Source organism: Bradyrhizobium viridifuturi, assembly GCF_001238275.1.
Classification (GTDB): domain Bacteria; phylum Pseudomonadota; class Alphaproteobacteria; order Rhizobiales; family Xanthobacteraceae; genus Bradyrhizobium; species Bradyrhizobium viridifuturi.
This window is the reverse complement of sequence record NZ_LGTB01000001.1, coordinates 223,857-338,251: the sequence shown is the minus strand read 5'-3', so window position 1 is coordinate 338,251 and position 114,395 is coordinate 223,857. Positions and strand designations below refer to the sequence as shown.

General features: G+C 64.6%; 105 protein-coding genes, 1 tRNA gene and 7 pseudogenes (2 of these 113 cut by a window edge). 24 read left to right on the top strand and 89 right to left on the bottom strand.

The window, feature by feature from the left end:
* From ALC15_RS47090 to ALC15_RS01680, 3 genes are all read right to left on the bottom strand, one after another.
* Positions 1–152, bottom strand: the beginning of a protein-coding gene (locus ALC15_RS47090; protein WP_050625760.1) for an amidohydrolase family protein. Its footprint begins 217 nt before the window's first position; the window shows 152 of its 369 coding nt (coding positions 1–152); the start codon lies at positions 150–152; its stop codon lies off the left edge, out of view.
* 14 nt (positions 153–166) lie between these two features.
* Positions 167–997, bottom strand: a complete 831-nt coding sequence (locus ALC15_RS42995) for an amidohydrolase family protein (RefSeq protein ID WP_050625759.1) — start codon at positions 995–997, stop codon at positions 167–169.
* A gap of 123 nt (positions 998–1,120) precedes the next feature.
* Positions 1,121–2,410 carry an RluA family pseudouridine synthase gene (locus tag ALC15_RS01680; RefSeq protein ID WP_050625758.1) on the bottom strand — a complete coding sequence of 430 codons (1,290 nt, stop codon included), beginning with the start codon at positions 2,408–2,410 and terminating at the stop codon, positions 1,121–1,123.
* 94 nt (positions 2,411–2,504) lie between these two features.
* Between ALC15_RS01680 and ALC15_RS01675 the strand changes: the two genes are divergently transcribed.
* The 4 genes from ALC15_RS01675 (at position 2,505) to acuR (ending at position 6,975) form a co-directional block, all read left to right on the top strand.
* The gene (locus ALC15_RS01675) at positions 2,505–3,443 is read left to right on the top strand and encodes an alpha/beta hydrolase (RefSeq protein WP_050625757.1); all 939 of its coding nucleotides are present in this window, start codon (positions 2,505–2,507) and stop codon (positions 3,441–3,443) included.
* A gap of 539 nt (positions 3,444–3,982) precedes the next feature.
* On the top strand, positions 3,983–4,501 hold the full coding sequence (locus tag ALC15_RS01670; protein ID WP_094193593.1) for a hypothetical protein: 519 nt from the start codon (positions 3,983–3,985) through the stop codon (positions 4,499–4,501).
* Between the two features lie 154 nt (positions 4,502–4,655).
* Positions 4,656–6,215 carry an alpha/beta hydrolase domain-containing protein gene (locus tag ALC15_RS01665; RefSeq protein WP_050625756.1) on the top strand — a complete coding sequence of 520 codons (1,560 nt, stop codon included), beginning with the start codon at positions 4,656–4,658 and terminating at the stop codon, positions 6,213–6,215.
* A 127-nt stretch (positions 6,216–6,342) separates the two neighbouring features.
* Entirely contained in the window at positions 6,343–6,975 is a 633-nt protein-coding gene (acuR, locus tag ALC15_RS01660; protein WP_050625844.1) for an acrylate utilization transcriptional regulator AcuR, read from the top strand.
* Between the two features lie 313 nt (positions 6,976–7,288).
* On the opposite strand, the gene ALC15_RS01655 is transcribed toward acuR, so the two are convergent.
* Both ALC15_RS01655 and ALC15_RS01650 read right to left on the bottom strand, forming a co-directional pair.
* The gene (locus ALC15_RS01655; protein ID WP_050625755.1) at positions 7,289–8,623 is read right to left on the bottom strand and encodes a replication-associated recombination protein A; all 1,335 of its coding nucleotides are present in this window, start codon (positions 8,621–8,623) and stop codon (positions 7,289–7,291) included.
* The gene (locus ALC15_RS01650) at positions 8,620–9,978 is read right to left on the bottom strand and encodes a DegQ family serine endoprotease (protein ID WP_094193592.1); all 1,359 of its coding nucleotides are present in this window, start codon (positions 9,976–9,978) and stop codon (positions 8,620–8,622) included. The genes ALC15_RS01655 and ALC15_RS01650 overlap by 4 nt, the downstream gene beginning before the upstream one ends.
* A gap of 339 nt (positions 9,979–10,317) precedes the next feature.
* On the opposite strand from ALC15_RS01650, the pseudogene ALC15_RS01645 reads away from it, so the two are divergent.
* Positions 10,318–11,915, top strand: a pseudogene (locus ALC15_RS01645) (OprO/OprP family phosphate-selective porin).
* A 265-nt stretch (positions 11,916–12,180) separates the two neighbouring features.
* Here ALC15_RS01645 and ALC15_RS01640 read toward each other — a convergent pair.
* Positions 12,181–12,558, bottom strand: a complete 378-nt coding sequence (locus ALC15_RS01640) for a winged helix-turn-helix transcriptional regulator (protein ID WP_021081638.1) — start codon at positions 12,556–12,558, stop codon at positions 12,181–12,183.
* A gap of 118 nt (positions 12,559–12,676) precedes the next feature.
* On the opposite strand from ALC15_RS01640, the gene ALC15_RS01635 reads away from it, so the two are divergent.
* The 3 genes from ALC15_RS01635 (at position 12,677) to ALC15_RS01625 (ending at position 16,129) form a co-directional block, all read left to right on the top strand.
* The gene (locus ALC15_RS01635; RefSeq protein ID WP_050625753.1) at positions 12,677–13,690 is read left to right on the top strand and encodes a zinc-binding alcohol dehydrogenase family protein; all 1,014 of its coding nucleotides are present in this window, start codon (positions 12,677–12,679) and stop codon (positions 13,688–13,690) included.
* A gap of 214 nt (positions 13,691–13,904) precedes the next feature.
* On the top strand, positions 13,905–14,984 hold the full coding sequence (locus ALC15_RS01630; RefSeq protein ID WP_050625752.1) for a phosphotransferase: 1,080 nt from the start codon (positions 13,905–13,907) through the stop codon (positions 14,982–14,984).
* Positions 14,985–15,001: 17 nt separating this feature from the next.
* The gene (locus ALC15_RS01625; protein WP_050625751.1) at positions 15,002–16,129 is read left to right on the top strand and encodes an Rv3169 family protein; all 1,128 of its coding nucleotides are present in this window, start codon (positions 15,002–15,004) and stop codon (positions 16,127–16,129) included.
* Here ALC15_RS01625 and ALC15_RS01620 read toward each other — a convergent pair.
* From ALC15_RS01620 to rpsL, 33 genes and pseudogenes are all read right to left on the bottom strand, one after another.
* Entirely contained in the window at positions 16,126–16,422 is a 297-nt protein-coding gene (locus ALC15_RS01620; RefSeq protein ID WP_050625750.1) for a DUF1330 domain-containing protein, read from the bottom strand. The genes ALC15_RS01625 and ALC15_RS01620 overlap by 4 nt on opposite strands.
* 6 nt (positions 16,423–16,428) lie before the next feature.
* Positions 16,429–17,223, bottom strand: a complete 795-nt coding sequence (locus ALC15_RS01615) for an SDR family NAD(P)-dependent oxidoreductase (RefSeq protein ID WP_050625749.1) — start codon at positions 17,221–17,223, stop codon at positions 16,429–16,431.
* A 288-nt stretch (positions 17,224–17,511) separates the two neighbouring features.
* Positions 17,512–17,928: a 50S ribosomal protein L17 gene (gene rplQ, locus ALC15_RS01610; protein WP_021081645.1), complete on the bottom strand. Its 417-nt coding sequence runs from the start codon at positions 17,926–17,928 to the stop codon at positions 17,512–17,514.
* A 116-nt stretch (positions 17,929–18,044) separates the two neighbouring features.
* A complete protein-coding gene (locus ALC15_RS01605) occupies positions 18,045–19,064 on the bottom strand; it encodes a DNA-directed RNA polymerase subunit alpha (protein WP_050625748.1) in 1,020 nt (339 codons plus the stop codon).
* A 129-nt stretch (positions 19,065–19,193) separates the two neighbouring features.
* Positions 19,194–19,583 carry a 30S ribosomal protein S11 gene (gene rpsK / locus ALC15_RS01600; protein WP_006021048.1) on the bottom strand — a complete coding sequence of 130 codons (390 nt, stop codon included), beginning with the start codon at positions 19,581–19,583 and terminating at the stop codon, positions 19,194–19,196.
* 114 nt (positions 19,584–19,697) lie between these two features.
* A complete protein-coding gene (gene rpsM / locus ALC15_RS01595) occupies positions 19,698–20,066 on the bottom strand; it encodes a 30S ribosomal protein S13 (RefSeq protein ID WP_050625747.1) in 369 nt (122 codons plus the stop codon).
* Positions 20,067–20,255: 189 nt separating this feature from the next.
* The gene (locus tag ALC15_RS01590; protein ID WP_050625746.1) at positions 20,256–21,146 is read right to left on the bottom strand and encodes an adenylate kinase; all 891 of its coding nucleotides are present in this window, start codon (positions 21,144–21,146) and stop codon (positions 20,256–20,258) included.
* 71 nt (positions 21,147–21,217) lie between these two features.
* The gene (gene secY / locus ALC15_RS01585; protein WP_021081647.1) at positions 21,218–22,552 is read right to left on the bottom strand and encodes a preprotein translocase subunit SecY; all 1,335 of its coding nucleotides are present in this window, start codon (positions 22,550–22,552) and stop codon (positions 21,218–21,220) included.
* Between the two features lie 157 nt (positions 22,553–22,709).
* Complete coding sequence (gene rplO, locus ALC15_RS01580; protein WP_050625745.1) at positions 22,710–23,195, bottom strand: 50S ribosomal protein L15; 486 nt, start codon at positions 23,193–23,195, stop codon at positions 22,710–22,712.
* Positions 23,196–23,216: 21 nt separating this feature from the next.
* On the bottom strand, positions 23,217–23,408 hold the full coding sequence (rpmD, locus tag ALC15_RS01575; RefSeq protein ID WP_024578582.1) for a 50S ribosomal protein L30: 192 nt from the start codon (positions 23,406–23,408) through the stop codon (positions 23,217–23,219).
* 35 nt (positions 23,409–23,443) lie between these two features.
* Positions 23,444–24,019, bottom strand: a complete 576-nt coding sequence (rpsE, locus tag ALC15_RS01570) for a 30S ribosomal protein S5 (protein ID WP_021081649.1) — start codon at positions 24,017–24,019, stop codon at positions 23,444–23,446.
* Positions 24,020–24,077: 58 nt separating this feature from the next.
* Complete coding sequence (gene rplR / locus ALC15_RS01565) at positions 24,078–24,437, bottom strand: 50S ribosomal protein L18 (protein WP_050625744.1); 360 nt, start codon at positions 24,435–24,437, stop codon at positions 24,078–24,080.
* Positions 24,438–24,448: 11 nt separating this feature from the next.
* Positions 24,449–24,982: a 50S ribosomal protein L6 gene (rplF, locus tag ALC15_RS01560; RefSeq protein WP_050625743.1), complete on the bottom strand. Its 534-nt coding sequence runs from the start codon at positions 24,980–24,982 to the stop codon at positions 24,449–24,451.
* 14 nt (positions 24,983–24,996) lie between these two features.
* Entirely contained in the window at positions 24,997–25,395 is a 399-nt protein-coding gene (rpsH, locus tag ALC15_RS01555; RefSeq protein ID WP_021081651.1) for a 30S ribosomal protein S8, read from the bottom strand.
* 16 nt (positions 25,396–25,411) lie between these two features.
* A complete protein-coding gene (gene rpsN / locus ALC15_RS01550) occupies positions 25,412–25,717 on the bottom strand; it encodes a 30S ribosomal protein S14 (protein ID WP_016843757.1) in 306 nt (101 codons plus the stop codon).
* Positions 25,718–25,763: 46 nt separating this feature from the next.
* Complete coding sequence (rplE, locus tag ALC15_RS01545) at positions 25,764–26,321, bottom strand: 50S ribosomal protein L5 (protein WP_050420398.1); 558 nt, start codon at positions 26,319–26,321, stop codon at positions 25,764–25,766.
* The gene (gene rplX, locus ALC15_RS01540) at positions 26,314–26,628 is read right to left on the bottom strand and encodes a 50S ribosomal protein L24 (protein ID WP_050625742.1); all 315 of its coding nucleotides are present in this window, start codon (positions 26,626–26,628) and stop codon (positions 26,314–26,316) included. The genes rplE and rplX overlap by 8 nt, the downstream gene beginning before the upstream one ends.
* Positions 26,628–26,996: a 50S ribosomal protein L14 gene (gene rplN, locus ALC15_RS01535; protein ID WP_011473865.1), complete on the bottom strand. Its 369-nt coding sequence runs from the start codon at positions 26,994–26,996 to the stop codon at positions 26,628–26,630. Before rplN ends, rplX begins: the two co-directional genes overlap by 1 nt.
* Positions 26,997–27,071: 75 nt before the next feature.
* The gene (gene rpsQ / locus ALC15_RS01530) at positions 27,072–27,320 is read right to left on the bottom strand and encodes a 30S ribosomal protein S17 (protein WP_016843754.1); all 249 of its coding nucleotides are present in this window, start codon (positions 27,318–27,320) and stop codon (positions 27,072–27,074) included.
* Between the two features lie 10 nt (positions 27,321–27,330).
* On the bottom strand, positions 27,331–27,537 hold the full coding sequence (gene rpmC / locus ALC15_RS01525) for a 50S ribosomal protein L29 (RefSeq protein ID WP_021081654.1): 207 nt from the start codon (positions 27,535–27,537) through the stop codon (positions 27,331–27,333).
* Positions 27,538–27,542: 5 nt separating this feature from the next.
* Positions 27,543–27,956 carry a 50S ribosomal protein L16 gene (gene rplP / locus ALC15_RS01520; RefSeq protein ID WP_016843752.1) on the bottom strand — a complete coding sequence of 138 codons (414 nt, stop codon included), beginning with the start codon at positions 27,954–27,956 and terminating at the stop codon, positions 27,543–27,545.
* Between the two features lie 30 nt (positions 27,957–27,986).
* Entirely contained in the window at positions 27,987–28,688 is a 702-nt protein-coding gene (rpsC, locus tag ALC15_RS01515) for a 30S ribosomal protein S3 (RefSeq protein ID WP_018272135.1), read from the bottom strand.
* A gap of 20 nt (positions 28,689–28,708) precedes the next feature.
* The gene (gene rplV / locus ALC15_RS01510) at positions 28,709–29,095 is read right to left on the bottom strand and encodes a 50S ribosomal protein L22 (RefSeq protein ID WP_018272136.1); all 387 of its coding nucleotides are present in this window, start codon (positions 29,093–29,095) and stop codon (positions 28,709–28,711) included.
* 10 nt (positions 29,096–29,105) lie between these two features.
* Positions 29,106–29,384 carry a 30S ribosomal protein S19 gene (gene rpsS, locus ALC15_RS01505; protein WP_018272137.1) on the bottom strand — a complete coding sequence of 93 codons (279 nt, stop codon included), beginning with the start codon at positions 29,382–29,384 and terminating at the stop codon, positions 29,106–29,108.
* Positions 29,385–29,396: 12 nt separating this feature from the next.
* Complete coding sequence (gene rplB, locus ALC15_RS01500; RefSeq protein WP_024578573.1) at positions 29,397–30,230, bottom strand: 50S ribosomal protein L2; 834 nt, start codon at positions 30,228–30,230, stop codon at positions 29,397–29,399.
* 12 nt (positions 30,231–30,242) lie between these two features.
* Entirely contained in the window at positions 30,243–30,542 is a 300-nt protein-coding gene (locus tag ALC15_RS01495) for a 50S ribosomal protein L23 (RefSeq protein ID WP_016843746.1), read from the bottom strand.
* Positions 30,539–31,159 carry a 50S ribosomal protein L4 gene (gene rplD / locus ALC15_RS01490; protein WP_050625843.1) on the bottom strand — a complete coding sequence of 207 codons (621 nt, stop codon included), beginning with the start codon at positions 31,157–31,159 and terminating at the stop codon, positions 30,539–30,541. Before rplD ends, ALC15_RS01495 begins: the two co-directional genes overlap by 4 nt.
* 1 nt (position 31,160) lies before the next feature.
* On the bottom strand, positions 31,161–31,880 hold the full coding sequence (gene rplC / locus ALC15_RS01485) for a 50S ribosomal protein L3 (RefSeq protein ID WP_050625741.1): 720 nt from the start codon (positions 31,878–31,880) through the stop codon (positions 31,161–31,163).
* A gap of 54 nt (positions 31,881–31,934) precedes the next feature.
* Positions 31,935–32,242: pseudogene (gene rpsJ, locus ALC15_RS01480) on the bottom strand (30S ribosomal protein S10).
* An 83-nt stretch (positions 32,243–32,325) separates the two neighbouring features.
* Positions 32,326–33,516 carry an elongation factor Tu gene (tuf, locus tag ALC15_RS01475; RefSeq protein WP_021081658.1) on the bottom strand — a complete coding sequence of 397 codons (1,191 nt, stop codon included), beginning with the start codon at positions 33,514–33,516 and terminating at the stop codon, positions 32,326–32,328.
* 39 nt (positions 33,517–33,555) lie between these two features.
* Positions 33,556–35,628 carry an elongation factor G gene (gene fusA / locus ALC15_RS01470; RefSeq protein WP_050625740.1) on the bottom strand — a complete coding sequence of 691 codons (2,073 nt, stop codon included), beginning with the start codon at positions 35,626–35,628 and terminating at the stop codon, positions 33,556–33,558.
* A gap of 30 nt (positions 35,629–35,658) precedes the next feature.
* The gene (rpsG, locus tag ALC15_RS01465) at positions 35,659–36,129 is read right to left on the bottom strand and encodes a 30S ribosomal protein S7 (protein ID WP_050625739.1); all 471 of its coding nucleotides are present in this window, start codon (positions 36,127–36,129) and stop codon (positions 35,659–35,661) included.
* A 15-nt stretch (positions 36,130–36,144) separates the two neighbouring features.
* Positions 36,145–36,516 (bottom strand): 30S ribosomal protein S12, encoded by a 372-nt coding sequence (rpsL, locus tag ALC15_RS01460; RefSeq protein ID WP_028168167.1) that lies wholly within the window; start codon positions 36,514–36,516, stop codon positions 36,145–36,147.
* Between the two features lie 699 nt (positions 36,517–37,215).
* On the opposite strand from rpsL, the gene ALC15_RS47785 reads away from it, so the two are divergent.
* Together ALC15_RS47785 and ALC15_RS47780 are read left to right on the top strand one after the other, a co-directional pair.
* On the top strand, positions 37,216–37,929 hold the full coding sequence (locus tag ALC15_RS47785; protein WP_430649126.1) for an FAD-dependent oxidoreductase: 714 nt from the start codon (positions 37,216–37,218) through the stop codon (positions 37,927–37,929).
* Positions 37,848–38,423 carry a hypothetical protein gene (locus ALC15_RS47780; protein ID WP_430649125.1) on the top strand — a complete coding sequence of 192 codons (576 nt, stop codon included), beginning with the start codon at positions 37,848–37,850 and terminating at the stop codon, positions 38,421–38,423. Before ALC15_RS47785 ends, ALC15_RS47780 begins: the two co-directional genes overlap by 82 nt.
* Before the next feature lie 33 nt (positions 38,424–38,456).
* Here the strand turns inward: ALC15_RS47780 and ALC15_RS01450 are convergent, their stop codons facing one another.
* The 13 genes and pseudogenes from ALC15_RS01450 to ALC15_RS01385 all read right to left on the bottom strand — a co-directional run bounded on the left by ALC15_RS01450 (position 38,457) and on the right by ALC15_RS01385 (position 59,313).
* Positions 38,457–40,520 carry an ABC transporter ATP-binding protein gene (locus ALC15_RS01450; protein ID WP_050625738.1) on the bottom strand — a complete coding sequence of 688 codons (2,064 nt, stop codon included), beginning with the start codon at positions 40,518–40,520 and terminating at the stop codon, positions 38,457–38,459.
* A 226-nt stretch (positions 40,521–40,746) separates the two neighbouring features.
* Positions 40,747–42,807: an FAD-dependent oxidoreductase gene (locus ALC15_RS01440; RefSeq protein WP_050625736.1), complete on the bottom strand. Its 2,061-nt coding sequence runs from the start codon at positions 42,805–42,807 to the stop codon at positions 40,747–40,749.
* A 180-nt stretch (positions 42,808–42,987) separates the two neighbouring features.
* Positions 42,988–47,190 (bottom strand): DNA-directed RNA polymerase subunit beta', encoded by a 4,203-nt coding sequence (rpoC, locus tag ALC15_RS01435; protein ID WP_050625735.1) that lies wholly within the window; start codon positions 47,188–47,190, stop codon positions 42,988–42,990.
* Positions 47,191–47,316: 126 nt separating this feature from the next.
* Positions 47,317–51,434: pseudogene (gene rpoB, locus ALC15_RS01430) on the bottom strand (DNA-directed RNA polymerase subunit beta).
* Positions 51,435–51,873: 439 nt separating this feature from the next.
* Complete coding sequence (gene rplL / locus ALC15_RS01425; RefSeq protein ID WP_050420389.1) at positions 51,874–52,251, bottom strand: 50S ribosomal protein L7/L12; 378 nt, start codon at positions 52,249–52,251, stop codon at positions 51,874–51,876.
* A gap of 52 nt (positions 52,252–52,303) precedes the next feature.
* A complete protein-coding gene (gene rplJ, locus ALC15_RS01420) occupies positions 52,304–52,822 on the bottom strand; it encodes a 50S ribosomal protein L10 (protein WP_050625734.1) in 519 nt (172 codons plus the stop codon).
* A 591-nt stretch (positions 52,823–53,413) separates the two neighbouring features.
* On the bottom strand, positions 53,414–54,370 hold the full coding sequence (locus ALC15_RS01415) for a 2-hydroxyacid dehydrogenase (protein WP_050625733.1): 957 nt from the start codon (positions 54,368–54,370) through the stop codon (positions 53,414–53,416).
* Between the two features lie 177 nt (positions 54,371–54,547).
* Complete coding sequence (rplA, locus tag ALC15_RS01410) at positions 54,548–55,240, bottom strand: 50S ribosomal protein L1 (protein WP_050625732.1); 693 nt, start codon at positions 55,238–55,240, stop codon at positions 54,548–54,550.
* Between the two features lie 6 nt (positions 55,241–55,246).
* Positions 55,247–55,675, bottom strand: a complete 429-nt coding sequence (gene rplK / locus ALC15_RS01405; RefSeq protein ID WP_011088164.1) for a 50S ribosomal protein L11 — start codon at positions 55,673–55,675, stop codon at positions 55,247–55,249.
* Positions 55,676–55,805: 130 nt separating this feature from the next.
* Positions 55,806–56,339, bottom strand: coding sequence for a transcription termination/antitermination protein NusG (nusG, locus tag ALC15_RS01400; protein ID WP_050625731.1), 534 nt, complete (start codon positions 56,337–56,339; stop codon positions 55,806–55,808).
* A 20-nt stretch (positions 56,340–56,359) separates the two neighbouring features.
* Entirely contained in the window at positions 56,360–56,584 is a 225-nt protein-coding gene (gene secE / locus ALC15_RS01395) for a preprotein translocase subunit SecE (protein WP_050625730.1), read from the bottom strand.
* 296 nt (positions 56,585–56,880) lie between these two features.
* Positions 56,881–58,494 (bottom strand): acyl-CoA synthetase, encoded by a 1,614-nt coding sequence (locus ALC15_RS01390; protein ID WP_050625729.1) that lies wholly within the window; start codon positions 58,492–58,494, stop codon positions 56,881–56,883.
* A gap of 54 nt (positions 58,495–58,548) precedes the next feature.
* Positions 58,549–59,313: a FadR/GntR family transcriptional regulator gene (locus ALC15_RS01385; protein WP_050625728.1), complete on the bottom strand. Its 765-nt coding sequence runs from the start codon at positions 59,311–59,313 to the stop codon at positions 58,549–58,551.
* Positions 59,314–59,488: 175 nt separating this feature from the next.
* Between ALC15_RS01385 and ALC15_RS01380 the strand changes: the two genes are divergently transcribed.
* Positions 59,489–60,694 carry an ABC transporter substrate-binding protein gene (locus tag ALC15_RS01380; RefSeq protein ID WP_050625727.1) on the top strand — a complete coding sequence of 402 codons (1,206 nt, stop codon included), beginning with the start codon at positions 59,489–59,491 and terminating at the stop codon, positions 60,692–60,694.
* A 76-nt stretch (positions 60,695–60,770) separates the two neighbouring features.
* Here the strand turns inward: ALC15_RS01380 and ALC15_RS01375 are convergent.
* Positions 60,771–60,846 (bottom strand) — tRNA-Trp (locus tag ALC15_RS01375).
* 180 nt (positions 60,847–61,026) lie between these two features.
* Between ALC15_RS01375 and ALC15_RS01370 the strand changes: the two genes are divergently transcribed.
* On the top strand, positions 61,027–62,250 hold the full coding sequence (locus ALC15_RS01370) for a serine hydrolase domain-containing protein (RefSeq protein WP_050625726.1): 1,224 nt from the start codon (positions 61,027–61,029) through the stop codon (positions 62,248–62,250).
* 170 nt (positions 62,251–62,420) lie between these two features.
* Here the strand turns inward: ALC15_RS01370 and ALC15_RS01365 are convergent, their stop codons facing one another.
* The gene (locus ALC15_RS01365; protein ID WP_050625725.1) at positions 62,421–63,188 is read right to left on the bottom strand and encodes an SDR family NAD(P)-dependent oxidoreductase; all 768 of its coding nucleotides are present in this window, start codon (positions 63,186–63,188) and stop codon (positions 62,421–62,423) included.
* A gap of 74 nt (positions 63,189–63,262) precedes the next feature.
* A complete protein-coding gene (locus ALC15_RS01360) occupies positions 63,263–63,970 on the bottom strand; it encodes a histidine phosphatase family protein (protein WP_050625724.1) in 708 nt (235 codons plus the stop codon).
* 139 nt (positions 63,971–64,109) lie between these two features.
* Here ALC15_RS01360 and ALC15_RS01355 point away from each other — a divergent pair.
* Together ALC15_RS01355 and argE are read left to right on the top strand one after the other, a co-directional pair.
* A pseudogene (locus ALC15_RS01355) lies at positions 64,110–64,894 on the top strand (SDR family NAD(P)-dependent oxidoreductase).
* A gap of 603 nt (positions 64,895–65,497) precedes the next feature.
* The gene (gene argE, locus ALC15_RS01345) at positions 65,498–66,667 is read left to right on the top strand and encodes an acetylornithine deacetylase (protein WP_050625721.1); all 1,170 of its coding nucleotides are present in this window, start codon (positions 65,498–65,500) and stop codon (positions 66,665–66,667) included.
* Between the two features lie 91 nt (positions 66,668–66,758).
* On the opposite strand, the gene ALC15_RS01340 is transcribed toward argE, so the two are convergent.
* From ALC15_RS01340 to ALC15_RS01330, 3 genes and pseudogenes are all read right to left on the bottom strand, one after another.
* Positions 66,759–67,673 (bottom strand): DMT family transporter, encoded by a 915-nt coding sequence (locus tag ALC15_RS01340; protein ID WP_050625720.1) that lies wholly within the window; start codon positions 67,671–67,673, stop codon positions 66,759–66,761.
* A 155-nt stretch (positions 67,674–67,828) separates the two neighbouring features.
* Positions 67,829–68,886 (bottom strand): annotated as a pseudogene (locus tag ALC15_RS01335) (phosphotransferase family protein).
* Between the two features lie 133 nt (positions 68,887–69,019).
* On the bottom strand, positions 69,020–70,252 hold the full coding sequence (locus ALC15_RS01330; RefSeq protein ID WP_050625719.1) for an acyl-CoA dehydrogenase family protein: 1,233 nt from the start codon (positions 70,250–70,252) through the stop codon (positions 69,020–69,022).
* A gap of 272 nt (positions 70,253–70,524) precedes the next feature.
* Between ALC15_RS01330 and ALC15_RS01325 the strand changes: the two genes are divergently transcribed.
* Positions 70,525–71,214 (top strand): TetR/AcrR family transcriptional regulator, encoded by a 690-nt coding sequence (locus tag ALC15_RS01325; RefSeq protein WP_050625718.1) that lies wholly within the window; start codon positions 70,525–70,527, stop codon positions 71,212–71,214.
* Between the two features lie 134 nt (positions 71,215–71,348).
* On the opposite strand, the gene ALC15_RS01320 is transcribed toward ALC15_RS01325, so the two are convergent.
* Both ALC15_RS01320 and ALC15_RS01315 read right to left on the bottom strand, forming a co-directional pair.
* Positions 71,349–71,744: a Rid family hydrolase gene (locus ALC15_RS01320; RefSeq protein WP_050625717.1), complete on the bottom strand. Its 396-nt coding sequence runs from the start codon at positions 71,742–71,744 to the stop codon at positions 71,349–71,351.
* A 264-nt stretch (positions 71,745–72,008) separates the two neighbouring features.
* Positions 72,009–73,235: a CaiB/BaiF CoA transferase family protein gene (locus tag ALC15_RS01315; RefSeq protein WP_050625716.1), complete on the bottom strand. Its 1,227-nt coding sequence runs from the start codon at positions 73,233–73,235 to the stop codon at positions 72,009–72,011.
* 371 nt (positions 73,236–73,606) lie between these two features.
* On the opposite strand from ALC15_RS01315, the gene ALC15_RS43975 reads away from it, so the two are divergent.
* Positions 73,607–73,756, top strand: a complete 150-nt coding sequence (locus ALC15_RS43975) for a hypothetical protein (RefSeq protein WP_157860846.1) — start codon at positions 73,607–73,609, stop codon at positions 73,754–73,756.
* 22 nt (positions 73,757–73,778) lie between these two features.
* Here ALC15_RS43975 and ALC15_RS01310 read toward each other — a convergent pair whose 3' ends face one another.
* Genes ALC15_RS01310 through nirB form a run of 3 tightly spaced genes read right to left on the bottom strand, consistent with a single transcriptional unit; the run spans position 73,779 to position 79,241 of the window.
* Entirely contained in the window at positions 73,779–76,445 is a 2,667-nt protein-coding gene (locus tag ALC15_RS01310; RefSeq protein WP_050625715.1) for a nitrate reductase, read from the bottom strand.
* Between the two features lie 10 nt (positions 76,446–76,455).
* A complete protein-coding gene (nirD, locus tag ALC15_RS01305; protein ID WP_050625714.1) occupies positions 76,456–76,785 on the bottom strand; it encodes a nitrite reductase small subunit NirD in 330 nt (109 codons plus the stop codon).
* Complete coding sequence (gene nirB, locus ALC15_RS01300; protein WP_050625713.1) at positions 76,782–79,241, bottom strand: nitrite reductase large subunit NirB; 2,460 nt, start codon at positions 79,239–79,241, stop codon at positions 76,782–76,784. The genes nirD and nirB overlap by 4 nt, the downstream gene beginning before the upstream one ends.
* A gap of 638 nt (positions 79,242–79,879) precedes the next feature.
* Here nirB and ALC15_RS01295 point away from each other — a divergent pair.
* Both ALC15_RS01295 and ALC15_RS01290 read left to right on the top strand, forming a co-directional pair.
* Positions 79,880–81,139, top strand: coding sequence for an MFS transporter (locus ALC15_RS01295; RefSeq protein ID WP_050625712.1), 1,260 nt, complete (start codon positions 79,880–79,882; stop codon positions 81,137–81,139).
* Between the two features lie 33 nt (positions 81,140–81,172).
* Entirely contained in the window at positions 81,173–82,876 is a 1,704-nt protein-coding gene (locus tag ALC15_RS01290) for a bifunctional protein-serine/threonine kinase/phosphatase (RefSeq protein ID WP_050625711.1), read from the top strand.
* 20 nt (positions 82,877–82,896) lie between these two features.
* Here the strand turns inward: ALC15_RS01290 and ALC15_RS01285 are convergent, their stop codons facing one another.
* Entirely contained in the window at positions 82,897–84,675 is a 1,779-nt protein-coding gene (locus ALC15_RS01285) for an acyl-CoA dehydrogenase family protein (protein ID WP_063781762.1), read from the bottom strand.
* 280 nt (positions 84,676–84,955) lie between these two features.
* On the opposite strand from ALC15_RS01285, the gene ALC15_RS01280 reads away from it, so the two are divergent.
* Positions 84,956–85,894, top strand: coding sequence for an IclR family transcriptional regulator (locus tag ALC15_RS01280; RefSeq protein WP_050625709.1), 939 nt, complete (start codon positions 84,956–84,958; stop codon positions 85,892–85,894).
* A gap of 25 nt (positions 85,895–85,919) precedes the next feature.
* Here ALC15_RS01280 and ALC15_RS01275 read toward each other — a convergent pair whose 3' ends face one another.
* The 4 genes from ALC15_RS01275 to ALC15_RS01260 form a co-directional block, all read right to left on the bottom strand.
* The gene (locus ALC15_RS01275; RefSeq protein ID WP_063781754.1) at positions 85,920–86,549 is read right to left on the bottom strand and encodes a hypothetical protein; all 630 of its coding nucleotides are present in this window, start codon (positions 86,547–86,549) and stop codon (positions 85,920–85,922) included.
* Complete coding sequence (locus tag ALC15_RS01270; protein ID WP_050625841.1) at positions 86,546–87,040, bottom strand: c-type cytochrome; 495 nt, start codon at positions 87,038–87,040, stop codon at positions 86,546–86,548. Before ALC15_RS01270 ends, ALC15_RS01275 begins: the two co-directional genes overlap by 4 nt.
* 115 nt (positions 87,041–87,155) lie before the next feature.
* On the bottom strand, positions 87,156–88,928 hold the full coding sequence (locus ALC15_RS01265) for a PQQ-dependent dehydrogenase, methanol/ethanol family (RefSeq protein WP_244485877.1): 1,773 nt from the start codon (positions 88,926–88,928) through the stop codon (positions 87,156–87,158).
* Between the two features lie 132 nt (positions 88,929–89,060).
* Positions 89,061–89,546: a copper chaperone PCu(A)C gene (locus ALC15_RS01260; protein ID WP_244485876.1), complete on the bottom strand. Its 486-nt coding sequence runs from the start codon at positions 89,544–89,546 to the stop codon at positions 89,061–89,063.
* Between the two features lie 130 nt (positions 89,547–89,676).
* On the opposite strand from ALC15_RS01260, the gene ALC15_RS01255 reads away from it, so the two are divergent.
* The gene (locus ALC15_RS01255) at positions 89,677–90,072 is read left to right on the top strand and encodes a protein kinase family protein (RefSeq protein ID WP_128089397.1); all 396 of its coding nucleotides are present in this window, start codon (positions 89,677–89,679) and stop codon (positions 90,070–90,072) included.
* Positions 90,073–90,075: 3 nt separating this feature from the next.
* Here ALC15_RS01255 and ALC15_RS01250 read toward each other — a convergent pair whose 3' ends face one another.
* On the bottom strand, positions 90,076–90,783 hold the full coding sequence (locus ALC15_RS01250; RefSeq protein ID WP_050625705.1) for an NUDIX hydrolase: 708 nt from the start codon (positions 90,781–90,783) through the stop codon (positions 90,076–90,078).
* Between the two features lie 124 nt (positions 90,784–90,907).
* On the opposite strand from ALC15_RS01250, the gene ALC15_RS01245 reads away from it, so the two are divergent.
* Positions 90,908–91,954, top strand: a complete 1,047-nt coding sequence (locus ALC15_RS01245; RefSeq protein WP_050625704.1) for an SPFH domain-containing protein — start codon at positions 90,908–90,910, stop codon at positions 91,952–91,954.
* Positions 91,938–92,873 (top strand): diacylglycerol kinase catalytic domain-containing protein, encoded by a 936-nt coding sequence (locus ALC15_RS01240; RefSeq protein ID WP_050625703.1) that lies wholly within the window; start codon positions 91,938–91,940, stop codon positions 92,871–92,873. Before ALC15_RS01245 ends, ALC15_RS01240 begins: the two co-directional genes overlap by 17 nt.
* Before the next feature lie 27 nt (positions 92,874–92,900).
* Here ALC15_RS01240 and ALC15_RS01235 read toward each other — a convergent pair whose 3' ends face one another.
* From ALC15_RS01235 to ALC15_RS01225, 3 genes are all read right to left on the bottom strand, one after another.
* Positions 92,901–93,083: a hypothetical protein gene (locus ALC15_RS01235; protein WP_050625702.1), complete on the bottom strand. Its 183-nt coding sequence runs from the start codon at positions 93,081–93,083 to the stop codon at positions 92,901–92,903.
* 90 nt (positions 93,084–93,173) lie between these two features.
* A complete protein-coding gene (locus ALC15_RS01230) occupies positions 93,174–93,629 on the bottom strand; it encodes a cupin domain-containing protein (RefSeq protein WP_050625701.1) in 456 nt (151 codons plus the stop codon).
* Between the two features lie 85 nt (positions 93,630–93,714).
* On the bottom strand, positions 93,715–94,230 hold the full coding sequence (locus tag ALC15_RS01225; protein ID WP_050625700.1) for a GNAT family N-acetyltransferase: 516 nt from the start codon (positions 94,228–94,230) through the stop codon (positions 93,715–93,717).
* Positions 94,231–94,428: 198 nt separating this feature from the next.
* Between ALC15_RS01225 and plsY the strand changes: the two genes are divergently transcribed.
* Positions 94,429–95,115: a glycerol-3-phosphate 1-O-acyltransferase PlsY gene (gene plsY / locus ALC15_RS01220; RefSeq protein ID WP_050625840.1), complete on the top strand. Its 687-nt coding sequence runs from the start codon at positions 94,429–94,431 to the stop codon at positions 95,113–95,115.
* Between the two features lie 47 nt (positions 95,116–95,162).
* On the opposite strand, the gene ALC15_RS01215 is transcribed toward plsY, so the two are convergent.
* The 17 genes and pseudogenes from ALC15_RS01215 to ALC15_RS01145 form a co-directional block, all read right to left on the bottom strand.
* Entirely contained in the window at positions 95,163–95,993 is an 831-nt protein-coding gene (locus ALC15_RS01215) for a cysteine hydrolase family protein (RefSeq protein WP_094193590.1), read from the bottom strand.
* Between the two features lie 44 nt (positions 95,994–96,037).
* Positions 96,038–96,961 carry an ABC transporter permease gene (locus ALC15_RS01210; RefSeq protein WP_050625699.1) on the bottom strand — a complete coding sequence of 308 codons (924 nt, stop codon included), beginning with the start codon at positions 96,959–96,961 and terminating at the stop codon, positions 96,038–96,040.
* Positions 96,958–97,590 (bottom strand): ABC transporter permease, encoded by a 633-nt coding sequence (locus ALC15_RS45805; protein ID WP_244485875.1) that lies wholly within the window; start codon positions 97,588–97,590, stop codon positions 96,958–96,960. Before ALC15_RS45805 ends, ALC15_RS01210 begins: the two co-directional genes overlap by 4 nt.
* On the bottom strand, positions 97,587–98,045 hold the full coding sequence (locus tag ALC15_RS45800; RefSeq protein ID WP_244485874.1) for a hypothetical protein: 459 nt from the start codon (positions 98,043–98,045) through the stop codon (positions 97,587–97,589). Before ALC15_RS45800 ends, ALC15_RS45805 begins: the two co-directional genes overlap by 4 nt.
* Before the next feature lie 13 nt (positions 98,046–98,058).
* Positions 98,059–99,615 carry an ABC transporter ATP-binding protein gene (locus ALC15_RS01200; protein WP_094193589.1) on the bottom strand — a complete coding sequence of 519 codons (1,557 nt, stop codon included), beginning with the start codon at positions 99,613–99,615 and terminating at the stop codon, positions 98,059–98,061.
* Between the two features lie 2 nt (positions 99,616–99,617).
* Positions 99,618–100,604 carry a BMP family protein gene (locus tag ALC15_RS01195; protein WP_050625837.1) on the bottom strand — a complete coding sequence of 329 codons (987 nt, stop codon included), beginning with the start codon at positions 100,602–100,604 and terminating at the stop codon, positions 99,618–99,620.
* A 98-nt stretch (positions 100,605–100,702) separates the two neighbouring features.
* The gene (locus ALC15_RS01190) at positions 100,703–102,148 is read right to left on the bottom strand and encodes a YlbE family protein (protein ID WP_050625698.1); all 1,446 of its coding nucleotides are present in this window, start codon (positions 102,146–102,148) and stop codon (positions 100,703–100,705) included.
* The gene (gene fdrA / locus ALC15_RS01185) at positions 102,148–103,746 is read right to left on the bottom strand and encodes an acyl-CoA synthetase FdrA (protein WP_050625697.1); all 1,599 of its coding nucleotides are present in this window, start codon (positions 103,744–103,746) and stop codon (positions 102,148–102,150) included. The genes ALC15_RS01190 and fdrA overlap by 1 nt, the downstream gene beginning before the upstream one ends.
* Positions 103,747–103,978: 232 nt before the next feature.
* Entirely contained in the window at positions 103,979–104,938 is a 960-nt protein-coding gene (gene arcC, locus ALC15_RS01180) for a carbamate kinase (RefSeq protein WP_050625696.1), read from the bottom strand.
* Between the two features lie 4 nt (positions 104,939–104,942).
* Positions 104,943–105,191, bottom strand: a complete 249-nt coding sequence (locus tag ALC15_RS47085) for a hypothetical protein (RefSeq protein ID WP_283806227.1) — start codon at positions 105,189–105,191, stop codon at positions 104,943–104,945.
* Positions 105,188–106,450, bottom strand: coding sequence for an AllF/FdrA family protein (locus ALC15_RS47080; RefSeq protein ID WP_283806226.1), 1,263 nt, complete (start codon positions 106,448–106,450; stop codon positions 105,188–105,190). The genes ALC15_RS47085 and ALC15_RS47080 overlap by 4 nt, the downstream gene beginning before the upstream one ends.
* Positions 106,447–107,697, bottom strand: a complete 1,251-nt coding sequence (locus tag ALC15_RS01170) for a YlbE family protein (protein WP_050625695.1) — start codon at positions 107,695–107,697, stop codon at positions 106,447–106,449. The genes ALC15_RS47080 and ALC15_RS01170 overlap by 4 nt, the downstream gene beginning before the upstream one ends.
* Before the next feature lie 10 nt (positions 107,698–107,707).
* Positions 107,708–107,896, bottom strand: coding sequence for a hypothetical protein (locus ALC15_RS01165; RefSeq protein ID WP_050625694.1), 189 nt, complete (start codon positions 107,894–107,896; stop codon positions 107,708–107,710).
* Between the two features lie 204 nt (positions 107,897–108,100).
* A complete protein-coding gene (locus ALC15_RS01160; protein ID WP_244485873.1) occupies positions 108,101–109,039 on the bottom strand; it encodes an oxamate carbamoyltransferase subunit AllH family protein in 939 nt (312 codons plus the stop codon).
* 15 nt (positions 109,040–109,054) lie between these two features.
* Positions 109,055–111,588, bottom strand: a pseudogene (locus ALC15_RS47775) (branched-chain amino acid ABC transporter ATP-binding protein/permease).
* Complete coding sequence (locus ALC15_RS01150; RefSeq protein ID WP_021081717.1) at positions 111,585–112,460, bottom strand: branched-chain amino acid ABC transporter permease; 876 nt, start codon at positions 112,458–112,460, stop codon at positions 111,585–111,587. Before ALC15_RS01150 ends, ALC15_RS47775 begins: the two are co-directional and overlap by 4 nt.
* 40 nt (positions 112,461–112,500) lie before the next feature.
* Positions 112,501–113,702: pseudogene (locus ALC15_RS01145) on the bottom strand (ABC transporter substrate-binding protein).
* 143 nt (positions 113,703–113,845) lie between these two features.
* On the opposite strand from ALC15_RS01145, the gene ALC15_RS01140 reads away from it, so the two are divergent.
* On the top strand, positions 113,846–114,395 hold the 5' portion of the coding sequence (locus ALC15_RS01140; RefSeq protein WP_094193602.1) for a polysaccharide deacetylase family protein. The gene runs 422 nt beyond the window's last position; the window shows 550 of its 972 coding nt (coding positions 1–550); its start codon is at positions 113,846–113,848; the stop codon falls past the right edge of the window.

Genomic DNA, 114,395 nt, shown 5'->3' with positions numbered 1-114,395 from the left:
AATTCCTGCGTGGTGTCGTACAGCTTCGTGAAGCCGACATCGGTGCCGAACAGCACGGGACCGCCGTTATCCGAGAACTGCTTGAGCTGGTTGACGGTCGCCGCGATCAGATGGTTGGTGACGTTGGGATCGAGCACGACCGTGGTGAACAACGCCAGCGTCGGGATCAGAGCGATGTTCTGCGCCTGAACCGCGCCAGCTGCTCCGGCGTGTAGCCGCTTTCGCTCGGGTCGGTGTGCGCCATGATATCGACGCCGGCCGCGATCACCGTCTCGACACCGGTCTTGTTCTGCGGATGGGCGAACACCGGCTTGCCTTGCGCGTGCGCCACGTCGACCGCAGCCTTGGCGATCGTCGGGTCCATGTTCACGACCGGCTTGTTTCCCTTGAAGACACCGGTGAACAGTTTCACACCATCGAGATTGAGGTCCATGTAGCTGCGCGCCAGTTGCGTGGCCTCGTCCGGCGTCGATGCCTCGGGCAGCTGCATATCAGCCGGCAGATAGGCCGGATGGCCGTCCTTCGGAAAGATGCTGCCGGCGAGGAAGATGTCGGGACCAGCGACTTCTCCGGCGGCGATGCGCTTGCGCAGCGGCAGTATGTTTCGCGGATCGGAGCCGAGGTCCCAGACGGTGGTAAACCCCCATCGCGTCAGCATCTCCTGCATGTGCTGCGTCAGCGGCGCGGCCGGCGCCTCGCCGGCGAGGTGCCAGACATGCTCCGTGAAATGAACATGGCTGTTCCAGAACCCGGCAACCACGGTCTTGCCGCTGCAATCGATGACGCGAGCATCCGCAGGCACCTTGACGTCGCCGGACTTGCCGACCGCGCTGATGACACCGTCCGAGATCACGATCACCGCATCCGGCAGCGCAGCCGCATCGGCCGATGCGTAGAGCGTGCCGCCGCGGAGCACCACGGTCTCGGCATGCGCCGCCACCGAGGCGACAGCCGAGCCGACGAGGTAGAGCGCGACGCGTAGCCAGCTCCGGGTCATGGGCAACCTCTTTGACGATTGGTGCCGGCAACCGCCGGCGCGCGGCAACATAGAGGCTGTGCGCGGCGCGGTTTGATCGTTCTTGCTGTCAGCGACGGATATTGCAGGGCGGCGACCGGCCGGTCACTCCTCGGGGGCGTTCTCGATCGGGTCGAACCGGTCGGCCTCGAGCCCGAGCAGATTCCAGGATTGCAGCATGTGCGGCGGCAGCGGCGCGCTGACATCGATCACGCCGCCGCGCGGATGCGGAATCACGATGCGGCGGGCCAGCAGATGCAGCCGGTTCTGCAGGCCGCCCGGCAGCTGCCAGTTCTCCTTGTTGAAGTATTTCGGGTCACCCACGATCGCGTGATCGATATGCGCCATGTGGGCGCGCAATTGATGAGTGCGGCCGGTCACCGGCTTGAGCGAGACCCAGGCGAGCTTGGTCGCGGAGGCCTCGACCACGGCGTAATAGGTCACCGCGTGGCTTGCGCCCTCGTCGCCATGCTCGGCGATCCGCATGATGCTGTCCTCCTCGCTCTCCTCCTTGGCGAGGTAGGTCGAGATCCGGCCCTGCTTCGGCTTCGGCACGCCGGCGACCAGCGCCCAGTAGATCTTGCGCGCGGAGCGATGGCGGAACGCGCCGGTGAGGAACGATGCAGCGAAACGCGTCTTCGCGATCAGCAGGCAGCCGGAGGTCTCGCGGTCGATACGATGCACCAAGCGCGGCTTCTGCCCCTTGGCGTCGCGCATCACCTCCAGCATCTGGTCGACATGGCGCGTCATGCCGGAGCCGCCCTGCACGGCGAGACCGGCCGGCTTGTTCAGCACCAGCACGTCGTCGTCCTCGTACAGCGTCATGTCCTTCAGCGCCTGCAGCGTCTTCGCCTCGGCCTCTGAGAGCGTGCCTGACGTTTTCGGCGTGTCGAGCCGCAGCGGTGGGATCCGCACGCTCTGGCCCTCCTCCAGCCGGTCCTTGGAATCGGCGCGCTTGCCGTTGACCCGAAGCTCGCCCTTCCGGACGATGCGCTGGATATGGGAGAACGACAGGCTGGGAAACCGCGCCTCGAGGAAACGGTCGACGCGCATGCCGTTCTCGTCTGCCGTGACGACCACGGTCTGCACCTTGGTCGGCAACGGCTGCTCGGCCGCGGCCTTTGCAGGCTTCGGCGCCGCGGGTTCAGGCCGTTGCAACCGGTCGCGACGCGGCTCGGCGAAGCGTGGCGGCTTGGCGGCGGCGCGCTGCGAGAACGGGCGGTCGCCGGACTTGCGGTCGTCAGGCCTGCGGTCGTCAGGCTTGCGGCCGCGAGGCCCGGCCACCGCCTTGCCACGATCCTGATCGCGATCCCTGTCACGCCCCTTCACGGATCCCTTCGCACCTGCTTTGGCACGGTCGCGCGGCGATATGGTTCTCTTGATACGGCGGCTCATGGTGGTTTTTCGGCTCCAGACCTGCTCTGTGCCTAGCGCAAATGCCGCGAATCGTCACGGCGAAATCGGTGTGAGCCTCGGAAGGAGCCTTGGAATGAGACTGGCGATATCGGCTTTGGCGGCGGCCCTGATGCTCTCCGGCCCGGCGCTGGCCCAGCAAGGCCCGATGCCCGAGGATCTGGCCTGGAAGCTCCTGGAACTCGGCCGCGTCGTCGACCCGCCCAAGACCGCCGCGCTCTACGCGCCGCTGCAACAGAAGGAGCCCTATCAGGGCGTCAAGGTCGAGCGTGACCTCAAGTATGGCCCCGCCGACCGCCACCTACTCGACGTCTTCACGCCGGACACCGCCGCGCCGCCGCGGCCGGTGCTGATCTACATCCATGGCGGCGGCTTCACTGCCGGCAGCAAGCGCAACCCCGGCAGCCCATTCTACGACAACATCATGCTGTGGGCCGCAAAGAGCGGCTTCGTCGGCGTCAATGCCACCTACCGCCTGGCGCCGGCCTTCCCATGGCCGGCAGGCGCGGAAGACGTCGGCGCGGTCGTGCAATGGGTCTCGGAGAACATCGCGCCCCGCGGCGGCGACCCCAGCCGCATCTTCCTGATGGGCCAGTCGGCCGGCGCGGTCCACGTCGCAAGCTATGTCTCGCGCGCCGAATTCCACAAGGTGAAGGGCAGCGGCCTCGCCGGCGCGATCATGGTGTCGGGCATCTACGATCTGACCGCCTCGCCCGCCGGCGACGCCGAGCTCGCCTATTACGGCTCCGACCCGTCGCGCTACGCCGAACGCTCCTCGCTGCAAGGCCTTCTCGCAAGCCCGATCCCGTTCCTGATCACCGCGGCCGAGCTCGATCCGCCGCGCTTCGTCGAGCAGTTCGAGCTGTTGAAGCAGGCCAGCTGCAAGCGTCCGAGCGGCTGCGCCCGCAGCTTCATGCTGCCGCAGCACAGCCACATGTCGGAGGTCTATGCGATCAACACGACGGATACGCGGTTGACCGACGAGATCCTGGAGTTCGTGAAGGGCGTGAAGTGAACGAAGTTAGGAGCCGTCGCAGCGGGCGCAACCAAAATATCGAAAACAACCCCATGCAAAGCAGCCGGCGGCCGGCGCTCGACCGGGCAACTTGACACGTCGGGCAACTCAGGGATACATTTCTAATATTCAGAAGTCACACATTGCTGCATATGGCATTTGCGGGCTTCTGCAACTGACCCTTCCATGCGCAGGCAGGAACGGACCGCGCGTTGTTCGCGGCTGCGGCCTCATCTCAGCTTGGTCTAGGACGCGGGCTCATTGAGGCGCAGCCATAGTCGGATTGATGCGAGCTTGGCGCACAAAAGCCTTGTCCGACAAAGCGCTGTCAAAAAAGATTGATGGGCGAAATCGCTTGCAGCCAAGCCGAATACTAGACGATCGGTCTAATTTCTGGCACCTCGGAAAAGCGCGGTGAGATCAGCTTTGGTTGGGGCTCGGTCGCTACCGAGCGCTGGCAGGTTGATGACGAAAGCTTCAACGAACAACGTCCGCCCATACCTTCACGGTTGGGTGGATTCCAGCATGAGAGGTCACGCATGTTTCGCAATATCGCGCTTGGAATGACGATCACTCTCGCAACGGCTCTAACCGCGCCGGTGGCCATTGCGCAGCAAAAGCACCACGTCAGCTATGATACGCCGGCAACTCAGACGGTCTACACCCAACAGCACGTCATCGACGTTGGCGACATTCCGGGACATCAAGCTCGGCTCTTCGAAATTCGGCGGACCTATGGTGACGATGCCCCCCTCATCAACGGATCGAGGTTGAAGGAGCAGTGGACACGCGGCATGTCGGATTACATCGACAACAACGGTCCGGCTCTCATCTACAACGTCTGGATACTGGAGAATGGCGACAAGTTTTTTGTCAGGACATCACTAGTTGCCCAAAGCAGTGGAGACGGGAAGCTTACCAACATGACATCGGGCGTGATTACCGGTGGCACAGGTAGCCTCGCCAGGATTCGTGGCATCATCAGCAGTCATGGCCCGTCCGAGCCAAAGGCCGGCATCAATGCCAATCAGACGGACATCGACTATTGGATGGAGTGAGAAGGCCTTCGCGACAGGCGATGGACCGGTGAAAAAGTTGCCGGTCCATCATGTCCGTTCTGATACGGCGTGTCGTGATCAAGAAATGCTCGAAACCAGCCGCTATCCTCTACGGAGAATTCGCATGCCGCACCGTCGAAACGGGCGAACTGTGATGTTCTTGCTTTGCTTGTTCAGCCTGATCTCGACGGCGCGGCCAGTGAGCGCAGAAGTTACCCGGATCGAGTTCACGTCGAAGCAGCCTTACGGCACATTTCGCGCCGGCGACTATGTGATCTGGCAGGGCAAGATCCACGGCGACCTATCGCCGCAAGAGGCCATCCCTGGGATCGACAAGGCATCGCGCAATGAACGCGGGCGCGTCGACTACGCGGCGAAGATCATTCTCATGATGCCGGCGACTCCGCGCGGGGAAAACGGCGCGTTGCTGGTGGACGTACCCAACCGCGGGCAAGTCTGGGCCGAGGCGATCTACAACTCGCCTCGCGACGCGCGGTTTCTCCCGGGCACGCTGGAGCAAGGCACCGGCTTTCTTCAGGACCATGGTTTCGCAGTTGCGGAGGTTTTTTGGGAGCTTGGACAGGGCGCGGACCTGCCTTCGTTCGCTGACGCCGACGGCAAGACACGCTTCGTCGAGGGAGTGGGCTTTGCGATCGTCCGCGACGCCGCGGATTTCTTCGCGCATGCAGCTTCCGACAAGGGTGGAACGCCCAACCCGCTCAAGGGAGCGATCAACCGCGTGCTCGCGAGCGGCAGGTCCCAGGATGGACGATTCCTGAAGACCTTTCTGCTGAACGGCTTCAACATGACGGGCAGCCGGCGCGTCTTCGACGGAATGCATGTGTTCGTCTCGGCCGCCGGTCTTCTTCCGATCCTGCAGACGGGCCTTGGACCAATGTCGAGCGCCGAGGGGGCTCCCACATTCGACAACCCGGATTTTCCCGGCGTGAATGACGGGCCGCTCACGATCGGGGAGATCACGGCCAAGGTCGAGGCGCGCGGCGAGGTACCTCCGAGGATGATACTGGTGAACTCCACCACGGACTACTATTCGCTGCGCGCTTCGCTTGGCCGCACGGGCGGGTCCGGAACCGCGGATCAACCACTGCCCGGCAATGTGCGGATGTACGATATCGCGGGAGGCCCGCATGTACCCGCCCCCAAAGCACCGGCCTGCACACTGACGCCGGGCCGCCTCGATTGGTCACCGCTGTCGCGGGCCCTCCTGCTGCACCTTGATGCCTGGGTGAGCCGCGGCACCGAGCCGCCCGCCAGCGAACTGATGCCGCTTGAAGCCGCCGGCGGCGAGCCACCTGCGCTGCGCGCGCCGATTCGGCTTTCCGCCGCAGTGATACAAGTGCCGAAGCGCGATCAGGACGGCAATGCGCTCGGCGGCGTGCGGCTGCCGGATGTCGCGGTGCCGACCGGCACCAATGGTGCCCAGAACCAGCCGCAGACATTCACCTGCATGCTGATCGGGTCCTTCTCGCCATTCGCAGCGACGAAAGCGGAACGAGAGCGTACCGGTGACGCCCGCCTGTCGATCGAAGAGCGCTATCACGGCCGCGACGATTACGTGAACCGGAACCGGATCGCCGCCCAGGATCTGATGGCGCGTGGGTTTCTGCTGCCCGAAGACGCGGCAGTGATCGTTCAGGAGGCCGCGTCGACCAACCTGTTCGCGCCGGCACCAACGAATGCCGAGCCACGTTGAGTGAGCCAAGCCGGAACCCAGGCCTGCCACCGAACGAGTGGATGGAGTGAGAGGGTCTCCGCCACTTGCAGAACGCCGCATCACCGGCGGTTTGCTTCTCCTAGACGACCGGTCTAATACGATCTGCATGAGCAAGACGCTGCCTCGCCGCCGTCGCGGGCGACCTCCCAAGGAACTTGCCGGCACCAGCGCGACCCGTGATGCGCTGGTCCGTGCGGGTGTCGTTATGCTGACGGAGAAGGGCTATTCCGCGACGGGGATCGAGGAAGTCTTGCAGAGCGTCGACGTGCCAAAGGGGTCGTTCTACCACTACTTTCCGAGCAAAGAGGCATTTGGAGCGGAGCTGATCGACAGCTACGCTGGCTACTTTTCGCGGAAGCTCGACAGCTTCTTCCTGAACGAGCAGCATCCCCCGCTCGAAAGGCTCAGAGGTTTTACCGACGATGCTACGTCCGCCATGAAGCGCTTCCGTTATGCGCGAGGCTGTTTGGTGGGCAATCTTGGGCAGGAGATGAGCGTACTTCCACAATCATTTCGCCAGCGGCTGTTCGATGTGTTCATCGACTGGCAGCAGCGCACAGCCAAGTGCTTGAGAGCTGCCCAGGCTACTGGTGCAATCTCTTCCAGCCAAGATTGCGACTGGCTTGCCGAGTTCTTCTGGATCGGTTGGGAGGGCGCGGTTCTTCGCGCCAAACTCGAACGCCGTTCCGAACCGCTTCATTCCTTCTCGAAGGGCTTTTTCAAGCTCCTCGGTGAATGAGTCGTTTTTCGTGTAGATGGCGGAAGGCACAATCCACCACACGATCTCCACGCCATCATTTCAGCCGGCTTGATCGACCGCTCGCGCTCGGCCGCGAGAGCCTGCCGCTCTGGAACATCCCGTTGAGCTGATCGATCTCACGCTCGCGGCAAACGGCGCTCAGCCTGTCGAATTCTTGGTCTCGCAAGCCGCATCCCCGAGCTGATCTGAATAAATGTCGGCTTCTGGCCCATCGCGACACTTGCTGCAGTTGTACAAGGGCGGTCGGGATCGGAGGACAGCGGACATCCCCGACGGTTTATGAGTCCGCGGCCTAGCTCCCGCCCCGCTCCTTCCGCAGCCGCGCCCAGTAATCGAGCCGCTTGCGGATCTCGCGTTCGAAGCCGCGATCGGGCGGATCGTAGAAGGTCTGGCGGCCGAGCGCTTCCGGGAAATAGTCCTGGCCGGAGAACGCGTCGGGCGCGTCGTGATCGTACTGATAGCCGGAGCCGTAGCCCTCCGACTTCATCAGCTTGGTCGGCGAATTCAGGATGTGCTTCGGCGGCAGCAGCGAGCCGCCCTGCTTTGCAGTCTGCATCGCCGCGCCGAACGCGGTGTAAACCGCGTTCGATTTCGGCGCGGTGGCGAGATAGACCACGGCCTGCGCGATCGCGAGCTCGCCCTCCGGCGAGCCGAGGAAATCATAGGCATCCTTGGCGGCGTTGCAGACCGCCAGCGCCTGCGGATCGGCCAGCCCGATGTCCTCGACCGCCATGCGCACCACGCGCCGCGCCAGGAACAGCGGGTCCTCGCCGGCATCGAACATCCGCGCGAGATAATACAGCGCCGCATCCGGATCGGAGCCGCGCACCGACTTGTGCAGCGCCGAGATCAGATTGTAGTGGCCGTCGGCCGACTTGTCGTAAATCGGTGCGCGGCGCTGCAGGATGGCCTGCAACTGCTCGGCGTTGAACACCTCGCCCTTGCGGGCGGCGCGCCAGACCTCTTCGGCCAATGTCAGCGAGGCGCGGCCGTCGCCATCGGCCATCCGCACCAGCACGGCGCGCGCCTCCGCGTCGAGCGGCAGGCTCTTGCCCTCGATCTTCTCGGCATTGGCGAACAGCCGTTCGATCGCCGCCGTATCGAGCGAGTGAAACACCAGCACGCGGGCGCGCGACAGAAGCGCCGCGTTGAGCTCGAATGACGGGTTCTCCGTGGTGGCGCCGACCAGCACCACCGTGCCGTCCTCCATCACAGGCAGGAAGGAATCCTGCTGCGCGCGGTTGAACCTGTGCACCTCGTCGACGAACAGCAACGTACCCTTGCCCATCTCGCGGCGGGCACGAGCGGCATCGAACGCCTTCTTCAGGTCGGCGACACCGGAGAACACCGCGGAGATCTGCTCGAAATGCAGCTCGGTGGCGTCGGCCAGAAGCCGCGCCACGGTGGTCTTGCCGGTGCCGGGCGGGCCCCAGAACACCAGCGAGCCCAGCGTGCGCGTCTCCAGCATGCGGGTCAGCGCGCCGTCGGGACCGAGGATGTGATCCTGGCCGACGACATCAGCCAGCGTGCGCGGGCGCAGCCGGTCCGGCAGCGGGTGTGGCGCGTCCTGCTCCATCCCCGCCGCGGCGAACAGGTTGCCAGCCTCGCGCGGTTGTTTTGGGCTCATCCGCCGAGCGTCACGTTGATCTGCTGGCCGCCGCGCACCAGCGTGATGCGCCAGATCCGCGAGCCCGCCTTCGATACCTTGTCGAGGTCGCTGGTTCGCACGATCTTCTCGTTGTTGACCGCCAGGATGATGTCGCCCTTCTGGAAGCCGACATTGGCAGCCGTGCCGTCATCGGCGAGCTCGGTCACCACGACGCCCTCGGCGCCGGCGTCGAGGTGCAGCTCGTCGGCCAGCGCCGGCGAGATGTTGGCGACCCGCGCGCCCTGGAACGGCGAGCGCGCGGTCAGCACGATCTCGTCGCGGTTGGTGTCGGGCGCGGTCTCCAGCGGCACGGTGAGCTTCACCGGCTTGCCGGCACGCTGCACCTCGATCTCCGCGTTGCCGCCGAGCGGACGGGTCGCGAAGCGGTAGTCGAACGCGTTGGGATCGTCGATGGCCTGGCCGTCGATCCCGACGATCAGGTCGGACAGTTTGAGTCCGGCCTTCGCCGCGGGGCTGTTCGGCGCGACATTGGCGACCAGCGCGCCGGTCGGCAGCTTAAGCCCCAATGTCTCGGCGATCTCCGGCGTCACCGCCTGCAGCCGCGCGCCGAGCCATGGCCGCTTCACCGCCTTGCCGCCGCTCTTCGCGGAGGCCACCACGACGCGCACCATGTTGGCCGGGATCGCAAAGCCGATGCCCTGCGAACCGCCGGAGCGCGAGAAGATTGCGGTGTTGATGCCGGCGAGCCGTCCGGTCATGTCGACCAGCGCGCCGCCCGAATTGCCGGGATTGATCGCGGCGTCGGTCTGAATGAAGAATTGATAATCCGTGATCCCGACTTGAGTACGCGCCAGGGCCGAGATGATGCCGTGCGTCACGGTCTGGCCGACGCCGAACGGGTTGCCGATCGCGAGCACGACGTCTCCGACCTGGAGCTGGTCGGAATTGGCGAAGTCGAGCGTCGTGAATTTCTCCTTGTTGGTGCCCTTCAGGCGCAACACCGCGAGGTCGGTGCGGCTGTCCTTCAGCACGATCTCGGCCTCGAACTCACGCTTGTCGGAGAGCGAGACCTTCACCTGGTCGGCGCCCTCGATCACGTGATTGTTTGTAACCACGAGGCCGGAGCCGTCGACCATCACGCCGGAGCCGAGCGAGCGCTGCATCTGCTCGGGCTGCTGCCCCGGCACGCCGAAGAAGCGGCGGAAGATCGGGTCGTCCAGGAACGGATTGCGGTTCTGCACGGTCTTGGCGGCGTAGACATTGACCACCGCCGGCTGCACCCGCTGCACGATCGGCGCATAGGACAGCTGAAGCTCGGCCTGCGACGACGGCACGCGACGGTCCTGGGCCGCGGCCGGGGAAAAATTCCCCATGAAAGCCAATGTGCACAGAGCGGATATGGCAGCGAAGCGGACGGGTCGGAGCATTCTCACCTCTTTTGGAAACGCCGGAATATAGGCGTGTTCGCCGGGCAATTGAAGGGCGCCCGGCCGGATAAACGGCCCCGCCGGACCGGTGCAAAACCCCCGGCCGACGCGTTGAAGCGCGCCGCCAAGCTTCTATGATTGTTGTCATCTCACTGCGCCGCTCCGCTTGTTGCCCGCGGACAACAAGCGGAACTGCGATGCCTGGAAGCGCTGTCGTGCGTCAGTCACGTTCGACTCCTAGGACGTCTCAGTGAGTGGGGACTTCAAACACAACAGGGGTGCACAATGGGTGCGACAAAAGTTGGTGCAATCGCCATAGGACTTGCCGGGGCGCTCGCCGCCTCGCCAGCCTATTCACAATCAGCCGGAGGCGGCAGCGACGCGGAGATCGCGCTGCTCAAGCAGCAACTGAAGATGCTCGAGCAGAAGCTCGACAAGCTGCAGAAGCAGACCAATGCCAATACCGCGACCGCAGCCAGCGCAAACGCCAATGCGAAGGCCGCGGATGCCAAGGCGGCGCGGGTCGCAAGCGCGAATGCCGCGATCCCGGTGAAAGGCCCGGTCGCGCCGTCCGGCGTCGTGGTGACGATGCCGAACAACCGGCCGACGATCTGCACCGCGGACGAACAGAACTGCGTCGCGATCACCAGCCGCGTGCACTGGGATGTCGGCGGCTACGACTATCGTCCGAACACCGCTGCCACCTCGCCGCAGAAGCTCGACAGCGGCGAGAACCTGCGCCGCGCCCGCATCGGCATCGTCGGCAAGTTCTTCGGTGACTGGAATTACGCGCTGATCTACGACTTCGGCGGTTCATCCGACGGCTTCGGCGGCGCAGCAGCGGGATCGCTGCCCGGCGGCGGCACCTCCGGCGTCGAGAACGCCTATCTGAGCTACACCGGCTTCAAGCCGTTCGGCGGCAAGATGGCGATCGAAGGCGGCATCATGGACATCCCGTGGACGCTGGACGAATCAACCAGCTCCAACGACATCCTGTTCATGGAGCGCGCCTCGGTCGGCCTCATCGCGCAGAACATCGCGGCCGGTGATTTCCGTTCGGGCGCGGCACCCGCTGGTGGAACGACCAGCTCTGGATCGGCGGCTATGTCACGGGCCCGACGACAGGCTCGATCCACTCTGCATCCTCGGTCACGCCGGCCGGCACGTCCGAGCAGTATGGCGGTGTCGTCCGCGTCGCCGGCAACCCGATCAGCGGCAAGAACTACTCGGTGCATATCGGCGCCGACGCGGAATGGCTGGTGCAGCCCCCGCGCAACCAGCTGACGCAAGCGCAGACGCTGACGCTGAGCGACCGGCCCGAGCTGCGCATCGACCCGACGACGCTGATCTCGACCGGCGCGATCGCCAACGTCTCGGGCGCGCAGGTCTACGGCGTCGAGGCGGCGGCGACCTATGGCTCGTTCATCGCACAGGGCGAATACTACTGGTTCAATGTCGACCGCTCGGCGAATACCGGGCTGCCGCCGTTCGGCGCGCCGAGCCTGAAATTCGACGGCGGCTACGCGCAGGTCGGCTACGTGCTGACCGGCGAGAACCACGCCTACAATCCGGCAACGGCCTCCTATGGCGGTATCAAGCCGCACGATCCGTTCTCGCTCGCCGGGGGCGGCATCGGCGCCTGGGAAATCGCCGGCCGCGTCAGCACGATGAATCTCAACGACCAGGTCGGCCAGGCGGTCGGCATCGCGGGTGGACGGCAGACCGTCTACACCGCCGCGCTGAACTGGTACGTCAACAACAACGTCCGCTTCATGCTGAACTATCTGCACGGCGACGTCGCCAAGCAGGTTTCGGCGACTTCGACTGCGGATGCAGGCTCGAAGTTCGACGCGGTCGCGCTGCGCACGCAGGTGGCGTTCTGAGGCGAACCGATTTCGTCAATGACAACGGCCGGGAGCGACACCGCTCCCGGCCTTTTTATTGCTCAGGAGTACGTGACATCATCGAGCCGTAGCAGCATCGGAATTGCGTCCCCTCTCCCGCTTGCGGGGGGAGGGCCAGGGTGGGGGCTCTCTCCACGAGTCACTTTGTGGAAAGAGCCCCCACCCGCATCGCATGAGATGCGATGCGACCTCCCCCGCAAGCGGGAGAGGTGCGGCGGAGTTTGCCGCGCGTCTGATTTACTCCCTATGCCGCGCGCTTCTTCTTCACAACGACCTCCGGTGCCGGTGCGCAGGACAGCCGCTCCTGGTGGCCCTCGCCCCAGGCTTTCAGAATATCGATCACCGGACGCAGGCTCTCGCCGAGTTCGGACAGCGTGTATTCGACCCGTGGCGGCACCTCGGCATAGACCTTGCGGATCACGAGACCATCGTCTTCGAGCGCGCGGAGCTGCTTGGTCAGCATGCGCTGGGTGATGCCGGGCATCCGCCGCCGCAACTCGCCGAAGCGCTGGGTGCCGGCCTGCAGATGATACAGGATCACGCCCTTCCATTTGCCGTCGATCAGGTCGAGCGCGGCCTCGACCGCGCAGCCCGGCCGGCGGGCAAAATTCTTCCGTTTCATCTGATATTTCCCAATAGTATACAAACAGGGACTAGTTCCCTGATTTTACAGTACTTGCCAAAAGGACGCCAGCGCGACAGGTAAGACGGCAGGCAACCGCCCACCACGGAGACCAGGCATGAAGGCCGTCGGATACCAAAAGTCGCTGCCGATCGAGGCGGCGGATTCGCTCGTCGATTTCGAGATCGCCAAGCCCGAACCGAAGGGGCGCGACATCCGCGTCGCGGTGAAGGCCATCTCGGCCAACCCGGTCGACTACAAGGTGCGCAAGCGCGCGGCGCCGACCGACGGCGGCTACAAGATCCTCGGCTTCGATGCCGCCGGGGTGGTCGATGCCGTCGGGCCCGAGGTCTCGCTGTTCAAGCCCGGCGACGAGGTGTTCTACGCGGGCTCGATCCTGCGCCAGGGCACCAACTCGGAATTTCATCTGGTCGACGAGCGTATCGTCGGCAACAAGCCGGCATCGCTGTCGTTCGCGCAGGCCGCCGCCCTGCCCCTGACATCGATCACCGCATGGGAGCTGTTGTTCGACCGGCTCGGCGCGGTACCGGGCAAGAGCCTCGATCCGCGCACGCTCTTGATCACCGGCGGCGCCGGCGGCGTCGGGTCGATCCTGATCCAGCTGGCGCGCCGTCTCACCGGGCTGACCGTGGTTGCGACTGCGACGCGGCCGGAGTCGGCGAAGTGGTGCCGCGATCTCGGTGCGCATGCGGTGATCGACCACTCGCAGCCAATGAAGGAGCAGATCGAGAAATTGAAGCTGCCGCCGGTCGGCCTCGTCGCGAGCCTCACCTTCACCGACCAGCACTACAAGTCGATCGCCGACTTCATCGCACCGCAAGGCAAGTTCGGCCTGATCGACGATCCCGCCGAGTTCAACGTCGCCGCGTTCAAGGGCAAGGCGGTGTCGATCCACTGGGAGTCGATGTTCACGCGCTCGTCATTCCAGACGCCCGACATGATCGCGCAGCATCATCTGCTCAACGATGTCGCCGACATGATCGACAAGGGCGTGCTGCGCACCACGCTCGACCAGACCTTCGGCACCATCAACGCTGCGAATCTCAAGCGCGCCCATGCGCTGCTGGAAAGCGGCAAGTCGCGTGGCAAGATCGTGCTGGAAGGCTGGTAGGCATTCCCTCGTGCGGGTGGGTCGGCATCACGCGCAACCCACCCTACCGCCCTGCGTAGCTCGCGTTATCCCCACAGGCCGATCCGTGGCTTTTGCCAAAACCGCGATCGCCTGTATGATTTGCGCAACGATCACCCCGTCCTCAATCCGGCCGTGCGAGCGGCCGGAACGGTGGTGACGCCCCAAGGGGATACAAGGGGATGGGAGAACGCCGATGAGTTTGCTCACGGCCGATCCGTCGCGGATCGATCCGGAGTGGATGACGCGGACGCTGCGCGAAGCCGGCTTGATCGACCAGGCCAGGGTCATCGATCTCGCATGCAAGCCGGTCGGCAACGGCCTCGTCGGCGACAGCTATCGATTTCGCCTGACCTATGACGGCAATGAGCCGAACGCACCCGCGAGCGTCGTCGGCAAATTTCCGGCGGCAGATCCCGACAGCCGCCGCTCTGGTTCCGCGCACACGCTTTACGTCCGCGAGGTCGCATTCTATCGCGAGCTGGCGGCGACCGTCGCCATTCACACCCCGCGGCCAATTCTCGCCGAGATCGATCCGGCGACCGACGACTTCACGCTGATCCTGGAAGATCTGGCGCCTGCGCGCCCGGGCGACCAACTCGCCGGATGTACGATCGCGGACTGCCTGACGGCGATGCGTGAGGCCGCTGCATTGCACGCGCCGCGATGGAACGACCCGACGCTCGCCGCAGCGCATTGCTTTACGGTTGCCGCGAGCCGGCGCAGAGACCTTCGCGCGGTGCTGCCCGGCATCATCGGTCACTACAAGGAGCGATACCGTGGCGTGATCGAGCCGGAGTTCCTTGATCTGATCGACCGGCTTCCGGACGCGATCCCGCGCTACCAGTCGGAGCAATCGACGCCGCGAACCCTGCAGCATGCGGACTTCAGGTTGGACAACATCCTCTTTGACGTCCGTGGCAATACCCGACCGATGGCGACGCTGGACTGGCAGACGTTCACGGTGGGGCCAGGCATCGTCGACGTCGCCTATTTCCTGTCGGCCGGCATCGACCCGTCCGAGCGGCGATTACATGAAGCCGATCTGGTGCGGTTCTATCATTCCGAGCTGATCGGCCGAGGCGTGCGCGACTATGGCTGGGATCAGTGCTGGCGGGATTACCGGCGCTACACGCTGCACGGGATCATGATGGGCGTCGTCTCCGCACTCAGCGTGCAGCGCTCGGAGCGCGGCGACGCGCTGTTCCTGAAGATGACCCGCGGCGCCTGCGCGCAAGCCCTGGATCACGACGGCTTTGCATACTGGCAGGACTAGCATCGAAAGGGACCCGTGTGCTCAACAAGCTTGACGACTTCCCGATCCACCAGACCCCGGAGCCGATCGCGGTTCCCGTCACCAGCGACCGCAATGTCTATGACCGGACCTGGTTCAACGGCTACACCGCCGACGGCGCGTATTATTTCGGCATCGGGATCGCGATCTATCCGCACCGCAAGATCCTCGACTGCGCCTTCAGCGTGGTGGAGCGCGGCGGACGGCAGCACTGCTTCTACGGCTCGCGCCGCGCGCCGCTCGAGCGCACCGAGATGCAGGTCGGCCCGTTCCGGCTCGAGGTCATCGAACCGATGCTGCGGACCCGGGTCGTGCTCGACGACAATGCGACCGGCCTTGCCTGCGACCTGACCTTCTCCGCGCGCACGGCTGCGATCCAGGAAGCCCGCCAGACGCTGTGGTCGGGCGACCGCCGCGCGATGGACTCGACCCGCTTCGACCAGTTCGGTCGCTGGAGCGGCGTCATCCGTCACCCCGACGGCGAGATCAAGGTCGACGATCGCACCTGCTACGGCACCAAGGATCGCTCCTGGGGCGTCCGCAATGTCGGCGAGCGCGATGTCGGCGGCGCGCCGATGCCGCTGCCGAGCGTGTTCTTCCTGTGGGCGCCGCTGGTCTGGGACGATCACATCTCGCACGCGATCTTCTTCGACGGCACGCAGGGCGAGGCGCTGGTCCGCGAGGGCATCACCGCGCCGCTCTACCGGAGCGAGGCCGAGGTCCCCGGCGTGGTCGATGGCCTCGACCGCCGCATGGCGACCGCGCGGCACCGCGTGACCTACGTGCCGAATACCCGGCTGGCGCAGTCGGCGGAAATTGATCTGGTCGACATCGACGGCCACACCACGACCATCGCGCTCGATCCGATCCTCAAATTCCAGATGAAGGGCCTCGGCTACGGCCATCCGCAATGGGGCCAGGGCATGTGGAAGGGCGAGCTCGAGATCGGCGGCGAGTCGTTCGATCCTGCGACGCTCGACCCGCTGGCGCGCGAGAACGTCCACGTGCAACAGGTGGTGCGCGCCCGCCAGGGCAGCCAGACGGGAATCGGCGTGCTGGAGCAGATATGCTTCGGCCCGTATCGCCCGGCCGGCTTCAGCGAGTTTCTCGACGGCGCCAAGAGCTAGCTTGGCGGCACGCCCTCGACGAACAACAGCCGTCGTTCCAGCGCGGTCCGCCGATGCTCCAACGCTTCGGCGTACTCCGCGGACGCGTACCATTGGCGCAGGCGTGCCATGGTCGGAAATTCGACGATGACGATGGCGTTCGGCGGCGGACCGCCCTCCACCACTTCAGCGTTGCCGCCGCGCACGATGTAGCGACCGCCATACTGTTCGATGGTTTTCGCCGCCAGCGTTCGATAGGCCTCGAACGCCGAGGCGTCGCGCATCTCGACCTCTGAAATCACATAGGCCGCCATGCACCCTCACGCGATGGTATTGACGATGCCGCCCTCCGCGCGCAGCGCGGCGCCATTGGTCGCAGACGCCTGCTTGGAGCAGACATAGACCACGAGGTTGGCGATCTCCTCGGTGCTGGCAAAGCGCTGCAACAGCGAGGTCGGGCGGTGCTGCTTGACGAAGTTGGAGGCCGCCTCCTCGACCGACTGGCCGTTCTGCTTGGCGAGATCCTTGACGAAGGTCTCGACGCCCTCGGACATGGTCGGTCCGGGCAGCACGGAGTTGACGGTCACGGCGGTGCCCTTGGTCAGTTCCGCAAGCCCGCGCGCGATCGCAAGCTGCGCGGTCTTGGTCATGCCGTAGTGGATCATCTCGGTCGGAATGTTGAGCCCCGACTCCGAGGAGATGAAGACGATGCGGCCCCAGTTGCGCTTCAGCATGCCCTGCATGTAGCCGCGCGACAGCCGCACGCCCGACATCACGTTGACCTCATAGAAGCGGCTCCAGTCCTCGTCCGGAATGTCGAAGAAGCCCTTCGGCTCGAAGATGCCGGCATTGTTGACGAGGATGTCGACCTCGGGAAGCGCCGCAAGCAAGGCCTTGCAGCCGGCCGCGGTCGAGACGTCGGCGGCGATGCCGCGAACCTTGGCGCCCGGCACCGCCTTGGCGATCGCAGCAATCGCTGCATCGACCTTGGCCTGGCTGCGGCCGTTGACCACGACCTCCGCGCCGGTCCCGGCCAGCCCCTTGGCGATGGCGTTGCCGATGCCCGCGGTCGAGCCGGTCACCAGCGCAGTCTTTCCGGAAAGGTCGATTTTCATCTGTCATCTCCATTGATGTCGATGGAAATATCGGGCGCGGCATGAGGCGCCGCAATCGCATCTCACCGACGCGTGAGGATGATAATGACGATGTCGTCTTGGCGAAAGCCAGGACCCATTACACGCGCTTGCGCTTCTGCGCGACGCCGCGGCCCCAGCCGTCACGACAATCGCCGCTTGGGGTTATGGGTCCTGGCTTTCGCCAGGACGACGTTGGGGATCGAGCCCACCACCAAACAAAAACGGCGCCCGAGGGCGCCGTTTTCAAATCTCTGGCTCAAGAGCGGCTTACGCCGCCTCGGCTTCCTTGTCCTGCGCCGGACCGGAATCCTGGCCCTTGGCATCGACGTCGCGGTCGACGAACTCGATCACGGCCATCGCCGCGTTGTCGCCGTAGCGGAAGCCGGCCTTGATGATGCGGGTGTAGCCGCCCTGGCGGTCCTTGTAGCGGGTCGCCAGCGTGTCGAACAGCTTCTTGACCTGATCCTGGTCGCGCAGCTCGGAGATCGCCTGGCGGCGCAGGGCCAGCCCGCCCTTCTTGCCGAGGGTGACGAGCTTCTCGACGATCGGCCGCAGTTCCTTGGCCTTCGGCAGCGTGGTGACGATCTGCTCGTGCTTGATCAGCGCGGCCGCCATGTTGGCGAACATCGCACGCCGATGCTCGGCGGTGCGGTTGAGCTTCCGATGAACCTTGCCGTGACGCATTGACTTCTTCCTTCTTCAATTCTGTCGCGGTGGTTCAGCGACAAGTGCAGGTGGGCATCCTGCGTTCGCCCGGTAGAATCATGGCCGGGACAGCCCGGCATGATGATTGAAATGGATCAGTAGTGATCCTCGAAGCGCTTGGCGAGCTCGTCGATGTTCTCCGGCGGCCAGCCCGGCACTTCCATGCCGAGGTGCAGACCCATCTGGGCCAGCACTTCCTTGATCTCGTTCAGCGACTTGCGGCCGAAGTTCGGGGTACGGAGCATTTCCGCTTCCGACTTCTGCACGAGGTCGCCGATGTAGACGATGTTGTCGTTCTTCAGGCAGTTTGCCGAACGCACCGACAGCTCGAGCTCGTCGACCTTCTTGAGGAACGCCGGGTTGAACGCCAGATCGGGGATGATCTCCTGCGTGACTTCCTTGCGCGGCTCTTCGAAGTTGACGAACACGTTGAGCTGATCCTGCAGGATGCGCGCGGCGTAGGCCACCGCGTCCTCCGGCGTGATCGCGCCGTTGGTCTCGATCGTCATGGTCAGCTTGTCGTAGTCGAGGATCTGGCCCTCACGGGTATTCTCGACCTTGTAGGAGACCTTGCGGACCGGCGAGAACAGGCTGTCGACCGGGATCAGGCCGATCGGAGCGTCCTCGGGACGATTGCGCTCGGCGGCGACATAGCCCTTGCCGGTGGTGACCGTGAACTCCATGCGAATCTCGGCGCCGTCGTCCAGCGTGCAGAGCTGCAGGTCGGGGTTGAGCACGGTGACGTCGCCGACAGTCTGAATGTCGCCGGCGGTGACGGCGCCCGGGCCCTGCTTCTTCACGACCATGCGCTTCGGGCCTTCGCCCTGCATCTTGATCGAGATGTCCTTGATGTTGAGCACGATGTCGGTGACGTCTTCACGGACACCGGCGATCGAGGAGAACTCGTGCAGCACGCCGTCGATGTGCACCGACTGCACCGCCGCGCCCTGCAGCGAGGACAGCAGGATGCGGCGCAGCGCGTTGCCGAGCGTCTGGCCGAAGCCGCGCTCGAGCGGCTCGGCGACGACGGTGGCGAACCGGCCCGCGTCCGAGCCCGGCGTCACCTGCAGCTTGTTCGGTCGAATGAGTTCTTGCCAATTTTTCTGGATCGTCACTTTTTCACCCTTTGCCGGTCACAAGGCCGATCGAGTGGCCGTACCTGGCGTTGGAGATCGCGGAACAGTCCGCGCGGTCAATTCCAAAAACCATCGCGGGGCGGCTGGACGCCGCCCGCGACTTACAGATCAAACGCGCCGACGCTTGCGCGGACGGCAGCCATTGTGCGGGATCGTGGTCACGTCGCGGATCGAGGTGACGGTGAAGCCCGCAGCCTGCAGCGCGCGGAGCGCCGACTCACGGCCCGAACCCGGGCCGGCCACTTCAACCTCCAGCGTGCGCATGCCGTGTTCCTGCGCCTTCTTGGAGACGTCTTCCGCCGCGACCTGCGCGGCATAGGGGGTCGACTTGCGCGAGCCCTTGAAGCCCATCGTGCCGGCCGACGACCAGGCAATGGTGTTGCCCTGCGCGTCGGTGATGGTGATGGTCGTGTTGTTGAACGACGAATTCACGTGCGCGATGCCGGAGGCGATGTTCTTGCGTTCGCGGCGGCGTACGCGGGTGGCTTCCTTGCCCATTTCAAACCTTTCCTGTGATCTCAACGCCGCCGTAGTGCCAGCGGCTACACCTCAAAACGCAAATGGCGAGTAGCGAATTTCGATTCGCTACTCCCCACCTGCAATTCGCAAAACTTACTTCTTCTTGCCGGCGATCGCCTTGGCCGGCCCCTTGCGCGTGCGCGCATTGGTGTGGGTGCGCTGGCCGCGCACCGGCAGACCGCGGCGATGACGCAGGCCGCGATAGCAGCCGAGGTCCATCAGCCGCTTGATGTTGATGCCAACCTCGCGACGGAGGTCACCCTCGACCAGATAGTCGCGGTCGATGACTTCGCGGATCTGGAGGACCTCCTGGTCGGTCAACTGACTGACGCGACGGTCCACCGGGATCTTCACCTTCTCGATGATGTCGGCAGCGTTCTTCTGGCCGATACCATGGATGTACTGAAGCGCGATCAGGACGCGCTTGTTGGTCGGAATGTTGACGCCGGCAATACGGGCCACGGACTTCTCTCCTGTCGCCGCTCCATCACGGATACGGGCTTCTCAAGTTTGCTCTCTGCGGGCTTGTGTCCACAAACGCGAACACGACGCCCTTCCCCTCATGTCCTTCGGGGCCCGGCATCGTCATAAAACTATCCAACTTGGATGCGGGGCTTATTAAAGGATTCATGTCGGTTTCGTCAACCGCTCCTAGCGTTTAGCTCGCTTTTTCGTGAGCTTTTTTGCTGCCTTTTTGGCGGTCTTTGCCCCCTTCCGGGCATTGGCGGCGCTGGCGGCCTTCCTTCCAGCCTTCTTGGCGGCTTTCTTCGTCCCCCTGGCCTTGACGACCGCCTTTGAGGCCCCCTTGGTGGCCTTTCGGGCCGGTTTGGCGGCCTTCTTGGCCGATTTGGCAGCCTTCTTAGTCGTCTTCTTCGCGGTCTTCTTGGCCGCCTTGGAGGCGGTCGAGGCGCGCTTGGCAGCCCGCTTGGGCTCCTCGTGCTCCTTCGGTTCCAGCGCGCCGAGCGCGGTCAGGATCCGGTTGATCTCGCGGGTGACGTGCTCGATGGTCATCATGCCATCGACCGTCAGTAGCTTCCGCCGCTCCGAATAATAGTGAATCAGCGGCTCCGTCAGCGAGCGGTACTGCGCCAGGCGCTTGGTCAGCACTTCCGGCGTGTCGTCGAGGCGGACTTCCTCGCCGCGCGCACGGGTTTCCTCGGCGCGCTTTTCGACGCGGGCGAGCAGCGCGCTCTCGTTAACCCGCAGTTCGACAACTGCGTCGAGCTTGAGGTGCTTCTTGCGGAGCAGTTCGTCCAAGGCCTCAGCCTGCGGCACGGTGCGCGGGAAACCGTCGAGGATGAAGCCCTTCTTGGCGTCGGGCTCCTCGATTCGGTCGGCGATGATTCCCACCACGACCTCGTCGGGAACCAGGCCGCCATTGGCCATGATCTCCTTGGCCTGCAGACCGACCGGGGTGCCCGCGGCAACCGCGGCACGCAGCATCTCGCCGGTCGAGAGCTGGACGATGCCATGCCGGTGCACCAGCCGCTGCGCCTGGGTTCCCTTGCCCGAGCCCGGCGGCCCCAAAAGGATCAATCTCATATCTGTTTCGCCCCCCGGCTAGGTGGGCGACGTCCGCACACCTGTGTTTTGAGTTCGGCGCCGCGCCGCGATCAGCGGCGGCGGCCTCCCCTGAGCTTCGACTTCCTGATCAGCCCTTCATATTGATGAGCGAGCAGATAGCCCTGCACCTGCGACACCGTATCCATCGTCACGCTGACGACGATCAGAAGCGAGGTGCCACCAAAGTAGAACGGGACCGAGGCATAGGAAATCAGAATTTCCGGAATCAGGCAGACGATCGCGAGATAGATCGCGCCGAGCACCGTGATGCGCGACAGCACGTAGTCGATATATTCCGCCGTGCGCTCACCGGGCCGGATACCCGGGATGAAGCCGCCATGCTTCTTCAGATTGTCCGCGGTCTCGGTCGGGTTGAACACGATCGCGGTGTAGAAGAAGGCGAAGAACACGATCAGCGCCAGATACATCAGCAGGAACAGCGGACGGCCGTGGCTGAGCTGGGTGGTGAGCCACTGGAACCACTCCGGTCCCTTGCCGGCGTTGAAGTTCGCAACCGTGGTCGGCAGCAGCAGCAGCGACGAGGCGAAGATCGGCGGAATCACGCCCGAGGTGTTGAGCTTGAGCGGCAGATGCGAGGACTGGCCCTCGAACATCTTGTTGCCGACCTGGCGCTTCGGATACTGGATCAGCAGCCGGCGCTGGGCGCGCTCCATGAACACGATGAAGGCGATCACGGCGACCGCCATCACGATGACGATCAGGATCAGGCCGGTCGACATCGCGCCCTGGCGGCCGAGTTCCAGCATGTTGGCGAGCGCCGACGGCAGCTCGGCGACGATGCCGGATAGGATGATCAGCGAGATACCGTTGCCGATGCCGCGCGAGGTGATCTGTTCGCCGAGCCACATCAGGAACATGGTGCCGCCGGTCAGCGTGATCGCGGTCGAGATCCGGAAGAACATGCCGGGGTCGCTGACGACATTGCCGGCGCCTTCGAGGCCGATCGCGATGCCGTAGGACTGGAACAGCGCCAGGATCACCGTCAGATAGCGGGTGTACTGGTTCAGCGTCTTGCGGCCCGCCTCGCCTTCCTTCTTGAGCGCCTCGAGCTGCGGCGACACGGTGGTCAGCAGCTGCACGATGATCGATGCCGAGATGTACGGCATGATGTTGAGCGCGAAGATCGCCATGCGGTGGATGCCGCCGCCGGCGAACATGTTGAACATGCCGAGGATGCCGCCGGACTGGCTGCGGAACACCTGCTCCCAGATGTTGGGATCGATGCCGGGCAGCGGGATGTAGGTGCCCAGCCGATAAACAAGCAGCGCACCCAGGGTGAACCAGATGCGCTTCTTCAGCTCGTCGGCTTTCGCCAGCTGTCCGAAATTGAGGTTGGCGGCAAGTTGTTCGGCTGCTGAGACCATGTTCGGCTTTCTCCCGGAGCCCGCTTCGCCGACGCCCCAAGAACTCGTTCTATCGGGGCGATCGGCAGACACCGGACATTATCTGGTGCTCGGCCTCGATAAGTCCATCATTCGATCTGCGGATTGCCCGCGCCGCGCGCGGGCAATGACGCAGATGTTACGCCGCTTCGCCTTCTTCCTTGGCGGGGGCTAGGATCTTGACCGAGCCGCCGGCCTTTTCGACCGCGGCAATGGCCGACTTGGAAGCGCCGTGGGCTTCGATGGTCAGCTTGGTCTTGATCTCGCCACGGCCGAGCAGCCGCAGGCCGTCCTTGGCGCGGCGCAGCACGCCGGCCTTGACCAGCGTCTCGACGGTCACGGTCTCGCTGGCGTTGACCAGCTTGTTGTCGATCGCTTCCTGCAGACGGTCGAGATTGATCTCGGCGAAGTCGAGCCGGAAGATGTTGTTGAAACCGCGCTTCGGCAGACGGCGATGCATCGGCATCTGGCCGCCTTCGAAACCCTTGATGCGGACGCCCGAACGCGCGGTCTGGCCCTTGCCGCCGCGGCCCGAGGTCTTGCCTTTGCCGGAACCGATGCCACGGCCGACACGCATGCGCTTCTTGCGCGAGCCGGCGTTGTCGGCGATATCGCTGAGCTTCATCGCCCTTCTCCTTATCTCTGCTTACTCGCCGACGACGCGGACGAGATGCTGAACCTTGCTGATCATGCCGCGAACTTCAGGAGTGTCCTGCAGCTCGGCAACCCGACCGATCTTGTTGAGCTTGAGGCCGATCAGCGTCGAACGCTGCGAGTGATGGCGGCGGATCGCGCTGCCGGTCTGCTCGACCTTGATCGTCTTGCTGGCCTTGGCCATCGTCTTGAACTCCAGAAAGCGCTGGTCGCGCGGGGTTATTCCGCCACCACTTCGGCGTCGCCGCCGACGCGGCGCGACTGCAGGGTGGAGACCTTGATGTTGCGGCGCGCAGCCACCGAGCGCGGCGAATCCTGATGCTTCAGCGCGTCGAAGGTCGCGCGAACCATGTTGTAGGGATTCGACGAACCGATGGACTTCGCCACCACGTCCTGGATGCCGAGCGTCTCGAACACCGCGCGCATCGGGCCGCCGGCGATGATGCCGGTACCCGCCGGAGCGGTACGCAGATAGACGCGACCGGCGCCGTGACGGCCGGCGACGTCGTGATGCAGCGTGCGGCCTTCGCGGAGCGCGACGCGCGTCAGATTGCGCTTCGCCGATTCGGTCGCCTTGCGGATCGCTTCCGGAACTTCGCGCGCCTTGCCGTGGCCGAAACCGACCCGGCCCTTCTGGTCGCCGATCACGACCAGCGCTGCGAAACCGAAGCGCTTGCCGCCCTTGACGACCTTCGCCACGCGATTGATGTGGACGAGCTTGTCGACGAACTCGCTGTCGCGCTCCTCGCGCTCCCTGCTCCGTTCGCGGCCGCCGCGTTCGCGTTCACCTGCCATGGTGTTTTCCAATCTCTAGGAGGCTTGCGCCTCTTTCCTCGTAATCGTTCAAATTCGGTTAGAAGCTGAGCCCGCCTTCGCGCGCCGCATCCGCGAGCGCCTTTACGCGCCCGTGATAGATGTAGGCGCCGCGATCGAACACGACTTCCTTGACGCCCTTCTGCGCCGCGCGTTCCGCCAGCAGCTTGCCGACGGCCTTCGCAGCATCGATGTCGGCGCCGGTCTTGCCGCCGTCGCGCATGGTCTTCTCCAGCGACGAGGCGGAAGCGAGCGTCTCGCCCTTCTGGTCGTCGATGACCTGGGCGTAGATGTGCTTGGACGAGCGGAACACCGACAGCCGCGGACGGCCGCCTGCCGAGCGGCGAAGCGCAAGGCGCACGCGCTGCTTGCGCCGGGCATTCGTAACCTTGAGTGACATGACCGGCTCCGTTACTTCTTCTTGCCTTCCTTGCGGAAGATGAATTCGTTGGCGTACTTCACGCCCTTGCCCTTGTAGGGCTCCGGCGGACGGTAGGCGCGGATCTCCGCGGCGACCTGGCCGACGCGCTGCGGATCGTTGCCGGTGATCGTGATCTCGGTCGGCTTCGGCACCGCGATGGTGATGCCTTCCGGGATCGCGTAGACCACGTCGTGGCTGTAGCCGAGCGCGAGCTGCAGGTTCTTGCCCTGCATCGCGGCGCGGTAACCGACGCCGGTGATCTCGAGCTTCTTCTCGAAGCCCTTGGTGACGCCCTCGACGAGGTTGGCGACCTGCGCACGCGCGGTGCCGTACATCGCCTGCGCGCGGTTGGTCTTGACGCGCGGAGCGACCTTGACCTGGCCGTTCTCGAACTTCACCTCGACGTCGTCATGCACGACGAACTGAAGCGCGCCCTTCGGCCCCTTCATCTTCACCGTCTGGCCCTCGACAGTCGCCGTCACACCCGACGGGATCGTCACCGGCCGCTTGCCGATACGTGACATCGTAAAATCCTTCCTCAGAACACCGTGAAGAGAACTTCGCCGCCCACGTTGGCGTCGCGCGCCTCGTGGTCAGCCATGATTCCCTTCGGCGTCGACAACACCGAAATGCCGAGACCGTTGTTCACGCGCGGCAGGTTCTTCACCGAGGCGTAAACGCGGCGGCCCGGCTTCGACACCCGCTCGATCTCGCGGATGACCGGCTCGCCGTCGAAATACTTCAGCTCGATCTCGAGCTCGCTGCGGCCCGAGGCATGCTCGACGCTGGCGTAGCCGCGGATGTAGCCCTCGGACTTCAGCACTTCGAGCACGTTGGCGCGCATCTTCGAGCCGGGGCTCGAGACCTTCGACTTCGAACGCATCTGCGCATTGCGGATGCGGGTGATGAGATCGCTGATCGGATCGTGCGTAGACATTGTTCCGACCCTCCCCTTACCAGCTCGACTTCACGAGGCCCGGAACCAGGCCCTTGGAGCCGAGTTCACGCAGCGCGATGCGCGAGAGCTTGTTCTTGCGATAGTTCGAGCGCGGACGCCCGGTCAGCTCGCAACGGTTGCGGATGCGCGTCGGCGACGAGTTGCGCGGCATCTCGGCGAGCTTCAGCGTCGCCGCGAAACGCTCTTCCATCGGCTTGGTCTTGTCGGCGATGATCGCCTTCAGCTTCTCGCGGCGCGGGCCGGCGTTCTTCGCCATCCGCTTGCGCCGGTTGTTCTTCTCGACTGAACTCTTCTTTGCCATGCTTGGCTCCTGGGTATCCGCGTTTGAGTGGCTTTGGCTCAGCTACTCACTGCCGGAACGGGAAATTGAAAGCGGTCAACAAGGCACGCGCCTCGTCGTCGGTCTTGGCGGTGGTGCAGACCGTGATGTCCATGCCACGCGCTTCCGAGACCTTGTCAAAGTCGATCTCGGGGAAAATGATGTGCTCCTTGATGCCGAGCGAATAGTTGCCGCGGCCGTCGAAGCTCTTCGGGTTCAGGCCGCGGAAGTCGCGGACGCGGGGCAGCGCCACGTTCACCAGGCGGTCGATGAACTCGTACATATGGGCCTTGCGCAGCGTGACCTTGCAGCCGATCGGCTGGTTCTCACGCAGCTTGAAGGTCGCGATCGCGATACGCGAATAGGTCACGATCGCCTTCTGGCCGGCGATCTGGGTCAGCTCGGCAGCGGCGGTCTCGGCCTTCTTGCGGTCGTTGACGGAATCGCCCACGCCCATGTTGAGCACGACCTTGTCGAGGCGCGGCACCTGCATCACGTTGGCGTAACCGAACTTCTCGGTCATCATGCCACGGATCTTCTTGTCATACTCCGCGCGCAGACGCGGCGTGTAAGCTGTATCAGCCATCGATCTCTGCTCCCGAGCTCTTGGCAACACGAACCTTCTTGCCATCGGCATGAATCTTGAACCCGATGCGGGTCGGCTTTCCGTCCTTGCCGACATACGCAATGTTGGAAAGGTCGATCGGCATCTCCTTGGAGATGATCCCGCCTTCCTGGGTCTGGGTCTGCTTCTGGTGACGCTTCACCATGTTGATGCCACGGACGAGAGCCTTGTTCTCATCCGGACGTACCTCGAACACCTCGCCGGTGCGACCCTTGTCGCGGCCGGTGAGCACCATCACCTTGTCGCCCTTGCGGATCTTGGCAGCCATCACAGCACCTCCGGCGCGAGCGAAATGATCTTCATGTGGTTCTTGGCGCGCAGCTCGCGCGGCACCGGCCCGAAGATACGGGTGCCGACCGGCTCGGACTGATTGTTGATCAGCACGGCGGCGTTGCGGTCGAAGCGGATGACCGAACCGTCGGCGCGGCGGATGTCCTTGCGGACCCTGACCACGACGGCCTTCATCACGTCGCCCTTCTTCACCTTGCCACGCGGAATGGCTTCCTTGATCGACACAACGATAACATCGCCCACGGTGGCATAGCGGCGCTTGGAACCTCCAAGAACCTTGATGCACATGACACGGCGTGCGCCAGAATTATCGGCCACGTCGAGGTTGGTCTGCATCTGAATCATTGATGCACCTCGTCCTCTTTCTGCGCTTTAGCGCGCTCAAAATTTCCCTGAATGACTTCGGCCAAGCCGAGGTAATCAGGCCGTTTTCTTGTGTTCGCCCCGGACCACGGTCCAGCGCTTCAGCTTCGAGATCGGCTTCGATTCCTCGATCCAGACCATGTCGCCCGGCTTGAACTGGTTGTTCTCGTCGTGCGCGTGGTAGTTCTTGGAACGGCGGATCGTCTTCTTGTAGATCGGGTGGGTGAAGCGGCGATCGACGCGCACCACGATGGTCTTGGCTTGCTTGTCGCTGACGACCACGCCCTGCAGAGTACGTTTCGGCATAGCTGGCCCCTTACTTCTTCTTCGCGCGCAGCTGCGCGGCGATGGTCTTGATACGAGCGATGTCGCGGCGGGCTTCCCGCATCCGCGACGTGTTCTCCAGCTGCCCGGTGGCGCGCTGGAAACGCAGGTTGAAGCGTTCCTTCTTCAGGTTCAGGACCGCATCTTCCCGCTGGTCGTCGCTCATCGCGCGAATGTCTTCAACTTTCATCTCGGCCATGGCGATTACTCCGCAATGCGCGCAACGAAGCGCGTCTTGATCGGCAGCTTGGCGGCGGCGAGCGACAGCGCTTCCTTCGCGGTCTGCACCGGCACGCCGTCGATCTCGAACATCACGCGGCCCGGCTTGATCCGGACCACCCACAATTCCGGCGCGCCCTTGCCGGAGCCCATGCGGACTTCGGCGGGCTTCTTCGACACCGGCACGTCCGGGAACACGCGGATCCAGACGCGGCCGGCGCGCTTCATGTGACGGGTCAGCGCGCGGCGGGCGGCTTCGATCTGACGGGCGGTGACGCGCTCAGGCTCCATCGCCTTCAGGCCGAACTGGCCGAACGCCAACGTCGCGCCAGAGGTCGCAACGCCGTGGATACGGCCCTTATGCGCCTTCCGGAACTTCGTTTTCTTAGGTTGCATCATGGCTTTAAGCCCTCAAATTCCTGCTTTGCCTCAAGCGGCGTCGCGGCGCGAACGCGGCGTGTTGTCGCCTTCCGCCATCTTCTTGTCCTGGGCCATCGGATCGTGCTCGAGGATCTCGCCCTTGAAGATCCAGACCTTGACGCCGCAGGTGCCGAAGGTCGTGAACGCGGTGGCGACGCCGTAGTCGACGTCGGCGCGCAGCGTGTGCAGCGGCACGCGACCTTCGCGGTACCACTCCATGCGCGCGATTTCGGCGCCGCCGAGACGGCCCGAGCAGTTGATGCGGATGCCCTCGGCGCCGAGACGCATCGCCGACTGCACGGCGCGCTTCATGGCGCGGCGGAACGCAACGCGGCGCTCGAGCTGCTGGGCAATCGATTCAGCGACCAAGGTCGCGTCGAGCTCCGGCTTGCGGATTTCGACGATGTTGATCACGACGTCCGACGAGGTGATGTCGGCAACCTTCTTGCGCAGCTTGTCGATATCGGCGCCCTTCTTGCCGATCACGACGCCCGGACGGGCCGAATGGATCGTCACGCGGCACTTCTTGTGCGGACGCTCGATCACGATGCGGGCGACGGCCGCCTGCTTGAGCTCCTTGTGCAGGATCTCGCGGATCTTGACGTCCTCGTGCAGGAGCTTGCCGTATTCCTGCTTACCGGCGAACCAACGGGAATCCCAGGTCCGGTTGATGCCGAGACGCAGCCCGATTGGATTGATCTTTTGACCCATCGTCTTCTCCTGCGCCCTTCTTAGGCGCTTGCCTCGGCCTCGACCTGACGAACCACGATGGTCAGGTGCGAGAACGGTTTGAACACACGGCCCGAACGGCCACGGCCGCGCGGAGCAAAACGCTTCATCACGATGCCGTTGCCGACATGCGCCTCGGCAACGACGAGGTCGTCGACATCGAGGTCATGGTTGTTCTCGGCGTTGGCGATCGCCGATTCCAGGCACTTCTTGACGTCGACCGCGATCCGCTTGCGCGAGAACTGCAGGTCGGCGAGCGCAGCGGACGCCTTGCGGCCGCGGATCAGCTGCGCCACCAGGTTCAGCTTCTGCGGGCTGACGCGCAGCATGCGGGCGACGGCCTTGGCCTCATTGTCCGCGAGGCTACGTTCGCGCTTTGGTTTGCTCATCGTCTATTCCTCAAGCCTTCTTGGCTTTCTTGTCGCCCGAGTGGCCGTGGAAGGTCCGGGTCGGCGAGAACTCGCCGAACTTGTGACCCACCATTTCCTCGTTGATCGCCACCGGCACATGCTTCTGGCCGTTGTAGACACCGAAGGTCAGGCCGACGAACTGCGGCAGGATGGTGGAGCGGCGGCTCCAGATCTTGATGACGTCGTGACGGCCGGACGCGCGGGCGGCATCTGCCTTCTTGAGCAGAGAACCCTCGACGAACGGGCCTTTCCAGACTGAACGAACCATGTCCGGCGTTCCTTACTTCTTCCGCTTGTGGCGGCTGAGGAGAATGAATTTGTTGGTCGACTTGTTGGTGCGGGTCTTCTTGCCCTTGGTCGGCTTGCCCCACGGAGTGACCGGGTGACGACCGCCCGAGGTACGACCTTCACCACCGCCGTGCGGGTGATCGATCGGGTTCATGACGACGCCGCGGTTGTGCGGACGCCAGCCGAGCCAGCGGGTACGACCGGCCTTGCCGATCGAGATGTTCATGTGATCCGGGTTCGAGACCGCGCCGATCGTGCCGCGGCAACGGCCGTGCACGAGACGCTGCTCGCCCGAGTTCAGGCGGACGATCACGTAGTCCTGGTCGCGGCCGACGATCTGGGCGTAGGTACCGGCGGAGCGCGCCAGCTGGCCGCCCTTGCCGATCTTCAGCTCGATGTTGTGCACGATCGTGCCGACCGGCATGTTGCCGAGCGGCATGACGTTGCCCGGCTTCACGTCGACATAGTTGCCGGCGACGACGGTGTCGCCCGCCGCCAGACGCTGCGGCGCCAGGATGTAGGCGAGCTCGCCGTCCTGATACTTGATCAGCGCGATGAACGCGGTGCGGTTCGGATCATACTCGAGCCGCTCCACGACCGCCGGCATGTCCACCTTGTCGCGGCGGAAGTCGACGGTGCGGTAGGCCTTCTTGTGGCCGCCGCCGCGGAAACGCACGGTGATGCGGCCGGTGTTGTTGCGACCGCCATTGCCGAGCTTGCCCTCGGTCAGGGTCTTCACCGGCTTGCCCTTGTAGAGCGCCGAACGATCGACCATGACCAGCTGGCGCTGGCCCGGCGTCGTGGGATTAAAGGTTTTCAATGCCATCGTCGTTGCGCCTTATAGTCCGGTAGTCACGTCGATGCGGTGGCCCTCTTCCAGGGTCACGATCGCGCGCTTGGTGTCCGACTGCGAGCCGAGATTGCCGCGGAACACCTTGGTCTTGCCCTTGCGGACGAGGGTGTTGACGCTCTTCACCTTGACGTCGAACAGCTTCTCGACCGCTTCCTTGATCTGCGGCTTGGTCGCCTTGCCGGCGACCTTGAACAGCACCTTGTTGTGCTCGGAGGCGAGCGTCGCCTTTTCCGTCACGACGGGAGAGATGATGACGTCGTAGTGGCGCGGATCGATGTTCTTCATTTGAAGCGCGCCTCCAGCGCATCAACCGCAGCCTTGGTCAGCACCAGCTTGTGGCGGCGGAGAATGTCGTAGACGTTGATGCCCTGGATGGGCAGCACGTCGATGTTCGGAATGTTGCGGGCCGCGGTCGCGAAACCGTTGTTCAGCTCGGCGCCGTCGATGATCAGCGCATTGGTCAGGCCGAGGCCCGAGAAATGCCCGAGCAGCGCCTTGGTCTTGGCGGCCTCGAGCTGCGCATTGTCGATCACGATCAGCCCGCCGTCCTTGGCCTTGGCCGACAGCGCATGCTTCAGCGCGAGCGCACGCACCTTCTTCGGCAGGTCGGTCGCATGGGAGCGAACCACCGGACCGAACGCACGGCCACCGCCGCGGAACTGCGGCACGCGGGCCGAGCCGTGACGGGCGCCGCCAGTGCCCTTCTGCTTGTACATCTTCTTGCCGGTGCGCCAGACGTCGGCGCGGCCCTGGGCCTTGTGGGTGCCGGCCTGACGCTTGTTCAGCTGCCACTGCACGCAGCGCTGAATGATGTCGGCGCGCGGCTCGAGACCGAAGATCGCATCCGAGAGCTCGACGGATCCGGCGTCCTTGCCTTCAAGGGTCGTGACTTTCAGTTCCATCTCACGCGCCCTCCTGCTCGGCCGCAGCCTCGGCAGCTTCGCCGCCGGCAACCTTGAACTTGCCGGGCTTCGGGGCTTCCTTCGGCAACGGCTTCTTGACCGCGTCGCGCACCGAGATCCAGCCGCCCTTGGAGCCGGGAACGGCGCCTTCGACGAGGATCAGGCCGCGCTCGACGTCGGTCTGCACCACGCGCAGATTGAGCGTGGTGATGCGGTCGACGCCCATGTGACCGGGCATCTTCTTGTTCTTGAAGGTCTTGCCGGGATCCTGACGGCCACCGGTCGAACCGATCGAGCGGTGGGAGACCGACACACCGTGGGTGGCGCGCAGACCGCCGAAATTCCAGCGCTTCATGCCGCCGGCAAAACCCTTACCGATCGAGGTGCCGGTCACGTCGACGAACTGGCCGACCACGAAATGGTCCGCCTGGATCTCCGCGCCGACCGGGATCAGCGCATCCTCGGACACGCGGAACTCGGCGACCTTGCGCTTCGGCTCGACCTTGGCGACTGCGAACTGGCCGCGTTCGGCCTTGGGCATGTACACGGTCTTGCGGGCGCCCGAGCCGAGTTGCAGAGCGACATAGCCGTTCTTCTCGGTCGTGCGGTGGCCCAGCACCTGGCAGTTGCCCAACTTCAGCACGGTCACAGGGATATGCTCGCCGGTCTCCGTAAAGACCCGCGTCATCCCGACCTTCTGTGCGATCACTCCGGAGCGCATCGGCGTGCTTCCTGTCTTTCTGTCCGCAAGCGGCGGACGTAAAAATCCAAAACCTTAGAGCTTGATCTCGACGTCGACACCGGCGGCCAGGTCGAGCTTCATCAGCGCATCGACGGTCTGCGGGGTCGGGTCGACAATGTCGAGAAGGCGCTTGTGAGTGCGCATCTCGAATTGCTCGCGGCTCTTCTTGTCAACGTGCGGCGAACGGTTGACGGTGAACTTCTCGATGCGGGTCGCAGCGGAATCGGTCCGCGAACCTGCGCACCGGTGCGCTTCGCCGTGTTCACGATCTCGCGGGTCGACGTATCGAGGATTCGATGGTCGAACGCCTTGAGACGGATGCGAATATTTTGGCCGTTCATTGCCGTATTCTTTCTTTAGTGAGTGGCGAGTAGCGAATAGCGAATGGTGACCCACCCGCTACTCGCCATTCCCTATTCGCGTATTACTCGATGATGGCGGCGACGACGCCGGCGCCGACGGTGCGGCCGCCTTCGCGGATCGCGAAGCGCAGCTTCTCTTCCATCGCGATCGGCACGATCAGGTGCACTTCCATCGCGATGTTGTCGCCCGGCATCACCATCTCGGTGCCTTCCGGCAGATGCACGACACCGGTCACGTCGGTGGTGCGGAAGTAGAACTGCGGACGGTAGTTGGTGAAGAACGGGGTGTGACGACCGCCCTCTTCCTTGGTGAGGATGTAGGCCTCAGCCTTGAACTTGGTGTGCGGCTTGACCGAACCGGGCTTGCACAGCACCTGGCCACGCTCGACTTCCTCGCGCTTGGTGCCGCGGAGCAGCGCACCGATGTTGTCGCCGGCCTGGCCCTGATCGAGCAGCTTGCGGAACATTTCGACGCCGGTGACGATGGTCTTCTGGGTGTCGCGGATACCGACGATTTCGATTTCCTCGCCGACCTTGATCACGCCGCGCTCGACACGGCCGGTGACGACGGTGCCGCGGCCCGAGATCGAGAACACGTCTTCGACCGGCATCAGGAATGGCTGGTCGATCGGACGCTCCGGCTGCGGGATGTACTCGTCGACGTTGCGCATCAGCTCGAGGATGGCGTCGTGGCCGAGCTTCTTGTCCTTGTCTTCGAGGGCGGCGAGCGCCGAACCCTTGATGATCGGAATGTCATCGCCCGGGAATTCGTACTTCGAGAGCAGTTCGCGAACTTCCATCTCGACGAGCTCGAGCAGCTCCGGATCGTCGACCATGTCGCACTTGTTGAGGAACACGACGAGCGCGGGAACGCCGACCTGGCGGGCGAGCAGGATGTGCTCGCGGGTCTGCGGCATCGGGCCGTCAGCAGCCGACACGACCAGGATCGCGCCGTCCATCTGGGCAGCGCCGGTGATCATGTTCTTGACGTAGTCGGCGTGGCCGGGGCAGTCGACGTGCGCGTAGTGGCGGTTCTGCGTCTCGTACTCGACGTGAGCGGTCGAGATCGTGATGCCGCGCGCCTTCTCTTCCGGCGCCTTGTCGATCTGGTCGTAGGCGGTGAACGTCGCGCCGCCGGTTTCTGCGAGCACCTTGGTGATCGCTGCGGTCAGCGAGGTCTTGCCATGGTCGACGTGACCGATGGTGCCGATGTTGCAGTGGGGCTTGTTACGCTCGAATTTAGCTTTGGCCATTTGACTCTCCGTTCAATCGTTGACTGCCGTCAACGACAATCAGGCAAACTTCTTCTGGACTTCAGCCGACACGTTCGCCGGAGCTTCGGCGTAGTGATCGAACTGCATGGTGAAGGTCGCGCGACCCTGGCTCATCGAGCGCAGGTTGTTCACGTAACCGAACATGTTCATGAGCGGCACCATCGCGTTGATGACGTTGGCGTTGCCGCGCATGTCTTGGCCCTGGATCTGGCCGCGCCGGGAATTCAGGTCGCCGATGACCGAACCGGTGTAGTCTTCCGGGGTCACCACCTCGACCTTCATGATCGGCTCGAGCAGAACGGACTTGCCCATCTGCAGCGCCTCGCGGAAGCAGGCGCGCGTGGCGATTTCGAAGGCCAGCGCCGACGAGTCGACGTCGTGATACTTGCCGTCGATCAGCTGCACCTTGACGTCGACGATCGGGAAGCCCGCGACCACGCCGGAGGACAGCACGCTCTCGAGGCCCTTTTCGACGCCCGGGATGTACTCCTTCGGCACCGCGCCGCCGACGATCTTCGATTCGAACTCGTAGCCCTTCCCGGCTTCGTTCGGCTCGACGATGATGGTGACGGCCGCGAACTGGCCGGTACCGCCGGTCTGCTTCTTGTGGGTGTAGCTGTGCTCGACCCGCTTGGTGACACGCTCACGGAACGCCACCTGCGGTGCGCCGATGTTGGCGTCGACCTTGTAGGTGCGCTTGAGGATGTCGACCTTGATGTCGAGATGCAGTTCGCCCATGCCCTTGAGGATGGTCTGGCCGGACTCGTGGTCGGTCGACACGCGGAACGACGGATCCTCCGCGGCGAGCTTGGCCAGCGCCACGCCCAGCTTCTCCTGGTCGGCCTTCGACTTCGGCTCGATCGCGATCTCGATCACCGGCTCCGGGAATTCCATCTTCTCGAGGATGACCGGCTTGTTGGGGTCGCAAAGCGTGTCGCCGGTGCGCGCTTCCTTCAGGCCAGCCAGCGCGACGATGTCGCCGGCGTAGGCTTCCTTGATGTCTTCGCGGTTGTTCGCATGCATCAGCAGCATGCGGCCGATACGTTCCTTCTTCTCGCGGGTCGAGTTCACGACGCCGGTGCCCGACTGCAGGATACCGGAATAGATGCGGCAGAAGGTGATGGTGCCGACGAACGGGTCGTCCATGATCTTGAACGCGAGCAGCGCCAGTGGCTCCTTGTCGTCCGCCTTGCGCACGACCTCGTTGCCGTCCTCATCGGTGCCCTTGATCGCGGGCACGTCGACCGGCGACGGCAAGTAGTCGACGACGGCGTCGAGCAGCGGCTGCACGCCCTTGTTCTTGAACGCCGAGCCGCACAGCACCGGATAGAACGCGCCGGTCAGCACGGCCTTGCGGATCAGGCGCTTCAGGGTCGCCTCGTCCGGCTCATTGCCGTCGAGGAACGCAGCGAGAGCGTCGTCGTCGAGCTCGACGGCGGCTTCCACCATCTTCTCGCGATATTCCTTGGCCTGCTCGACCAGATCTTCCGGGATGTCGACATAGTCGAACTTGGCGCCGAGCGATTCATCGTTCCAGATGACGCCCTTCATCTTCACGAGGTCGACGAGACCCTTGAAGTTGTTCTCGGCACCGATCGGCAGCTGAATCGCGATCGGCTTGGCGCCGAGGCGGTCGACGATGTCAGCCAGGCACTTGAAGAAGTCGGCACCGGTCTTGTCCATCTTGTTGGCGAAGACGATGCGCGGAACCTTGTACTTGTCGCCCTGGCGCCAGACGGTCTCGGTCTGAGGCTCGACGCCCTGGTTGGAGTCGAGAACGCAAACGGCGCCGTCGAGCACGCGCAGCGAACGCTCGACTTCAATGGTGAAGTCGACGTGGCCGGGGGTGTCGATGATGTTCAGGCGCTTGCCGTTCCAGAACGCGGTGGTCGCAGCCGAGGTGATCGTGATGCCACGCTCCTGCTCCTGCTCCATCCAGTCCATCGTCGCGGCACCTTCGTGCACTTCGCCGATCTTGTGGCTCTTGCCGGTGTAATACAGGATACGCTCGGTGGTCGTGGTCTTGCCGGCGTCGATATGCGCCATGATACCGAAGTTGCGGTAGTCCTCGATGGCATGTTGGCGGGGCATGAGACTGTTCCTTAGATTCCGTTATTCGCCTTACCAGCGATAGTGCGAGAACGCGCGGTTGGCTTCCGCCATCCGGTGCACGTCTTCACGCTTCTTGACCGCGTTGCCGCGGTTGTTCGAGGCGTCGAGCAGCTCCGCCGAGAGACGCTCCGTCATGGTCTTCTCGTTGCGCTCGCGGGCAGCCGAGATCAGCCAGCGGATGCCGAGCGCCTGACGGCGCACCGAACGGACTTCCACCGGGACCTGGTAGGTTGCGCCGCCGACGCGGCGGGAACGGACCTCGATGGTCGGCATCACGTTCTCAAGCGCCTGCTCGAACACGCCGAGCGGGTTCTGCTTGGTCTTGGTCTCGATCATGCCGAGCGCACCGTAGACGATGTTTTCGGCAACCGACTTCTTCCCGGCGTACATCACCGAGTTCATGAACTTCGTAATGATGATGTTCCCGAACTTCGGATCCGGAAGAACTTCACGCTTCTCAGCAGAATGGCGACGCGACATCTGATCGTTTCCCGCTTACTTCGGACGCTTCGCGCCGTACTTCGAACGACGCTGCTTACGGTTCTTGACGCCCTGGGTATCCAGCACGCCGCGGAGGATGTGGTAGCGCACGCCGGGCAAGTCCTTGACGCGGCCGCCGCGGATCATGACCACCGAGTGCTCCTGAAGGTTATGGCCCTCACCCGGGATGTAACCGATCACCTCGAAGCCGTTGGTCAGGCGCACCTTGGCAACCTTACGAAGCGCCGAGTTCGGCTTCTTCGGGGTCGTGGTGTAGACGCGCGTGCACACGCCGCGCTTCTGCGGCGACTGCTGCAGCGCCGGCACCTTCTTACGTGACTTCTGCACTTCACGCGGTTTTGCGATCAGCTGGTTGATCGTCGGCATGTAGCCTTCACCCTTTAGTTCGCGCGAAGCCTTGAATGGCTTCGCCAATTCTTCTCGGGAAAAGCCGTCCCGTACGGCCCGCTCGACGCGAATCAAATACCCGCGCAAAGCGAAATTGCGCCAACCACTCATCGCTGAGCGGAAAGCGCTTCGACGCCACAGAGGACCGCGATTCCGTACCGTTCAGCGTTTGCTGGCCGGCCCGCCACCGAGGTCATGCATCCGAAATCACTCTCAAGAGGACGTGCTCAAGAGAACCAATATCGTCCTGGCATTGCCTAGCTATCATCGACAGCGTTTGAGCGGCATTCGTCGAGGTTGGTGCCCGTCCGGCGCCTGAAAAAGGGCCTTCGGGTGTTCCGTTCCGACGCTGGCGTAGCTCACCGCCTGTCGTTAAGTGGGCGCCTTGTATAATCGAGAGATAGTGAAGTCAAGCAAAACGACAAGCAAAGAAACGCCTCTGCCGCTTGCGTATTTCGCATTTCATCAGCGCTCGGCAAGCGACGGATTGTGACAGCCTCCGCGCCTCCCCTCACCTCTATCCGAATCTCCGGCGCGGGCGCGGAATCATATTTAACCCGGGTAAAATACGAACAGAAACAATTCTCCCCAACTTAGTCCTGAATGCAAATTTCGAAACTAAGCCTTTATTTGCCATTCGCAGCGCAAAAATTGCGATCTACGGCCACGGAAGCTCTCATGCGGTACACCGACATCGCGATCATCGGCGGAGGCCTTGCGGGCTCGATCGCAGCCGCCATGCTCGGCCGTGCCGGAATACCGGCTGTCCTGATCGACCCGCATCAGGTCTATCCGTTCGATTTCCGGGTCGAGAAGATCGGCGGCGACCTCCAGCTCGAACGATTCGGAAGGACCGGCCTTGCCGAATCCGTGCTCCGTTCGGCCACGCTGGACGGTGAGAACTGGATCGCGCGATTCGGTCATCTGCTCGACCGGCAGCCGAGCCGGCAATACGGCATCATGTACGACGACCTGATCACCGCGATTCGGGACGAGATCGCGCAGCCGGCGGAATTCATCTGCGACAAGGTCGTCAACGTCGCGACCGGCTCCGAGCGCCAGAAGCTGGTGCTCTCGGGCGGCGAGGAGATCTCGGCCCGCCTGGTGGTGCTCTCCAACGGCCTGAACGTCGGACTGCGCCGGATGCTCGGCATCGAGCGGCTGGTCACCAGCCATTGCCACTCGATCTCGCTCGGCTTCGATTTCGTTCCCGTCGGCCAGCCCGCCTTCCCGTTCGCGGCCATGACCTATTTCTCGGAGCGGCCGAGCGACCGCATCCCCTACATCACGCTGTTTCCGATCGAAACCGGATGCGTGCCAACCTCTTCACCTACCGCCAGGCCGACGATCCGTGGCTGCGCGCGATGCGGCGCAATCCGGTCGAGACGCTGAACGCCGCGCTGCCGCGGCTGCGCCGGCTCACCGGCGAATTCGACGTCGCCGGCGACATTAAGATCCGCCCCGCCGACGTCTATGTCAGCACCGGCTACCGGCAGGCCGGCGTCGTGCTGGTCGGCGACGCCTTCGCCAGCACCTGCCCGGTCACCGGAACAGGGACCGACAAGGTGTTCACCGACGTGTCGCAGCTCTGCAACGTCCACATCCCGGCCTGGCTTGCCACCGACGGCATGGGCGAGGAGAAGATCACCGCCTTCTACGACGATCCGGTCAAGACGGAATGCGACGCCTGGTCGAACGCCAAGGCCTTCAATTTCCGCAAGGTGTCGATCGGCGGCGGACCCTACTGGCAAGCCCAGCGCTGGGCGCGCTTCCTCGGTTATCTCGGCCGGGGCTCGCTGCGCCGGCTGCACCGCCCACAGGCGGCCTCGACAACGCGGACAGCCAATCAGTTCCGGCAACGTCCGCAGGCGGCGGACCGGGCGTAGCAGCCGGACGTCACGAGCTACGAGGCGCGGGCGTCACGCCTCCTCGTCTTCGTCCTCATCCTCGTCGTCTTCATCCTCGTCGTCATCGTCCGCGTCGTCGTCTTCGTCGTCATCGTCGGGATGCACATGTCCCTGGTCGTCCCACAGCTTGCGGTAGACGCCATTGCGGGCCAGCAGTTCCTCATGCGAGCCGCGTTCGATCGCCCTGCCGCCTGAGATCACGATGATCTCGTCCATCTCGACCACCGAGGTCAGGCGGTGCGTCGACCAGATCATCGTGCGCCCTTCGGCGACCTTGAGCAGCGTGCGGTTGATCGCGGCCTCCGTGGTCTGGTCCAGCGCCGAGGTCGCCTCGTCGAGCAGCAGCACGGATGGATTGCGGATCAGCGCGCGCGCGATCGCGATGCGCTGGCGCTGGCCGCCGGACAGGGTATCGCCGCGCTCGCCGACCGGCGTGTCGTAGCGCTGCGGCAGGCTCATGATGTAGCGATGGATCTCGGCCTTCTTCGCGGCGTCCTCGACTTCCGCGTCGGTCGCCCCCTCCTTGCCGAGCCGGATATTCTCGCGGATCGACATGTTGAACAGCATGTTCTCCTGGAACACGACCGCCATGTTGGCCCGCAGCGACTCGCGCGTCACCCGGCGGATATCGACGCCGTCGATCGTGACACGGCCCTCGTCCGGCACGTAGAGCCGCAGGATCAGGTTGATCAGCGTGCTCTTGCCGGATCCGCTCGGGCCGACGATCGCGATGCTCTTGCCAGCATTGAGCTTCAGGCTGAGATTGTCAAGCACCGGCGTCTGCGCCCCTTCATACTGGAAGGTGACGCGGTCGAAGGAGATGTCGTTGGTGATGCGCGGCAGATCCGGCGCACCGGGACGGTCGGCACCGCGGGTCGGCTCGTCCAGCAGTTCCTGGATGTGCCGCACCGCCGCCGCCGACGAGATCGACACCGGGATGAAATGCATCAGATGGGCGATGTTGTAGGACACCTCCCAGAATGCGCTCTCGAAGGTCACGAAGGTGCCGACCGTGATCTGCCCCTTGGTGGCCAGATAGGCGCCGATCGCCAGCACCACGAGGTGGAGCAGCAGCACCGCGATGGTGACGGTGCGCTCCACCATGGTCGACAGGAACATCGCCGAGGCGGCCTTGGCGCGGACGTCGCGGTTGCGCAGCGTGAACCAGCCGAGCGCCCGGCGCTGCAGATTGAACGCCTTGACGACCGCCTGCGCGGCGACGTTCTCCTGCACGGTTCCCAGCAGCGCGGCTTCGTTCTGCTTCTGCTCGTAATTGGCCTGCACCGCCTTCGGCGTCAGGATACGCGGCCCGATCAGCGTGATCGGAAATACCAGCAGAGCGACCGCGGCAAGCTGCCAGTTCAGGAACAGCATCAGGATGATGCCGGCGATCAACTCGAGACCGGGCAGCGCCGCGCTGTTGGCAAAGGTCTTGACCGAGCCCTCGAACGCCGAGAGATCGATCGAGAAGCGCGACAGGATCTCGCCGCGCTTGGTGCGCGCGAAATAGGCCGATGGCAAGTTTTGGACGTGCTCGAAGATGCGAGTCCGGACGTCGGCGATGATGCCGGCGGCGAGCCGCGCATCCCAGCGCTCGTACCAGACCGCGATGATCGAGGTGACGATGCCGGCCACGGCGAGCACGCCGAGGATCTTGTAGAGCGCCTGAAAGTCTTCCTCGCCGAGCGCGTCGTCGATCAGGAATTTCAGGCTGAGCGGCATGATGACGTTGAACAACGTCTCGACCAGCACGCCGATGGCGACGAAGGCGAACGGCTTCCTGTAGTTCGCCAGGATCGGCTTGACGAAGCCGAAGATCGTCGACAGCGCGCCGGCGGCCTCCTTGGCGGTGAAGACGACGAGATCCTCGTCATCATCATCGTCGAGCTCGAACTCGTCCTCCTCGTCATCCTCATCGTCGTCGTCGGCCGGGGCGGCGGCGGGCTTCGCGGAGGCTGCCGCCGCAGGCGGACCGGCCACCGGCGCAGGCTTCTTCTTCAGCTCGGGATCGTCGGCCGCCGATCTCGCGGGATCGTCTGATGCAGGAGGTCTTGATGCAGGAGGTCTTGGCGCCATGAAACCAACCGATGCTCCACGGCCGGCATGACCGCAAATCGAAACCGCAGCCGACAACGCTGCGGCCGCGATCCTATGCGATCAAGGTCAATTCGGCAAAGCGTTTGGAACCGCGCGACGCGCAGCCACGCCGTGCCGTGGATTCGGCATCACAGCACGGCCGCGGTCTGACCGTTGGTTGGCGCAAGGCCGATCGCCTCGCGTCAGAAGCCGACAGTCGCCGCCGCTAGTCGTCGAGGTCTGCCTCGACCTTGTCGAAGAACGAATAACGCAGGCTGTCGGAGTCGGCGTACCACTGTCCCGGCCCCTTGTTGGCGGCGAGCGTCAGCGTCCACAGCGCATCGGTGCAGTCGCGGCGGTGCATCGACAGGTCGAAGCCGTTGCCGAAGAACAACTCCGACCATTCCCACCAGGTGCCGAGCTTCTTCACTCCGCGCAACAGGTCGTAGCGATCGATCACCGCCGGCGCCATGTCCGAGGTCACCGACGCGAACACGACGCCGGTCTTGACCACGCGATTGAGCTCGCGCACCCCGCGCACGACCTGCTTCTCGCCGAGATGACACAGCGAGGTCTCGAACACGAAGTCGAACTCGTTGTCCTTGAACGGCATGTCGGCGATCGAGCCGAGCTTGTTGTACTTCTTGAGCGCCTTCGGCGTCTTGCCGTGGATGTAGCGGTTGTTCTCGATGCCCCAGGCATCGATGCCGCGCTCGCGCAGTGCCCCGACCAGCTCGCCGCTGGCGGAGCCGGCGATCAGCAGCTTGTAGCCCTTCGCCCTGCCCCAGACCGTCTTGATCAGGTCGGTCAGATAGGCCGGATCGGTGAAGTTGCGCCAGACCTCGCTGTAGGGACCGACGCCGCGATAATTGTCGAAATAGGTGCGGTCGATCTTGTCGCCCTGCGCGCCATCGTCCTGCGCGCGGGCGCGACGCAGCCGCATCATCTCGGTGACGACGATGTCGGTCGCGGCATCGGAGGAATCGAGCAGCCCGTTCAGCGTCGAATCGAACAGATAGTCGCCCACCACCACGATGCCGGGGTGCTCCTTCGGCTCGGGACGATGGTTGGTCATGACGTCGCGCACCGGCAGGCCGCCCGGCAGCGCGTTGACCGACGACAGCCAGCGGTGGGTCTTGCCTTCGAGGAAATGCGCGCGGGCATCGCCGAGCGAGGCCGGCAGCGACTTCAGTGCGGCGTCGATCAGTTCCTCGTCGCTGAGATTGGCGTAGGCGAGCGCGTCGGAGCCGGCGATCAGCCAGTTCAGCACGCCGTGCTTGCCGACATCGTGGCGCGCGCCTTCGTTGTAGACGCAGCAGCCGCCGAACGCCTCCGACATGAACCAGGCGCCCGGGATCTTCTCGCCCCAGAACGGCTCGTCGAACAGGATCGAGACGCGCAGATAGTGCGCGGGCCGATCGAAATAGGCGACGTGCTTGACCATCGACTTGCGCAACTGCTCGCCGTCCCAGCGCATGGTCGCGAGCCATGAGTGCGGCAGGCAGACCAGCACGAGGTCGAAGTCGCGCGTCTCCGGGCCCTTGCCGTTCATCATGTTGAGCTGGTAGCGGCCGGTCGCGGTCTTGCCGACCTTGAGGACGCGATGGTTGAGCTGGATGTCGGCGCTGACCTCCGAGCGCAGGCAATCGATCAGCTGCTCGTTGCCGTTCTGGATCGAATACAGGCCGATATAACCGTCGACGTCCATCACGTAGTTCTTCAGCGCGTTGAGGCCGTTGGTGTTGTGGCTCTCGGTCGCAAGGTCCGAGCGCGCCATCACCTTGAAGAACCGCTTGGCGGTCGCATCCTCGACCTCTTCGTCGAGGATCTGCTCGGCGGTCTTGTAGGCCCACGGATGCTCATTGTCGTGGGCGCCGACGCCCTCGTAATACTCGATCGGCGACACCAGATCGGTGCAACGCTTGCGGAACGCCTCGATCGCAGCCGCGGTCTTCGCGCCGTATTTGCGGCGCATGCCGGGCACGTCGGCGAGCAGCTCGCCGTCGAGCTGCACCTGCTCGGCATCCATCGGGATCGTCTGCAGGCCGAAATGCTGGATCAGCTCGCGCAGCGGGTCGGGTCCCGTCATCGAGTAATCGTAGATCTCGGCAACGCCGGCCTCGTACATCGCGGGCGCGCTGTCGAATTTGCGCGTGACGATCTTGCCGCCGAGGCGGTTCGACGCCTCGAAGATGGTGATGCGGCAGAGGTCGCCGAGTTTGCGCTTCAAATACCAGGCGCTCATCAGCCCCCCGGGGCCGCCGCCTACAATCGCCAAGTCGAGCATATGGGTTCCGTCGTCTCCGGCGCGAGCCAAACAGCCGGTCTAAGTCACCCTAGCAAAAGCACTTTTTTGCCTGAAGGGAAGATGAACAAACTGCGTCCCTGCACCGCAGCAGGGAAAGAAAGCAGCAAAAAGGCCGGCAAAACGCCGGCCTTCTCGCCATTACCGTAGTCTTGCGGAGGCCTATTCCGCGGGCGGCAGCGCCAGCGGCTCCGCTTCCGGGGCCGTCGGCACGATCGCCGCCTGCTGCTTCTCGCGCTCGTCGAGGATCAGCTTGTCGCGCTTGACCGCAACTTCGCGGATCCGCGCCATCGAGGCGCCGGTGCCGGCCGGGATCAGGCGACCGACAATGACGTTCTCCTTGAGGCCCTCGAGCGGGTCGATCTTGCCGTTGACCGCCGCCTCGGTGAGCACGCGCGTGGTCTCCTGGAACGAGGCCGCGGAGAAGAACGAGCGGGTCTGCAAGCTCGCCTTGGTGATGCCGAGCAGAACCGGCGTACCCGTGGCGGGCTTCTTGCCCTCTTCCTTGGCCTTGACGTTGAGCGCGTCGAACTCGATCTTGTCGACCTGCTCGCCCGAGATCATGTCGGTGTCGCCCTGATCGGTGACCTCGACCTTCTGCAGCATCTGACGGACAATCACCTCGATGTGCTTGTCGTTGATGAGCACGCCCTGCAACCGGTAGACCTCCTGGATTTCATTGACCAGATAGGCAGCGAGTTCCTCGATGCCCTTGATCGCCAGGATGTCGTGCGGCGCCGGATTGCCTTCGACGATGAAATCGCCCTTTTCGACGATGTCGCCGTCCTGAAGGTGGATGTGCTTGCCCTTCGGGATCAGGTACTCGCGCGGCTCCTCGGTCTTGTCCATCGGCTCGATCGAGATGCGGCGCTTGTTCTTGTAGTCGCGGCCGAAGCGGATCGTTCCCGCGGTCTCCGCGATGATCGCCGCATCCTTCGGCTTGCGAGCCTCGAACAGTTCCGCCACCCGCGGTAGACCGCCGGTGATGTCACGCGTCTTGGCGCTCTCGGTCGAGATACGCGCCAGGATGTCGCCGGGCATCACCTTCGCGCCGATGTCGACCGACAGAATGCCGTCGACCGACAGCATGTAGCGGGCATCGCCGCCACGCGCGAGCTTCAGCACCTTGCCATCCTTGCCCTTGACCACGATGGCCGGACGCAGGTCCGAGCCGCCGCGCGTCGTGCGCCAGTCGATGACCACGCGCTTGGCAATACCGGTCGATTCGTCGAGCGTTTCCGAGATCGACTGGCCTTCGACCAGATCCTCGAACCCGATCGTGCCCTCGACTTCGGTGAGCACCGGGCGGGTATAGGGATCCCACTCCGCGATGCGCTGGCCACGCTTGACCATGTCGCCTTCGTCGACGTGCATCTTCGAACCGTACTGAATACGGTGGGTTGCACGCTCGGTGCCGTCGGCATCGACGATCGCAACGACCATGTTGCGCACCATCGCGACCAGATTGCCTTCGCTGTTGCGGGCGATGGCCTTGTTCCGGATCACGATCTTGCCGTCGAAGTTCGATTCGACGAACGACTGCTCGTTGAGCTGCGCGGCGCCGCCGATGTGGAACGTGCGCATCGTCAGCTGCGTGCCGGGCTCACCGATCGACTGCGCCGCGATGACGCCGACGGCCTCACCGTGGTTGACCGGAGTGCCGCGGGCCAGATCGCGGCCATAGCACTTGGCGCAGATGCCGTTGACCAGCTCGCAGGTCAGTGCCGAGCGGATCTTCACCTCCTGGATGCCGGCCTGCTGGATCAGGTCGACGTGGCTCTCCTCCATCAAGGTGTCGCGCTTGATGACGACTTCATTGGTGGCGGGATCGCGCACGTCATCGCAGGCCGTGCGGCCCAGGATGCGCGAGCCAAGCGAGGCGACCACGGTGCCGGCGTCGACGATGGCGCGCATCTTGATGCCGAGCTTGGTGCCGCAATCGGTCTGCGTGATGATGCAGTCCTGCGCGACGTCGACCAGACGGCGGGTCAGGTAGCCGGAGTTCGCGGTCTTCAACGCGGTGTCCGCGAGGCCCTTGCGGGCGCCGTGGGTCGAGTTGAAGTACTCGAGCACCGACAGACCTTCCTTGAAGTTGGAAATGATCGGCGTCTCGATGATCTCGCCCGACGGCTTGGCCATCAGGCCGCGCATGCCGGCGAGCTGGCGCATCTGGGCCGGCGAACCACGCGCACCGGAGTGCGCCATCATGTAGATCGAGTTGATGTCGGCATCCGCGCCCGCCGCCGTCTTCTTGGTCGACGAGATCTCCTTCATCATCGCCTTGGCGACTTCTTCACCGGCCTTCGACCAGGCGTCGACGACCTTGTTGTACTTCTCGCCATGGGTGATCAGGCCGTCATTGTACTGCTGCTCGAAATCCTTCGCCAGCGTACGGGTCTGGTCCACGATCTTCCACTTCGACGCCGGCACGACCATGTCGTCCTTGCCGAACGAGATGCCCGCCTTGAAGGCGTTGTAGAAGCCGAGCGCCATGATGCGATCGCAGAAGATCACCGTCTCCTTCTGACCGCAGTGACGGTAGACCTGGTCGATCACGCCGGAGATCTCGCGCTTGGTCATCAGCTTGTTGATGATGTCGTACGAGATCTTGGTGCTCTTCGGCAGCAGGTTGCCGAGCATGACGCGGCCCGCGGTGGTTTCGATCCACCGCTTCGACATCTTGCCGTCCTCGTCCATGCCTTCCCACCGGTACTTGATCTTGGTGTGGAGGTGGATGACCTTCGAATGCAGGGCGTGCTCGAGCTCGGCCATGTCGCCGAAGATCTTGCCCTCACCGGGCAGGCCTTCGCGCATGATCGAGACGTAGTAGAGGCCGAGCACGATGTCCTGCGACGGCACGATGATCGGCTGGCCGTTCGCCGGATGCAGGATGTTGTTGGTCGACATCATCAGGACGCGCGCTTCCAGCTGCGCTTCGAGCGACAGCGGAACGTGCACGGCCATCTGGTCGCCGTCGAAGTCGGCGTTGAACGCGGCGCAGACCAGCGGATGCAGCTGGATCGCCTTGCCCTCGATCAGCACCGGCTCGAACGCCTGAATGCCGAGGCGATGCAGCGTCGGCGCGCGGTTGAGCAGCACCGGATGCTCGCGGATCACCTCATCGAGGATATCCCAGACCTCCGGACGCTCCTTCTCGACCAGCTTCTTGGCCTGCTTCACCGTGGTGGACAGACCCTTGGCATCGAGCCGCGAGTAGATGAACGGCTTGAACAGCTCGAGCGCCATCTTCTTCGGCAGGCCGCACTGATGCAGGCGCAGTTCGGGACCGACCACGATCACCGAACGGCCCGAATAGTCGACGCGCTTGCCGAGCAGGTTCTGGCGGAACCGGCCCTGCTTGCCCTTCAGCATGTCGGCGAGCGACTTCAGCGGGCGCTTGTTGGCGCCCGTGATGACGCGGCCGCGGCGGCCGTTGTCGAACAGCGCGTCGACGGCCTCCTGCAGCATGCGCTTTTCGTTGCGGATGATGATATCAGGCGCGCGCAGCTCCATCAGCCGCTTCAAACGGTTGTTGCGGTTGATGACGCGGCGGTAGAGGTCATTGAGGTCCGAGGTCGCGAACCGGCCGCCGTCGAGCGGCACCAGCGGACGCAGGTCCGGCGGAATCACCGGCACCACCGTCATGATCATCCACTCCGGCTTGTTGCCGGAGACGCGGAAGGCCTCGACGATCTTCAGACGCTTGGCGAGCTTCTTGTGCTTGATGTCGGAGTCGGTCTCCGCCATGTCGGCGCGCAGCGTCGCTTCGAGCTTCTCGAGCTCGAGCCCCTTCAGCAGCTCGCGGATCGCCTCGGCGCCGATCATGGCGGTGAAGCTGTCCTGGCCGTACTCGTCCTGCGCCTTCAGATACTCGTCTTCAGACAGCAGCTGACGGTCCTTCAGCGCGGTCAGACCCGGCTCGAGAACGACGTAGTATTCGAAGTACAGGATCCGCTCGAGATCCTTCAGGGTCATGTCGAGCAGCAAGCCGATGCGCGACGGCAGCGACTTCAGGAACCAGATGTGGGCGACCGGGGCCGCCAGCTCGATATGGCCCATGCGCTCGCGCCGGACGCGCGACAGCGTCACCTCGACCGAGCACTTCTCGCAGATGATGCCCTTGTACTTCATCCGCTTGTACTTGCCGCACAAGCACTCGTAGTCCTTGATCGGCCCGAAGATGCGCGCGCAGAACAGGCCGTCACGCTCCGGCTTGAAGGTGCGGTAGTTGATGGTCTCCGGCTTCTTGATCTCGCCGTACGACCAGGACAGAATCTTCTCCGGAGACGCGATCGAAATCCGGATCTGGTCGAAGACCTGAGCCGGCGTCGTCGGATTGAAAAGATTCATAATCTCTTGATTCATGGTCTTCTCCTCGCGTGCCGATCGTCACCGGCAGCAAATTCGAAAGTTTTAGTCAGCGCGCGCCCCGCTCACGTCCGAGAGGAGCGCGAAGGCCCGGCGCTGTCGCGCCGGGCATAAATCACAGCGTTACTCGGCCGCTTCCGATGTCGGCGCCGGTCCCACCTTGGAATTGTGCAGGTCGACGTTGAGGCCGAGCGAGCGCATTTCCTTGACCAGCACGTTGAACGATTCCGGAATACCGGCCTCGAAGGTGTCGTCGCCGCGCACGATCGCCTCGTACACCTTGGTACGGCCGGCGACGTCGTCCGACTTCACGGTCAGCATTTCCTGCAGCGTGTAGGCGGCGCCGTAGGCTTCCAGCGCCCAGACCTCCATTTCGCCGAAGCGCTGGCCGCCGAACTGCGCCTTGCCGCCCAGCGGCTGCTGGGTGACGAGCGAGTACGGACCGATCGAACGCGCGTGGATCTTGTCGTCCACGAGATGGTGCAGCTTGAGCATGTAGATGTAGCCCATCGTCACCTTGCGATCGAACGCATCGCCGGTACGGCCGTCATAGACGGTCGACTGGCCGGAGGCGTCGAAGCCCGCGAGCTTCAGCATCTCCTCGATGTCGGCTTCCTTGGCGCCGTCGAACACCGGCGTTGCGATCGGCACGCCGTGGCTCAGGTTGCGGCCGAGTTCCAGCAGCTCGTTGTCGTTCAGCGACTTGATGGTTTCATCCTCGCCGTAGATCTTCTTCAGGGTCTCGCGCAGCGGCTTGAGATCCTGCCTCTGATAATAGGCGTCGATGGTCTGGCCGATGCGCTTGCCGAGGCCGGCGCAGGCCCAACCGAGATGCGTCTCGAGGATCTGGCCGACGTTCATGCGTGAGGGCACGCCGAGCGGATTGAGCACGATATCGGCATGCGTACCGTCCTCGAGGAACGGCATGTCCTCGATCGGCACGATCTTCGACACCACGCCCTTGTTGCCGTGACGGCCGGCCATCTTGTCGCCGGGCTGGATCTTGCGCTTCACCGCGACGAAGACCTTGACCATCTTCATCACGCCGGGCGGCAGCTCGTCGCCACGCTGCAGCTTCTCGACCTTGTCGAGGAAGCGCTGCTCGAGGCCCTTCTTCGACTCGTCGTACTGCTTCCGCATGGCTCGATCTCGGCCATCAGCTTGTCGTTCGGCGAGGCGAACAGCCACCACTGCGACTTCGGATACTCGTCGAGCACCGCGCGGGTGATCTTGGTATCCTTCTTGAAGCCCTTCGGACCGGCGATGCCCTGGCGGTTCTCCAAGAGCTCGGCGAGACGGTTGTAGACGTTGCGGTCCAGAATGGCCTGCTCGTCGTCGCGGTCCTTGGCCAGACGCTCGATCTCTTCCCGCTCGATCGCCAGCGCACGCTCGTCCTTGTCGACGCCGTGGCGGTTAAACACGCGGACTTCCACGATGGTGCCCTGCACGCCCGGAGGCACGCGCAGCGAGGTATCGCGGACGTCGGAGGCCTTCTCGCCGAAGATGGCGCGGAGCAGCTTCTCTTCCGGCGTCATCGGGCTCTCGCCCTTCGGCGTGATCTTGCCGACCAGGATGTCGCCGGCGCGGACTTCCGCACCGATGTAGACGATACCGGCTTCGTCGAGGTTCTTCAGCGCTTCTTCCGAAACGTTCGGAATGTCGCGGGTGATTTCCTCAGGACCGAGCTTGGTGTCGCGGGCCATCACCTCGAACTCCTCGATATGGATCGAGGTGAAGACGTCGTCCTTCACGATCCGCTCGGAGAGCAGGATCGAGTCTTCGAAGTTGTAGCCGTTCCACGGCATGAACGCGACCAGCACGTTACGGCCGAGCGCGAGCTCGCCGAGATCGGTCGACGGACCGTCAGCGATGATGTCGCCCTTCTTGACGATGTCGCCGACTTTCACCAGCGGACGCTGGTTGATGCAGGTCGACTGGTTGGAGCGCTGGTACTTCATCAGCCGGTAGATATCGACGCCCGACTTGGTCGGATCGAGATCCTCGGTGGCGCGGATCACGACGCGGGTGGCGTCAATCTGGTCGATCACGCCCGAACGGCGGGCTGCGATCGCAGCACCGGAGTCACGGGCGACCACGCCTTCCATGCCGGTGCCGACGAACGGCGCCTCGGCGCGAACCAGCGGCACCGCCTGGCGCTGCATGTTCGAGCCCATCAGCGCACGGTTGGCGTCGTCGTTCTCGAGGAACGGGATCAGAGCCGCGGCGACCGAAACCAGCTGCTTCGGCGACACGTCCATGTAGTCGACCTTGTCCGGCGTCACCGGCAGCACTTCGCCGGCATGACGGCAGACCACCAGATCGTCGGTGAAGCGGCCCTTGGCATCGAGCGGCACGTTGGCCTGCGCGACGCGGTAGCGGCCCTCTTCCATCGCCGACAGATAGACCACCTCGTCGGTAACCCGGCCGTCCTTGATCTTGCGATAGGGCGTCTCGACGAAGCCGTACTTGTTGACGCGCGCGAACGTCGCCAGCGAGTTGATCAGGCCGATGTTCGGACCTTCCGGCGTTTCGATCGGGCAGATGCGGCCGTAATGCGTCGGATGCACGTCGCGGACTTCGAAGCCGGCACGCTCGCGGGTCAGACCGCCCGGGCCAAGCGCCGACAGGCGCCGCTTGTGGGTGATCTCCGACAGCGGGTTGGTCTGGTCCATGAACTGCGACAGCTGCGAGGAACCGAAGAACTCGCGCACCGCGGCGGCCGCGGGCTTGGCGTTGATCAGGTCCTGCGGCATCACGGTGTCGATATCGACGCTCGACATGCGCTCCTTGATGGCGCGCTCCATGCGGAGCAGGCCGATCCGGTACTGGTTCTCCATCAGCTCGCCGACCGAGCGCACCCGGCGGTTGCCGAGATGGTCGATGTCGTCGATCTCGCCCTTGCCGTCACGCAGGTCGACCAGCGTCTTGATCACCGCCAGGATGTCTTCCTTGCGCAGCGTGCGATGGGTGTCGGGCGCATCGAGCTCGAGGCGCATGTTCATCTTGACGCGGCCGACCGCGGAGAGGTCGTAGCGCTCGGCATCGAAGAACAGCGACTGGAACATGGCCTGCGCCGAATCCAGCGTCGGCGGCTCGCCCGGACGCATCACGCGGTAGATGTCGAACAGCGCGTCCTCACGCGTCATGTTCTTGTCGGCCGAGAGCGTGTTGCGGATGTAGGCACCGACATTGACGTGGTCGATGTCGAGCAGCGGCAGGTCCTTGTAGCCCTGCTCGTTGAGCACCTTGAGCGACTTCTCGGTGATCTCCTCGCCGGCCTCGGCGTAGATCTCACCGGTCTTCGGGTTGACGAGATCCTCGGCGAGGTAGTTGCCGACGAGCTCCTCGTCCGACATGCGCAGCGCCTTGAGGCCCTTCTCCTGCAGCTGGCGCGCCTGGCGCACGGTCAGCTTCTTGCCGGCCTCGAGCACCACCTTGCCGGTGTCGGCGTCGATCAGGTCGTTGACGGTCGAATAGCCGCGGAAGCGGTTGGCATCGAACGGCACGCGCCATCCGTCCTTGGTCCGCTTGTAGGTGATCTTCTTGTAGAAGGTCGACAGGATCTGCTCGCCGTCGAGACCGAGCGCGTACATCAGCGAGGTCACCGGCAGCTTGCGGCGGCGGTCGATGCGCGCGAACACGATGTCCTTGGCGTCGAACTCGATGTCGAGCCAGGAACCGCGATACGGAATCACGCGCGCGGCAAACAGCAGCTTGCCGGACGAATGGGTCTTGCCCTTGTCGTGGTCGAAGAACACGCCGGGCGAACGGTGCATCTGCGAGACGATGACGCGCTCGGTGCCGTTGACGACGAAGGTGCCGTTCATCGTCATGAGCGGGATGTCGCCCATGTAGACGTCCTGCTCCTTGATGTCCTTCACCGACTTGGCGCCGGTTTCCTCGTCGATATCGAACACGATGAGGCGCAGCGTCACCTTGAGCGGCGCAGCGAAGGTCATGCCGCGCTGGCGGCACTCATCGACGTCGTACTTCGGCTGCTCGAACTCGTAGCGGACGAATTCGAGCATCGAGGTGCCGGAGAAATCCGAGATCGGGAACACCGAGCGGAACACCGCCTGCAGGCCCTCGTCGAGGCGACCGCCGGCCGGCTCGTCAACCATCAGGAACTGGTCGTAGGATGCCTTCTGAACCTCGATGAGGTTCGGCATCTCGGCGACTTCCTTGATGTGACCGAAGAACTTGCGTACGCGTTTGCGACCGGTGAATGTCTGCTGCGCCATCGTGGCCTCTCATTTTCGTCGCCTTTGTGGGGCGAACCTTCCGGGAGCGACTGCCATCGGCCCCGGGTTGAATTTCGAATCGTCTCGAAGGAACGAAGCGCAAAGTCAGGAATTAAATCCCCGTCCCGGCCACCACCACCTCCAAAACGCAAAACACGCGCGGGGCGCATCACTGCACCCGCCCGTCCAAACGCTCCGCTTTACGGACTGAAAAAGCCCGAAATCTGACTGTCTCCCAACGGCTTCCGCCAGGGACCCTGCCGCCCCCGCCGCCTACCGTGTTTTTCCGCTGCCAACCCGATATGGGATGGCAATAAAGGAGATTCGAGGGTTAAGTCCACGGATCCCCACACTTTTTGTGTCCGGAACGCCACGCGACAACCTGTCGCATGCCGTTTGCATGGCCCGGGAGCGCCCTGCGGCGCTCCCGGATCGCGCATTACTTGAGCTCGACCTTTGCGCCAGCCTTCTCGAGCTGGGCCTTGATCTTGTCGGCTTCGTCCTTGTTGACGCCTTCCTTGACGGGCTTCGGAGCGCCTTCGACGAGGTCCTTGGCTTCCTTCAGGCCCAGGCCGGTGATGGCGCGGACTTCCTTGATGACTTCGATCTTCTTGTCGCCGGCAGCAGCCAGCACGACGGTGAAGTCGGTCTTCTCTTCAGCCGGAGCAGCGGCAGCGCCGCCGGCAGCCGGGCCAGCAACCGCGACGGCGGCAGCGGCGGACACGCCCCACTTTTCTTCGAGGAGCTTGGCGAGTTCGGCCGCTTCGAGCACGGTGAGGCTCGAGAGGTCGTCGACGATTTTCTGCAGATCAGCCATTGTTCAGTTCCTTAAACGTTTGGTTCGAACCAGGTTTGAGATTAGCGAAGGGTCAGGCCGCTTCGCCCTTTGAGGCATGAGCCTGAATGACGCGCGCGAGCTTGGCCGCAGGCGCATTCGAGAGCTGAGCAAGCTTGGTCGCCGGCGCCACGAGGAGGCCAACGATCTTGCCGCGCAGTTCGTCGAGCGACGGCAGTGAGGCAAGCGCCTTCACGCTGTCGACATTCAGGACGGTTTTACCCATCGAGCCGCCGAGGATGACGAACTTCTCGTTCGCCTTGGCGAATTCGATGGCAACCTTTGGCGCCGCAACCGGATCGCTCGAAGTAGCGATCACGGTCGGCCCCTTCAGCAGGGAGCCGATGGCAGCGACGTCAGTGCCTTCAAGAGCAATTTTGGCGAGACGGTTCTTCGAGACCTTCACCGATGCGCCCGCCTGCTTCATCTGCATGCGCAGCTTCTGCATCTGGGCCACGGTGAGGCCGGAATAGTGAGCAACGATCGCAACCGACGTGGTCTTGAAGACCTCGTTGAGTTGTTCGACCGACTCTTTTTTTGCCGCTCGTTCCACAGCAAGCTCTTTCCGGTTGGCGGCCTTTCCGCGAAGGCAGGGACCGCCGGGTTGCACCCATCGTCCCGCCCTAAACCTGATCCAGAGGGTACAAGACCCTTCGGACATGCCGGGCAAGACGACATCTAGAAGCCTGCCCTCCCAAAGCCTTGCGGCCATGGGCTGTCGAGGTTCGAACCAAACCAGCCTTCCAGCCGCGAACATGCCGCGACGTGAAGCGCAAAATCCGGTCTTCACCCGTCTATGCAGGCCATGCGATTAAGCCGTTGAAAACACGAAGTTCTCGCGGGCGCCTGCAGTCTTGGACAGGATCGAGGCACTTCAGCACGCTGAAGGCCCCTGCTCTCACTCCGTTCCGAGGCGACGGGTCTCCTTCCTTTCGAGCATCCTTGCGGGCATGCGGAAAGGAATGATCTCCTATCATCTCAGGTTTTCGGAATGCGAGCACGGACATGCCAGCAAGTGCCAGCACGCCCGGAGCGCGCTATGTAGCCGGTCCTGCCCGGCTTGCCAAGAGCAAATATTGGACCAGTTTCATATGACGGCCGAGAACCGGTTCCGGTCACGGAACGCGCTTATGCTCCGCTCACCTTATAAGGCAACGGCTGGCCGGTAAGGCAACGGCTGGCCGGCAAAGAACGCGTCGAGATTGGCGAGCACGCAGTCCTGCATTGCGACGTGCGATTCCAGGGTGTGGCCGCCGAGATGCGGCGACAGCACCACGTTCGGCAAGGCCGTCAGCGGGCCCGGCGCATGTGGTTCCCGGGCGAACACGTCGAGGCCGGCGCCGGCGATCACACCGTCGGTCAGCGCCGCGACCAGCGCCGCCTCGTCAATGACCGAGCCGCGCGAGATGTTGACGACGAATCCGTCACCACCGAGCCGGCGCAGGATGTCGGCGTTGACCGCATGCTCGGTCTCGGCGCCGGCGCGTACGGCGATCATGAGCACGCTGCACCAGTCGGCGAGCGCCTCCAGCGTCGGAAAATACTGGTACGGCACGTCGTGCTTCGAGCGGCTGAAATAGCCGACCTCGGTCTCGAAGGCGGCGACGCGGGCGGCGATCTTGCGGCCGATCTCGCCCATGCCGTAGACGCCGACCTTGCGGCCGCGCATGCCGGCCTGCGGCCGCATCATCGGCGACGGCTTTGCACCGGCCCAGTCGCCGCTCCGGACATAGTCGTCGGCCACCAGCAGACGCCGCACCGATGCCAGCATCAGGGTCAATGCCGTGTCGGCAACCGATGCCGCATTGGCACCGGGGCTGTGGCCGACCGCGATGCCCCGCTGGGCGGCAGCGGCGAGATCGACGCCGTCATAGCCGGTGCCATAGCAGACGATCGCGCCGAGCTTCGGCAGCATGTCCATGACGTCGCCACGCAGCGGCGTGCCGCCCGCAGTGATCATGGCTCTGACGTCAGCGAACTCGGCCGTCGGAAACGCTTCGTCCAGCCGCTTGCCCGCGGCGTTGAGCAGTTCATAGCGCTCGCCGAAGCGGATCAGCTGGGCCTTGGGAAAGCGCGAATAGACCAGGACCTTATCGGGCATTGTTCTTCTTTCCTGCGAGAGGCTTCACCTGGAGCCTTTTCCATTCCAATTGAAGCGGAACGCGACTCTCGATTCTCGTTCTGACGCGTTTCCTCCGCTCGAAAACGCTCCGGCAAAACAAAGGGCGGAACCGGTTGCCCGATCCCGCCCCTCTTTATCTCGTCACGGCCAAGGATATCAGCCGAGGATGGTGCCCGGCTCGACCTTCACGCCCGGACCCATGGTGGAGGAAACCGCCACGCGCTGGATATAGGTGCCCTTGGAACCCGCCGGCTTCGCCTTGGAGACCGCGTCGGCGAGCGCCTTGACGTTCTCGACCAGCTTGTCCTCGGAGAACGAGGCCTTGCCGATGCCGGCCTGCACGATGCCGGCCTTCTCGACGCGGAACTCGACCGAGCCGCCCTTGGCGCCCTTCACGGCGTTGGCGACGTCCATGGTGACGGTGCCGATCTTCGGGTTCGGCATCATGCCGCGCGGACCGAGCACCTTACCGAGGCGGCCGACCAGCGGCATCATGTCGGGGGTCGCGATACAACGATCGAAATCGATCGCACCGCCCTGCACCTTCTCGACCAGGTCTTCAGCACCGACGACGTCGGCGCCGGCAGCCTTGGCTTCCTCGGCCTTGGCGCCGCGCGCGAACACGCCGACGCGCAACGTGCGGCCGGTGCCGTTCGGCAGATTGACGACGCCGCGGACCATCTGGTCGGCGTGGCGCGGGTCGACGCCGAGATTGATTGCGATCTCGATGGTCTCGTCGAACTTCGACTTGGCGCGCTCCTTGACCATCTTGATGGCGTCCGCGAGCGGGTAGAGCTTCTCGCGATCGACGCCCTCACGGGCCTTCTTCAAACGCTTTCCGATTGTCATGGCCCGTTACCCCGCAACTTCCAGACCCATCGAACGGGCAGAGCCCTCGACCATCTTCATGGCCGATTCAATGGTGTCGCAATTCAAGTCCTTCATCTTCTTCTCGGCGATCTCGCGCACCTGCGCCTTGGTCACCTTGCCGGCCTTGTCGCGGCCCGGCGCCTTCGATCCGGACTGGATCTTGGCGGCCTGCTTGAGGAAGTAGGACATCGGAGGGGTCTTCATCTCGAAGGTGAAGGACCGGTCCGCATAGATCGTGATGATCACGGGGATCGGGGTGTTCTTCTCTTCCTTCTGGGTCTGCGCGTTGAACGCCTTGCAGAACTCCATGATGTTCAGACCGCGCTGACCAAGCGCGGGGCCGATCGGGGGCGAAGGATTCGCCGCACCGGCCGGGACCTGAAGCTTCAGGTATCCGGTCACTTTCTTTGCCATTTATCACTCCTGTTGTGCCGGACGGGGCCGGCGGTTTCAGGTTCCGTGGTTCGGTTGAAGGGGCTGGCGACCGCCTCCTCCCTCCCACGGCCTCTCACTTGACGGGGGGCATATACCCCACGCCGTCCGGTCAGACCACCTTTTCGACCTGACCGAATTCCAGTTCCACCGGGGTCGCGCGGCCGAAGATCGACACCGCGACCTTCACGCGCGAGCGCGCCTCGTCGATTTCTTCCACCACGCCGGAGAACGAGGCGAACGGGCCGTCGGCCACGCGCACGTTCTCGCCGATTTCGAACGACACCGACGCCTTCGGACGCTCAACGCCCTCCTGCACCTGGTGCAGAATCCGCATCGCCTCGTTTTCCGAGATCGGCATCGGCTTGTTTTCCGCGCCGAGGAAGCCGGTCACCTTCGGGGTGTTCTTGATCAGATGGAACGCCTCGTCGGTCAGCTTCATCTTCACCAGCACGTAGCCCGGGAAGAACTTGCGCTCGGCGTCGATCTTGCGGCCGCGGCGCACCTCGGTGACCTTCTCGGTCGGCACCAGCACCTGCTCGAACAGCTCTTCCAGTCCGCGCTGCTTGGCCTGCTCGCGGATCGACTCCGCGACCTTCTTCTCGAAGTTCGAATAGGCGTGAACGATGTACCAGCGCTTGTCCATCAATTGAGTTCCCATGCTCATCAGTGGATGCCCAGTATCAGGGTGATCAGATAACGGATGATCTGATCTGCGGCGAAGAAGAAGATCGAGGCCAGCGCCACCATCACGAACACCATGATAGTGGTGATCGTCGTCTCGCGGCGCGTCGGCCAGGTGACCTTGGCGGTCTCCGAGCGCACTTCCTGAAGGAATTTGAACGGGCTGAAAGCATCGTGAGATCCGCGTCCGTCTCCGGACGATTGCAACGTTTCAAGGAATCCGAACAGCCGACCTTGCGGACCCAGCCCTCGTTTGGAAGGTTGAGCCGATAAACGAGCTCGAATGTTCGGGGAATTAGGCCGCGCCGGATATCCGCGATCAAAGCGGGCCGGCTGCGAGTGCCGCGTATCTACTGCGAGAGGAGCCAAACGTCAAGGTCGGCACCGTCGCGCCCCGCCCCGGCCGCACCTCGGGCGGATCGGAACGGGGCCTCTCAAATCAAGCACTTAGGCGGACAGCTTGGGGCCATGGCTCAAGCCTTCCGCCGTATCGGCGGGGTCGGTTATCCGGCAAAGCTCGTCTGCACCGCCTGATCCAGCGTGGCGCCGCCGACATAGCGCTGCCGCAGCTCGCGCTTCAGCAGCTTGCCGCTCGGGTTCTTCGGCAGGGCATCCACGAAGATGACCCGCTTCGGCACCTTGAAATGGGCCATCGACGCCGCGCAATGCTTGATGACGGCGTCGGCATCGAGGTCCTGGCCGGCCTTGACCACGACGATCGCGGTCACCGCCTCGATCCAGCGCGGGTCGGGCAACCCGACCACCGCAACCTCGGACACCGCCGGCAGCCGGTAGATCATCTCCTCGACCTCGCGGCTCGCGACATTCTCGCCGCCGCTCTTGATCATGTCCTTCACGCGGTCGACCACGGTGATGTAGCCGTCGGCATCGACAACAGCGAGATCGCCGGAATGAAACCAGCCGCCGGCGAACGCCGCCGCGGTCTTCGCGGGATCGTTGTAGTAACCGGACAACAGATGCGGCGAGCGGTGCACGATCTCGCCGACCTCGCCGACCGCGACGTCGGTCATGTCGGGCCTGACCACCCGCGTCTCGACATTGATCGCGGGCTTGCCGGCGGAGCCTGCCTTCGGCAGCTGGTCCTCCGGCGCCAGCACGGTCGCGAGCGGCGCGATCTCGGTCTGGCCGTAGAAATTCCAGAACTTCACGTCGGGCAGCCGGCGCTGCAATTCGAGCAGCACCTCGACCGGCATGATCGAGGCGCCGTAATAGCCCTTGCGCAGGGTCGACAAGTCAGTGCGATCGAACGCGCCCGAGCGCAGCATCGCGATCCAGATCGTCGGAGGCGCGAAGAACGAGTTGATCTTGTGGGCCGCGATCAGCGCCAGGACATTGTCGGGCACCGGCTTGCCGGTGATGAGACTGGTAGCGCCGAGATAGATCGCGGGCCCGAGGAACACGTCGAGCTGTGCGCAATGATAGAGCGGCAGCGCGTGCAAGACGGTGTCGTCGGTCGCCATGCTGCCGTCGATGATGCAGCTGACATACTGCCACATCACCGCTTCATGGGTGAGGATCGCGCCCTTCGGCAGCGACTCCGTGCCACTGGTGTAGATGATCTGCGCGGGATCGCGGCTGTCGACCGATACGTCCGGCGCTGAGGCGTCGCCGTGCAGCAGGCTGTCGAAGGTCGTGATGCCGCCGGGCGCCGTGGCCGGATCTTCGCCCGGCAGCCAGATCAGGGTTTCGACCGCCGAGCCCTTGGCGGCGGCAGCGTGCGCCGTCTCCACGAAATCGGGTCCGACCGCGAGCAGCTTGGCGCCGGAATTGGCGAGGATGAAATTGATCTCGTCGGGATTGAGCATGAAATTGATCGGCACCAGGATCGCGCCGATCCGCGCCACCGCGAAGCGCAGCGCGGCGAAGCCGTGCGAGTTGCGTGACAGCACCGCGACGCGGTCGCCTTTCGCGATGCCGAGGCCGAGCAGGCCGCGCCCCAGCCGATTGCAGATCGCATCCATCTCCGCGAAGGTCCAGCTCACCTCGCCGCAGATCAGCGCGGTCTTGGCCGGATAGCGCCTGGCGGACCGGCGCAGCAAATCGCCGATGCTGTGCTCGCGGGCGCGCTGGATGGTTGCTGCGATGTTGTCGCTCATGAAGTTCCTCCCGAATGTGCTTCTTGTTGTTGTCGTGTCTTTGCCGCTCCGCCGCTATTGCCGGGCGGCGTAGGCGTGTTCCATGTAGGTGTGCTCGACCGAACGATCGAGCGAGGCGATCTTCTCGAAGCCGCGCCGCCAGTCCTGCAAGTGCCGTCGCGTCCACAGCACGCCGGCCTCCTTGTCGCGCCGCCTGATCGCATCGAGGATGTGGCCATGCGCCTCGACGAGGCGCGCGCCGCCTTCGGGCACGCCGCCGACGATCATCTCGGTGGTCGGAAAGAACAGCTGCGCAGCGGGCTCGCGGGCGAGCTGCAACACGCGGTTCTGCGAGGCCTTGGCCATCAGCACATGGAATTCCACGTCGCACTCGGCGAGCTCTGCGGGATTACCCACGACAGCGGCGCTCCGCTCGAGATTGCCGGCGAGCTCGGCGATGTTCTCCTCGGTCGCGCGCTCCACCGCGCCCTCGACGCTCGCGACCTCCAGCGTCATCGAGGTCTCGAACAGTTCGCGGAACGTCACCTCGTGCAGGATCAACGCACGCGACAGCCGCGTGGCGAGCTTGTTGTAGCGCGGCAGGCAAGCCTGCAGGCGGCGGCTGGAATCGCGGCGGATCAGCCCACCCTCCTCAAGCACGCGAATGCCTTCGCGCACTGTCGAGCGGTTGACGCCGAACTGCGCGACCAGCTGCTGCTCGGTGCCGATCGGCTCGCCCGGCTTGATCCGGCCGTTGATGATCTCGCGCTCGATCGCGTCGGCGACCTTCTGATAGGCCGGCGCGACGTCGATGCGCCGGAACAGCGGCGTGGAAGGCACCCTGGGCTCCTGATTGTTGCTTGTCGGACAAAGTGTAAGCGAAGGCCGGCGAAGCGTCAAATGAGCTGTTGTTGGCCGAAATGTCGCACCAAGCCGGTCCAGAATTGACACTGGAACCTGACAAATCTAGCTTTGTCGGACAAACAGATAAGAACGTCCGGGGAGGCACATCATCATGAAATCCATCGCCACGAGTCTGTCCGCGACCGGCCTGCTTGCCGCAGTGCTGGCGGGGCCCGCGCTCGCGCAACAGACGCCGCTCAAGATCGGTGTGCTGACCGATTTCCAGTCGGTCTATTCGGACATCGGCGGCGCCGGGAATGTCGAAGCCACCAAGATGGCGATCGAGGAGTTCGGCGGGTCGATGTTCGGCAAGCCGATCGAGCTCGTTACCGCCGACGCCCTCAACAAGGCCGACGTCGCCGCCACCATCACCCGCAAATGGTACGAGGCTGAGAACGTCGACATGATCATCGACATGCCGACCTCGGCGACCGCGCTCGCCGGCATGGAGATGTCGAAGCAGTTCGAGAAGATCATGATCGTGACGGATGCTGCGAGCTCCGACATCACCGGCAAGTCCTGCTCGCCCTACACGCTGCACTGGACCTACGATACCTACGCCAACGCCCACACCGTCGGCAGCGCGATCGTGAAGAACGGCGGCGACAGCTGGTTCTTCATCACCGCCGACTACGTGTTCGGCCACTCGATCGAGCGCGACACCGGCGACGTGGTCCGCGCCGCCGGCGGCAAGGTGCTCGGCAGCGCCCGGCACCCGCTTAACACGCCGGACTTCTCCTCCTTCCTGCTGCAGGCGCAGTCGTCGAAGGCGAAGATCGTCGGCCTCGCCAATGGCGGCGGCGACACCATCAACGCGATCAAGCAAGCCGCCGAATTCGGCATCGTCGCGGGCGGGCAGAACCTCGCCGGCATCGTGATGTTCATCTCCGACATCCACAGCCTCGGTCTGAAGCTCGCACAGGGCCTGATTATCACCGAGGCCTACTATTGGGACCTCAACGACCGCACCCGCGCCTTCGGCAAGCGCTTCTTCGAGCGCATGAAGCGGATGCCGACCATGAACCAGGCCGCGACCTACAGCGCCACCCTGCACTACCTCAACGCGGTCAAGGCCGCCGGCACCAAGGAGACCAAGCCGGTTTTGGCGAAGATGCGCGCCACCCCGGTGCGCGACGCCTTCACCGACAATGGCGTGGTGCGCGAGGACGGCCGCATGGTGCATTCGATGTTCCTGTTCGAGGTCAAGAAGCCCGAGGAATCGAAGGCGCCGTGGGATTACTACAAGGTGCTCGCCGAGGTGCCCGGCGACCAGGCGTTCCGACCGCTCAAGGACGGTGGCTGCCCGCTGATCAAGTGAGTGAAAATGATCATGGCCGGGGTCCAGGACCTCGGCCAAGGCATTCAAATTGTTGGCTAAAAGCTGGCGGGAAAGCTGGCAGGAGTGGCAGGGCTCGAACCTGCGACCCCCGGTTTTGGAGACCGGTGCTCTACCAATTGAGCTACACTCCTGCAGGGAACCAGCGTCGCCGCCGGTTCGCGCCGTTTCAAGCACAGGGCATGGCCGGTTTGCAAGGGCGAAGCAGCGAAGCTTCTGTTCATTGCAAAACTTCTGCGTCAGACTTCGACCATTACCCCAAGATCACGCCACGTCGGCACCTCGCCGCAAGAATCAAGAACCAGGGAGAGACCATGAACGCCCAGACCGCCACCAAGCACGCCGCCAGCCCAACCACCCCGTCCCTTCCCCTCGCCAAGCCCGAATCGATCGGGCTGTCGAGCGCGCGACTGCAGGCACTGTCCGACACCTTCAAGCGCGAGGTCGACAAGGGGACCGCGCCCGGCTTCACGGTGCTGGTGGCACGGCGCGGCCAGATCGGCTGGTTCGACGCGATCGGCCGGCAGAGCCCGACCGCCGCGGCGCCGATCACGCATGACACGATCTTCCGCATCTTCTCGATGACCAAGCCGATCGTCTCGGTCGGCATCATGCAGCTGCTGGAGGACGGCCACTTCCTGCTCAACGACCCCGTCGCGAAGTTCATCCCCGAATTCGCCGAGACCAAGGTCGGCGTCGAACGCGACGGCAAGCTTGAGCTGGTCCCCGTGCAGCGGCAGATGACCATCCAGGACCTGCTGCGCCACACCTCTGGCCTGACGTATGACCACACCGGTAACGGCCCGGTGCAGGAACTCTACAAGCAGTCGCGGCTGCGCAGCCGCAAGATCACCAACGCCGAGCACGCCACCATGCTCGCCGGCATGCCGCTGGTCTGCCAGCCCGGCGCCGAGTGGAATTACAGCCGCTCCACCGACATCCTCGGCCGCATCATCGAAGTCGTCAGCGGCAAGACGCTCGGCGAGTTCCTCACTGAGCGCATCCTCTCACCGCTGCAGATGAACGAGACCGCCTTCCACACCGCCGAAGCCAATGCCGGCCGGCTCGCCGAGGCGTTTGCGAACGATCCCTGGACCAATGAGAAGGTGCAGCTGTTCAACATGCTGGAGAAGCCGGCGATGGAATCCGGCGGCGGCGGCCTGGTGTCGACCACGATGGACTATGCCCGCTTCGCGCAGATGCTGCTCAACGGCGGCTCACTCGACGGCATCAGGATCATCGGCCGCAAGACGCTCGAATTCATGGCGTCCGATCACCTCGGCGCCGGCGTCAAGGTGCAGGGCACGCTGGTGTCGCCCGGCCACAGCTTCGGCCTCGGCTTCGCCGTGCGCATGCAGCAGGGCATCGCGCCGTTCTCCGGCTCGGTCGGCCAATACTTCTGGAGCGGCATGGCCGGCACGTTCTTCTGGATCGATCCGCGCGAAGACCTGATCGCGGTCTTCATGATGCAGGGCCCCGGCCAGCGCGAATACACCCGCTCGCTGGTGCGCAACGGGGTGTATGCGGCGGTGGAGTAAGGCGCGCACGCCTCCCTCCCCATCCAACACTGTCATGCCCCGCGCAGGCGGGGCATCCAGTACGCCGCGCCCCATCGGCTCAATAACGACTGCCTCTGGAATACTGGATCACCCGCTTTCGCGGGTGATGACAGTTGAGTGTGTGGCGCGTCCCTCGCGCCAAGCGCGCCTCAGCTGATGGTCGCGCCGCCGTCGATCACGATGGTCTGGCCGGTCATGAAGTCACCGGCGCGCGAGCCCATCATCACGGCCGCGCCCGCGATCTCGTCCGGCACGCCGATCCGGAGCAGCGGCGAGCGCGCGGTCGAGGCCTTCAGATTGTCCGGATTGTCCCACAGCGCCTTGGCGAAGTCGGTCTTGATCAGGCCGGGCGCGATGCAGTTCACGCGGATATTGTGCTTGCCGTATTCGCAGGCGAGGTTGCGTGCCAGCTGCATGTCGGCGGCCTTCGAGATCGCGTAGGCGCCGAGGATGGTCGAGCCCTTCAACCCGCCGATCGACGACACGATGATGATGGAGCCGTCCTTGCGCTCAATCATCTGCGGCACCACCATCGAGATAAGCCAGTTGTTGGCGACGATGTTGTTGTCGAGGATCTTGCGGAACTGATCGTCGGAGATGCCGGCGAGCGGGCCGTAGTACGGGTTCGACGCCGCGTTGCAGACCAGCACGTCGATCTTGCCGAAGGCGCGGTTGCTCTCGTCGACCAGGTTCTGCAGGTTTTCCTTCGACGAGATGTTGGCCGCGATCGCAACGGCGGTGCCCTTGCCGTAGCTGGCGTTGATCTCCTTCGCCACCTCCTCGCAAACGTCGGCCTTGCGCGAGGAGATCACGACCTTGGCGCCGTGCTCGGCCATCCGCTCGGCGATCGCGCGTCCGATGCCGCGCGTCGAGCCGGTGATGACGGCGACTTTTCCCTTCATGTCGAACAAGGTCATGGTTCTCTCCCTGATGTAAGGTGTTTGAATTCTGCGTCGAGCTTAGGCAGTGGCGCGGTGTTGCGATAGCGCGATCACGCAAGCTTGCTCGCCGGCCTGACTTCGGGTCCGGCCGGCTGATGCATCGCGGCGTGACGGGGATCGGCAATCCACGGCTGCTGATTGACCATCGGCAACCGCCACATCGACAGGCCGGGCGCCGCAATGTGATCGAGCCGCGTCACCGAGACATTGTCGATGTCGAAGGACAGGCCCCGATCCGGCTGGCCGCCGAGCGCGAGACCGATCGCGGCCTTGATCACGCCGCCATGGCCGGCGGCGATCACATCCCTGCCCGCCTCCGCGGCCGTGATGCGCACGATGGTGCGGCACACGCGGGTGTAAAGATCCATGAAGCTCTCGCCGCCGGGCGCGGGTTCGTTGACGTCGGAGAACCAGGCGCTGCCCGGCGGTCGGCTGGCGAGAATCGCTGCGCGGTTCATGCCCTGCCACCGGCCGAGATGCTGCTCGGCGAAGTCGCGTTCATGCGTCATGCTTTCGGGCTTCGGATAACCGGCGGCCCAGATCGCTTCAGCGGTCTTGTGCGTGCGCTTGAGATTGCTCGAATACCAGACAGCATCGCGGGGCAGCATCTTGGCGACCGCCTCGAACACTTCGACATCGCCGGTGTCGCAGTCGATGTCCTCCTGCCCGTAGATGTTGCCACCGTCGCTGCGCACCGGCGCGTGGCGAACCCACCACCAGCGCGTCACCGTCAGCTTAGGCTTGTCTGGATTGGACATCGGATGAGCCCTTCAATACTGTCCCGTCACGCTGTACGTCACGCCGCACACCGTCTCAAGTGCTTCTGACGTTTGAAATTTTGTTTGAATTCCGTCGCGCGGCAGGCGTGCCACGGATCATGTGAACAGGGAGAAAATCATGGGCCGCCTCGAAGGCAAATCCGTCATCATCACCGGCGCCGGCAGCGGTATCGGCCGCGCGGCGTCGCTGCTGTTCACCCGGGAAGGCGCCAAGCTGATCGCGGTCGATCGTACCGATGGCGTGAACGAGACTGCCAAGCTGGTGCGCGATGCCGGCGGCACGGTCGAAGCCGTCACTGCGGATGCCGGATCGGAGAGCGACGTGAAGGCCTTCATCGACAAGGCCGTCGCCAAATACGGCAAGCTCGATGCGATCTGGGCCAATGCCGGCGTCAGCGGCGGCCTCGTTCCGCTCGCCGACCAGACTCCGGAACATTGGCAGGAGGTGCTGCGCGTCAATCTGATCGGCCCGTTCCTCGCGATCAAGCATTCGATTCCGTACATGACCAAGCAAGGCTTCGGCTCGATCATCTGCACCGCATCCGTGGCGGGCCTGAAGGCCGGCGCCAGCGGACATCCCTACGGCGCGAGCAAGGCCGGCGTCATCAGCCTGGTGCAGACCACCGCTTATTCGCTCTCCGGCACCGGCGTGCGCATCAACGCGGTCTGCCCCGGCCTGATCGAGACCGGCATGACCAAGCCGGTGTTCGATCGCGCCAAGGAGCGCGGTACCCAGGACAAGATCGGCCAGCTCAATCCGCTGAAGCGCCCCGGCCAGCCGCACGAGCTCGCCGCGATGGGATTGTTCCTGGCAAGCGACGAGGCGTCTTACGTCAATGGCCAGGCCATCCCGGTCGACGGCGCCTGACGGCGTCGATGCCGTATACGGGCAAGCCGATTTAGCAACGGTGCTCGCCGTTCGCGGCGCCGGACAAATCCGGATGGCGCGTTGATGGCGCCTCCCCCACCACTGTCGTCCCTGCGAAAGCAGGGACCCATACGCCGCGGCAGGTCTGGTGGAAGGGACTCGTCGTTACAGCATCGTTCAATAATGACCATTCGTGGTTATGGGTCCCTGCTTTCGCAGGGAGACGATGAGGATGGTTTTCGATTCAATCACGCGGCGTCATCACCCGCGAAAGCGGGTGAGCGAGTATTCCAGAGGCAGCAGTGCTTGAGCCGCGAGGCCGCGGCGTACTGGATCGCCCGGTCGAGCCGGGCGATGACGCCGGAGTGGTAAGCAACACTTCCCGCGCGTCGTCCTGGCGAAAGCCAGGACCCATAACCACCGCATCTGGTGATGGGCGGCATCGTGGCCCCAGCATCGCGCAACAACTGAGATTTGGGATAATGGGTCCTGGCTTTCGCCAGGACGACACGGAATGTTTGGCGCGGTTGTGAGTCGTACGGGCCGGACAACCCACTCGCCCGGGACGACGGGTTCTTTTCCCTTTCATGCTTTCGTTGTTATGGTCCGGGGATCCATTCTCGCCAGTGACCCAATCCATGCAAAATCAACGTCCCGACCGTATCCGCAAGCTATTGGCCGACCTCGTCGCCTTCGACACGATCAGCGACCGCAGCAATTTGCCGCTGATCGACTACATCGAGCGCTATCTCGCCTCGCTCGGCGTCAGCAGCCAGCGCATCGTCGATGACACCGGGCAGAAGTCCTCGCTGTGGGTCACGATCGGCCCCGAGGACAAGGCAGGCCTGGTTCTGTCGGGGCATACCGACGTCGTGCCGGTCGCGGGACAGGACTGGACCCACAATCCGTTCGAGCTCGTCGAGCGCGACGGGAAGCTGTACGGCCGCGGCACCACCGACATGAAGGGTTTTGTCGCGGTCTGTCTCGCCATGGTGCCGGAGATGGTCGAGGCCGACCTGAAGACACCGATCCATCTTGCGATCTCGTATGACGAGGAGATCGGCTGCGTCGGCGTCCGCCCGATGCTGCGCGAGGTCGCGCGCAAGCCGGTCAAGCCGCTCGGCTGCTTCGTCGGCGAGCCGACCGGGATGCAGGTGATCATCGGCCACAAGGGCAAGCACGGCGTGCGCGCCACGTTCCGCGGGCTCGCCCGCCACTCCTCGATCGCACCCGACGGGGTGAACGCGATCGAGTATGCGGCCGACCTGATCACCGAGATCCGCCGTCGCGCCGAACAGCTCGCGGCCAAGCGCGAGCGCGACAGTCTCTACGACGTGCCCCACTCCACGCTGCTGACCAGCGTCGTGCATGGCGGCGCCGCGCTGAACATCGTGCCCGATCACTGCGCGGTGGACTTCGAGTGCCGCGGCATCGGCATCACGGAGTCGCGCGAGGTCACCGATGCGATCATCGCCTGGGCCAAGGCCGAGATCGAACCGAAGATGCGCGCGCGCCACCCGGACTGCGGCATCGATTTCGAGGAAATCCTCGATTACCCTGCGCTCGACACCGCCGCGGACGCGCCGATCGTTACGCTCGCCAAGCAGTTTGCCGGCCGCAACGACCACGCCAAGGTCGCCTTCGGCACCGAGGCGAGCCTGTTCACCAGCATGGCGGACGTGCCGTCGGTCGTGGTCGGCCCCGGCGCAATCGCACAGGCACACACGCCGGACGAGTTCGTCGAGATGTCGCAACTCGAGGCCTGCGGAGATTTCGTCGCGCGGCTGATCGCGCATTGCGCGAAGTGACGCCGCGAAGGACTGGTGGGATGGGTAGAGCCAACGGGTCCGCGCAAGCGCGGCCCCGTTGGCTCCACCCATCCTACAGATCATGGATAGATCACAACCCGTCCGGCGGCAGGCCCGGCCCGGTCGCGGCGGGACGGAGCTTGTCGCGCTTGCGCTCGCGGTAGAAGGCGTAGAGGCCGGAAGCGACGATGATCGCCGCACCCGCGAGCATCGCACCGTCGGGCTTGTGGCCGAAGGTGAGATAGCCTGTCAGCATCGCCCACAGCAGTGCGGTGTAGCGGAACGGTGCCACCGCCGAGATGTCGCCAGTGCGGAGCGACACGATGATGCATTGATAGCCGATCAGGATCAGCACCGCGGCGAATGTGAGCAGGCCGAGCGCCTGGCCGGACGGCGGCCGCCAGCCGCCGAGCGGCACCAGCACGGCGGCGCCCGCGGTCGTCACCGTCACGGTCGTCAGCAGCGTGATGAACACGGTCGGCAGGTTCTTCGGGATGCGCCGGGTCGCGAGATCGCGCACCGCGCAGAAGCCGACCGACGCCAGCGCCAGAAGCGCGGCCTGGCTGAAGCCTTCGGCGCCGGGCCGGACGATGACCAGCACGCCGAGGAAGCCGGCCGCGATCGCAAGCCAGCGCCGCCAGCCGACCGGCTCGCCGAACACCAGCGCCGCGCCGAGTGTGATGACCAGCGGCAGCGCCTGGAAGATCGCCGACGCGTCGGCGAGCGGGATCTGCGCGATCGCCGACAGATAAGTCAGCGTGCCGCCGATCTCGCCGATCACGCGCAATCCGACCGGCCAGATCAACAGCGCGCCAAAACTGCGCAGCGCGTCGCGGTACCAGGCCAGTGTTGCGACCAGCACCATCGCGACCAGACCGCGGACCAGCAGGATCTCCCCGATGTTGAGCTCCGCCGACACCGCCTTGGTGATGGTGTCGTTGGCCGTGAAGGCGGCCATGGCCGCAGCCATGAACAGGCTGCCGCGAAGATTCGAGGAAAGGGGCAAGATGAAATTGTCCGATCAGGACCAGGGCGGGCGTTGACCGGACTGACTTGCCAAAGCGGCGCTGCCAACTCAAGTCACAGATGGCTACAGTGTGGAAACATGCCGCACTACGCAGAAGCGGCGCGAACCCCGGGGGATCGCGCCGCATTTTCGGATCAGATCGCGCCGGCCTTCTGCGCGTATTCCCATGACGCCTTCGACAGCGGCACGGTGCGCGCGGCCGACTCGAGCGCCTTGGCATTCGCGGCGGTGCCGTCGCGGACGCGGCCCGCGATGCCCTGCGTGATGCCGGCCAGGCGGAACAGATTGTAGGAGAAGTACCAGTTAAGATCCGGCACGGCCATGCCGGTCACGTTGCAGTAGATCTGCGCGGCCTCGTCCTGGCTCGGAATGTTCAATGCCTTGAGATCGGCATTGACGAGGCCCGGCATGGTCCACTGCATCAACAAATAGGTGAAGTCGGCCATGGGATCGCCGAGCGTCGACAATTCCCAGTCCAGCACCGCCTGCACCCGCGGCTCCGTGGCGTGGAAGATCATGTTGTCGAGGCGATAGTCGCCATGCACGACCGAGACGCGCTTCTGCTCCGGCACCGTCTTCGGCAGCCACTCCGCGAGCTTCTCGAACTCCGGAATATGCTGCGTCTCGGACGCGCGATACTGCTTGGTCCAGCGGTCGACCTGGCGCGCAAAATAGTTGCCGGGCTTGCCGAAATCGCCGAGGCCGATCTTTTCGGGATCGAGGACGTGAAGCTTCGCCAGCGTCTCGATCTTGCTGGTGAAGATCTTCCGCCGCGCGTCCGGCTCCTGGCTCGGCAAGGTCGGATCCCAGAACACCCGCCCCTCCTCCATCGACATGATGTAGAAGGCCGAGCCGATCACCGCATCGTCGGTGCACAGCGCATAGGCTTTCGCGACCGGGAAGTTCTGCTTGCCGAGCGCCGCGATGACGCGGAACTCGCGATCGACCGCATGAGCCGACGGCAACAGCTTACCGAACGGCCGGCGGCGCATCACGTAGTTGCGGCCGGGGGTTTCGAGCTTATAGGTCGGGTTGGACTGGCCACCCTTGAACTGCAGGACCTTGAGCGGACCCTGATAGCCCTCGACGTGTTGCTTCATCCAGGCATCGAGCTCGCCTCATTGACGCGATGACGCTCCTCGACTTCCCGTGTTCCGGAAAATTCTTCGTCTTTCCTGACGCCGTCCGCCACGATGACGCTCCCTCAACTCAGTTTTTATGGAGCGCCATGCGGCGTTCCCTCAATCAGGCTGGCGCGCCAGCCTGATCTCGCTTTTCATTCTGAGCACGATGTGCGCGCGAACGCCATGCGTTCCGCATCATGCTCAGTGCGACGTGTTTGCATACTTCCGAACTTCGAGCCTTGCAATGGCGCGATTGTGCACCTCGTCCGGACCGTCGGCGAGACGGAGCGTGCGGATATGGGCATAGGCCTTCGCGAGCCCGGCATCGTCGGAGACACCGCCGCCGCCGAACGCCTGGATCGCCTGGTCGATGATCTTCAGCGCCATGTTGGGCGCTGCAACCTTGATCATCGCGATCTCGGCCTGCGCGGTCTTGTTGCCGACCTTGTCCATCATGTCGGCGGCCTTGAGGCACAAGAGGCGATTCATCTCGATGTCGGTGCGGGCCTCGCCGATGCGCTGCTCCCAGACCGAATGCTCGATGATCTTCTTGCCGAACGCGGTGCGCGAGGCGAGCCGCTTCACCATCTTCTCCAGCGCCTCCTCGGCCTGGCCGATGGTGCGCATGCAGTGATGGATGCGGCCCGGGCCGAGGCGGCCCTGCGCGATCTCGAAGCCGCGACCTTCGCCGAGCAGGATGTTCTCCTTCGGCACACGAACGTTTTCGAGCAGCACCTGGGCATGGCCGTGCGGCGCATCGTCGAAGCCGAACACCGGCAGCATCTTCTCGACCTTGATGCCGGGGGTGTCGAGCGGCACCAGGATCTGCGACTGCTGCTGATGCTTGGCGGCGTTGAAGTCGGTCTTGCCCATCAGGATCGCGACCTTGCAGCGCGGGTCGCCGACGCCGGACGACCACCATTTGCGGCCGTTGATGACGTAGTGATCGCCGTCCTTCTCGATGCGGGTCTCGATGTTGGTGGCGTCAGAGGAAGCCACCGCCGGCTCGGTCATCAGGAAGGCGGAGCGGATCTCGCCGTCCATCAGCGGGCGCAGCCATTTGCGCTTCTGCTCCTTGGTGCCGTAGCGGATGAACACTTCCATGTTGCCGGTATCGGGAGCGGAGCAGTTGAACACTTCCGACGCCCAGGAGATGTGGCCCATCTCCTCCGACAGCAGCGCGTATTCGAGGTTGGTCAATCCCGCGCCATGGAACTCGTCATCCTCATGCGAGGACGGCGGCATGAACATGTTCCAGAGGCCTTCGGCCTTCGCCTTCTTCTTCAGGTCCTCGAGGACCGGGATCACCTTCCAGCGCGGGCCTTCGGCGTCCTGCTTCTCATAGACCGGTACCGCCGGGCGAACATGCGTTTTCATGAAAGCCTGAACGCGCTCCAGCCACTCCTTCTGCTTCGGCGACATCGTGAAATCCATGGGACGCTCCTCGTTTCCTAGACTTGGGCTTTGCCTTTGTGGGCCTTGCCGTTTGGCACCTTGACCTTTTGGGCCGCATTGTCGACCCCGCCTCCGCGGCTCGCAAGGGCGTTCGCGGAACGGCGGTGGAGTGCCAGAGCGCCGCCCCGCGATCAGCGGATTGACATTTCCGGCTCTTCAAACGATAGTTTCATACAAATGTTTGAAATGCAACTCCCTGTCGTCTTCGTCATTCCCCGGCGCGCCGCGGAATAACGGAAAGGCTCTCAACCATGGCCAGCGACCAGACCCGATCCGCCATTCTCGCCGCCGCCGAGCGGCTCTATGCCGACCGCGGTTTCGGCGACGTCACGCTGCGCGACATCGTCGCGGAAGCGAACGTCAACCTCGCGGCGGTGAACTATCATTTCGGCTCCAAGGACGAATTGATCGCGGAGCTGTTCGTCACCCGCAGCATCCAGACCAACCGCGAGCGTCTCAATGAATTGCGGGCGGCGGAGGAAAAAGGCGGCGGACGCGCCGCGATCGAAGACATCATGCGGGCCCTCGTCGGCCCCACCCTGCGCGGCTGCCTGGGGCCGGATCGCGAGGGCTCGACCGCGGCGCGCTTCATGATCCGCGCCTCGATCGAATCCGTGCCGCCGATCCGCCGCATCAAGAACCGCGAGGTCGATCACTTGCGCAAATTCGCCGCGGCGATGCGCCGCGCGATGCCGGGCCGCGACGACACTGAACTGTATTGGGGCCTGCATTTCGCGCTGGCGATGGCGCACCACACCATCCGCGAGAAGGAACGCCTGCTGCGGCTGTCGGAAGGCAAATGCGACCTCGACGACGTCCGCGCCATCATCGATCGCGTGGTCACGGTCTCCGTGATGGCACTGACGATCGGCGACGTGCCGAGCAGACCGGCGACGCGGCCGACGTTGGTGCACGGCCGGCTGACACGGCAGGATCTGTAGGGACCCGTCCCTAAACGCGATGCGATTGGGCTGAACCGCCGTCGCGCTCTAGCTCATGGTTTGAGCATGATCCCCGCGCTAGCGCCTTGCGCTCGTCGCGAGGGAAACCCGCTTCGTACCTTTCCGGATCATGCTCACACCATCGCGATGCAGTCGATCTCGATATCGAATGGTCCGGTCCATTCCGGGATGCAGACGAAGATCCGCGCCGGCAGGTCATCCGCGAAATATCTTCGGTAGATTGTATTGAACGTCGCGAAGTGTTTGGCCGAGGTGCAGAAGATGTTGCACTTCATCACGTTGTCGAACGACGCGCCGGCGGCTTCCAGGCACTGCCTGAGCTGCTCCATCACGAGCTCGCTCTGCCGCTCGATCGAGGCCCCGGCGGCGATCTCGCCGGTTGCCGGATCGAACGGCGGCAGGCCGGAGACGAAGACCATGTTGCCGGCGCGGGTGACCGCCGATGCCGGCGCCTTCCAGCGCTCCAGCCAGCTGGAGATCGGTTCGACGCGGATCACTTCCCGTTTCATGATTGGCACCTTCGATGAGGGATCGATGGCGCCAAACTAGCAGGCCGGTGTCAATGATGCTTCGATACAGATCGAAGTGTTGTCGTCACCGACGCACTCTATCACCGTCATCCTGAGGCGGCCGTCTCGAAGGATCGACAGCCACCGGCCGGGCCTTGCGTCCTTCGAGGCTCGCAGGAGCTCGCACCTCCAGCGACAAAGGCGAAGCCTTTGCGCGGGGATGACGGGGCGGCAGACCGCAATCGGCCGCCGCCTCGAGCACCCCTACAGGATCCCCTGCGCCTTCAGGCTTTCGACCTTGGCCTCGTCGTAGCCGATGGTCGCGAGCACGTCCTTGGTGTCGGCGCCCAGCAGCGGCGGGGCGCGGTAGTCGGTGATCGGGGTGCCCGAGAAGGTCAGCGCGTTGCGGATCAGCGACAGGTTAGGCTCGAAGGGATGATCGACCTTGACCCGCATGCCGCGCGACTGCACGTGCGGATCGCTGAACACCTGCTCGAAATTGTTGATCGGGCCTGAGGGTACGCCGGCTTCCTCCAGCTTCTCCAGCCAGTAGGCGACCGGCTTCTTCAGGAACAGGCCGGCGAAGATCGCCATGATCTCCTTGCCGTGCACGACGCGGTCGTTGTTCTTGACGAAGCGCTTGTCGTTCGCGAGTTCGGGTTCGCCGAGCACGGCGCAGGTGCGCTGGAACTGGCCGTCATTGCCGACCACCAGCATCAGTTCGCCGTCGGTGCAGCGGAATACGCCGGCCGGCATACCGCCATTGCCCCAGGTGCCGCGGCGCGGCGGCATGGTGCCGTTAACGAGGTAGATCTGCAGCCAGTGCGACAGCGAGGCGATCACGGTGTCGAACAGGCAGACGTCGACATGCTGCCCTTCCCCGTTGTTGGCGTCGCGATGGTACAGCGCCGACAAAATTCCGATCGAGGTGTTCATGCCGGTCATGTAGTCGACGATCGAGGGGCCGACCTTCATCGGGCCCGCACCGGGCTCGCCGTCGATATGGCCGGTCACGCTCATCAGGCCGCCCATCGCCTGCAGGATGGCATCATAGCCGGCGCGCGTGGCGTACGGGCCGGTCTGGCCGAAGCCGGTGACCGAGCAATAGATGATGCCGGGATTGAACTCCTTGATGGTCTCGTAGTCGAGGCCGTAGCGCTTGAGATCGCCGACCTTGTAGTTCTCCATCATCACGTCGACCGACTTGGCGAGCTCGCGGATGATCGCCTGCCCTTCCGGCTTGGCGATGTTGACGGTGACTGACTTCTTGTTGCGGTTGGCGCAGAGGTAGAACGAGTTGTTGTTGTTCGCCTTGCCTTCGGGATCACTGAGATAGGGCGGGCCAAAGGCGCGGGCGTCGTCGCCGCCGCCGGGCCGCTCGATCTTGATCACCTCGGCGCCGAGATCCGCCAGCATCTGGGCCGACAGCGGGCCCGCGAGCACCCGCGTCAGGTCGAGAATCTTGATGCCCGAGAGTGGCAGAGCCGACATGAAGCATTCCTCCGATATCTTGCTAAATCTTGATTATCCGGCGCCGGACCGCGTCCCAGCGATGTCTTTCGGCGCCAGAGCTTGCCGATACACCATTTTGCTGCCGCGAGCACTGCATTGTCGGCATGAAGCCATCCGCGGGCGGCCTATGTGCGGCGCACCGGACGAGCCTCCGGGGAACCCGCGGCGGCATCGGCCGATTGCCGCCACGCGAAATTGTGAAGAGGCCTGCCCCGATTTGCCTCAGCACCGGCGGTATTTTACCGCGACGAGGAGGAAACCATGCGGACGATCACGACGGTCGGGCTGCTGCTGATGCTGTTTGCGGCCGCCCCGCCGCCGGCAGATGCGCGCGGCCACGCCGTGGCGGCTTGCACGGCATACATGCCGGCGCGGCACATCGCGGCGGCGGACTGGCCTCCGACAAGCGGCACGGCGACGACGCCTACACCAAGGCGGCCTCCGACGAGGAGGACCGCCTGCTCAACACCAGACTGAAGAGCATCTGCCGGGGTTGCTAGTCACGCGAGGGAATAACGCAAATCAGGACGCGATCGCCGCCTGCCGCGGCTGCGCGGTGGCGCCGATCAGCTTGCCGATCTCGGGCTTGCAGCCGCCGCAATTGGTGCCGGCCTTCAGACAGCGGCCGATCGCATCGACGCTGTCGGCGCCCTTCCTGATCTCGGCAGTGATCTGGTGCCGCCCGATGCTGAAGCAGGAGCAGACGATCGGGCCGACATCCTCGCCGGCGCCGAACGGCCGTCCTGCGAGCAGCGACATCCGCGCATTGGCCGACAATTGCTGCTCGGCGAACAGCCCGGTCAGCCAGGCCCGCGACGGCAGCGTGTGATCCGGCGCGATGAACACGCAGCCTTCGAGCCGGCCGTCACGCACCGCCGCGTAGCGGAAGCGGCCCGCCGCCGGATCGCGATAGGCGATCCATTCGATCTCGACGCCTTCGAGGCCGAGCTGCGCCCTCGCCCAGTCGCGCCAGCTCTCGGGGCGGGTATCGAGCGCGAGCTCCAGCCGGGTGCCATCGCCGGCCTTGCCGTAGACCCAATAGCCCGACGCCGGACGCTTGATCGCATCGCGGCTCAGGATGAAGGCGTGCCATTTCGGCGCGTAGGGATCGGCCTTGACCGGCGTGTGCTTGGACTCCGGCTGGCCGGACAGCGGATCGACCGCCGGATTGACCAGCGCGTTGACGCGGCCCTCACCGGCGAACTCCTCATTCCAGTGCATCGGTACGAACACGCAGCCGCGGCGCTGGTCGGCGGTGACTACGACCCGCGCGATCATCTCGCCCCAGCCAGAGGTCAGCCGCACCAGTCCTTCGTTTTGCAGTCCGGCCTGCCGCGCATCCTCGGGATGGAATTCGGCATAGGGCTCGAAGGCATGCGACAGCAGCCGGCCGGTCTTCCCGGTCCGGGTCATGGTGTGCCACTGATCTCTGACACGACCGGTGTTGAGCACCAGCGGAAAGTCTCGGCTGGTCGCGTTGCGTGCCGCACGCGGCATGACCGGCACGAAGCGCGCCTTGCGGTCGGGCGTGAAGAAGGTCTGGCTCTCGAACATCCGCGGCGTGCCGGCGGGATGCTCGGACGTCACCGGCCACTGCACCGACGCCAGCGCGTCATAAGCACCGTCGTCGAGCGCAGCCAGCGCCGAGATATCGAAGTCGCGCTGGCCCTGGTTCTCGAAGCCCGACAATTCGGCGTGCTCGCGGAACACCTCCGCGGCCGACGCGTAGTCGAAGCCGCTGTATCCCATCCGGGTGGCGACGTCGCAGATGATCCGCCAGTCGGCGCGCGCCTCGCCCGGCGCTGCGAGGAATGGCCGCTGCCGCGAGATCCGGCGCTCGGAGTTGGTGACGGTGCCGTCCTTCTCGCCCCACGCCAGCGCCGGCAACAGCACGTCGGCATGGCGCGTGGTGTCGGTGTCGCGCATGCAGTCCGTCACCACGACGAGCTCGCAGGCGTCGAGCGCGGCCCGCGCGCGATCGGCATCGGGCAGGCTCACCACCGGATTGGTCGAGATGATCCACACCGCCTTTATGCGGCCGTCGGCGATCGCATCGAACATGTCGACCGCCTTCAGCCCGGCCTTCTCCGCAATGACCGGCGCGCGCCAGAACCGCTGCACCAGCTCGCGATGCGCGGGGTTTTCGATCTCCATATGCGCGGCAAGCTGGTTGGCGAGCCCGCCGACCTCGCGGCCGCCCATCGCATTGGGCTGGCCGGTGAGCGAGAACGGCCCCATGCCGGGACGGCCGATGCGCCCGGTCAACAGATGGCAATTGATGATGGCGTTGACCTTGTCGACGCCGCTCGACGACTGGTTGATGCCCTGTGAGTACAGCGTGACGACGCGCTCGGTCTTCGTGAACCAGTCAAAGAACAATCCGACCGCGCCTTCGGTCAGGCCGCAGGTCGCAGCCGTCTGCGCCAGACTCTGGCCGCCGACCTGCTTGAGCGCGTCGACGACGCCGGTCGTGCAATTGCCGACAAAGCCGCGATCGACCGCATTGCTTCCGGCGAGGAATGCGAACAGCCCGTTGAACAGCACGGAGTCGCTGCCCGAGCGCAGCGGCAGATGCAGATCCGCGCCCTCACAGGTCGCGGTGCGGCGCGGATCGATCACCACGATCTTGCAGGCCGGGTTCTTCTCCTTTGCCGCCAGCATGCGCTGGTGCAGGATCGGATGGCACCAGGCGGCGTTGGAGCCGACCAGCACCAGCAAATCCGCCTGCTCGAGATCCTCGTAGCAGCCCGGCACGGTATCGCTGCCGAACGCGCGCTTGTGCCCGGCCACGCTGGAGGCCATGCAGAGCCGCGAATTGGTGTCGATATTGGCGGTGCCGACGAAGCCCTTGGCGAGCTTATTGATGACGTAATAGTCCTCGGTCAGGAGCTGGCCGGAGACATAGAACGCGACCGCGTCAGGCCCGTGCTCCCGGATGATCCGGCTAAAGCCGTCGGCGACGCGATCGAGCGCGTCGTCCCACGCAGCCGGCTCGCCGTCGACGACCGGCTCGAGCACACGCCCGTCGAGATCGATGGTCTCGGCGAGCGCCGAGCCCTTGCTGCAGAGCCGGCCGAAATTGGCCGGGTGCTGCTTGTCGCCCTCGACCCGCACCGCGCCCGCCGCGTCCTTCGACGCGATGACGCCACAACCGACACCGCAATAAGGACACGTGGTCTTGACCGGCATTGCCTGACGCTCAGCTCACCGCGGCCGCCTGCCGCACCGACAACCAGACAATGCCGTTCTCGACCTTGGCCGGATGGGTATGGGTGCAGCCCTCGTCGGGCGCGACCGCCTGCCCGCTCGCCAATTCGATGACGAAATTATGCAGCGGACAGGTGACGCGCTTGTTGTGCACGATGCCCTGCGACAGCGGCCCGCCCTTGTGCGGGCAGCGGTCGTCGAGCGCGAACACCTCGTCGCTCTCGGTCCGGAACACCGCGATGTTGCCGCCCGGTGTGCGCACCACGCGCGAGCCGAGCCGCGGAATGTCGTCGAGTGCGCCGATTTCGATCCAGTTGGTCATGCGAGTTCCAATTCGGCGAGAGGAGCGAACTCGTTGCGGTCGACGCCGCGGCTGGCGCGCTCGGCCCACGGATCGGTCTGCGCGAACTGCTGCGAATGGGCAAAGCGGGCGAACAGCGCCTTGCGGTTCGCGACGTCGTCGACCACCCGCTTCCTGATCTGTTCGAGACCGACGCGATCGCACCATTTGTACATGCGCTCGAGATACCAGCCTTCCTCGCGGTAGAGCTGGGTCAGCGCCACGATCACCTCGAGCGTCTCGTCCTCGGTCTCGACCTTGGTCAGGAACTCGGTGCCTTTGATGTGCAGGCCCGCGGCGCCGGCGAAATGGATCTCGTAGCCGGAATCGACGCAGACCACGCCGACGTCCTTGCAGGTCGCCTCCGCGCAGTTGCGCGGGCAGCCGGAAACGCCGAGCTTGACCTTGGCCGGCGTCCACGAGCCCCACATGAACTTCTCGAGCTTGACGCCGAGGCCGGTGGAATCCTGGGTGCCGAACCGGCACCACTCCGAGCCGACGCAGGTCTTCACCGTGCGCAGGCCCTTGGCGTAGGCGTGGCCGGACACCATGCCGGCGTCGTTGAGATCGGCCCACACCGCCGGCAGGTCCTCCTTCTTGACGCCGAGCAGGTCGATGCGCTGGCCGCCGGTGACCTTCACCGTCGGGATATTGAACTTCTCAGCGACGTCGGCGATGGCGCGCAGCTCGCTCGGCGTGGTAACGCCGCCCCACATCCGCGGCACCACCGAATAGGTGCCGTCCTTCTGGATGTTGGCGTGGACGCGCTCGTTGATGAAGCGCGACTGCTGGTCGTCGCGATATTCGCCGGGCCAGGTCGCGAGCAGATAGTAGTTCAGCGCCGGACGGCAGGAATGGCAACCGTTCAGCGTCTTCCACTCCATGAAGCGCATCACGGCCGGAATGGTCTTGAGCTGCTGCTCGACGATGACGCGGCGGACGTCGTCATGGCTGTGATCGGTGCACTTGCACAGCGGCTTGACCTTCGGCGCCGCCGAATAGTCGCCGCCGAGCGTGAACGCCAGAACCTGCTCGACGAGGCCGGTGCAGGACCCGCAGGACGACGACGCCTTGGTATGGGCTCGGACGTCGTCGAGGGTGAACAGCTTCTTGTCCGAGATCGCCTTGACGATCGCGCCCTTGCAGACGCCGTTGCAGCCGCAGATCTCGGTCTCGTCGCTCATCGCAGCCACCGAGTTCTGGCCGCTGACGCCGCCGTCGCCGAGATTGGCGGCGCCGAACACCAGACGCTCGCGCATATGCGACACGTCGGTGCCGTCGCGCAGATGCTGGAAGTACCAGGGACCGTCGATGGTGTCGCCGTAGAGCACGGCGCCGACGATCTTCTTGTCCTTCAGGATAATGCGCTTGTAGACGCCGCGGTTGGCGTCCTGCAGCACGATCTCCTCCTTGTCCGGTCCCGGCGCAAAGTCGCCGGCCGAGAACAGGTCGATGCCGGTGACCTTCAGCTTGGTCGAGGTGACCGAGCCGTCATAGGTGGCAAAGCCCTTCATCGCGAGATGGTTGGCGCAGACCTTGGCCTGATCGAACAGCGGCGCGACGAGACCGTAGGTCTGGCGGCGGTGCTGCACGCATTCGCCGACCGCATAGATGCGGCCGTCATAGGTCTGCATGGTGTCGGAGACGACGATGCCGCGCTCGCAATAGAGCCCCGCCTTCTTGGCGAGCTCGAAGTTCGGGCGGATGCCGACGGCCATCACCACGAGGTCGGCCGGCAGCTCGGTGCCGTCGCCGAAGCGCACGCCGGTGACGCGGTCCTCGCCCAGGATCGCCTGGGTCTGCGCCGGCATCTTGAACACCATGCCCCGCTCTTCCAGCGACTTGCGCAACAGGCCGCCGGCCACCGGATCGAGCTGGCGCTCCATCAGGGTGTCGAGCAGATGCACGACAGTGACGTTCATGCCGCGCTTCATCAGCCCGTTGGCGGCTTCAAGGCCGAGCAGACCGCCGCCGATCACCACCGCGTTGCGATAGTCGGTCGAGGCCTTGATCATGCGATCGACATCGTAGATGTCGCGGAAGCCGATCACGCCGGGCAGCTCCTTGCCGGGCAGCGGCAGCATGATCGGGTTTGAGCCCGTCGCGATCAGCAGGCGGTCGTAGGGAACGCGATCGCCGGCATCGGTGACGACCTCGCAGGTGCGGCGATCGATCATGCTGATCGTCTCACCCTTGCGCAGCGTGATGTTGTTGTCCTCGTACCAATCGACGGTGTTGAGCATGATGTCGTCGACGGTCTTCTCGCCGGCGAGCACCGGCGACAGCAGGATGCGGTTGTAATTGCCGTACGGCTCGGAGCCGAACACCGTGATGTCGTAGAGATCGGGCGCGCGTTCGAGCAGCGCCTCCACGGTGCGGATGCCGGCCATCCCGTTACCGATCACCACCAGCTTCCGCTTGGTCACTTTGTCGAGCATGGTCTGCCTTTCAATTCCGACGGCGGCCTCCAGCGACGCGACGCGCGTCGTCGATCGACACCGATAAAGGTTTGGAGTTGTTAGGAAGCCCAGCCGCGGGCGCAGACCGTCCTCAATGACGATCGATGTTCCGTTATCGATTGATATTCAAAACGCGTGCCAACTCGCCGCGGGCAAATTTTGCTGCAAGATCAATCGGTTTTCGGCAACATCGAATCAGCCTGATGATGCGCCACCGAGATTGCCGGCCGATTTTTTAGCCAAGCCGATGATCTCTTGTGCATCACAGCATCGACGTCAGCGTTGACGATGGCGGGCCCGCGATCGATGCGCCATCGCTTCCCGATGGCGCATCGCACAAGAAAGCATCAGCCTGCGCGTTTGCGCGGCGGCACTTGCTGCGAGCCACGCCAATTCCGGTCGCCGAACGTGGTTCGCGATCTCGCGGCAACGCCTTGCGACTGCAAGGCAAAGCGGTGCCGACGATTCGCTGGCACGGGAATTGCTGACTTCATCTGTTGACGGAGTGCGTCTCAACGACGAGCGCGCTCACGCTTTCACCCACATTCGATTTGTCTGCGCCTGGGATCGCCGCACGTCTGTGGCGGTCTCCGCCGCATCACCGCGAGACGATTGCGATGAAGCTAGCCGAGTTCAAGAAGGCCGGCCACTGGCCGACACTGCTCGCCGCGTTCCTGTACTTCGACATCAGTTTCATGGCGTGGGTCGCGCTCGGGCCGCTGATCGTCTACATCGCACGCGACATGAATCTGGCGGTGAACGAGAAGTTCACTCTGGTCGCCATCCCGGTGCTCGCCGGCGCGCTGTTGCGCGTGCCGATGGGCATTCTCGCCGACATCATCGGCGCCAAGCGCACCGGCATCATCGCCCAGCTCGTCGTGATCGGGGCGACCGCTTCGGTCTGGCATTTCGGGCTGACCAGCAAGCTTGCGATCGAGTTGTTCGGGCTTGCGCTCGGCGTCGGCGGCGCTTCCTTCGCCGTCGCCCTGCCCCAGGCCAGCCGCTGGTATCCGCCGCAATATCAGGGCGTGGTGATGGGCATCGCCGGCGCCGGCAATATGGGTGTCGTGCTCGACACGCTGCTTGCCCCGTCCATCGCCGAGCATTGGGGCTGGCAGGCCGTGTTCGGATGCCTGCTGATTCCGATGCTGATGGTGCTTGCCTATTACGCATTCGCCGCCAAGGACGCGCCGGGCGAGCGCAAGCCGATTTCGCTGAAGGCCTATGGCACGCTGTTGAAGGACTCCGACACCCGCTGGTTCATGTTCTTCTACTTCATCACCTTCGGCGGCTTCGTCGGCCTCGCCAACGCGCTGCCGCTCTATTTCACCGTGCAGTATCATGTCTCCGGCGTCGCCGCCGGCATGCTGGTCGCACTGATAGTCGCCTTCGGCTCGGGATTCCGCCCCGTCGGCGGCATGATTGCCGACCGCATCGGCGGCATTCGTTCGCTCTCGATCCTGTTCGGCGTCGTCGTCGCCGCCTATGTCGTGATCGCCTTCATGCCCGAAGGCCCAGTGGCGGCGACGCCGGGTGGCTGGGCGCTGACCGAGTTGCCGCGCATCGCCTGGATCTCGGTGCTGCTGTTCTCGATCGGCGTGCTGGCACTCGGCATGGGCAACGGCGCGGTGTTCCAGCTGATCCCGTTGCGCTTCCGTCACGAGATCGGCCTGATGACCGGGCTCGTCGGCTGCGCCGGCGGCGTCGGCGGCTTCTTCCTCGCCCAGACGCTCGGCTATGCCAAGGGCATGACCGGCGGCTTCGGCGCCGGCTTCCTGTTCTTCGGCGCGCTGGCGTTGCTTGGCTTCATCGGACTTGCCATGGTCAAGGTCCGCTGGCGCACCACCTGGGGCGCGGTGTCGGGAGCGCGCGTCTGATCGCCCGCTCCCTCGGGAGAGGATAGCTCGGACGTGGCGAACGGCGCACAACCGGACTTGGGCGTTCGCGTCGGCTTCGCCAGCGAGACCGGCAAGCGCGCCGCCAATGAGGATTATGTCGCGGCCTGCCTCGGCCAGCCGGGCACGCTGCATCGCGATGTCGTGGCTGCGGTCGCCGATGGCGTCGGCGGCCACAAGGGCGGACGCGAGGCCGCGGAGGTCGCGGTCCGCAGCTTCATCGACGCCTATTATTCGCTACCCGAGACGCTCGGGGTCCGCCGCCGCGCGGCGCGGGCGCTGGAAGCCGCCAACAGCTGGATCTATGGCCAAGGCCGGGTCGATGCCGCGCGCAGCGGCATGGCTTGCGCGTTCTCCTCGATCATCCTGTCGCGGCGGCAATGCCATGTGATCCATATCGGCGACACCCGCGCCTACCGGCTGAGCGACGGACGGCTGGAACGGATGACGCAGGACCATATCGCCGGCCGCGGCGATCTCGCCCACATGCTCAACCGCGCCATCGGCTTCGAGGAGTTCGCCCGCTTCGACTACACCTCGGTCGGGCTCCGGCAGCATGATCGTCTCTTGGTCTGCAGCGACGGGGTTCATGGCGCGCTCGGCGATTCCCGACTTCAGCACCTGTTGGAGGAACGCACGCCGCCCGACGAATCGGCGCGCAGCATCGTCGATGCCGCGCTCGCGGCCGGCAGCAGCGACAACACGACCGCGCTGGTGCTCGACGTCGTCGACCTGCCGCCGGCGGATCGCGACGATCTCACCCACGCGATCGCGACGCTGCCGATCCTCGATTTGCCTGACAGCGGCGACACGATCGACGACTTCGCGCTCGGCGACGTGCTGTCCGACGGACGCTACAGCCGCCTGTTCAAGGCTGTCGACAAGCGCGCCGGCCGCGAGGTGGTGCTGAAATTCCCGCATCCGCGAGTCGCGAGCGAAGGCTCCTACCGCCTCGCCTTCGTGCGCGAGGCGTGGGTCGCCGCGCGCGTGCGCAGCCTGTGGATCGGCGAGATCATCGAGGTGCCGGCGGAGCGCCAGACCAGGCTCTATTCGGCGATGCCGCTCTATGAGGGCGAAACGCTGGAGCAGCGGCTCAACCGCGCGCCGCGGCTGTCGCTGACCGACGGCATCGCGATCGCTACCAAGCTGGTGCGCGCGGTCACCGCCCTGCACCGCGCCGGCATCATCCACCGCGACATCAAGCCCGATAACGTCATCCTCTCGAAGGACGGCGGGCTGCGGCTCGTCGACCTCGGCGTCGCGCGGGTGCCGCTATTGGAGGATTTCCCCGCCGAGGACATTCCGGGCACCGCGAGCTACATGGCGCCCGAGCTGTTCGGCGGCAAGGCCGGCGACGAGGCCTCCGACCTGTTCGCGCTCGGCGTCACGGTCTACCGCATGTTCACCGCGAATTATCCGTTCGGCGAGATCGAGCCGTTCTCGCGGCCGCGCTTCGGCAAGCCGGCACCGCTGTCACGCTACCGGCCGGACCTGCCGGCCTGGCTCGATGCCGTGATCGGCAAGGCGCTCAGCGTCGAGCCCGCGCAGCGCTTCGGCGACGCCATCGAGTTCGCACACGAACTGGAGAACGGCGCGACCTGGGCGGGTCCCGCCGTCACCACCCGCAAATCGCTGCACGACCGCGATCCCGTGACCTTCTGGAAGGTGCTGTGCGCGATCCTCGCTTTGGTCATCGTGGTGCTGCTGGCGCGGCATTGATCCGCGCCTGGCCCCCGCGGTCAGGCAACCAGCAACACCGCCGCCTGCGCGAGCGGCACCGCTTGATCCCCGAGCACCAGCGCGATGGCGTCGCGCTCCCACGCATCATCGGCCGGCGCCAGCGGGTCCTTCGCGGTCAAGCGGTGTTCGAGCACGAACCGCGACAGCAGCAACCGCCGCGCATCGACCGCTGCCTGGCATCCTTCCCATGCGAGCGTGATCGCCGATGCCGCATGGTACAGCGCACTCGCGGCAAGCCGTGCGTTGTGCTCCGCCTCACGATCGGCTGCAACCTGCTCGGCGAAGGCAGTTGCACGGTCGAGCGCGCTGCCGAGGCGCTGGCGGAACGGCTGCGGCAGCGCCTTCGCCTCGTCGAGGCGCCCGTGCAGGGCCGCGGCCAGGGCCTTATGCGCGCCGCTCTTGCCGACGGCGCGCGTAATGATGTCGAGCGCGTTGATGTTGCTGGTGCCCTCCCAGAGCACGCCGACATGAGCGTCGCGCACCAGCCGCGGCTGCACCCATTCCTCGATGTAGCCGTTGCCGCCGCGGACCTCCATCGCGCCGGTGGCGACCGGAATGTTGTCGCGGCAGGCGCGATACTTCAGCAGCGGCGTCAGGATGCGCAGTAGGTCCCTCGCCTGCGCCGAGCCGGCATTGGCATCATCCATCGCGCGCGCGGCCACCAGCATCATCGACAGTGCCTGCTCGGTCGGCACGATCAGCTTCATCAGCTGACGGCGCAGCAGCGGAAAGTCGATCACGCGCTCGCCGAACGCCACCCGCGAAGAGGCGCTGACGACGGCTTCGTTGACGCAGCGCCGCATCATCGCCGCGGCGCGCACGCCATGCGACAGGCGCGACAGGTTGACCTGCTCCATCATCTGCTTCAGGCCCTGGGTGGGATCGCCGACCAGGTAGGCCACCGCATTGTCGAGACGGATCTCGCCCGACGCCATCGATTTGGTGCCGAGCTTGTCCTTGAGACGCACGATCCGGTAGCTGTTGCGGCGGCCGTTCTTGAGGCGACGCGGCAACGCGAACAGCGCGAGCCCCCTGGTGCCCGCAGGCGCGCCTTCCGGCCGCGCCAGCATCAGCGCGACATCGGCATCGGCGTGCGAGCAGAACCATTTGTCGCCGGTCAGGCGCCAGACGTCGCCGTCGCGGCGCGCGACGGTCTCGACCGCGCCGACATCGGAGCCGCCTGCCCGCTCGGTCATGAACTGCGTGCCCTTCCACAGGCTCGCCATGTCGTCCGACAGCATCTTCGGCAGCAGATAGGCCTTGAGTTCGTCGGAGCCGAACTTGCGGATCAGATGCGTCGAGGTGTCGGTGACGCTGATCGGGCACATCAGCCCGAACTCGGACTGTACGAACAGATATTGGAACACGTACTTGGCCACGGCCGGCAGCGGCCGGTCCATGCCGAGCACGCCGGCGCGATGGCTCATGGCATGAAATTGGAAATCCCCGAAGGCGATCGCCTCCATCTCGCGATAGGCCGGATGATAGTCGATCCAATCCTCGTCGCGGCCGAAGGCGTCCCTTTGATTGAGCACCGGGGCATGCTTGTCGGCGGTGCGGGCGAGTTGGTCGAGCCGGCCTCCCGCCAGTGCGCCAAGACGATGGAAATGCGGCTCCAGCGTCTCGCGATCCGCGCGCGACAGATATAGCCCAAGCAGACTGCGAAGCCCGCGGTCGAGGTCATAGAAGTTGAGGCCGGCACAATCATGCGAGATGTGACGGGCCGGATCGGCCGGCTCTGCGGCCTCATCGGGGCTGCGAAGGTCGCGTGCGCTCATCTGCATCTGGGCTCTCCTTGTTATGGGGTGACGTCGCACCAGCCGTGCCGCCGTGCGGGATGCCAGTCCCGGTGTTCAAACTCCCTCTGCAACATCGAGAACGATCGCGGCCATGTCCACCGCGCGGAAATAATTTCAGATACATGGAGGAAATACCGAACGCGCTGCGCGCGCCAGGCCCAGGTCACAGCGCGGCAGTATTGACCTCGACTGGTTTCGCTGCACACTCGCCGCGAGACGCGCAACATGCTGCGACGCACAAGGATACGAACGGCAACTGATGAAGGGAGTTCGCTCCGGCAACGCGCCTCCATCCCGGCGAGGCCGCAGGCGCATCGTCGCCGACCGGGTCCGCGCGCAGCCCGACGATCCCTCGGCGACGGTGATCGAGGCCAATCGGCATGATGAATTGTTTCGTGCCGCCGATCGCAGTCCGGATCCGTCCGTCGTCAAATCGGCGCATCGCGTGCTTCGTATCTTCGAGTATTTTGCCGAGATCGAACGGCCCGCGGCGATGACCGAGATCGCACGGCGGCTGAACTACCCGCCGTCGAGCACCTCGGCGCTTTTGAAGAGCCTCGTCGAGCTCGGCTATCTCGATCACGACCGGCAGGCGCGCAGCTATCTGCCGACCGTCCGCGTCGCGCTGCTCGGCGGCTGGCTCAAGAGCCAGACGCTTCCCGCCGGCACGCTCGATGCGATCACGCGCGAGCTGCAGGAGGCGACGCGGCTGACGACCTTCGTCGTGGCGCGCAATCAGCTCTACAGCCAATACATCCGCGTTCTGCAGGGCACGACACCGGTGCGCTACTATCTCGAGCCCGGCGCGCGGCGGCTGTTGACCCATTCGACCCCGGGCCGCGTGTTCCTCAGCCTGATGAACGACGAGGACGCCCGGCGGATCGTGCAGCGGATCAACGCCGAGGAAGCGCCGTCATCTGCCGTCCGGTTCGGCGATATCCAGCAGGTGCTGGCGACCATCCGCCGGCAGGGATTTGCCTATACCCGCGACATGGGAACGCCCGGCCTGAGCGCGATCGCGATGCGGCTGACCGATATCGACCAGACGCCGCCGCTCGTCATCACCGTCGCAGGTCCGAGCTCGATCATCTCGGCGGAGGCCAAAGCGATCATCGGCAAGATGCGCGAGCTGGTCGAGCGCCAGTCACCCGGCCTGCTGCCGCAGATCGACATCGACTCGGCGCCGATCGAGACCTGAGATCGGGCAACGCGTCAGGTCGACGTCAGGACCCCGCGCGGCGGATCGTGATCCTGCTCTCGTCGGTCATGTCCTTGAGCTCCTTGTTCGGCTCGCGGTAGAGATGACGCTCGATCTCGACCGTCCGACCATCGGTCGTCTTGGTGCACTTCTCGTCGACAAACACGCCGCCGACCTCCTGCTTGTCGGCACCCGGCTTCGCCTCCGCGCAGCTCCAACCATCCTCGCCGTAGCGCGACTTCGCCTGCAGGCCGAGCAGGAACGCCTTCTTGCGCAGATAGAGTCGCGCCTTCGGATCGGTCTCGATGGTCAGCGCGGCAATTTTGGCGTCCTTGTCGATCATCACGGTCAGGATCGCTGGATGGCCGCCGACCATGGTGCCTTCGCGCGCAGTCTCGCGATCGTACTCGAAGCGAATGCCGCGCAACTGATCCGGGCCTTCCGGGCAGTTCGACCACTGCGCCCATTCCGCCAATCTGTGGGTGGTCTTCTCGCCGGCGCAGGTCAGGTTGATGTAACCGGCGTCGGGTAAGCTTGATATCGCCATGCCGACATTGATGTCGCGCAGGTCTCCCGCGGTCGCCATCGCCGGCACGGCCGCTGTGACTGACGCGGCGAAGACCAATCCGCGGATCGCCGATCTCTGCTTGCTCATGGCTTTGCCTTCTCGTTTGGGTCGGACGGCGCGGCGGCGTGGCCGGCCTCCTTGTAGATATTGCAGACGCGCGAGCCGTCGCCGAAGAAGGCGATGCACTCGTCATAGTTCGGCTCACCCTTGCCCTTGACGTGGGCGAGCACATAATCCGCGACGGCCTCGATCTCGTTCGGCCGCAGGAATACGTTCGCCTCCGGCGGCATGCGGTCGGCGACATCCTGCCGGGTCATCTCGTAGCATTTCGTGGTGTCATAGGAGCCGCGCACGAAGAACGGCATGCCGGTGCCCGGCCGCCCGCACGTCACGGTCTCGATGATCTGTTCCTTCGTCAACTCGGTCTTGCGCAGCGACAGCGCGTCGCCGCCATAGCCGCCGCCGCCGTTGCCGTGCCATTTGTGGCAGCCCATGCAATTGCCGCGCTTGAACACCGCCTTGCCCGCATCGGTGGGATCATTCGCCGACTGCGCATGCGCCATGCCTGCAAATCCCATCACCAGCGCGCAGCCGAGCCACGCGCCAATCAGCCATGTTTGTTTCATTTGTTCCGTTTCTGTTGGCGAGATCGACGCGGGAGGCTCCTCGCTGAAGCCTCCCGCGCTTGCGATGTCAGAGCGCGAACACGTAGAGCATCGAGCCCGGTTGCATCCGCTTCAGCTCGGGCGTGGCATCGATGAACCATTTGTCCCAGGCACCGCCGAGGCCGACCAGGACCGCGACATACTGCTTGCCGTCGACCGAGAACGTCATCGGGGGCGCATTGAGACCGCCGCCGGTGTTGAACTCCCACAGCTTCTGCAACGACTTCGCGTCATAGGCAATCAGCTCACCGGACGGCTGTCCGGAGAACACGAGGTCGGGCGTCGCCAGGATGCCGCCGAGGTTCGGGAATTGCGTCTCCGCCTTCCCCGCGACCTTGCCGGTGGTGACGTCGATCGCGGTCACGCTACCGGTGATCTTGACGTTCTGGCTCGGCCCGCCGCCGGTGAAGAACTCGCGCGCCTTGACCTTGTCCGGCGTCATCTCCTCGACCTTGATGTGGTTGCAGCTCTCGATGACGGGAATGTACCAGAGCTTCAGGTTCGGATTATACGCGGTCGGCGGCCAGTTCTTGCCGCCCATGTTGCCGGGGCAGATATCCGTTTCCTTGTTGGAGCGGCTCGGCGTGACCGAAGCGTTGTACTTCTGCACGCCCTGCTTCGGATCATATTCCACCGGCTTGCCGGACTCCGGATCGAGCCCCTTGGTCCAGGTCACCTTCTTGACGAAGGGCAGACCCCAGACGAACTTGCCGCTGTTGCGATCGATCGCATAGGCAAAGCCGTTGCGGTCGGCCTCGAGCGCGAGCTTCAGCGTCGTGTTGTTCGGGCCGGGGACGTCGACCAGCACGTTCTCCGCCACGCTGTCATAGTCGTAGGGATCGTTCGGCGTGTGCTGGTAGTGCCACTTGATCTTGCCGGTGTCGGCATCGAGACCGAGCGACGAGTCGGTGTAGAGATTGTCGCCGGGCCGGTATTCATTGTCCCAGTCCGGTCCGGGATTGCCGACGCCCCAGACGATGGTGTTGGTCGAGGGGTCGTAGCTGCCGGTGACCCAGGTCGAACCGCCGCCGCTCGCCTTGGCGTTCTTGTCGTCCTTCCACGTCTCCGCACCCGGCTCGTCCTTGCCGGGGATGGTGTGGGTGCGCCAGACTTCCTTCTGGCTGTTCAGGTCGGTCGCAGCGATCCAGCCGCGAATGCCGTATTCCGCACCGGCGACGCCTGATATCGCCTTGTCCTTGACGATGAGAGGTGCGCCGGTGATCACCTCGCCCTTGTCGGGATCGGCGACCTGACGCTGCCAGGCGACCTGCCCGGTCTCCTTGTTGGTCGCGACCAGGCGGCCGTCGAGCGTGTGCGAGATGACGAGGTTGTTCCACAACGCGACACCGCGATTGTCGACGCCGCAGCAGGCGACCGCGCCGGCCCAGTCGTGGTCGGTCTTGGGATCCATCTTCCAGACCAGCACGCCTTTGCCGCCATGCGCATCGATCTTGTAGACCGAGCCCCAGCCGTCGGTGACGTACATGAATCCGTTCTCGACGATCGGAGTTCCCTCCAGGCCGCCATGCGCCCAGATTCCGCCGCCCTCGACGCCGCCGAGATGCATGGTCCAGGCGACCTTCAGATTCTTGATGTTGTCCTTGTTGATGTCAGCCAGCGACGAGAAGCGGGTCGCCGAGTAGTTCTTGTGATGATGCAGCCAGTTGCCTGCTTCCTTGTCAGCATTGAGCAGACGGTCCTGGCTGACATCCTCAGCGAGCGCAAACGAGCCCGCGAGGGTCGCGGCGGATGCTACTGCCGCCGCGAGCATATGAGACTTTACCCAATTCAACCTTGTCATAGGTTCATTTCCTCCGGATCTAGCATTCTTCATTGATCGAACCGCCCGTCACATACGGACAGTTTCGCGAGAAGCCTTGAGTCCCGGCGATCGGCTGCGCCGCCCGCCGCATTCCTGGTCACTTGTTTCTGGTCACTTCTGGACCGTTACCTCCGTCTCGATGGTTCCAGCTTTCTGAAAAACGACCGCGCATTTGAACGTCTCGCCGGGAGCGAGCGCCTGACGCAACTGCAGCAGCATCACGTGATAGCCGTCGCGCTTCAGCTCGAGCGTTGCCTTGGCCGGGACTGGTATATTGGATATCGAGCGCATGGCGGGCGCGCCTTCGCCGCGATCGACGGTGTGACGTTCGGAAAAATTTGCGACCGGGCAGCGAACACGGAGCAGCGCATCGGCGCTGTCGGCCTCGTTCTTGATCGTCATCGTCAAGGGAAGGTCTCCGCCTTCTTTGTCTGCCGCCGGTACGCGCGCATCCACAATCGCCAGGGATTCGTTCGCTACCGCGTTATGCACCACTCCGAACGTGCCGATCAGGCAGAATAATGGCAACGCAATCCACCGCCTGCATTTAACTGCGCTGCACGCAACGGTGCGATGCAACCCCGGCTCGAACGACATCAAGTTTTCTCCCGACGTGATTTTTGCGACATTGTTTCATGCTTCGTCGCGCGCGGCCAGCGATTGAAGATCGGGAACAGCGATTCATTGCGATTTCGATACGCATAGCCGTCATGCCACATTTTTGCGCATGAGCGTTCGCGATACGATAACGCAGGCGGAGCGCGATGCAGCACATACTGCAGCGCGCGAGATGATCGGTACGGCGACGATTGATGCCGTCACGTCTGTCTCAGGCGACGCGACATCGGCGCGGCTGTTCAGAATCGATGCAGGCGACGAGAATTATTTGCTACGAATCGAAGGCGTGCCCAGCCCCTGCGCAATCAGTATCAATATGTTTCACCCAGGATCCGCCGAAGCTGGCATCGCGCCGCGCCTCTATTACGTCAACGAGACATCGTACATCGCCGTGATGGACTTCATCTCCCGAAGCACACCAGCAGCCAAGCACGTGCTCGGCAAGACGTTGCTCGCGTCGTTCCTCACCGACGTCGCAACGCCCGGCTTCGATCGTTCGGTATGAGCCTCAGCCCGGCGGATTGAACGTCCGGGTGAAGAACACCGGCGTCTTGGCCTTCTTCAATCGGTAGAGCTGCGCGGGTCGGTTCGGCCCCTTGCGCATCTTCGCGACCGGCTCGATCAAATCGGCGGCCAGCATGCGGGTGCGGAAGGCGCTTTTCTCCAGCGGACGGTCGAGCACGATCTCATAAGTGCGCTGCAATTCCGGCAGCGTGAATTCCTGTGGCATCAGATAGGCGGGCAGCGAGGTGTACTCGACCTTGCTGCGCAGCCGCTGCACCGCCGCCTGCAGGATCTCCGCGTGATCGAAGGCAAGCTTCGGCCGCACTTTCTCGCCCTCGACCGCGAACCACTGCGCATCCGGCGCGAGCGTGCCGCCCGTGGCGTGCTCCGGCAGCAATGCGAAGTAGGCGTGCGTCGCAGACCAGCCGCGCGGATCCCTCATTGCGCTACCCCAGCTGCCGAGCTGCTCCAGATATGGACTGACGACGCCGGTCTTGTCCTTCAGCTTGCGTGCGGCGCAGGCTTCGAGGTCGCGATCGCCGGCGACATCGACAAAGCCGCCGGGCAGCGCCCAAGCCCCTGGAAACGGTTCGGTTTCTGCTCTCGGCCGTTGAACCAGCAGAACCTGAAGCGCGTCTGACCTGATGGCGAAAACGACGACGTCGACCGTCGTCAACGGCCGCGGAAAGTCGAGTTCCGGCTTCTCGGGCATGCTCTCCCCCCGCTCTTCCCTGGTGCCGTGAACCTTTTCACCGCCCGGCTTGACAATAGCATACTTAGTTGTACAGTCCAACTAACTTAGTTGCTGAGGCACACTTATTTAGGAGTAGCCCGCCATGTTCGGTGTTCGCTTTATCAAGGCCCAGCCGACCACCTACCTCATGAAATACCGCGGCGGCGCGGTGACCCAGCAAGGCGCCGGCCTGTCCGGCTTCTATTATGGGCCGGTCACCTCGCTGGTCGCGGTGCCGATCGGCAGCCGCGACGCCGCCTTCATCTTCCAGCAGATCGCGCGCGACTTTCAGGCGCTGACCATTCAGGGCCATGTCACCTACCGGATCGGCGAGCCGCAAAAGGCAGCCGCGATGCTCAACTTCACCCTCAAGCCGGACGGCAAGACCTACGAATCCGACGACCCGGAAAAGCTGCCGCAGCGCATTCTCGCGACCGTCGAGGTGCTGGCGCAGCAGGCGGTCAAGGAGTTGACCTTGAAGGAAGCGCTGCAGGCCGCCGATCGCATCGCCGGCCTTATCGAAAGCGGACTGCGCGGTCGCGCCGACATCGCAGCGCTTGGCCTCGAAATCCTCGGCGTCTCGATCCGCGGCGTGAAGCCGACGCCAGACACCGCCAAGGCGCTGGAGGCCGAGGCGCGCGAAGCGATCCTCAAGAGCGCGGACGAAGCGATCTTCGCGCGGCGCAACTTTGCCGTGGAGCAGGAACGCGCGATACGCGAGAGCGAGCTCGACACCGAGATCGCGGTCGAGCAGAAGAAGCGTTCGATCCGCGAGACCCAGATGGATGCCGAAGCGAGCGTCGCGGCCAAGCAGGCCGAGCTGCGCGAGGCCGGCATGGTCGCCGACATCACGCTGGAGAGCAGGCGCAAGGACTTCGTCGGCCTCAACGCCGAGAACACCCGCACGCTGGCGGATGCCGAGGCCTATCGGGTCGGTGCGCTGATGAAGATCTTCGAGGGCGTCGACACCCGCGTGATCCAGGCGCTGGCCGCAGCCGGCATGCAGCCGGGGCAACTGATCGCGCAGGCCTTCAGCGGGATTGCCGAAAAGGCCGAGAAGATCGGCCAGCTCAACGTCTCGCCCGATCTGCTCAACACGCTGCTGGAGAAGCCCGCCGCCGTGGAGGCCGCCCGTGCCCGCCGACAATGACCGCAAGATCGTCCTCGTCACCCGCAAGACGCGGCTCGAGGAGCTGATCGCCAAATACCTGACGGCGGCGCAGGCCCGGTTCTATGTCGAGCATCTCGGCGCCGACTTCTCCGACTACCAGCGCGAGCACGATGTCTACCAGGCCGAGCGCCGCGTCACCGTGCAGGCGCTGGAGCAATGGGGCCGCTATCAGATCATCGACCGGAGTTTCCTGCCAAACTTCATCTTCGGCCCGTCCGACATCGTGGTGGCGCTCGGCCAGGACGGCGTCGTCGCCAACACGATGAAGTATCTCGATGGTCATCCGCTTATCGGGCTCAACCCAGATGCCAAGCGTTACGACGGCATCCTCTTGCCGTTCTTGCCGCGCGACCTCCCTGCCCTGCTGCGCGAGGTCGCTTCCGACAGACGCGGTCACAAGGCGGTGACGATGGCCAAGGCCGCGCTCACCAACGGCCAGGTGCTGTACGCGGTCAACGATCTGTTCATCGGCGCACGCACCCACACGTCGGCCGTCTACGAAATCGCGCTTGCCGAGCAGAAGGAGCGGCAATCGTCGAGCGGCCTGATCGTCGCGACCGGGCTCGGCTCGACCGCCTGGTTCAAGAGCATCGTCACCGGCTCGCTCGCGATCGCCGGCGCCTTTGGCGGCGGCAACGACAGCCCGCCCTATCTGCCGCAGGCATGGGACGCCGGCGCGCTGCGCTTTGCGGTGCGCGAGCCGTTTCCGAGCCGTACCTCGCAGGTCAATCTCGTCTGCGGCAGTCTCGACCGCACCGAGCACCTCAGCGTGCGCTCGCTGATGCCGGAGAACGGCGTGATCTTCAGCGATGGCATCGAGGCCGACCGGCTCGACTTCAATTCCGGAACGGAAGCGCAGATCACGGTCGCTGATCGTGAAGGACGGCTGGTGGTGTGATGCCGCCGCGCTCTCCAGCAAGGCAACTCACTGCGGCACGGGATGCAGCCTTGCCAGCTGATCGAGCGACAGCCGAGCCTCGCGGTCGCTCAGGGGGAAACGGACGATGATGTCCTGGCGCGCAAGCTGCCCCCACAGCGCGTCCGACGACCATTTCTGCGGCTCAGGCCCGCGCGGACCGTCGATCCAGATGAAATACCATTCCGCCATAGCCCGCGACCGATGCTCCCTCGCCAGAAGATTGGTCCTTCGCGGGGCAATCCGCAACGCCCAATTTCGCGCCGGCCGGCGATCCAAGGTCTATTCGCAGGGCCGGCCGTCCTTGTGCAGGAAGCGGCCATCGGAGCTCGGGCTCATCATGTCGATGTCGGAGCAAGTGATGACGTCGGCGCGCGAGCGCGAGCCGACCTCCAGATAGGTCGCCGTCATCTGCGACCGGTTGACCATGTGATGCCCGTTGCCGGAATTCTTCGGAAACGCGGCGCAGTCGCCGGCGCAGAGCACCGTCTCGCCGCCGTCCTCGATCAGCACCAACTCGCCTGCGAGCACGTAGACGAATTCGTCTTCGTCGGAATGCCAATGGCGCTGGCTCGACCAATTGCCCGGCGGCAACCGCATCAGATTGACGCCGAAATCGCCGAGCCCGCCGGCATCACCGAGGCGCTGCCGCACCCGCTCTGCACATGGCGCGGCGAACTCGGCCGGATAGCCGGTCCCCTTGCGTTCCGGCACTTTTGTCAGATCGATCTTCGGCATGGCGACGTCCTGAGCGAGCGCTTCCCGGGTGTGCCCATACCTAGCGCGATCACCCGTCGGAAATGTGTCGTTCGATTCGAAGCCGTCAGGCCCGCCCGACCAAATCCTTCGCCATCAGGATGTCGTCATGGTAGCGGCCGTCGATCTTCAGCGCGTGCTTCTCGAGCCCGTACTCGACAAACCCCAGGTCCTGATAGAGCCGAAAGGCCGGCTCATTGCCCTTCACTACGACGAGCTGCACCAGCTCGACCGATTGCGCGGCGAGTTCGAGCGCGGCTTCGACCAAGAGACGGCCGACGCCGGCGCGCCGCGCCTGCTGCCGCACATACATCCCGACCAGCATGCCCTTGTGCTGCCGCTTCGGCCCATCAGCTACAATGAAGCCGACAATGCCGGCGAGTTCACCGCCACGGAACGCGCCAAGGATCACGGCCCCGTGCGCGAGCCTTTCCGCGAACCAGCCGACGGGATGCGCGCTCTCCGTCTCATACGCGCTGCCGAACGCTTCGGGGCTCAAGCGCAGCGCCTCGAGACGGACGTCGCGATAGAGCGCGGCGTCCGCGGGCAAGAGGCGCCGTATCTCGATGGCGTGCGTCGTCATTCCGTGTCCTGTCTTCGTCGCGACAGCATAGCCGGTCGGTCGGCCTGTCGATCGCGGTATCTATCGCGCGGCCAGCCTATTCCAAAGCGGATTGAAGCGCACAAGCGAATCCACCCCTCGTATCGACAGTTCCGGCCGGCCTATGGAGGTAGACTCCGGATGACGCTTGCCCGACACTGCGGCATGGAGGGGACGCCTATGGTTTTCTGGATAGCAGGCGTGGCCGGATTGGCGGCTGCTTATCTCTTCGGCTCAACGCCCACGGGCTATCTGGCGGGAAAACTGCTCAAGGGCATCGACATCCGCCAGCACGGCTCGAGGTCCACCGGGGCCACAAACGTGTTGCGTACCCTAGGCAAGTGGCCCGCCTTGGCAGTCCTCATGGTGGATGTGCTGAAGGGCGCGGCGGCGATCGCGTTTGCCCGCTGGTTTTATCCCTGGCTCTACGCGCTGCCGTCGGTCACGCCACCGACAACCCCTGACCCGCAAACCTTGCTGCCTTGGGCGGTCTGCCTGGCGGGACTTGCCGCGTTGTTGGGGCACGGCCGCTCGATCTGGTTGAATTTTACCGGCGGCAAATCCGCGGCGACGGGGCTCGGCGTGTTGCTGGCGATGTCCTGGCCAGTCGGTCTGGGTGCTGCCCTCGTCTTTGGCGCTATGCTGGCAATTTCCCGGATTGTGTCCCTGAGTTCGATGTCGGCGGCGCTCGCTGCGATCGCACTGGTCTGTGCGTTCGAACAGCCGCTGGCATATCGGCTGCTGGTCATCGCAGGTGGCCTCTACGTGATCGCACGCCATCGCGCCAATATTCAGCGGCTGCTGGCTGGAACCGAGCCACGCCTGGGATCGGGCAGACGGGAATCGAGCGCGGCTTCGCAAACCTAGCCTGTGCAGGCCTGCCGAGATCGCGAAGCCACGACTTGCCCGGGACGTTACCGGTGCTGCTGGACGTGCTCCTGAACCGCTCCGATGACGTCGGACGAATGCGTCACGAAGCCGAAGCATTTCTTGACGTTGAACAGGGTTGCCTCAACACAGAAGCCAGGTGAGGTCGTTGCGCAGCAGTCCTCGACCAGAAGGCAGCCATAGCCCAGGAAATTCGCGTCGGTGAGCGAATGCAGCACGCATTGATCGGTGTTGACGCCGGCAAACAGGATGGTCTTGGTGCCGAGATTGCGCAGGATGCTGTCCAGCGGCGTGTCCCAGAAGCCGCTGATTCGGTATTTGTCGACGTGAATGTCCTCGGGCTCCTGTTCCAGTTCATCGACGACGGCCGCGGCCCAGCTGTCCTTCTGCAACACGCGCGCGCCGCTGCCCGGCAACGGCTCGCCGAGACCGATACCTGTGCCCTTCGGCTTGTACAGATGGAGCTGGTTGGGCGCCATGTTCTTGAGATCGGGCCGATTGCCCCAGTTCAGCCAGATGACGTGTACGCCGGCATTCCTCAACACCGGGAGTAGCTTTTGCAGCGGCTCGATCGGCGCCCGATCCGGCGTGTGATCGAGGCCGAGATGGTCGACCCAGCCGCCCTTCGCGCAGAAGTCGTTCTGCATGTCGACGACGATGAGGGCGGTGCGCTGCAGATCGATCGTCACCGTCTGCGGCTGCGCGTCGATCGTCACCACCCGGGGCGGCGGCGGCGCCATCGCCATGTTGACGTTGTTGTCGTCGACCAGCCATTTGTAGCCGGGAGCGGACCCAAGAGGATTGGCAGCGCTGGACGCAGCGGACGCCGCTGCCTTTGCTAACGTGGAACTCGTCATCGGACTTTCCTCCCTTGCTTATGCTTTGTTGAAGTCTGTTTCGATCAGCCGCCCCGTTCGAACGGAATCGTCAGGGCCGAGGGCTGCCTGCTCTTTCCGACCAAGCCCGCGATGGCGACAAGTGCCAGCAGATACGGCAGCAACAACAGCAGCGCGACCGGCACGTCGAGTTGCAGCGCCGGCACCAGGAATTGCAGCGCGGTCGCAAAGCCGAACAGCAGGCACGCCGCCAGCGTGTACCAGGGATTCCAGCCGCCGAAGATCACGGCCGTGATCGCAAGATAGCCGGCGCCCTTGGTCATGTTCTCGGTGAACGTGTTGCTGTCCGCGACCGACATGAACGCACCGCCGAGGCCCGCCAGGACGCCGGCATAGAGCACGCCGAGATAGCGGGTCTTCGCCACGCTGATGCCGGCCTTGTCCGCCGCACGCGGATCCTCGCCGACCGCCCGCACCGCCAGCCCGAAGGACGTGTACTTCAGGATCAACCAGGTCACGACGACCATCAGGATGCTGACATAGGCAAGGCCGGTCTGGTTCGCCAACGCCGGTCCGATCACCGGGATGCCAGCGAGCCACGGCAGATTGAGCTGCGCGAAGCCGGGGATCGGGTCGCGCGACAGCGGCCCGAAGATCTCGCGGTAGAGAAACGTGGTTGAGCCCAGCGCCAGGATATTGAACCCGATTCCGACCACCAGTTGATTGGCGCGCAACGTCACGCTCAGCACGGCCTGGACCGCGGCAACCGCGGTCGCAACCAATACGCCGGCCGCGACGCCAATGAGCGGCGAGCCGGTGGCCCACGATGCCAGCGCCGCCGTGAAGGCCGACATCAGCATCATGCCGTCGAGGCTGAGATTGAGCACGCCGGCGCGCTCGCTCAGCATCTCGCCGGTTGCGGCGAAAATGATCGGGACCGCGAGGCGAAGTCCGGAGCCGATGAACACGGCCATCTGTTCGTCAATCATCGGGTCACCTTCCGGTTGGTGAGGATTGCGGAGCCTGCAATGACAATGACGATCAGGCCCTGGCAGATCAGGACGACCGCCGACGGGACGTGCGCCGAGATCTCCATGTTGATGGATCCGGATCGCAGGAATCCGAACAGCAGCGCGCCGATCACGACGCCGACGGCCGAGCCGCGCGACAATAGTCCGACCACGAGGCCGTCAAATCCGTAGCCCGACGAGAAATCGCTCGTCAGATAGAATTGCTGGCCGAGGATCATGATCGCGCCGCCGAGACCACCGAGGCCGCCGGACACCGTCATGGCCAGGATCACGTAGAAGCTGGTCCGCATCCCCGCACGGCGGGAGGCCATCGCGTTCAGGCCGACGGCGCGCAGTCGCAGCCCGAGCGAGCTGTGCCTGAGCACCAGCCACACCACGACCACCGCGATCGCTGCAATCAGCAACCCGATATGGAGCGGAGATCCATTGTCCGGGAACAGCAACGGCAGCTTGGTCGAATCCGGAATCTCCGCCGATTCCGGCAGCGACGACACGTCGCTGATCGGCTTGCGCAGCAGGTGGAAGGACTCGACGGACCAGTACACCAGCGGCAGCGCGATGAAGCTCAACAAAAGTGTGCTGATCACCTCGTTGGTGCCGCGCGCCGCCTTGAGACGCCCGCAAGGCCGCCCCAAACGGCGCCGGCGATGGTTCCGACAGCGAGCGGCACGATGAACGCCAATCCCAGCGGCAGGCCGCCGGCGCCATGCAGCGCGGCTGCGGTTGCGAACATGCCGCCCATCGCGATCTGCCCCTCGCCGCCGACATTGGTCAGGTTGGCGCGGCTGGCGAAGATGAAACCGAGACCGACCAGCGCGAGGCTGATGGCGCGATTGATCGAGGCGCCGATGTTGAAATCGCTCCCCGCCATGCCGTCCCAAAAGGCCTCGATCGCCTCGACGACCGACGCACCTGTCGCAGCGATGATAAGCAGGCCGATGCCGAGCGCGATAAGGGTCGATACCACCGGCACCACGACCTGCAACGGGACGAGCTCGAGTCGCGCACCCTGCGCGACCCGCGCCAGCTTCGGATTCTTCATGACCATGGCCAACCTAGACATGCGCGTGCCCCGACATCATCGCCCCGATCGCCTCGCGGCTGAACGACCCGGCTGCGAGCTCGCCAACCAGCTTGCCGCGGTAGATCACCGCAATCCGATCCGACACCGCCATCAGCTCCTCAAGCTCGCTGGAGATCAGAAGCACCCCAAGACCGTCATCGCGGGCGGCGCGGATGCGGTTGTAGACGGCCTCGATCGCCCCGACGTCGAGGCCTCGCGTCGGCTGCGCCGCGAGCAGGAACACCAGCGGATCGAGCGACAGCTCGCGTGCAAGCACCGCCTTCTGCTGGTTACCGCCGGACAGGCTCGCCATCGACACGTCAGGGCTGCTCGCCCGCACGTCGAAGTCGCGCATCATCGCCTCCGCCGCCTTGCGCCGCGCCGACTTGTCGAGCAGGCCGAAGCGGCTGAATTTTCCGATCGCGCCGAGAAACAGGTTCTCGGCCACCGACAATTCCTTGATGCAGGCGACCGCATGGCGATCCTCGGGAACGATGCCGACACCCGCATCCGTGATCTCCTGCGGCGTGCAGCCGCCGACCTGTGTCCCGCCAACGACAATCGCCCCTGCGCTCGGCGCGGCGAGCCCGGCCAGAATCAGCCCGAGCTCGGTCTGGCCATTGCCCTCGACGCCCGCGATCCCGACGATCTCGCCGGTGCCGACCGTAAGGCTCAAGCCGTCGAGCCGCGGCACGCCATGCGGGTCGCGGTACACGAGATCCGAGATCTGCAGCACCGCCTCACCCGCCGATACCGGGCTAGCCGAATCCGCATTGGGTTTTGCCGGCGTCTTGCCCTCGATATCGACCGCTGCGGCGAGCACCGAACCTGCCGACTGCACATCACGGCCGACCATGGAGCGCACCAGCGAGCGGATGTCGGCGCCCTCCATCGCGACGGTTTCGATGATGCGGCCCTGCCGCAGCACCGTGGTGCGATCGGCGACGCGGCTGATCTCGCCGAGCTTGTGCGTCACCAGGATCACGGATTTTCCGCGCAGCGCGACCTGGCGGCAGATCGCAAGCAGCGCGTCGATTTCGTCCGGCTGCAGCACGGCAGTCGGCTCGTCGAGCACGAGCAGTTGCGGATCGCCGAGCAGGCACTTGATGATCTCGACCCGCTGCCGCTCACCGACGGAGAGGTCCTCGATGCGCGCCTCTGGATCGATCTCGAGCCCGTACTCCGCCGCGAGCTGCTCCATCCGCACGATGATGTCCTGCGGCTTCAGCACCGCGCTGGCGCGGCCGAGCATCAGGTTCTCGGCCACGCTCATGTTGGGCACCAGGCTGAAATGCTGGTGCACCATCACGACGCCGCGCTGCAGAGCTTCCGCCGGGCCGCGGGGATGGAACGGCTCTCCGCCCAGCGTCATCGTGCCGGCATCCGGCCGATGCACCCCGAACACCAGGTTGCACAATGTCGATTTGCCGGCACCGTTCTCGCCAAGCAGGCAATGTACCTCGCCGCGCTCGATCTGCAGCGAAATGTCGTCGAGCGCGGTGAAGGCCCCGAAGCGCTTGGTCAAGCCAGACAGTTCGAGAACAGCCACGGTCAGCCCACCTTGACTTTGATCTTGTTCGACAGCAGGTCGTCCTTCAGCTCCTTGATCATGGCCTGGATCTCGGGCGTTGCCCCGGTGCAGATCTCGATGTCGGCGGAGCGCGGTCCCATGGCGAGGCCGAACTGCTTGTACTCCGGGTGCCACGTTCCGGCGACGGCCTGGTCGATGGCGTACTCAACCATGAACCCGATGCCGCTCACCGTGTAGGCGATATAGAGCGGGTTGTTGTCGGAGCAGTAGTTGGTGTAGCTCCCGATCATCTTGGTGCCCTTCTCGCGCGCCGCCTGCTCCATGCCGCGCACGCCGAGATTGAGGATGTTGTAGTGGACGTCGGCGCCCTGCGCGATCGCGGCAAGGGTCGCTTCCTTCGCCTTGGCGACGTCGTCAAAATCGCCGGTGTAGGTCACGAAGCATTTGGTATCCGGCTTGACGTGCTTGGCGCCATTGGCGAATTCCGTTCCGGTGTTGACGATAGCCGGAATTTCGAGACCGCCGACATAGCTCACCGCGCCGTTCTTCGACATCAGCGCGGCAACCGCGCCCGCAATGAAGCCGATCTGCGCCTGCAGCACGTCGTATTGCGCGACGTTGTCGGTCGGCTGTCCGGTCGGGCCGACGATGGAGAACTTCACCTTCGGGAAGCGCTTGGCGACCTTGAGCACCGACGCCTGGGTCTGCCCCGCGGCGCCGATCACCATGTCGTTCTTGGACGCGAGCGTGACCAGCGCCTGCTCCATGTCGGCGAACTTGACGTTCTCGATCGATGTGATCACGACCTTGTTGCCGTGGCGTTGCTCGGCGGCCTTCATGCCGTTATAGGCCGACTCCATCCAGCCATGGTCGGCCCGCGACCCCGGAATGAGAATGCCGATGCGAAGCGGCTTCGCATCGTCGGCGAAGCCGAGCCGGACTGATGAACCGATAAAGGCTGCCGAGAGCAGGCCAGTTTGCAGAAATGCACGACGGGTAGCGCTCATGTGTTTCCTCCTGTTCGTTCCCGGTGTTGCCGCTCTTTGTTGCGGCATTTTTGCAGCGGCGGCGCGGCAGCGCCGTCAGTTTCAGATTCGAAGCAATCTCATCCCGCGCCAATCGTCGCCAGCGCGCCGACGGCATCGACGAAGCACTTCATCGGAGCCTGCACGACGCCGGCGCCGATGATCCCCATGCCCGGCTCCTTGTGCGCCGTTGCGGTGTTGATGACCGGCCGCATGCTCTCGTCCACGACCTTGCGGACGTCGATGCCGACCGGCGCTCCGATGAAGTCGAGCATCGGCAGAGTGAAGCCTGGATTGCGGCCGATCGTGACGTGCGCCATCTCGCGCGAATAGCGCAATGCGTCCTGCGGCGTGCCGCCGACGAACTGGACCATCGCGGGAGCTGCCGCCATCGCGAACGCGCCGAGCCCGGCGGTTTCGGTGATCGCGCTGTCGCCGATATCCGGATTGGCATCGGCCTCGCTGAAGCCCGGCAGGAACAGGCCGACCGGGATGTCGGCCGGACCGACAAACCACTGCCCGTCCAGTCCGCTGACCCTGATGCCGACATTGACGCCATTGCGCGCCATCGCGGTGACGATGCTGCTGAACGGCACGCCGTGCGCCGCGTCCATGGTCGCCTTGCAGGCCGCCATCGACAGGCTCAGGAAGAACATATCGTCCGCTCCGATCGTCCGCAGCGTCTCGTGAACGAGGTCGCGCGAGATCGAAGACTTGAGCAGCGATTCCGTAACGGCGCGATACAGCAGCAGGGTTGCGGCCGTGTTGCGATTGTGGACATCGTCGCCCATGTGCAGCGACTGCGACATCAGCGGCTTCAGCGGCAACCCGCCCTCGATGCCCGCGACCGCGGCCTTCAGGCATGGCGCCAGCACCGTCTCGATGAGTTTGAGGCCTTCGATCACCTCGGGAGCGAACGCGCCGAACCGCAGCGTCTTGGCGCCGCCGGATTCCATCATCGGCGCATAGGCGCGATTGCCGGCGGTCTTGTTCTGCACCACAAAGAGCGGCATCGAGGGCGAGATGATGCCAGTCATCGGCCCGACCGCGCCGAATTCATGGCACGGCGCGAAGCGGATCCGGCCTGACGCGGCGAGTTGCTCGGCCTCTCGCGGCGTTGCCGCCCAGTCCTCATAGAGGATTGCGCCGACCACCGCGCCCTTCATCGGGCCGCACATATCGTGCCAGGCGATCGGCGGACCTGCATGGAGCAGCGTCCGGCCCATGTCCGGCCAGACCTCCGACGCATGTGCCGCGATGTCGACCCATACCGGTTGCGCGGTCAGGATCCGCTCGAGCACTTCGGCATTGGCGCGATCGATCCGCGATCCCAAGCAATCCGCATCGGTGGTATCGCCAACGAGCTGCGCGAGGCTCCAGGCCACCTCGGGAGTTCCGTCGCCGACCGGCTGCCAGCGCAGACGCACCAGCGGGGCGCCGCTGCTTTCGACGCCGCGATCGAGATCGGAGGCGCCGAGGCTGATGACCGATGTCTTGTTCTGGAGCGCGGAAGGAGCTGCGTTCATCATCGTTCTCCACCTTGCATGACGCGACGTCCCGTGGCGTTGTCGTCCGCGGCCATGCGGCTCGCGATGGCTTGCGCGGCACGGGCTGCGCCGCTGCTGCTGCCGACAATCTCCGCGCCGGCGTCCGCCAGCATGGCTTTCTGGGTCTCGTAGGCCTGCGGATCGGCATCTGTGCCGCAGACGAAGCAGATCACGGGAAGCTCCCGCCCCTGCCCGCGCGCTGCGGCCTTCGCCCGGCGGATCGCCGGAGCCAGGATCTCCGCCGGATTCGGGTGGCTGCCGTAGCCGAGCACGACGTCCAGGACGATGCAGGCAACGGTCGGATCGTCCGCTTCCTTCAGCAGCCGCTCGATCCGCACGCCATAGTCGATCATCGGATGCGGACGCCCCACCGTGAATTCATCACTGCCGAGATCGATCGCGGTGTGTCCCTCGCTCGCTTCCACATCGGCCAGACGGTCCGCCTCCGCAAGCGGCGCGTTCGACCGGACCCGAAGGCCGACCGATCGCCAAATGGTCTGGGCCTCCGAGCAGAATGTTCCACCGGAGTAGAGCCCGCGCAGATAGCGCTGCGACGGCACCAGCGACGCACAAACCCGCGTAACCAACGCCTCGATCGCTCCGTCGTCACGCTCAAACTGGTTTGACGCCGCAAGCGCGACGGCCTGGCGCGCCGTCTCCTCGAGCGACGACGTGCGGTGAACATCGCCGGCCGATGCCGCCGGCTCGCCGCCGAGGAAGCAGATCACGACCGGCTTTCCGATCTTGCCGGCGCGCTCGATCACCCGCTTCTGCACATCAGGCGCAGGAGGCTTGGAGACGATGGCGACGACCTTGGTCTGCGCGTCGGCGGCCAGCAGATCCAGACCCTGCAACATGGTGATGCCGCCGACCTCGCTGGAAACATCGTGACTGCCGGTGCCGATGGCCTGCGATATGCCCTGACCGTGCCGATGGATCTGGCACATCACCTCCTGCAGGCCGGTGCCCGATGCGCCGACCAGCCCGATCGCGCCCCGCCGAACGACGTTGGCAAATCCAAGCGGCACGCCATTGATGATGGCCGTGCCGCAATCCGGCCCCATCACCAGCAAGCCCTTTTGCGCTGCGACGCGCTTGATGGCCTGCTCCTGTTTGATCGGCACGTTGTCGCTGAACAGCAGCACGTTCAGGCCCTGCCGCAGTGCCTTCAGCGCTTCCGCCGCCGCATAGGGACCCGGCACCGAGATCAACGCAAGGTCGGCGTGATCGGCAATCGCGACGCCGCGGGAGATCGAGCGCGGCGGCGCTTCCGCCGCCGCTTCGGCCGGGCCGCCCTTCGGCTCTTCGCCGACGATCAGGGAGTGAATCTCCCGCTCCGCGGCTGCAAGCTTTTCGGGCGCCTCGTCCGCCACGACGATCATGATATCGCCGGGCTTGGCGTCCTCGAGCGCCGGACTCATCAGCCCGGCCTGCTGCAGGAATTCCTTGTTGCTGCGCGTTCCCATCAAGAGCGTGACGCGCTGCACGCCGGTCCGCGCGACCGTGACCTGCGAGATCCGCATCAACGATACGGAATCCTTGTACAGGTTCGCCTTAATGCTGGATTGGATGGCCATGGCCCTGTCGTTCCCTTGAATCCCGCAGGCTGCTTGTTTGTCTTGTGCTTGAGCTTCAGCCGGCGGCCAGCTCGATTGCCTGGTCGGTTGAGGCGCCGATCCGGCGTCTCAACTGCGTCTGCTCGGTGAGCGCCGTCGCCATTGCGGCCATGAAGACCGGACCGCCATCTTGCTCGGCACTCGGTACGGATTGGCGCGGGCGGATATCCCGCCGATGCGCCACTCCCGGTGGTTATTGAATGACGTGCGTCCCGGTCTCACCGCGCAGCGCCGCCATGGCGCAATCGAGGTGACTGATGATCGCCCGCTTGCCACCGCCCTCGAGAAACCGGATCGCCGCATCGACCTTGGGTCCCATGCTTCCGGGAGGAAAATGTCCTTCGCGGTGGTAAGCCTTGATTTCCTCGAGGCTGACTTGATCCAGGTCCTTCTTGTTCGGCTTGCCGAAATTCACTGCGACGCGCGGGACCGCGGTCAGGATCAGCAACTCCTCGATGCCCAGCACATTGGCGATGTGAGCGGATGTCAGATCCTTGTCGATCACGGCCGGCACGCCGGTGCGCACGCCCTTTGCGTCGCGGACCACGGGAACGCCGCCGCCGCCTCCCGCGATGACGATCGTTCCCCGCTTGACCAATGCGTCGACCAGCGAGATGTCGCAGACATGCTTGGGCTTCGGCGACGGCACGACATGACGCCAGCCGCGCCCCGAATCCTCGCGCATCGCCCAATTGAGCTCCGCGCTGATCTTCTTGGCCTCGTCCTCGGAAAAGAACGGCCCGACGAACTTGGTCGGATTCTTGAACGCGGGATCGTCCTTGTCCACCTCGACTTGGGTCAGCAGGCTTGCCACATGCCGCTGGTTGCCCTGTTCGCGCAGCGCATTCTCGATCGCCTGCATCAGGAGATAGCCGATGCCGCCCTGGCTGTGCGCGACGCAGATGTCCATGTCCATCGGCGGAATCCGGCTCATCGTCAGCATCTGACGCATCATGATCTTGCCGACCACCGGGCCGTTGCCGTGGGTGATGACCAGCTCGTTGTCGAGCTGCGCCAGCGGCAGCAGCGCCTCCGCGGTGATCTGCGCGACCGACTTCTGCTCCTGGGAGGTGCCCCTGATATCCTCGGGGTGAACCGCATTGCCGCCGATCGCGACCACCAGGCGACGCGGCACGTCATTGAGTGTACGCATTTCCTTATCTCCCGGCATTCTGGACGATGGCGACCGCAAGCTCGCAGGCCTGCGCATTCGACGGGGCAACGAGGATTCCGGCCTGCTCAAGTTTCCTGACCTGGGCGGAGCGCCCTTGCGGGTCCTGCTCGGTGCCGACGACGGACGCGACCAAGACCGGCGCATCCCGCCCGCGATCGGCGACGATCCTGGTCAGATGCTCGGCGGGATCGGCGTGCGCGCCATAGCCGAGCACCAGGTCGAGCAGGATCACCGAGAGATCGCGGTTCTGAGCGCGGCCCGCAGCGCATCGTCACGCACGGACGGATCGATCATCGGATGCGGCCGGCCACGGGTATATTCGTCGTCGCCGAGGTCGATCAGGCGGTCCCGCCCGCCGCTCGGCTCGACGCCGAGCTTGAGCGCGCCGGGGATCGCGGCGTTCGACGCCACCTTCCGGCCTGCGGCAGCGAGGATCACCTGGGCCTCGGCGCACAACGTGCCGCCGGCGAACAAGCCCTCGATGCCGCCCCGACCGTTCCGAAGAAGCCGTGACGCGACAGCGTTCGCGTCGAAGTCTGCGCCGATTTGCTTGTGTCCCAGTGCGAGTTCCGCGGCGCCTTTCAGCGTCGGCGAGAAGCGGGCGTTCGGCGGGACCTCGACCTCCGACGCGCCGATGAAGCACACGGTGTATGACTTCCTGCTCCGGCCGATCCGCTCAAGAACGGACTTCGCGACATCGGGATGCGGCGGCTTCGAGATCAGCACCACGTGGTCGGTTTCCGGATCGGCATCGAATGCATCGATCGCCATCAGCGTGGTGATGCCGCCGATATCCTTCTTCAGATCGCGTCCGCCGACCCCGATGGCATGGGAGATTCCCGCGCCGGCTTCCGAGATCAGGCACGAGACCTCCTGCGTTCCGGTGCCCGATGCGCCGATGATGCCGATCCTGCCGCGCGTCAGCTTGTTGGCGAACGCCAGCGGTGCGCCACCGATCACGGCCGTTCCACAATCCGGCCCCATCATCAGGAGACCGGCCGCCCGCGCCTGCTGCTTGAGCGACAATTCGTCTTCGAGGGACACGTTGTCGCTGAACATCAGCACGTGCAGGCCGCGATTGAGCGCCTTGCGAGCTTCGGCGGCGGCGAACTCGCCGGGAACGGAGATCAGCGCAAGATTGATCTCCGGCTTCGCCTTGACAGCGGCGGCAATCGAGTGCGGCCGCCAGGCGGCCTGCGCCTCGCCCTGGGTCTTCGGCTTGTCGAGCGACTTGATCGCGCTGTCGAGCGCTTCGCGGGCGGCGGCCTCGGACTCGGCCTTGACCGCGATCACGAGGTCGTTGCCCTTGACCGCAGTGCCCTCCTCCAGCAGCCCCGCATTGCGCATGATCGCAGCGTTTGACGGCGTTCCCATCATCAACGCCGCCTCGATCACGCCGGGCGAGCCGGCCACCTCGCGCGACAGCCGCATCAGCGCGACCGAGTCGAGATAGAATCCCTTGCGGACCTCGTTCAGGACGACGACGTTCATGACACACCCAAATCCTTGGCGATCGCGACGATCGCCTGCTGGAAGCACGCTAGCGGCGCCTTAACCACGCCGGCACCGACCTGGCCGATGCCGGGCTCGCGATGCGCGATACCGGTGTTGATGACCGGCACCACGCCGGAATCGACAACCAGGCGAATATCGATGCCGGTCGGCACGCCCGCGAAGTCCATCGCCGCAATGGTCCATTCCGGATTCTGCGCGACCGTGATCTCGCCCATCGAGCGGGTGAAGTTGCCGGCCTCGGACGGCGCGCCGGCACCGACGAAGCCGGCGACGGCCGGCGCTGCCGCCATCGCAAATCCACCGAGGCCGATGGTCTCGACGATGGCGGAATCGCCCATGTCCGGGTTGGCGTCCTTCTCGGAATAGCCGGCGAAATACAGCCCCTCCGGCATTTCGACCGGCGCGGTGAACCACTGCTCGCCGAGCCCAGAGACGCGGATGCCGAAATCGGTGCCGTTGCGGCACATCGTGGTGACGATGGTCGAACCGCGAATGCCGTTGGCGGGATCGGTGATCGCCTTGCCCATCGCCATCGCGATGTTGAGGAAGAACTGGTCGTTCTGCCCGATGAACGCGAGGCACTCGGCGAGGACGGCGTTGTCGGTCGAGGTGCGCGCCATCCAGGGCGCGATTTCGCGCAGAAAAACGCTCGAGCAGGCGAGATTGCGCTGATGCAGCTCGTCGCCCATCGACAGACCGCGTGCGACGATCGATTTCAGGTCGATGCCGCCGGCGGCGCGGATCGCGTTGCCCAGTGTCGGCCCGAATACGTCGCGCAACCAGGCGAGCCGCTTCAGCACGCTCGCGTCGTTGCCGCCGAAGCGCATCACCTTGCCGAGCCCCTCGTTGATCGCGCAATAGGCGCGGTTGGAGAAGCGCGCGTTCTCGACCACGAACAACGGCATCGACATCGTCGTCATGCCGGTCATCGGGCCGACCGCCCCGAAGTGGTGGTTCGGGTGAAATTCGATCTCGCCGCTAGCGGCGAGCTTGGTCGCGGTCGGCAGATCCTTTGCCCAGCCCTCGAACACGATGGCACCGGCGACCGCGCCGCGCATCGGGCCGCACATCCGGTCCCAGGAGATCGGCGGACCGGCGTGGAGGATCATCCGTTCGCGCAGGTCCGGGATCAGTTGACGGGCGGGAACGATGTCGATCAGCCGCGGCTCCCCTTCGAGGATCCGGGTGAGCGCTTGCTGGTTTGCGTCTTCGATCAGCTTCATCGGTGCGCCCTCACACACCGAGCTTCGCGAGCAGAGCCGCCATCTGCGGATCACCGCCAGCCGAGGGCTTCCAGTCGACATGAACGACGCCGATGTCGCAATCGCGAAGGTCCTTCACGAACCCCTCAAGCCCGACATTCACGACTTCGACCTTGCGCGCCAGCAATTGCTGATACTGCGGCCTATCCTGTTCCGTCATCGTCTCCGCCCTAAAGTTCGTTTTCGTTTTGTCGAGCTAATAAGAAAACACTTACTTAGTCAAGACCGGATTCTCGGAAAATGCGAAATCTCTGTTCGCCGTCGATTCATGGATTGGCCGAGAGGCAATTCCCGCTAAAAAAATGCTCCGAACTTCGTTCGGAGCAGTCTGGGAGAACTCAAAATTTGGACTGCAACGGCATCATCATCCGCGCAATTCATGACGCAGGACGACCAGACTGCCTGCGAATGCATCCAGTCCGGATGTATGTCCGATCGCCGTCAGTGCCGCGAGCGCGCGACGAAATCCGGCGCCCTCGCCGCTCATCGTTGCATGAATGGCGGCGTGCAGCGCTGCTGCGCCGTAACCCAGCGCCGCCGCACGCAAATGGACCCGGCTGATGTCATTGGTGCCGTCGAGCAGCGCACGACATTGTTCCCACAATGCATCGCGACATTCGGTGCGCCCCAGCGCAGCCAGCGCAATCAGCGCGCCGCCGATCAAATCGTCGCCTGACGGCGTGAGCCCCGGCCCGAGACCGATCAAGCTGCCAAGTCCCGCGTCGCGATCCGCATCGTGATCCGAGCCCGACAGGATTCGTTCCAGGGCAGCGAGACCGGGCATGGCAGCGCGAACGAGCAGCGAAGCATCGCCCGGAACACGTCCGGAGCCGAGCACGGCGAGGCCTTCCGACGTCAGCTCATCGCCCCACGCCGCATCGACCGCATCAAGCCCGCGTTGCAGGCTGCCGATCGACCAATGCGGTGCGTCGCGCGGCGCCCAGATCGTCCGCGAGGCGAGATTTGCCAGCGGCACGCCTGCGATCCACAGCATGGAGTCCGCGACCCGCACGGGATCGCCGACTGCCAGTCGCGGCCATCGGAAATCGCCGAGCACATGCAATGGACCCGATCCGATGCCGGCCTGTCCGACGCAGATCCAGATCCCGTCGATGACGGCGTAGAACGAACGTTGGAATACGGCGACGACCTGCCCCGCGGCGCGATCGCGAAGCGCCCGGTCGGCAAGTAGCCCCACTTCCACGTCGCCGCAGACGGTCGGCGCGGGCCCGGGACGCCGCTCGTCCCGTGCGCCCATGCGACCGGACTGCCCTCCGTCAGCTTCGCGGTCTCCGACCAACATCCGCCCTCGCCTCCCTCAGCGTGCCTGCGCCGCGAGCCGCTGCGCCGCGCCGGCCTGGGCCTCGCCGCCCAGATAGGCCGCCTCAAGCAGCGGGTCCTCGGCGATGATGTCGGCGGCGCCGCTCTTCAGGATCGCGCCGGTCTCCAGCAGATAGGCCCGATCGGCCAACGCGAGCGCATGGCCTGCCATCTGATCGACCACCATGATGGTCATGCCCTCGCTGCGCAGCCGCTCAAAGGATGCAAACAGTTCATCGACGACGAGTGGCGCGAGGCCGAGCGACGGCTCGTCCAGCATGAAGATCTTGGGCCCGGTCAGCAGCCCGCGCGCCACCGCGAGCATCTGCTGCTCGCCGCCGGACAACAGGCCGGCGCGCTGCTCGATACGCTCCTTCAACCGTGGGAAGCGCACGAACATCGCCTCGATCTCGGCATCGAGGTCGAGGCCCTTGCGAGCATAGGCGCCGAGCTCAAGGTTCTGCTTCACTGTCAGTTCCGGAAACACCTGCCGGCCTTCCGGCACCAGCACGACGCCCGCGCGGGCACGAACATGCGCGGGCATCGTGTCGATGCGGGTCTCGGCGAGCCGGACTTCACCGGTGGATCGCGGCGGTTCGAGACCGGCGATCGACCGCATCAGGGTGGTCTTGCCGGCGCCGTTGGCGCCGAGCACGGCAACCGCCTCGCCGGGCGCGACCACCAGATCGATCCCGTTCAGGGCGCGCGACAGGCCATAGAACGAGTCGAGTGCCTTGACCTCGAGTGCGGTGCCCTGCCGCGCCGGCCGCGGCGCACGGCTCTTGTCACCCGGCGTGGCATCGCCCAGATAGGCCTTGCGGACCGCCGGATCATTGCGGATCGCCGTCGCATCGCCGATCGCAATGCGCTTGCCGCCGTCGAGCACGACGATGAGATCGCTCAGTGACATGATCATCGGCATGTCGTGCTCGACGATGATGACGGCAATCCCGAGATCGGCGATCCGCCGCAACAGCGCGGTCAGGCGTTGCTTGTCGCCCTTCGAGAGGCCCGCCGCGGGCTCGTCGAGCAACAGGATGCGGGGCCGCAGCGCGAGCGCACGCGCGATCTCGACCAGCCGCTTCTCGCCATGGGACAGAGAATCCGCAAGCCGGTCGACGTCGCCGTCGACACCGGCAAAGCGCAGCAGGAACCGGGCGAATCCCTCGGTCTCCGCGTTGCGCAAGGCGGAGACGACGCCGCCGAGACGACCAACCCGCTCGGCGAGCAGGATGTTCTCCAGGATCGTGAGCGAGCCGAACAATTGCGTGGTCTGGAATGTCCGCGCCACGCCGACCCGCGCCAGCAGATGCGACGTCATGCCGGTGACGTCGCGATCGCCGAGCATCACCGTTCCCCCCTGCGGCCGGTAGAAGCCGCAGAGCAGATTGAGCGCGCTGGTCTTGCCGGCGCCGTTGGGACCGATGATGCTGGTGACGGCACCCGGCGCCGCCTGGAACGACACGCCCTGCACGGCGCGCACGCCGCCGAACGAGATCGAGAGATCCGTCACGTCGAGCCCCGCCGCGTTATGCGTTTCGAGGATCGCCGAATCGACATTCGCCGCCGCGATCGCGGACCCGGCCGCGGGCTTGCGCGCGGCCGGAATTTTGCCACGAGCTGCTCGACAAGGCCGACGATGCCGGAGGGTGCGGCGCGCAGCACGACGAACAGCAACACGCCGAACGCCAGCAGGCGATATTCGGCGAGATCCGACAGCGCTTCCGGCAGCAGCACCACGAGCGCGGCGCCGATCACCGGGCCGAGCGCCGAGCCGGCGCCGCCGACCATCACGCCGAACAGCAGCAGCACCGATTGCAGGAACGGAAACGAGCTCGGGCTGATATAGCCCTGCAGCGGCGCGAACAGCGCGCCGGCCAGCGCCATTGCCGCCGCCGAGATCACGAAGGCCACGGCGCGGACATGCACCAGGTCGATGCCGAGCGAGCGCGTCGCGACCTCGGTGTCGCGGGCGGCGCGCATGGCATATCCCCAGCCGCTGCGCTTCAACCGCTCGAACAGGAAGAGGCCGGCAAACACCAGCACGATGCCCGCGATGGCCAGCGAACGCTCCGACAGCGCATAGCCGAACACGCTCGGCGGCGCACTCAGCATCAGGCCGTTGCCGCCGCCGGTGAGATCGCGCCACTCGATCGTGACATGTTCGACGATGAAGCCGAATGCGATCGTCACCATCGCCAGATACGGCCCGCGCACGCGCAGCGCCGGCAGCGCAAGCAGCCCGCCGACGATGCTGACCAGGACGATAGCGCCCGCCGTCGCGGCGAGGTAGGGCCAGCCGGCCTTCTCCATCAGCAGCACCGTGGTGTAGGCGCCGATCGCCATGAAGCCGATATGTCCGAGCGAGATCTGGCCCGCGAGGCCGAGCAGGACGTTGAGCCCGATGCAGGCGATCGCGGTCAGAGAAATCGTCGCGATCAGGAACACCGCGTAGCTGTCCGCGACCGCGGCATAGCCGATGGCAATCGCGAATGCCGCGACCGCGATCAGAAGGGAAGCGCGAGAAATCATACCTTCTTAACTCCAGCTCGGCCGAGCAGCCCGTGCGGCATGATGACGAGGATGACGATGACGGAAGCGAACGTGATGATCTGGGTGTAGACCGACCCGAGATAGTTGGTCGCGAACACCTCGATCAGGCCAAGGCATAGTCCGGCCAGCATGACGCCCCAGGCGCTGGCGAGACCGCCGATGATCGCGGCGGCGAACGCCTTGATGCCGAACAGCGTGCCCATCTCAGAGGAGACGTTGAGCAGCGGCGCGATCAGCAGCGCAGCGACGCCCGCCAGCATCGCCGACACCGCGTAGCTCGCGGCGATGGCGCCGCTGACATTGATGCCCATCAGCCGTGCGGCATTGGGATTTTGCACCACCGCAAGCATCGCGACGCCATGCCGCGTGCGGCGGCTGATCAGATGCAGCGCCAGGGCCAGCAGCAGGCCGACCACGGGAATCAGGAGCTGCAGGGGGTAGACCCCTGCCCCTTCCACGATCTGGATCGGCTTGGCCGCGAGCACCGACGGGAAGCTGCGCGGCTCCTTGCCGAACACGAACAGCATCACATTGTCGACGATGATGCCGACCGCAACCGTCGCCATCAACCAGTTGTCTGATCCGCGCTGCACGAACGGACGAACCGCGTAGCGTTCGATCAGAACGCCGTAGACGGCGCAGACCAGCAGTACCGCGGGGATGCCGATCGCGGCCGGCCAGCCCCACACGACGAGGAAGAAGTATCCGGCAACGGCCCCCAAGGTCATCGAGCTGCCCTGCGAGAAGTTGACCGTGCCGGACACGGCGTAAGTGACGTGAAAGCCAAGCGCGAGCAGACCGTACATGCTCCCCAGCGCCATTCCGGTTATTATCGCCGAAAGAAACGACATTGATGATCACCCCGATCTGCTTGCTGGACGACCGCTGCCGTCAATTCTTGAACGGCAAGATGTGGTTGTCTTCGAAGTGGGCCCAGATGTAGTCCTGCGCCGTCAGCGCATCGTGCTTGTCCTGGGCGAACGGCTTTTCATAGGTCTTGATCAGGCCTTCCAGCCGGTCGATCCCGTAGAAGCCGTCACGAATAGCGGTCGGATCGGTGCTGCCGGCCTTCTGGATCGCACCGGCGATCACCAACACGCTGTCATAGGCATTGGCGAAGCCGACCGCCGGGGTCACGTCCGCGGGCCCCTTGATGTCGGGATACTTGGCTTGCAGCTCGGCGAGCACGCGCTTGCCGACCGGCGAGAGGTTGCCGAAGAAGCTGTAGGTCTGGACGAACACGACGCTCTCGGCGCTCGGCCCGGCAAGCTCGGTGAAGCGACCACCGGCCGGTCCCCAATGCGACACGATCGGCGGTGACCAGCTCATCCGGTCGAGCGATTTCACGACCTGCGAGGACGGACCGACATTGCCGACCAGGAACAGGGAATCGGCACCCGCCTGCTTGAGCCGGGACAATTGCGCGACGACGTCGACATCGTTCGCCTCGAACTTCTCGACGCCGGCCGGTTCGATCCCGGCGGCCTTCAGCGCGGCGCGCAGGCCGTGCTCGTTCGATTCGCCCCAGGGATTGTTGACGAGGATAAGGCCGGGCTTCTTGGCCGCGAAGGTCTTGCCGGCGAACGCGACGATCGCCTTGTCGACCTCGTCGTCCATCGCCGAGACGCGGAACACATAGTTGGACGCAGCGCCGTTCTGCGTGATGTTGGTTCCGGCGGCCCACGGCACCACGAACGGCATCTTGACGTTGTTGACGAACGGCACGATCGCAAGCTGGACCGGCGTATCGAGGCCGCCGAGCAGGACCGCGACCTTCTCGCGCTGGATCAATTCGCGCGCGGCGGTCAGCCCCTTTGCGGGATTGCTTTCGTCGTCACGACGCACCAGTTCGAGCGGACGGCCGAGCACGCCGCCCTTCGCATTGATCTCCTCGATCGCGATCGTGGCGCCGCGGGTCAATGCTTCGCCGGCGCGGGCCGACTGCCCCGACACGCCGTGACCAAGCCGATCTTGATCGGGTCGGCCGCCTGCGCGCGCTGCGCAAACGGCAGCGAGCCGACGAGAATGGCGAGCGCGCCCTGCAAGACAACGCGGCGGCACAACCCGGTAATGGGGGTACAAGCGTAGTTCATTTCTGCAATTCCTCCCGCTCCGACGGCTCCCTTGCCGCCTCTGGTCCCGCTGCCGCCGTTTCCGCGGCCTTGACGGAAGTAAAAACTTTCTTCACAAATTGGCGAATGTCAAGCGGCCGATCGCGCGCCGAATGGAGATTGCGATGCAGCGGGAGATTAGAGCGGAACCGGAGCGAGCCGTGCTCGGCGATGCAACATCTGCGCAACCACCTGATCCGGCGCGCGGTCTTGTCTCGCATAACCGCTACCGCTACAGCGCGATCACGCGCCGCCCCGACTTCGTGTGGCCGAGCGGCAAGCGGCTGGCGGTCTACATCGCGCTCAACCTCGAGCACTTCGCGTTCGGCGACGGGCTTGGCGCCGAGCTCTGCCCGGGCGGCCCGCACCCGGACGTTCTCAACTACGCCTGGCGCGACTATGGCAACCGGGTCGGCGTGTGGCGGCTCATCGATCTGTTCGACGAACTGAAGCTGCCGCTCTCGGTGCTTGCGAACAGCAGCATCTATCACTATTGCCCGGAAGTGATGGACGCCTTTCGCGCACGCGGCGACGAGGTGGTCGGCCATGGCCGGACCAACTCCGAACGCCAGGGCGTGCTCTCCCCTGCCGACGAGCAGCGACTGATCGAGGAGGCGACGGATGTCATCGCGCGCGCCGAGGGACGGCGGCCGCTCGGCTGGCTCGGTCCGTGGA

Bases quoted from the DNA above. Each gene is read 5' to 3' on its own strand.
- ALC15_RS42995 (WP_050625759.1), bottom strand. From the start codon at position 997: ATGACCCGGAGCTGGCTACGCGTCGCGCTCTACCTCGTCGGCTCGGCT.
- ALC15_RS01680 (WP_050625758.1), bottom strand. From the start codon at position 2,410: ATGAGCCGCCGTATCAAGAGAACCATATCGCCGCGCGACCGTGCCAAA.
- ALC15_RS01675 (WP_050625757.1), top strand. From the start codon at position 2,505: ATGAGACTGGCGATATCGGCTTTGGCGGCGGCCCTGATGCTCTCCGGC.
- ALC15_RS01670 (WP_094193593.1), top strand. From the start codon at position 3,983: ATGTTTCGCAATATCGCGCTTGGAATGACGATCACTCTCGCAACGGCT.
- ALC15_RS01665 (WP_050625756.1), top strand. From the start codon at position 4,656: ATGTTCTTGCTTTGCTTGTTCAGCCTGATCTCGACGGCGCGGCCAGTG.
- acuR (WP_050625844.1), top strand. From the start codon at position 6,343: ATGAGCAAGACGCTGCCTCGCCGCCGTCGCGGGCGACCTCCCAAGGAA.
- ALC15_RS01655 (WP_050625755.1), bottom strand. From the start codon at position 8,623: ATGAGCCCAAAACAACCGCGCGAGGCTGGCAACCTGTTCGCCGCGGCG.
- ALC15_RS01650 (WP_094193592.1), bottom strand. From the start codon at position 9,978: ATGGGGAATTTTTCCCCGGCCGCGGCCCAGGACCGTCGCGTGCCGTCG.
- ALC15_RS01640 (WP_021081638.1), bottom strand. From the start codon at position 12,558: ATGAAACGGAAGAATTTTGCCCGCCGGCCGGGCTGCGCGGTCGAGGCC.
- ALC15_RS01635 (WP_050625753.1), top strand. From the start codon at position 12,677: ATGAAGGCCGTCGGATACCAAAAGTCGCTGCCGATCGAGGCGGCGGAT.
- ALC15_RS01630 (WP_050625752.1), top strand. From the start codon at position 13,905: ATGAGTTTGCTCACGGCCGATCCGTCGCGGATCGATCCGGAGTGGATG.
- ALC15_RS01620 (WP_050625750.1), bottom strand. From the start codon at position 16,422: ATGGCGGCCTATGTGATTTCAGAGGTCGAGATGCGCGACGCCTCGGCG.
- ALC15_RS01615 (WP_050625749.1), bottom strand. From the start codon at position 17,223: ATGAAAATCGACCTTTCCGGAAAGACTGCGCTGGTGACCGGCTCGACC.
- rplQ (WP_021081645.1), bottom strand. From the start codon at position 17,928: ATGCGTCACGGCAAGGTTCATCGGAAGCTCAACCGCACCGCCGAGCAT.
- rpsK (WP_006021048.1), bottom strand. From the start codon at position 19,583: ATGGGCAAGGAAGCCACCCGCGTACGCCGCCGCGAACGCAAGAACATC.
- ALC15_RS01590 (WP_050625746.1), bottom strand. From the start codon at position 21,146: ATGAGATTGATCCTTTTGGGGCCGCCGGGCTCGGGCAAGGGAACCCAG.
- secY (WP_021081647.1), bottom strand. From the start codon at position 22,552: ATGGTCTCAGCAGCCGAACAACTTGCCGCCAACCTCAATTTCGGACAG.
- rplO (WP_050625745.1), bottom strand. From the start codon at position 23,195: ATGAAGCTCAGCGATATCGCCGACAACGCCGGCTCGCGCAAGAAGCGC.
- rpmD (WP_024578582.1), bottom strand. From the start codon at position 23,408: ATGGCCAAGGCCAGCAAGACGATCAAGGTCGAGCAGACCGGCAGCGCG.
- rpsE (WP_021081649.1), bottom strand. From the start codon at position 24,019: ATGGCAGGTGAACGCGAACGCGGCGGCCGCGAACGGAGCAGGGAGCGC.
- rplR (WP_050625744.1), bottom strand. From the start codon at position 24,437: ATGTCACTCAAGGTTACGAATGCCCGGCGCAAGCAGCGCGTGCGCCTT.
- rplF (WP_050625743.1), bottom strand. From the start codon at position 24,982: ATGTCACGTATCGGCAAGCGGCCGGTGACGATCCCGTCGGGTGTGACG.
- rpsH (WP_021081651.1), bottom strand. From the start codon at position 25,395: ATGTCTACGCACGATCCGATCAGCGATCTCATCACCCGCATCCGCAAT.
- rpsN (WP_016843757.1), bottom strand. From the start codon at position 25,717: ATGGCAAAGAAGAGTTCAGTCGAGAAGAACAACCGGCGCAAGCGGATG.
- rplE (WP_050420398.1), bottom strand. From the start codon at position 26,321: ATGGCTGATACAGCTTACACGCCGCGTCTGCGCGCGGAGTATGACAAG.
- rplX (WP_050625742.1), bottom strand. From the start codon at position 26,628: ATGGCTGCCAAGATCCGCAAGGGCGACAAGGTGATGGTGCTCACCGGC.
- rplN (WP_011473865.1), bottom strand. From the start codon at position 26,996: ATGATTCAGATGCAGACCAACCTCGACGTGGCCGATAATTCTGGCGCA.
- rpsQ (WP_016843754.1), bottom strand. From the start codon at position 27,320: ATGCCGAAACGTACTCTGCAGGGCGTGGTCGTCAGCGACAAGCAAGCC.
- rpmC (WP_021081654.1), bottom strand. From the start codon at position 27,537: ATGGCCGAGATGAAAGTTGAAGACATTCGCGCGATGAGCGACGACCAG.
- rplP (WP_016843752.1), bottom strand. From the start codon at position 27,956: ATGATGCAACCTAAGAAAACGAAGTTCCGGAAGGCGCATAAGGGCCGT.
- rpsC (WP_018272135.1), bottom strand. From the start codon at position 28,688: ATGGGTCAAAAGATCAATCCAATCGGGCTGCGTCTCGGCATCAACCGG.
- rplV (WP_018272136.1), bottom strand. From the start codon at position 29,095: ATGAGCAAACCAAAGCGCGAACGTAGCCTCGCGGACAATGAGGCCAAG.
- rpsS (WP_018272137.1), bottom strand. From the start codon at position 29,384: ATGGTTCGTTCAGTCTGGAAAGGCCCGTTCGTCGAGGGTTCTCTGCTC.
- rplB (WP_024578573.1), bottom strand. From the start codon at position 30,230: ATGGCATTGAAAACCTTTAATCCCACGACGCCGGGCCAGCGCCAGCTG.
- ALC15_RS01495 (WP_016843746.1), bottom strand. From the start codon at position 30,542: ATGAAGAACATCGATCCGCGCCACTACGACGTCATCATCTCTCCCGTC.
- rplD (WP_050625843.1), bottom strand. From the start codon at position 31,159: ATGGAACTGAAAGTCACGACCCTTGAAGGCAAGGACGCCGGATCCGTC.
- rplC (WP_050625741.1), bottom strand. From the start codon at position 31,880: ATGCGCTCCGGAGTGATCGCACAGAAGGTCGGGATGACGCGGGTCTTT.
- tuf (WP_021081658.1), bottom strand. From the start codon at position 33,516: ATGGCCAAAGCTAAATTCGAGCGTAACAAGCCCCACTGCAACATCGGC.
- fusA (WP_050625740.1), bottom strand. From the start codon at position 35,628: ATGCCCCGCCAACATGCCATCGAGGACTACCGCAACTTCGGTATCATG.
- rpsG (WP_050625739.1), bottom strand. From the start codon at position 36,129: ATGTCGCGTCGCCATTCTGCTGAGAAGCGTGAAGTTCTTCCGGATCCG.
- rpsL (WP_028168167.1), bottom strand. From the start codon at position 36,516: ATGCCGACGATCAACCAGCTGATCGCAAAACCGCGTGAAGTGCAGAAG.
- ALC15_RS47785 (WP_430649126.1), top strand. From the start codon at position 37,216: ATGCGGTACACCGACATCGCGATCATCGGCGGAGGCCTTGCGGGCTCG.
- ALC15_RS47780 (WP_430649125.1), top strand. From the start codon at position 37,848: ATGCGTGCCAACCTCTTCACCTACCGCCAGGCCGACGATCCGTGGCTG.
- ALC15_RS01450 (WP_050625738.1), bottom strand. From the start codon at position 40,520: ATGGCGCCAAGACCTCCTGCATCAAGACCTCCTGCATCAGACGATCCC.
- ALC15_RS01440 (WP_050625736.1), bottom strand. From the start codon at position 42,807: ATGCTCGACTTGGCGATTGTAGGCGGCGGCCCCGGGGGGCTGATGAGC.
- rpoC (WP_050625735.1), bottom strand. From the start codon at position 47,190: ATGAATCAAGAGATTATGAATCTTTTCAATCCGACGACGCCGGCTCAG.
- rplL (WP_050420389.1), bottom strand. From the start codon at position 52,251: ATGGCTGATCTGCAGAAAATCGTCGACGACCTCTCGAGCCTCACCGTG.
- ALC15_RS01415 (WP_050625733.1), bottom strand. From the start codon at position 54,370: ATGCCCGATAAGGTCCTGGTCTATTCGCGCTTTCCCAAGGCCCAGCTG.
- rplA (WP_050625732.1), bottom strand. From the start codon at position 55,240: ATGACAATCGGAAAGCGTTTGAAGAAGGCCCGTGAGGGCGTCGATCGC.
- rplK (WP_011088164.1), bottom strand. From the start codon at position 55,675: ATGGCAAAGAAAGTGACCGGATACCTGAAGCTTCAGGTCCCGGCCGGT.
- nusG (WP_050625731.1), bottom strand. From the start codon at position 56,339: ATGGACAAGCGCTGGTACATCGTTCACGCCTATTCGAACTTCGAGAAG.
- ALC15_RS01390 (WP_050625729.1), bottom strand. From the start codon at position 58,494: ATGAGCGACAACATCGCAGCAACCATCCAGCGCGCCCGCGAGCACAGC.
- ALC15_RS01380 (WP_050625727.1), top strand. From the start codon at position 59,489: ATGAAATCCATCGCCACGAGTCTGTCCGCGACCGGCCTGCTTGCCGCA.
- ALC15_RS01370 (WP_050625726.1), top strand. From the start codon at position 61,027: ATGAACGCCCAGACCGCCACCAAGCACGCCGCCAGCCCAACCACCCCG.
- ALC15_RS01365 (WP_050625725.1), bottom strand. From the start codon at position 63,188: ATGACCTTGTTCGACATGAAGGGAAAAGTCGCCGTCATCACCGGCTCG.
- ALC15_RS01360 (WP_050625724.1), bottom strand. From the start codon at position 63,970: ATGTCCAATCCAGACAAGCCTAAGCTGACGGTGACGCGCTGGTGGTGG.
- argE (WP_050625721.1), top strand. From the start codon at position 65,498: ATGCAAAATCAACGTCCCGACCGTATCCGCAAGCTATTGGCCGACCTC.
- ALC15_RS01330 (WP_050625719.1), bottom strand. From the start codon at position 70,252: ATGGATTTCACGATGTCGCCGAAGCAGAAGGAGTGGCTGGAGCGCGTT.
- ALC15_RS01325 (WP_050625718.1), top strand. From the start codon at position 70,525: ATGGCCAGCGACCAGACCCGATCCGCCATTCTCGCCGCCGCCGAGCGG.
- ALC15_RS01320 (WP_050625717.1), bottom strand. From the start codon at position 71,744: ATGAAACGGGAAGTGATCCGCGTCGAACCGATCTCCAGCTGGCTGGAG.
- ALC15_RS01315 (WP_050625716.1), bottom strand. From the start codon at position 73,235: ATGTCGGCTCTGCCACTCTCGGGCATCAAGATTCTCGACCTGACGCGG.
- ALC15_RS01310 (WP_050625715.1), bottom strand. From the start codon at position 76,445: ATGCCGGTCAAGACCACGTGTCCTTATTGCGGTGTCGGTTGTGGCGTC.
- nirD (WP_050625714.1), bottom strand. From the start codon at position 76,785: ATGACCAACTGGATCGAAATCGGCGCACTCGACGACATTCCGCGGCTC.
- nirB (WP_050625713.1), bottom strand. From the start codon at position 79,241: ATGCTCGACAAAGTGACCAAGCGGAAGCTGGTGGTGATCGGTAACGGG.
- ALC15_RS01295 (WP_050625712.1), top strand. From the start codon at position 79,880: ATGAAGCTAGCCGAGTTCAAGAAGGCCGGCCACTGGCCGACACTGCTC.
- ALC15_RS01285 (WP_063781762.1), bottom strand. From the start codon at position 84,675: ATGAGCGCACGCGACCTTCGCAGCCCCGATGAGGCCGCAGAGCCGGCC.
- ALC15_RS01280 (WP_050625709.1), top strand. From the start codon at position 84,956: ATGAAGGGAGTTCGCTCCGGCAACGCGCCTCCATCCCGGCGAGGCCGC.
- ALC15_RS01275 (WP_063781754.1), bottom strand. From the start codon at position 86,549: ATGAGCAAGCAGAGATCGGCGATCCGCGGATTGGTCTTCGCCGCGTCA.
- ALC15_RS01270 (WP_050625841.1), bottom strand. From the start codon at position 87,040: ATGGGATTTGCAGGCATGGCGCATGCGCAGTCGGCGAATGATCCCACC.
- ALC15_RS01265 (WP_244485877.1), bottom strand. From the start codon at position 88,928: ATGACAAGGTTGAATTGGGTAAAGTCTCATATGCTCGCGGCGGCAGTA.
- ALC15_RS01260 (WP_244485876.1), bottom strand. From the start codon at position 89,546: ATGTCGTTCGAGCCGGGGTTGCATCGCACCGTTGCGTGCAGCGCAGTT.
- ALC15_RS01255 (WP_128089397.1), top strand. From the start codon at position 89,677: ATGAGCGTTCGCGATACGATAACGCAGGCGGAGCGCGATGCAGCACAT.
- ALC15_RS01250 (WP_050625705.1), bottom strand. From the start codon at position 90,783: ATGCCCGAGAAGCCGGAACTCGACTTTCCGCGGCCGTTGACGACGGTC.
- ALC15_RS01245 (WP_050625704.1), top strand. From the start codon at position 90,908: ATGTTCGGTGTTCGCTTTATCAAGGCCCAGCCGACCACCTACCTCATG.
- ALC15_RS01235 (WP_050625702.1), bottom strand. From the start codon at position 93,083: ATGGCGGAATGGTATTTCATCTGGATCGACGGTCCGCGCGGGCCTGAG.
- ALC15_RS01230 (WP_050625701.1), bottom strand. From the start codon at position 93,629: ATGCCGAAGATCGATCTGACAAAAGTGCCGGAACGCAAGGGGACCGGC.
- ALC15_RS01225 (WP_050625700.1), bottom strand. From the start codon at position 94,230: ATGACGACGCACGCCATCGAGATACGGCGCCTCTTGCCCGCGGACGCC.
- plsY (WP_050625840.1), top strand. From the start codon at position 94,429: ATGGTTTTCTGGATAGCAGGCGTGGCCGGATTGGCGGCTGCTTATCTC.
- ALC15_RS01215 (WP_094193590.1), bottom strand. From the start codon at position 95,993: ATGACGAGTTCCACGTTAGCAAAGGCAGCGGCGTCCGCTGCGTCCAGC.
- ALC15_RS01210 (WP_050625699.1), bottom strand. From the start codon at position 96,961: ATGATTGACGAACAGATGGCCGTGTTCATCGGCTCCGGACTTCGCCTC.
- ALC15_RS45800 (WP_244485874.1), bottom strand. From the start codon at position 98,045: ATGAAGAATCCGAAGCTGGCGCGGGTCGCGCAGGGTGCGCGACTCGAG.
- ALC15_RS01195 (WP_050625837.1), bottom strand. From the start codon at position 100,604: ATGAGCGCTACCCGTCGTGCATTTCTGCAAACTGGCCTGCTCTCGGCA.
- ALC15_RS01190 (WP_050625698.1), bottom strand. From the start codon at position 102,148: ATGAACGCAGCTCCTTCCGCGCTCCAGAACAAGACATCGGTCATCAGC.
- fdrA (WP_050625697.1), bottom strand. From the start codon at position 103,746: ATGGCCATCCAATCCAGCATTAAGGCGAACCTGTACAAGGATTCCGTA.
- arcC (WP_050625696.1), bottom strand. From the start codon at position 104,938: ATGCGTACACTCAATGACGTGCCGCGTCGCCTGGTGGTCGCGATCGGC.
- ALC15_RS47080 (WP_283806226.1), bottom strand. From the start codon at position 106,450: ATGAACGTCGTCGTCCTGAACGAGGTCCGCAAGGGATTCTATCTCGAC.
- ALC15_RS01170 (WP_050625695.1), bottom strand. From the start codon at position 107,697: ATGAAGCTGATCGAAGACGCAAACCAGCAAGCGCTCACCCGGATCCTC.
- ALC15_RS01165 (WP_050625694.1), bottom strand. From the start codon at position 107,896: ATGACGGAACAGGATAGGCCGCAGTATCAGCAATTGCTGGCGCGCAAG.
- ALC15_RS01160 (WP_244485873.1), bottom strand. From the start codon at position 109,039: ATGTTGGTCGGAGACCGCGAAGCTGACGGAGGGCAGTCCGGTCGCATG.
- ALC15_RS01150 (WP_021081717.1), bottom strand. From the start codon at position 112,460: ATGTCGTTTCTTTCGGCGATAATAACCGGAATGGCGCTGGGGAGCATG.